Below are 112532 nucleotides of genomic sequence, written 5' to 3'. Positions count from 1 at the left end.
GGAAGGCCTGAGCAGCTTCGTCGATGCACCGCATGCGGCCATCGACGGTCCGCGCCAGGGGCGCATCGTCAATCTCGCCGATCACCGTGCCGCCGCGGCGCGCGCGGCGCAGGTGGATCTGCTGCAGACGCTGGCGCCGGAGCGCATCGCCCGCGAATACGCCGCGCTGGAGGCCGCGCAGGCGTCGGCACCGGTCGCCGCAGCGCCGGCCCGCGCTGCGCCGCGGCAATGCGAAACGCAGGCCACCGATGCGCTGTTCGCCGAGACCGGCGACCTGTTCGCGCCGGCAGCGGCTGCGCTGCCCGAGCGCCGCCCCGCGGACCTGCCGCATCTGTCGCTGCCAGACCATCACGACGTGCACGGCAGCGACGTCGTGGTGCGGCGCCTGCACGGGGCGCTGGCCGCCGCCGCCGAATGCGGCCCGCGCGATTTCCAGGATCTGTTGCAGGTGCCGGGCGTCGGTGCGCGCACGGTGCGCGCGCTGGCGCTGGTGGCCGAGGTACTGCATGGCACGCCGTGCCGCTTCAGCGACCCGGCGCGTTTCTCGCTGGCCCACGGCGGCAAGGACCGGCATCCGTTCCCGGTGCCGACGCGGGTCTACGACCACACCATCGGCGTGCTCAAGACCGCGGTGGCGCAGGCCAAGCTGGGCCGCGAGGAGAAGCTGGAGGCGATCCGCCGCCTGGACGCGCAGGCGCGCCTGCTCGAACCGACCGCGCGTGGCCCGTCGGTGGAGGACTACATCGCCGAGGAGCGCGCGCAATCGCACGCCTACGGCGGGCGCAGCGTGTTCGGCTGGGAGCCGGCGCCGCAGGCTGACGCAGAGAGGCGCGCCGCACGCGCGAGCTGAGGGGCGCGTGCGGCGGGTTGCTTGCGTCGCGCGCGAACGGATCCGGGGTGTCGTGCAGAAGTGGTGTCCGGGCGCCTGATGATTGCGGCACGTGCTGTAGGAGTCAACTGTCATGCACCTGCGATGACAGGAGGAGCATATGGTGCGTGATCGCGCACGATGGCGTTGAGCCAGCGCAGGAACTTGTGCATACAGGCGACGATGGCGACCTTGGCCGGCTTGCCCGCTGCGCGCAGGCGCGCGTAGGTGTTGGCCAAGGGGGATTTGGCACGGATGCTGGCCCAGGTGGCCATGTACAGCACGCGCCGCACGTCGGCACGTCCGCCTTTGATGCGGCGTTGGCCTTTCCAGCAGCCGCTGTCGTGATTGAACGGGGCCAGCCCGACCAGGGCAGCGAGCTTGCGTGGCGGCAGCGTGCCTAGTTCTGGCAGCCGCGCGGCCAGAACCGCGCGCAGGATCGTGCCGAGCCCAGGCACCTTGGGTAGGCTCGAGCAGGTCTTGCCCTGCTGCTCGATCTCCTGCGTCAACGTCTGGATCTGCTGGTTCAGTAGGGCGATCACCTCTCGGCAGCGGTGTTGCACTTTGGCGCTGGTGATGTGCTCCAGGCGCCGCCGATGGACATCGCGCTGGCCCACCAGGGTGGCACGCAGGTCCAGCAGTTCGCGAAGAGATTGCTGGTGCTCAGGCACCACGGGCGTGAGGGTGGTCGGGATGTGCTGGGCGGCGATGGCCAGCAGGCGCGCGTCCAGGACATCGGTCTTGGCATGCAGGCCCAAGGCCTGGGCTAGTTTGCGCGGACGATCGGCGGCCATCCGCACTGCCGGCAGGTTCGCCTCTCGGAGCACCTGCAGCACGGCATGTTCGTAGCCGCCACTGGCTTCCAGCACGATCCGCTCGCAGCCCAACTCGGCCAGGCGTTGGGCCAGCGCACGCTGCCCCTGTGGCGTATTGGGTTGGGTCCAGGTCTGCTCGTCCGGCAGTACATGAATGACCAGTTCGGCCTTGGATACATCGATCCCGATATAGCGTCGCATAGACGTTCTCCGCAGTAGACTCAGGCACGAGAGCACTCCTGCCGACGCCCATGCTTGTGGAGTTCGAGCTCGCGACTCGGGCAACTGTTCGGGCTGATGAGGCAGGAGACACGGGGTGCGGCGGCGCTGACTCCTACTCGTGCTTGCTGGCACCACGGCTAAACGGCCTGCCGCACTCCGCTCTCACCTGCAACGATAGACCCTCATTTGACACAAGCGGCTTCAGCCGCGATGGGCGTTCCCGGTAAAGCTCGTCGCGGCTGAAGCCGCTCCTACGAGGGGCTGGCTGCGGCTCGGGAAGCCGCCGGGACGCATATTGCGATGCGGCGGCTGGATCAGGGGCCGTGCTTGTCGTCGCCACGCTTGCGCCTCCGTCGCGCGCTGCGCACCGCGCTCCTCACGCTTCCTGGATCACCCGTATCATGGCGGCCACGGCGCAGTGCGTCGGTGCTCCCAAACGACGCGTACGCCGAAGGACGTTTTTCCCAGCATGTGGTCTGCCATCAGCAACTTCGGCGACGCGGCGATGACGCTGCCGCTCGCGCTCGCCTGCGCCATGTGGCTGGCGCTTGGTGGGAGCGGGTGGCGCGCCGCCGGCACCTGGCTGGGCCTGCTGGCGACCGCTGCGGCGCTGGTGGGTGCGACCAAGATCCTCTACGCCGGCTGCGGCGTGGAGTTGCGCGCACTGCAGTTCCGGGTGATCAGCGGGCACACCATGCTTGCCGCCTGCGTGTGGCCGATGGCGTGCATGCTGTGCCTGCGCGCGCGTCCACGGCCGCGATTGGCAGTGGCCTGCGGATTCGCCATCGCCAGCGTGATCGCCATCGCCCGCGTCTATGCACGTGCGCACAGCCTGTCCGAGGTCGCGGTCGGTGTGATCGTCGGGGCCGTGACCACGGCCTGCTATCTGCAGTGGCGCGGCGCGCCGCAGTTGCCCGCGCGCCTGCGCGTGTACGCCATCGCGTCGGTGCTGGTGGTCTGCACGCTGATGTACGGGCGCCATGCGCCGATCCAGCGCGCCATCCAGACCTATTCGCCGGCGCTGTGCGGCCGCAACGGCTGATCGCGGCGTCGCTGGCGTGCAGGCATGTGCACGCGCGCTTCGCCTGTCGTATGCCTGCTCTTGACCTGGGCGTTGCTACACCCGAAACCGATGGCCGTCATGGCCGCTTTCAGGAGATGTACCGATGCCGGAGCAATCCACCACCACCCGTGCGCGCCGCGCCAAGCGCGAAGGCAAGGCCGGCACCACCCAGGCCGGCGAATTCGTGCGCGAGGAGATCGATCGCGTGCGCGAGGGCAAGACCGAGGTGAAGTCGACCAAGCAGGCGATCGCCATCGGCCTGTCCAAGGCGCGGCGCGCCGGGGTCAAGACCGGTGCGTCGAAGACCGCGTCGAAAACCACCAAGAAGAAGGTTGCGCAGGAAGAGGCCAAGGGCGGCAAGCAGGACAAACCGTCGCCGACGCGCTCGCGCGGTGCCAAGAAGGCGCTCAAGACCGCCAGCAAGGGCACGACCGCGCGCAAGACCGTGGGCAGCGAGGCGCTGTCGACGCAGACCAAGCGCGCGGCGAAGAAGCGCAGCGCCAGCAGCCGCTCGGCCGCGGCGAAGAAGGCTGCGCAGACCAAGGGCGCGACGGTGCGCAAGGCCGCAGCCAAGAAGGCGGCGCAGACGCGGGCCAAGAAGTCCGGTGCGCCTACATCCGCTGCAAAGAAAAGCACGGCCAAGTCCGCCTCGGCGAGGAAGACGACGGCCAGGAAGGCTGCGAGCAAGACGGCTTCGGCAAAGAAGACCGCAACGAAAAAATCTGCGACGAAAAAGACCGCATCGAAGAAGTCGACGGCCAGGAAGACGCCGGCGAAGAAGAGCGCCACGCGCGCAAGCAGCAGGCGCGCCAGCAAGACGTCGTCCGCGCGCAAGGGCGGTGAGCGGTAACAACGTCTAGCTGCCGCATGCAGCGCCGTGGCGCACGGCGGGCATCTCTGATCGTCCAGGAACGTCCGCTGTAGGAGCGGCTTCAGCCGCGACGAGTTTCACCCGGAAACGCCCGTTGTGGCTGAAGCCGCTCTACGGGGCAAGCCGCATTCGGCTTGCCCCGGAAGCCGGTGATTGGGGAGCGCCGCGTCGTTGCGCGGCAGCCTCCTCGTGCTCCCCTATAGCTCGGTGTACTTGGTGATGCGCCCCTTGGCTAGCTCCACCGGATACTTGACGGCGTTGGCCAGCATCTTGCGTTGCGCGGCCTCGATCGGATCGATCTGCAGCTTGTCGCACAACTGCACCAGATACAGCAGCACGTCGGCGATCTCGCTACCGACCTGCTGCTTTTTTTCTTCAGGAAGCTGGCGGCTCTGCGCATCGTCCAGCCATTGGAAATGCTCCAGCAGCTCCGCCGCTTCCACCGAGAGCGCCGCGGCGAGATTGCGCGGACTGTGGAACTGACCCCAGTCGCGGGCGTCGGCGAAGGCGCGCTGGGCGGCTTGCAGGTCGTGGAGGCTGTCGGGCATGGGCGTCGGCTCGCAGTGGGGACGGCGCATGGTAATGCAGCGGCCGCGCATGTACGCAGGGCATTGCCTGCAAGGCGCGCGCCGCGGTCGCGACATCGGACTCACGGCATGGTCACCGACGTTGCACGGCATCGACGGCAACACTTCAGTCACGTGTTCGCAGACGAAAGGAATGACCCATGCAAGCTCTGACCTATCACGGCACCCGGGACGTGCGCGTGGAAACCGTTCCCGACCCGGTGCTGGTCGAGACAGACGACATCATCCTGCGCGTTACCGCCACCGCGATCTGCGGTTCGGACCTGCATCTGTACCGCGGCAAGATTCCCGACCTGCACACCGGCGACGTGCTCGGACACGAGTTCATGGGCGTGGTGGAGGAGGTCGGCCCAGATGTGCAGCGGGTGAAGAAGGGCGACCGCGTGGTGATCCCGTTCGTGATCGCCTGCGGCGAGTGCTTCCATTGCCGCCTGACCGAGTACGCCGCCTGCGAGACCACCAACACCGGCAAGGGTGCGGCACTGAACCAGAAGGGCATTCGCCCACCGGCGGCGCTGTTCGGCTACAGCCATCTGTACGGCGGCGTGGCCGGCGGCCAGGCCGAATACGTGCGCGTGCCCAAGGCCAACGTCGGCCCGCTGGTGGTGCCGGACGTGCTGCATGACGAACAGGTGCTGTTCCTCTCCGACATCCTGCCCACCGGCTATCAGGCCGCAGTGAATGCGGGCGTGCGTCAGGGCAGCACGGTGGCGATCTTCGGCGCCGGCCCGGTCGGGCTGATGACCGCGGCCTGCTGCCGCATGCTCGGCGCCGAGCGCATCTTCATGGTCGACCGCTACCCGTACCGGCTGGACTTCGCCCAGCGCACCTACGGGGTGATCCCGCTGAACTTCGAGGAGATCGACGATCCGGCCGACATCATCGTCGGCCAGACCGACGGCCGCGGCGTGGACGCCAGCATCGATGCGGTGGGCTTCGAGGCCAAGGGCAGTACCGTGGAAACGGTCATGGCCACGCTGAAGCTGGAAGGCAGCAGCGGTACCGCATTGCGCCAGTGCATTGCCGCCACGCGTCGCGGCGGCACCGTCAGCGTGCCGGGTGTGTACGCCGGTTTCATCCATGGCTTCCTGTTCGGCGACGCCTTCGATAAGGGGCTGAGTTTCAAGATGGGCCAGACCCACGTGCAGCGTTTCATGCCCGAACTGCTGGAGCACATTGGCGAGGGCCGGCTGCGCCCGAACGAGATCATCACCCATCGCCTGAGCCTGGCCGAGGCGGCGCAGGGCTATTCGATCTTCGACAAGAAGGAGCAGGACTGCCGCAAGGTGATCCTGACGCCGTAAGGCGGCGCCACGCCGCGCTCTCGCCCGCTGCATCGGTAGGCGAGGGCAACGCGTTGGCGATGAATGCTTCATGCGTGTGCACGTCGCGGTGCGATACGCACACGCTGCGTGCGCATGCAGGCTGTTGTGATTCACGCCACCTTTCACCTCGGACGCTCCGCATTGCAGCTTTCGACAGCTTGCCTGGCGCCTTCGCACAGAGGATCCGCTTGACCGAACTGCGTTCCCCCATCGCCCTTGGCGATGTCGATGACCTACGCGGTGCCGCGCTGCATGCGTTGGCACGCTACCCACGCTTGCCGCTGCCTGGCGGCGGCGACACCCTGGACCGCTGGCGGATCCTGGCCGAGATCGCCGCGGTCGACGTGTGCCTGGCCAAGGTGCTGGAAGCGCATTACGACGCGCAGGCGATCCTCGCCGAACTCGGCGCGCCGGCACCGCTGCCTGGGCAGTTGTTCGCCGTATGGGCTGCAGAGGCGCCGGACGCGCGCCTGGCCTACCGTGGCGATGCGCAGCGCGGCGAGGTACTTGGCCGCAAAGCCTGGTGTTCAGGCGCCGGCATCGTCGACCAGGCGCTCGTCACCGCGCATGACGCGGAGCGGCAGCAGTTGGTGCAGGTGCAACTGCGCCAGCCCGGCATCGCCATCGACGCGCAGGCCTGGGCCGCGGTCGGCATGGCGCGCGTGGTCAGCGGGCCGGTGACCTTCGATGCGGTGCCGGCGCTGGCGATCGGCGCGCCGGGCCAGTACCTGCAACGGCCCGGGTTCTGGCAAGGCGGCGCCGGGATCGCGGCCTGCTGGTACGGTGCCGCGAGCGCCGTCGCCGAGCGCCTGCGCGCACATCCCAAGCTGCAGCGCGACGCGCATGCAGCGATGCACCTGGGCGTGATCGACCAGCAACTGGGCGCCGCGCGCGCGCTGCTGCGCGAACTGGCCGCCGCCATCGATGCCGCGCCCGAGCAGGCGCATCGGCACGCGGTGACCCGGCTGCGCTCGTTCGTGGAACGCGCCGCCACCGATGTGCTCGATCGCGTCGGCCGTGCGCTCGGCCCGGCGCCGTTGTGCAGCGACCGCGAACACGCCATGCGCTGCGCGGATCTGGCGGTGTTCGTGCGGCAGAGCCATGCCGAGCACGACTGGGCTGCACTCGGCCAGGCGCTGGGCGAGCAGGTGCGGCCATGGCGGCTGTGAGCGTGCCGCAGCCGCAGATCCATGGCGACGGCACGCCGGAGTCGGCGTGGCAGCGTTCGGCATGGCTGGCCGCGTTGCCGCAGCGCCCGATCGAGGACCTGCTCGCGGGCGCCGCGCGGTTGCTGATGGTGTCGCCGCATCCGGACGACGAAGCGCTGGGCTGTGGCGGCGCGATCGCCTGTGCGCGCCGGTTGCGCATCCCCGTGCAGTTGATTGCGGTGACCGACGGCGAAGCCTGCTATCCGCACGATCCGTACTGGACGCCGCAGCGCCTGCGCACAGTGCGTCGCGCCGAACTCGCCGCGGCCATGGGCCGCCTGGGCGCCGATCCCGCCGCGATCTGTCACCTCGGTCTCGCCGACGGCCAGGTCGGCGCGCAGGAGACGGTGCTGGCCGAGCGCCTGCATGCGCAGTTGCGCGCGGGCGACCTGGTACTGACCACCTGGCACCGCGATGGCCATCCCGACCATGAGGCAAGTGCACGTGCGGTGCGGCAGGCCGTCGCCGCCGTCGATGCACGGCTGCTCGAGTTCCCGGTCTGGGCCTGGCATTGGCTGCAGGCCGACACCGCGCCGCAGGCTCTACGCGGCGCCTTCCGCTATGCCTTGAACGATGCCGACTGGCAGGCCAAGCAGGACGCGCTGCAGTGCTTCGCCTCGCAGCTGGGTACCGCGCAACCAACGGTGCCGGCGCCGATCCTGCCGCCGCAGGTCCTGCAACGGTTCGCACGCCGCTTCGAGGTATTTGTCGCATGAATTCGGTCCAGGCCTATTTCGGCGCCCTCTACCGCGACGACGATCCGTTCGGCTATCGCGAGCGCTGGTACGAGGCGCGCAAGCGCGCGCTGCTGCTGGCCAGCCTGCCGCGTGCGCGCTTCGCGCGTGCCTGGGAAGTCGGCTGCTCCAACGGCGAACTGACCGCGGCGCTGGCGCCACGCTGCGATGCGCTGCTGGCCACCGACCTCTCCGAGCGCGCGGTGGCCCTGGCCGCGCAGCGCAATGCCGCCACGGCGCACGTGCAGGTGCAACAGGCCGAGCATCCGCGCACCTGGCCGCCGGGCCGTTTCGACCTGATCGTGTTCAGCGAGGTCGGCTACTACCTGCCTTTGCCGCAGTTGCGGGAATGCGCCCAGCGCCTGCGCGCATCGCTGAGCGAGCAGGGCGTGCTGGTCGCCTGCCACTGGCTGCACCCGTTCGCCGAGGCCTGCATGGACGGGCGCGCGGTGCACGCCTGCCTGGCGCAGCGCCTGGAGCTGCCGCGGCTGTTGCGCTACGAGGATGAGGACGTGATGCTCGAAGCCTGGAGCGCCTCGCCGTATTCGGTGGCCGCGGCGGAGCGCCTGCGGTGATCGCGGTGCTGATCCCGGCGCACAACGAGGAGGCGCTGATCGGCGCCTGCCTGCGCTCGGTGGTGCGCGCGGCGCGATGCGCGGGCCTGCGCGGCGAGGCGGTGCAGGTGTTCGTCGCCCTGGACCGCTGCAGCGACGGCACGGCCGGCATCGTCGCGGCGCATGGCGCGCACGCCATTGCGCTGCAGAGCGGCAATGTCGGCAGCGCGCGGGCGGCGGCGGCGCAGGCGGCGCTGGCTGCCGGCGCGCGCTGGCTGGCCTGTACCGATGCGGACTCGGTGGTGCCGGCGAACTGGCTGTCGGCCCAGTTGGACTGCGCCAGCGACGCGTTCTGCGGCATCGTCACGGTGGACGACTGGGCCGACTACGACACCACGTTGCGCGAGGCGTACCTGGCCGGTGAGTGCCATGAGGACGACCACCCGCACGTGCATGGCGCCAACCTCGGCGTCAGCGCCGAGCTGTACCGGCGCTGCGGCGGCTTCCTGCCGCTGGCCGCGCACGAGGACGTGGCGCTGGTGGAGGCGCTGGTGCGCGCGCAGGCGCGGATCGCGCGGCGCGCGCAGCCGGCGGTGATCACCAGCGCGCGGCGGGTGGCGCGTGCCTGCGGTGGCTTCAGCGACTATCTCAAGCAGATGGAGCGCCGCCTGGCCGATGCGCTGCTGCCGGCGGCCGACGGCGACGTGCTGGCCTGAGCACGCGCGCCGGTTCAAACGGGCATCGGGGCAAGGTGGGCCAAGTGATGGGCGCGGGTCGCGTGGCGGGCCGACCAGCGCGGCGGTCGGGCGTCGCGGGGCCTGGATGCCCCGCGGCAGTACCGCAGTGCAGCATCGGCGCTGTGTTGGAGCTTCCCGGACCAAGGCCAGCGGCCGGCGCGGCGGGGCCTTTTGGACACCTGTCCGCCGTCCGTCGTCGACACGTGAAAATTTCACACCCGCTTCACCTCGGGTGGTTGTAGACACGCCACCCCGAGTTCGGGATAAGTTTTTGCCGCCGCGCCCGCCGACCGCCCGCGCAGGAGCGGCTCGCTCGCTTCTTGTCAAGCCCGTGACATTCCTTTTTCTTCTGAATCAATCACTTGCTTGTCTGGGGAAGGTGAGGGCGGCCGTGCCCCGTTGTCCACAGGGGGTGTGGATGACTTCTGCATAAAGGTGTGGATAACACCGACGCCGGCCCGTGACACAACAGTGTCAAGAGGGGTGGCGAAAAATTGGCCAGGCTTTTTTTGGGGCGCCGCGGGGGCGTCCTGAGGGCGCTTCCGTCCCTCCTCCTTGGTGCCATCGCCCTGGCGCCACACCCATGCGGCGCCAGGGCGGAACCGTCTGGCCTGGCCCGGGCTCAGGCCAGCAGGCGCAGCTTCGGCTCGCGGCTCCACTGGCGGGTCTTGGCGGCGTTGATGAAGCCCTTGCTGTCGCCGGCCTCGACCACCCCGGCATCCTTCTGCACATTGCCGGCCTTCAGCAGTGGCTGCGCACCGGCGTCGGCCGCGATGGCCTTGAGGTGGGCGAAGGCGTTGCTGACGAAGTCGATGGCCGCCGATTCCTTGCTCAGTTGCTTGCCGGCCTCGGCCGACAGCACCACCGCCACCGCGTCGAACACGAACGATGGGGTGCCGGCCAACTGGCCGTCGGCGGCCAGCTTCTTGCCATCGCTGAGCTTGGCGCCGCCGACCTTCGGCGCGACGATCTTGACCGTGGCGCCAGCGTCGCGCGCCGCCTTCTGCAGCGCCTTCACCGTTGCCGCGTCGGAGCCGTCGTGGACCAGGATGCCGATGCTGCGCCCGACCAGGATGGGCTTCATCTTGCCGATGATCTGCAGCGCCGGCGACAGCGGCATGTCCTGCGGCGCGACGGCGGCCGGCGGTGCCGGCGGCAATGCGTCCATGCCCAGACCGTCGGCGACGCGCTGCGCCAGCTTGGGATCGACGTGGCGCAGATGCCCGACCACCGCTGCACGCACGTGCGCGGTCTCGACCTTGGACAGCTCGAACACCAGCGCCGAGGCCAGGTGCGCCTGTTCCGGCTGGGTCTGGCTGCGGAAGAACAAGCGCGCCTGGCTGTAGTGGTCGGCGAAGCTCTCGGCGCGGATGCGGCCCTTGGCGGCGTCCTCGGCCGGCGTGCGATGGCTGACGAAGCCACGCGCGGTCTCGCGCGGGCTGTCGCTCTGCAGCGAGCTGGGCTCGTAGGCGACGCGGCCCTTGGGCACGCCCATCTGCATGTGGCCGTCGCGCTGCATGTTCGCGAACGGGCACTTCGGCGCGTTGATCGGCAACTGGTGGAAGTTCGGCCCGCCCAGGCGGCTGAGCTGCGTGTCCAGGTACGAGAACAGACGGCCCTGCAGCAGCGGGTCGTTGGAGAAGTCGATGCCGGGCACGATGTTGGCCGGGCAATACGCCACCTGTTCGGTCTCGGCGAAGAAATTGTCCGGCCAGCGGTCCAGCACCATGCGCCCGACGATCTGCAGCGGCACCAGTTCTTCCGGGATCAGCTTGGTCGAATCCAGATGGTCGAACGGGAAGGCGTCCGCCTGTTCCTCGGTGAACAACTGCACGCCCAGCTCCCATTCCGGGAAGTCGCCTTGCTGGATCGCCTCGAACAGGTCGCGGCGATGGAAGTCGGGATCGGCGCCGGCCAGCTTCACCGCCTCGTCCCAGATCGTGGACTGCAGGCCGAGCTTGGGCCGCCAGTGGAACTTGACGAAGGTGCTGTTGCCGTCGGCATCGAGCAGGCGGAAGCTGTGGATGCCGAAGCCTTCCATCATGCGCAGCGAGCGCGGAATGGTGCGGTCGCTCATCGCCCACATGATCATGTGCAGCGACTCGGGCGTCAGCGAGATGAAATCCCAGAACGTGTCGTGGGCGCTGGCGGCCTGCGGGAAGCCGCGGTCCGGTTCCATCTTCACCGAGTGGATCAGGTCCGGGAACTTGATCGCGTCCTGGATGAAGAACACCGGGATGTTGTTGCCGACCAGATCCCAGTTGCCTTCCTTGGTGTAGAACTTGACCGCGAAGCCGCGCACGTCGCGCGGCGTGTCAACCGAACCGGCGCCGCCGGCCACGGTGGAGAAGCGGGTGAACACCGGGGTCTTCACCCCGACTTCGGTGAGCAGCGTGGCGGTGGTGTACTTGGCCAGCGAGGCGGTCAGCTCGAAGTAGCCGTGCGCGGCGCTGCCGCGCGCGTGCACGATGCGCTCGGGAATGCGCTCGTGGTCGAAGTGGGTGATCTTCTCGCGCAGGATGAAGTCTTCCAGCAACGTCGGCCCGCGCGGCGTGGCGCGCAGCGAGTTCTGGTTGTCGGCGACCGGGATGCCCTGGTTGGTGGTCAGCGGCGGATGCGTGCCGCCGGCCTGCTGGTGCAGTTCGTCGCCATGGCCGCGCTGGTCGGTGGGCGCGGCGGTGGAGGTGGGGGCGGTGGACGATGGGGAATCGCTGGGCGTGCGCTTGCGGCTGGCCATGGAAGATCGCTCCGGGAGGCGACGGACGGGGAGGGTGCTGAGAGACCGACGCGCGAACACGCGGGCTGCAGTGCAATCCCGATCCTGGGCGGCGCGGCGTGAACGAGCCGTGCAACGCGCTGCATCGCACATACTTGTCTACTGCAGTGTGCGCGATGCGCAGGCATGAAAAAACCCAGCCTCGCGCACGAGGCTGGGTCTCGGGTGCAGCGTCGAACGTCGCCGCGGCTCAGACCACCGCGTCTTCCTTGTACGCATCCACCGGGATGCACGCGCACATCACGTTCTTGTCGCCGTACACGTTGTCCACGCGCGCCACCGGCGGCCAGTACTTCTGCTGCTTGAGCGTCGGCAGCGGGAACGCGGCCAACTCGCGCGGGTAGGCGTGGGTCCACTCGCTGGCGGTGACCTGCGCGGCGGTGTGCGGGGCGTGCTTGAGCGGGTTGTCCTCGCGGTCCAGGCGGCCGTCCTCGATCGCGGCGATCTCCTCGCGGATCTGGATCATCGCGTCGATGAAGCGGTCCAACTCGTGCTGCGATTCGCTCTCGGTCGGCTCCACCATCAGCGTGCCGGCGACCGGGAAGCTCAGCGTCGGCGCGTGGAAGCCGAAGTCGATCAGGCGCTTGGCGATGTCCTCGGCACCGATGCCGCTGGTCTTCTCCAGCGGGCGCACGTCGAGAATGCACTCGTGCGCGACCAGGCCGTTGCGGCCGGTGTACAGGGTCTTGTAGTACGGCGCCAGGCGCTTGGCGATGTAGTTGGCGTTGAGCAGCGCGACCTGGGTGGCCTTGCGCAGCCCGGTGTTGCCCATCATGGTGATGTACATCCAGCTGATCGGCAGGATCGAGGCCGAGCCGAAGCTGGCGGCCGAGACCATGCCGACGTCGCCGTCGCCTCCGAGCGTGCGCGGCAGGTACGGCGCCAGATGTGCCTTCACCGCGCACGGGCCGACGCCGGGGCCGCCACCGCCGTGCGGGATGCAGAAGGTCTTGTGCAGGTTCAGGTGCGACACGTCCGAGCCCCACTTGCCGGGCTTGGCCAGGCCGACCAGCGCGTTCATGTTGGCGCCGTCGGTGTAGACCTGGCCGCCGTGCGCGTGCACCGCTTCGCAGATCGCCACCACGTCTTCCTCGAACACGCCGTGGGTGGACGGGTAGGTGATCATCAGCGCGGCCAGACGGTCCGAATACTTCTCGGCCTTGGCGCGGATGTCGGCGACGTCGACGTTGCCGTTGCCGTCGCACTTGGTCACCACCACGGTCATGCCGCACATCTGCGCCGAGGCCGGGTTGGTGCCGTGCGCCGATTCGGGGATCAGGCAGATGTCGCGATGGCCTTCGCCGCGGGCGCGGTGGTAGGCGCGGATCGCCAGCAGGCCGGCGTACTCGCCCTGCGCGCCGGAGTTGGGCTGCAGGCTGACCGCGTCGTAGCCGGTGCACTCGACCAGCATCGCTTCCAGTTCGTCGATCAGCTGCTTGTAGCCGACGCTCTGCTCGGCCGGGGCCATCGGATGGATCGCGCCGAACTGCGGCCAGGTCACCGGGATCATCTCGGCGGTGGCGTTGAGCTTCATGGTGCAGCTGCCCAGCGGGATCATGGTGCGATCCATCGCCAGGTCCTTGTCGGCCAGCGCGCGCATGTAGCGCAGCAGTTCGTGCTCGCTGTGGTGGGTGTTGAACACCGGGTGCTGCAGGAACGCGCTGTGCCGCAGCAACTGCGGCGGCAGCGCATCGGCGGTGGCGGCGTCGAGCGCGTCCACGTCGGCCTGCGCGCCGAACAACTGCGCCAGTGCGACCACGTCGGCGCGGGTGGCGGTCTCGTCCAGGCTGATGCCCAGCGACGCGCTGTCGATCGCGCGCAGGTTGATGCCGGCCGCACGCGCCTTGGCATGGATGGCCTCGGCATCGACGCCGGTGACGTGCAGGGTGTCGAAGAAGCGCTCGCCGACGGCGACGCCTGCACCGCGCAGCGCTGCGGCGAGGATCGCGGCCAGGCGGTGGGTGCGGCGGGCGATGCGCACCAGGCCCTCGGGGCCGTGGTACACCGCGTACATCGAGGCCATCACCGCCAGCAGCACCTGCGCGGTGCAGATGTTGGAGGTGGCCTTCTCGCGGCGGATGTGCTGCTCGCGGGTCTGCAGGGTGAGACGGTAGGCGGGGTTGCCGGCGGCGTCGATCGACACGCCGATCAGGCGGCCCGGCATCGAACGCTTGTAGGCGTCGCGGCAGGCCATGAACGCGGCGTGCGGGCCACCGAAGCCGAACGGCACGCCGAAGCGCTGCGAATTGCCGACCACGATGTCCGCGCCCCATTCGCCGGGCGCGGCGATCAGGGTCAGCGCGAGCAGGTCGGTGGCGACGGCGACCAGGCCGCCTTGCGCGTGCACTGCGTCGGCCAGGGCCTTGTGGTCACCGATGTGGCCGAAGCTGTCCGGATACTGCAGCAGCACGCCGAAGCACTCGGCCTGCAGCGCTTCCTCCGGGGTGCCCACGCGCAGCACGATGCCCAGCGGCTCGGCGCGGGTGCGCAGCAGTTCCAGGGTCTGCGGGTGCACCGCGTCGTGCACGAAGAAGGTGTCGGACCTGGACTTGGCCGAGCGCTTGGCCAGGGTCATCGCTTCGGCCGCGGCGGTGGCTTCGTCCAGCAGCGAGGCGTTGGCGATCTCCATGCCGGTGAGGTCGGCGCACATGGTCTGGAAGTTGATCAGCGCTTCCATGCGGCCCTGCGAGATCTCCGCCTGGTACGGCGTGTAGGCGGTGTACCAAGCCGGGTTCTCGAGGATGTTGCGCAGGATCACCTTCGGCGTGTGGGTGCCGTAGTAGCCCTGGCCGATGAAGCTGCGGAATACGGTGTTCTTGTCGGCGATGGCGCGGATCTTGGCCAGCGCCTCCTCCTCGGTGACGGCATCGGGCAGCGCCAGTGCGGCCGGCGACTTGATGTTGCCCGGCACGATGGCGTCGGTCATCGCCTCCAGCGAGTCGTGGCCGACGGTGCGCAGCATGTGCGCGATCTCGGCGTCGTTCGGGCCGATGTGGCGCTCGATGAAGGCGCAGTGGTGTTCGAGGTCGCGCAGCGAAGAGGTGTGAGACATGGCAGTCGTCCGGCTGAGGAAGGCACGAGGAGGCGGGGACGCGCGCAAGGCCGTCGTCGGACCGCAGCGGCGGGCACGATCGACGGGAAGCGCGTGTCTTCCCAATGCCCCTCTGTCCTTTTGCCTGAGAGTTTGGAAGCGGCGGCTGGCGCTGCGCTTCGTGCCCCTTCGGCGCCGGGTTTGACCGGTCTCTCCAGAGTCTTGGTGCGGGTGGTATCGGGCCTGAGCGATTACGGGCGTTTGCGCCTTCGGCAGCGGGTTGCCCCGCTTCTCCCACCTTGCTGCGCTGCGATTATAGCGTGGCCGGCGCCGCCCACGGCGGGCCGTTCGCCCCCACGCCAGGCTGAATGGGCAAGCCGTGGCGGATGCGCGCCGGCGGCGGCTGCGCGTATCATGCCCGCACTCCCTTCTCTCGCGCCCGTCCATGCCGGACGGCGTCGTCGCGTGTGCGCCGGTCCTGCGGCCGCCGCGGCCGGCTTTTCAGGATGATCTCCCCATGACGCTCCCGTCCGTGTCCACGCGCCGCATGGCCCTGTTGCTGGCCGGGCTGGCGATGTTCGGCCCGTTCTCCATCGACACCATCTTCCCGGCGTTCCCGCAGCTGGCGCAGCGCCTGCACGCCGATCCGGTGGCGATCCAGCAGACGGTGAGCGTGTACCTGCTGGCCTACGCGCTGATGGGCCTGGCCCACGGGCCGCTGTCCGACGCGCTGGGGCGGCGGCGGGTGATCGTCGCCGGGCTGGTCGTGTTCATCCTGGCCTCGGCCGGCTGCGCGCTGTCGCGCGACCTGCCGACCCTGCTGATGTTCCGCGCGCTGCAGGGCGTCTCCGCCGGCGTCGGCATGATCGTCGGCCGCGCGGTGATCCGCGACCTGTACCACGGCGACGATGCGCAGCGGCTGATGAGCCAGGTGTCGATGATCTTCGGCATCGCCCCGGCGATCGCGCCGGTCATCGGCGGCTGGATCCTGGGCAGCGGCCGCGGCTGGCCGATGATCTTCTGGTTCCTGGTCGGCTTCTCCTCGCTGCTGCTGGTGGCGACCCTGCGCTGGATGCCGGAGACGCATCCGCCGCAGGCGCGCACGCCGCTGGCGCCGCGTACGCTGCTGCGCGACTACATCGGCATCGCGCTCAATCCGCGCTTCCAGCGCCTGGCCGCGGCCGGCGCGTTCAATTTCGGCGGGGTGTTCCTGTACATCGCCTCGGCGCCGGTGTTCATGATCGATCTGCTGGGCAAGACCGAGCGCGACTTCGCCTGGCTGTTCCTGCCGACCATCGGCGGCATGACCCTGGGCGCGTTCCTGTCCGGGCGCATGGCCGGGCGGCTGGGGCCGATGCGCCAGGTGCGCTTCGGTTTCGTCTGCTGCGGCCTGTCGATGGCCGGCAACATCGCCTACACCGCGCTGGCGCCGGCGATCGCGCTGCCGTGGGCGGTGCTGCCGATCTTCTTCGCCGGCCTGGGCACTGCGCTGATCTTCCCGATCCTGGCGCTGGCGGTGCTGGACATGTATCCGCGCCAGCGCGGGCTGGCCTCCTCGCTGCAGGCCTTCACCCAGTTGATGGTGACCGTGCTGGTGGCCGGGGTGCTGTCGCCGCTGCTCAGCGGCCATGCGCTGCACCTGGCGCTGGGTTCGGGCGCGTTCTTCCTGCTCGGCTGGGGCTTCTGGCGCTGGGAGCGGCGCAGCGGCAAGCGCCTGCCGCGGCCGGACGCGCAGGTGCCGCGGCTGGAACCGGCGGACCCGCTGTGAGCGGCGTCGCGGTTGGGCTATCGTCGTCGGGTCATCGTTGAGGAAACCGCATGTCCATCCAGTCCAAGCAGCGCCGCGATCTGCGCAAGAAGCTGGCCGAGCGCCTGCGCCACCGTGCCGAGGACGCCGCGCCGGCCGCGCCCATCGAGCCGCATGCGGAACTGCGCGACCAGCAGCGCACGCTGCTGGCCGGTATCGTGCGCCGCGACGGCGAGTGGGTGCTGGGCATGGACGGGCGCATCGCCGGCCAGAGCGAGAGCGCCGCGCAGGTGCTGTCGTTGATCATGCAGGCGGCGGAACTGCACGAACGCGCCGGCACGCCGGTGCGGCTGATGTACTCGGACGCGCTGAAGGACGCCGCGCACGCCGATGCGCAGGCGCAGGGCCTGAGCTTCGACGAGTTCAAGACGCGCCACGCCCAGGTCATGCGTCGCGACGACGGCGCGGCGGCCCCGGCCTGAGGCCATGGGCCAGAGCGCGGGCCAGGCTGCGCAGGAGGCCGTGTCGCTGGCGCGGGTGCGGCGCCGCGACGGCATCGCGCTGATCCAGGCGCACCGCGCCAGCGTCGCCCTGCATCACCCCTGGACCTATCCGTTCACCGATGTGCCGGGGTTCGAAGCCTGGTACGCGCAGACCCTGGACGGCAGCAACATCGCGCTGCTGGCGCGCGAACGCAGCAGCGGCGCACTCGCCGGCCTGTTCACCTTCAGCCAGGTGGTCGGCGGCTGCTTCCAGAGCGCCTATCTCGGCTACCACGCCATGGCCGGCTGCGAGGGCCGCGGGCTGATGACGCATGCGCTGCGCCTGTGCGTGGCCTACGCCTTCGCCGAACTGGGCCTGCACCGGGTGGAAGCCAACATCCAGCCGGACAACACCCGCTCGCTGGCCCTGGCGCAGCGCGCCGGCTTCCGCCGCGAAGGCTATTCGCCACGCTACCTGCACATCGGCGGGGTCTGGCGCGACCACGAGCGCTGGGCGCGGCTCGCCGACGACTGAACGGTCGCATCGCGGTCGGCTGAGGGGCTCGCGCGGATCTGGGGATCTGGCTGCGCAAAACCCGCGGTGACGCCGTTGCTGTCCGGCTCGGGACATGCCGCGACGCAATGTCGGAGTTTTCCTACCCCGGTCGGCGAAACCGTTGGCGTGCCTGGCTTTACTGAATACGCCTCCCTACGGGGCCGCATGGGGCGGTGGAAATGGAATGCACTTCATGCAAGAGTCCCGCGCCACCTGACTCATCCGCTCATCAAGGACGATGGCCGCAGCAGGTTCCCGAACCCGACCATCCAGTGGCCGCGCTGCGGCCGCTGACGGCGGTTCGTCGCCGCCTGCCGCCGTGCAGTTGCCGCGATGATCGCCACCCCCTGTATCGCACCAGACTTGCCGAGACCGCCATGACCCACCCCTCGACCCGTCGCCACCGCTTCTCGCGCCTGTTCGCAGGTGTCGCGCTCGCCGCCTGCCTCGTCGCTGCGCCCGCCAACGCGACATGGATCGTCAACGACCCGATGTCGATGGCCAAGGCGCTGCAGGAATACGCCGAGCAGGCCAAGCGCTGGAGCGAGACGATCAAGCAGTACCAGATGCAGTTGGAGCACTACCAGCAGCAGCTCATCAAACTGCAGCGGCTGCAGTTCGGCGATTCCACCATGGCCGACAACTTTCCGGAGCGGCCCCAGGACTATGGGCTGGAAGACGACTGCCCGGGCGCGAGCCAGAGCGGCATCGCCGGGCTTATAAACCAGTTCAAGGCGCTGGCGCCGGACTTGAATGGCAACGCCGTCGACGAGCAGATGAAGGTCTGCGCGCGCATCGTGCTGGCCAAGAACGCCCAATACAACGAGACGGTGCGCATGCTCAAGCGCCTGATCCAGCGCAACGAGCAGTTCAAGCAGGTGCAGGCGCAGCGCGACAGCGTAAAGACCAGTCAGGGCGCCCTGGCCGCCAACGACAACGAAGTGCAGCGTTTCGTCGCCCAGAACGCCATGGACCTGGACTACTGGCAGGCACAGATGAAGGCCTACGACACCTACATCGTGGCGCTCAAGGACGACCAGTCGCGGTTGGCGCGGCGGGCGCTGGACGGCAACAAGAACAACATCCTGGGGCAGGTGATCCAGGCGGGAGTGCTCGCTGGAGCGCTGTCGAAGTGACGGCGCAGGCAACTCCAACACAGCACAGGACATCGGGCAGGCACGCAGCATGAACGGACTTTTCGACACCGCCACGCATTGGATGCAACCGTTGGCGGACGCCAATCTGGGGGACTTCCTGTTCTTCCGCCTGGTGAACAACTACTTCACCGACGAGATCGCCGATTTCGGCCTGGAGCTGATGCGCCGGGCGATGCATTGGGTGAGCGTGATCGCGCTGACCGCGACCACGTTCTGGGTCCTGATCCAGGGCTACCGCATCGCGACCGGGCAGTCGCGCGAGTCGGCGATGGCGACGATGGTCAAGGCGGCCAAGGTCGCGGTGATCCTGATGATCGCCTCGACCCTGGGCGCGAACGGCGCGGCGCTGCACAAGACGATGACCGACAACCTGGACAAGGAGATCCATGGGTTGTTCACCGGCGACGACACCAGCAGTGCGGCCGACTCGATCGACGACAACCTCAAGTACACCCAGCTGGCCCTGTCGGCGCTGGATGCGGTGCGTGTGGACGCCAGCGATCCCGAATCGATCGAGAAGAAGGGGCGCTCGATGCTGCTGGCCAGCTTCGGCACGGCCAGCCCACCGATGGCGGCGGGGGCGATGTTGCTGCTGTTCAAGTTCACCATGGCATTTCTGGTGGGCATCGGCCCGATCTTCATCTTCTTCCTGATGTTCGACCAGACCAAGGACCTGTTCCGGAAGTGGCTGTTCTACGTGCTGGGCACGTTGTTCTCGATGTCCATGCTGTCGGTGGTGTCGGCGATGGTGCTGAAGTTCACCGCCAAGGTGGCGGCGGCGTACTGGGCGATGAAGTTCATTCCGTTGGCCAACGCCGAAGGCCTGTCGTCCCAGGCGCTGCAGCAGGGCGGGATCGGGTTGCTGATGACGGTGCTGATCGTCACGGTGCCCACGATCGCGGCGGCGGTCTGGCAAGGCAACATGGGTACGTTCATGACCTACACGGCCTTCGGCCCTGCGACTGCGTCTTCGCCGGGGCCACAGGGTCAGCCGCCGGGGTCTTACAGCCCACCGCAAACCAGACCGGATTCGCAGGTTTCGCCGCACGCGGTGGGATCATCCAACCACAGGCTGGGCGGCACGTCGTCTACCAACTCTTCCTCCGAAGGCAGTGGCGTCATGGGCGCGGCCAACCGGGATACCAGGATCAGGTGATATGAGGAAAAGAGCCATGTGCCTCAAATTTCTAGCGCTTTGCTTCTTGATGGCTGTTGCGCATGGTGCTCATGCAGAAGGTGGCTGCCCACCCGGCCAGTATCCAATAGGCGGTCAGGGGGCGGCTGGTTGCGCCCCGATTCCGCAGAGTCAGGTGGCCCCGCAGGAAGCTCCCCGACCGACGGGTTACTGGGTCAAGACCTGGGGTGCCATTGCCATGGGTGCGGGCGACGGCTGGAACAGCCTGGGGGTGACGACAGGCAAGGCATCGAAATCCGAAGCGGAGGCCGACGCGCTGAGGCGCTGCTCTTCCGATGGAGTGAAAGACTGCCGAATTGGCCTCACCTATCAGAACCAATGTGCCGCCGTCGCAGAGCCACAAATCGGCGGAAGGGCATATCTCGATGGTCTTACGAACTTTGTTGCGGCCGGTAGCGAAAAGGCCGCCGGCGATGTCGCGATGCAGCGTTGCGAGCAAGACAATCGCGCGGTCACCGGCATGCAATGCAAGGTCATCTACACCGCATGTTCCAAGGCGGTTTTCAAGCGCTATTGATGCCTGGCCTCAAGCGGGTCTGGAAGATTGGTAACCCATCAAGGAGAAAGGGTGGTGAAGAAGCGTGGATTGTTTCCCTTGGCGCTGCTGTCAGTGATGGCGTTGCCCTCGTCGGCGCAGACTGACGGCTACTATGAGTTCATTCCGTACTACAACAACGATCCCTTCCTCCTCTGCACGATCGGTGTGCCCAGCGACTGCTGGGCGCCGATCAATCCGGCCACGGGAGCGTTCACTGTCACCAACCCGTACTGCTACAACGCGTACTCGTCGGAGCTGTATGCGCGTGTCTGCCCCCATGCATTCACGAGCGGGAAGGTGGGGTCAGCGGCGGCGACACCGGGCTCTTCCGTGGTGCGGGACAGCGCTGCCGTTCCCTGACTTGGTCGATGCAGGAGCCGTGACATGTCCCACGTGCTGTGGTCGAAGGAGTGGCAGCTATGCGTGCGGCGCACGTGTGCGTTGCTGACCACGGCGCTGCTCGCACTGCTGCTCACCGCCGGGATGGCTGCGCTGGCCTACCGTCATGCGGGTGGCGCGGCGCTGCTGATGGCCCAGGCGTTGGCGGTGTTGGGTGCTCTGCTGCAACTGGGCATGGTGGGCATGCTAGCGCTGCTGGTCGTGCGCGCGTCGCGCGCCTGGTGGCGCCTGCGCTCCGGTGGCAAGCGCACGGTGCAGTCCAGGCAGTTGTGCCATGCCATCCTGCAGGTAGCCGGGATGACCCTGCCGATGTGGTTGTCCGCACTGGCGGCCGTCGCGCTGCCCGGTTCGCTGCCGCTCTTCATCCGGGTGCCGGAGCTGGGCTTGTCGTTGCTGATGTTGATCGCCTTGCTGCTGATGCAACGCCTGCACGTGCACCATGGCTGTCGCCGGCTGACCGACGCCCTCGCTGCCGCCGAGCATGCCGCGCGGCGCACCATCGTGGCCTGAGATTCTATCCGTGAAAGCCAAGATCCCCTGTGCTCTTTCCTTTCTGCTGTTGTTGACAGGATGCAACCCGATGAACACTGCCTCGGAGAATGCCGGCACGCCACGCGCGGAGGCCGGCGGCGACCCGGTGTACCGAAAGAACTCCCGTCCGACGCAAGCCTTCCGGATCACGATGACGATTGAAGACTCGCCTGGCGACTTTCGGTCCGTCAAGGGCGCAGCGTTCTATCGAATCACCAACTATGAACAATGCACGCCTGTGGATCCGGTTGCGGGTGCTTGGTCGAAGCAGCGAGAGGAGAGTGTGCCTGCGGCTTTCCAGAAGATCGACGACAAGACCTACGTGTCCACGATCTATGCCGATGGGATGGTGGACGCAGACTACTTCGGCAAGGGCATCTGCCACTGGGATCTGATGGGTGTGGGGATGTCGCTCAAAGCCTCGGGGACTGAGGACGAGACGAATTTCTCCCCCAGTCTGGAAAAGGTCCAGATCATGGATTCGAGTGCCAAGACCACCTATTTCTGGAAGGGCCACTATCCCAGGGAGGACGTGAAGAACTTCGCTGATGTCGGCAGTGCAAGCGTCGAAGATTTCAAGGAAAGTGCTCGCGACGATCTCTTCAAAGTCACCCTGTCGGCGCAGAAGGTGGAGCCGTGAAGCTCGCCGATCAGCAATATGCAGCGCTTGCCTATGACGTCTATTCGAAGCCCAGGCAAACGGGCGTCAACAGCCCTGAAGTGGACATCGGTGGCGTCTCCTACAGGCGGCTGGAATATGTGGATCGTCCTTCGGGTTATCAGGGAGTCCTCTACCAACGCGTCGATGATGGCCAACTAATCGTTGCCCACCGTGGCACGGAGTTCGATCGACAGCCCTTGCAGGATGGTGTGCTCGCCGACGGGGGCATGGTCGCTACACGGCACAACGCGCAGGTGGCTGATGCCCTCGACTTCACGCGCGAAGCCTTGGCGTATGCGAACACCCTTGGCAAGGGGCGCGAAGCTCCGGAGGTTTCCGTCACCGGTCACTCTCTCGGCGGAGCGCTGGCTCAGGCGAGCGCCCACCACTTCGGCCTGAAGGGCGAAACCTTCAACGCCTACGGCGCGGTCAGCCTGGATCGCCGCATTCCCGAAGGCGGCGCCGATGTCATCAACCACGTGATGGCCGGCGATCCCGTCAGCGCGGCCAGCCGGCATTACGGCCAAGTCCGCATCTACGCCACGCCTGAGGAAGTCGCGACGCTGCAGCGCGCCGGCTACGACAACAGCAAGGGAAGCTGGGAGGCACGCAACCCCTTCAGTGCGGTCGGCGGGTTGATCGTCGAGTCGCACCGCATGCACAACTTCCTGCCGGTGGACGGCAATGGGCGGCCCGACCGCTCCGTACTGGAAGATCCAGCGGCGCATCAGCGCGCCGCGCAGGACGCGCCGATGATCGGCAGGTACCGCGAGGATGTCGAATCCATGCGGATCGGCACCACGCTTCTGGCGCGCGGCGTGCGCGGGCTGGCTGGTGACGCCGTCAACGAACTGCGCGGACCACTGCCGCCGGGCGAAGACCGGCAGGGCATCAGTGCGCCGGAATGGTCGGAGCACATGCAGCGGCTGCATCTGCCGAAGAAGGACGCCCACGCGCCGCAGGGTTGGCATGTGCCGCTGAAGGTGCCGGAGCAAGGGGCGGCAGTGCGCGACGAAGACCCGCTGTTTTGTGCCATCAAGGCGCGATTCCCGGCCGCCACGCCGGATGCCACGCTGAGGCATGCCGCGGCGCAGGCCCAGCGCGACGGCATGACGCGGCCCGAGCAGATCAAGCACGTCATGGTCGACGGCTGCAGTGCCTGGATCGAAGGGGATACGCCGGGGTTCCGGGTGAAGGTCGATCTCTCTGTGGCGCCATCGCGACCGGAAGAGGTGATCGCCTCACCCGCCAAGGGCGGGGCGGCGCTCGCTTTGCCGCAGGCCGACAGCGACGCGCAGCAGGTATCCGCACGGACGCGATGAGCACTTCAGGCATGTCGCGGCTTCTTTGCCAGCCTGACTGATCTGCACGCCGCGCATCTCCCTTGCGCGCTTACCTGCACGGTCTGTCCTGACGGCTGCGCTTCGGCGTTGCGGCCGCCGCGCCGCATCAACCTTGCTTCTGCGCCGGCACTGCAGTGGGTTGCGCAGCCGCACTTGCCTCCCACCCGCACATCCGCCCCTGGTTCTGTTGCTTGAGCCACTCCTGCATCGGCGCGAAGTACTCCAGCAGCGGGCCGGCGTCGATGCGCTCGTTGCCGGTCAGTTCCTTGAGCGTGGCCTGCCAGGGCTGGCTGGCGCCGCGCTGCAACATCGACCAGAACTTCTGCCCGGCTTCCTTGTTGCCGTAGAAGGTGCACTCGTACAGCGGGCCCTTGTAGCCGGCGGCGTCGCACAGACTCTTGTAGAACTGGAACTGCAGGATGTGCGAGAGGAAGTAACGCGTGTACGGCGTGTTGGCCGGCACGTGGTACTTGGCGCCGGGGTCGAAGAAGTCCTCGCCGCGCGGTGTCGCCGGTGCCACGCCCTGGTACTTGGCCTTCAGCTCCCACCAGGCCTGGTTGTAGCGGTCCGGGGCGATCGAGCCGTCGAACACGCCCCAGCGCCAGCGATCGATCATCAGCCCGAACGGCAGGAACGCGACCTTGCTCAGGGCCATGCGCATCTGCGCGTTGATCAGCGCCTCGCGGCCGACCTGCGGCGCGTCGACCAGGCCGATCGAATGCAGGTACTGCGGGGTCATCGCCAGCACCACGGTGTCGCCGATGGCTTCGTGGAAGCCGTCGTTGGCGCCGCCCTGGAACAGCGGCGGCAGCGGGTTGTAGGCCAGGTCGTAATAGACGTGGCCGAGTTCGTGGTAGATGGTGGTGAAGTCCTCTTCGGTCGGCTTGACGCACATCTTGGTGCGCACGTCGCCGGCCATGTCCATGTCCCAGGCGCTGGCGTGGCAGACCACGTCGCGGTCCAGCGGCTTGATGAACTGGCTGCGCGTCCAGTACGTGTCGGGCAGCTTGGGCATGGCCAGCGAGGTGTAGAAATCCTGCGCGCGCTCGGTCATTTGCCGTGCGCTGAGCAACTGCGCCTCGCGCTGGGCCATGAACCGCGCTTCCGGCGAGGTGTCGCCGTTGCGCCGCGCCAGCGCCGCGCTCAGGTTGCCCTGGTACTGCCGCTCCAGCGCGTCGGTGATGTCCAGGCTGCCGGCGCCGGGGTAGGGCTGCAGCAGGTCCCACAGGTTGCTCCAGTCCTGCTGCCACATGTTGCCCATCAGGTGCGCCGGCAGCAGGCCGCCGGCCAGTTCGCCCTTGTCCTTGCCGTACTCGGCGTCGAGCTTGCCGCGCGCGTAGCAGTGCAACTGTTCGTACAGCGGCTTGACTTGGGTCCACAGCCGGTCGGTTTCGGCGGCGAGCTGCGCGGGCGGCATATCGTAGCCGCTGCGCCACAGCGCGCCGGTGTCGGCGTAGCCCATGTCGCGCGCGCCTTCGTTGACCAGTTCGACGAAGCGCTGGTAGTCCTTGCGCATCGGTTGCACGGCGCCATGCCAGCCCTGCCAGGCATCCAGTTGCTGGTCGTAGTCGCGGCTGCGGCGCAGCACGTCCTCCAGTTCGCCCAACTGCCGGCAACGGCGCGCGTCGCCCTCGCCGGTGCAGTAGGACGCGGCGCCGTAGGCGCCTTCCATCTTCGTCGCCAGGGCGGCCAGTTCGCCCAGCCGCGCCGGATCGCGCGGCGCCGGCATCGCGGTCATCTGCTGCAGCAGACGCAGCGCGCGGGCGCTGTCGGCCGACATCGGCTTGCCGTCGTAGCGCCGCGCCTGCGCGATCCAGCCGTTGAGCGTGGTCAGCCAGCGCGCATTGGCCTTGGCCGCCAGCCGCTCGCTGTCGCCGTTGATGTAGGTGGCCGACAGCCATTGCGCCGCGGTCAGTTCCGGCAACAGCGCGCGGTATTCCTCGTTGATGCGGGCGACGAACTGGTCGGCGCTTTCGCCCTCGGGCTGTGCTGCGGCCGGGGCGGCGGTGTCGGCCGCGGGTTCCTTGCGGCAGGCGGACAGCGTCAGCAGGCTCGCGCCGAGACACAGCGCGAGCAGCGGAGAGCGGTGGTTCACGGCGAATCCTTGCAGGGCGATTGCCCGGAAGGCTAGTGGGCCGCCCGCACCGCCGCAAGTTCGGGCGGCACGCCCTCGGCTGCGCCGCCGCGTCCGATCACGCCAGGGCGGTGCGTGGACGCTCGGTCATTGCGGCTTGGCGCACTGCGCGAACAGGTCGCGCGCGCGGTCGTAGACGCCGGTCCTGACTTGCATCAGGCCCAGCACCGACGGGAACAGGTTGTCCTGGTCGGCGTAGCGGCGCGATCGCGCCTGCAGGCAGGCCAGGTCCAGGCCGCGCGCGCTGGCGAAGCCCGGCGAGAACCACATCACCATCGGCACGTGGGTCTGCTCCTGCGGCGCGATCGCATAGGGCACGCCGTGCAGGTACAGGCCCTTTTCGCCCAGCGACTCGCCGTGGTCGGAGAGGTAGAGCATGGCCGTGTCGTAGTCGGGCATGGCCTGCAGCGCGTCGATGGTGCGCGCCAGCAGATGGTCGGTGTACAGCAGCGAGTTGTCGTAGGCGTTGGTGATCAGCTCGCGGCTGCAGTTGCCCAGGTCGGCGGTGTCGCAGGTCGGGGTGAAGCGGCGGAACGCGGCCGGGTAGCGCTCGAAGTAGCTGGGGCCGTGGCTGCCGAGCTGGTGCAGCACCACCACGCGGTCGCCGGGCTTGGCGCGCACCTGCGCGGCCAGGTCCTGCAGCAGGATCTCGTCCATGCAGCGCCCGTCCTTGCACAACTGCGGATCCTTGGCGTCGTCCAGGTGCTGGATCTGCAGACCGTCGCACACGCCCTTGCAGCCGGACTGGTTGTCGCGCCACAGCGTGCTGATGCCGGCGTGCTCGAGCACGTGCAGCAGCGACTGGTGCTTGCGGATGTTGCTCTCGTTGTAGTCGTGGCGGCCGAACGGCGAGAACATGCACGGCACCGACACCTCGGTGCTGGTGCCGCAGGAGTGCATGTCGGGGAAGTTGATCACGTCGCGCTTGGCCAGCTCCGGCGTGGTCTGCCGCGCATAGCCGTTGAGGCCCCAGTTCTGCGCGCGGGCGGTCTCGCCCAGCACCACCACCAGCAGCCGCGGCTTGCTGCCCGGCGCGCGCGCGGTGGCCTTGGCGTCGTGTTCCAGCGGCAGCTTCGGCGCCTTGCGCGTGGGGCTGTCGGACTTGAAGTTCTGCCGCAGCGCGACCAGGTAGTTGATCGGCGTGGCCAGGTAGCGGATCTCGCGATGGTTGCGCATCATCGCCGACAGGTCCTGGAACGAGAGCATCGCAGCGATGCCGCCCAGCGCCAGCATGCCGACCAGGAAGCCGGCGCGGATCGCCAGCGCCTTCAGCGGCGAACGCCGGATCAGCCGCACCCGCCACAGCACCAGGATCGGCAGCGCCGCGTAGAACAGCAGCGGCGCGATCAGCGCAGGCGTCATCAGCTCGCGCGATTCCTTGTGGTCGGTGGCCAGCACGTTGCGCAGCATGTCCGCGTCCAGGTAGACGCTGTAGCTGTTCATGTAGTGCGCGGCGAACGCGGTGGTGATCAGCAGCACCGTCAGCACCGGCTTGGCGATGCCGCGCCACAGCAGCAGGCCGAGCAGCAGGCCGTGCACCGCCAGCAGCAGCAGGAACAGCGACAGCGCCAGCTTGACATCGCCGCCGTGGCCGCTCATCGCGCTGCGCCAGAACATGCCGTTGCAGGCCAGGGCGAAGAACGCGCTGGCCGCCAGCGCCAACATCTCGTTGCTCAACTGCGGACGCCAGGCCCACCAGCGAGCACGGGATGCGGTGGACGGCGAGGGCGGTGCGACGGATCGGCTCATGCGGCGGTATCGTTGAAGGTGGAGGGGCGTCGATCGGCCTGCGGCGAGTTCGCGCGCGGCCACAGCATCGCCCGGTACAGGCCCAGTGCCACGCCCCAGCACAGGGCCAGCGTCCACAGGTCGTGCGACATGAAATGCGCGCCGCGCAGCTGTTGGCCGAGACCGAACAGCAAGCCTCCCCCGAGGCCGATCGCCAGCGCTGGCCAACGCCAGGCCGGCTTGAGCGCCAACGCGACGAAGTACAGCCCCACCCAGGCATAGCCGGCACTGGAATGACCGGCGGGGAAGCATACCCCGCGCGGCATGCCCGCCGGGCGGGCCTCGAACAGGCCCACGAAGATCCGCTCGCCGCCATAGCGGGTCAGGTCCCAGGGGCAGTCCATGTGGGTCACCGACTTCAGCAGCGACACCACCCCGGTGCTCAGCCCCACCGCCAGCAACAGGTACAGCAGCGGCAGCCGGTAGCGGCGGCCATCGGGACGGCGCCAGGCCCACACCGCCAGCGCGGCGGTCACCGCCCACGCTGCGGCGCTGAGCATCTTGCCGTCGTGGTGGATCAGGCTACGGGTCAGCGCCGCATCCTTCAGCGCCCACTGTCCGCCTTCCCAGCGATACAGCAGGTCGGCGATCCAGAAATCCCCGCCCAGACCCATCAGTGCCGTGCTCGCCAGCAGCACCAGCGCCAGCGGCACCCACAGGTGGGAAAGATAGAAGTACCGGCGCGCGCCGAGGTCGGGCGCCGCCGCAGCGGATAATCGCAGGGGCGTACTGATCATGGTCGACGAAAGCGGCCAGGGACGGCGGGAAAGTGGGGGCATGGTCGGGTTGGCGGTGTCGGATAGCTGTCGGAACTGCCGGTGAGAGGACCAGGGCTTCAGCGAAGGTTGCGCACGGCCGCGGTGATGCAAGCGCCGGGCCATAGGAGTCTGTGGCCGGCGCGAATTCCAGCCTGAGGGCGTCGTGTTGGGATTCCTTCCAGGTTTTGTCGAGATTCGATCAAGGGAGCGCGGCCGTTCTGACTTCGTTCCGACACGCTTCCGCTAGCATGGGCAGGTCCGTCCCCCGAATTCGAGCGCGCCCATGCGGCTGCTGGTCATAGAAGACAACCGGAACCTGGTCGCCAACCTGTTCGACTACTTCGAGGTGCGCGGCCACACCCTGGATGCGGCGCCGGACGGCGTCACCGGGCTGCACCTGGCCACCACCCAGCGCTACGACGCGCTGATCCTGGACTGGATGCTGCCGCGCTTGGACGGCCAGCAGGTGCTGCGCGCGCTGCGCGAGGAACACCATGCCGACGTGCCGGTGATCATGCTGACCGCGCGCGACGAGCTGCCGGACAAGATCGCCGGCTTCCGTGCCGGCGCCGACGACTACCTGACCAAGCCGTTCGCGCTGCCGGAACTGGAAGTGCGGCTGGAGGCGCTGCTGGTGCGCGCCAGCGGCCGCGGCCGCAGCAAGCTGCTGCGCGTGGGCGACCTGCAGCTGGACCTGTCCACGCTGGAAGTGACCCGTGGCGGCCGCACGCTGCACCTGTACCCGGCCTGCCGCAAGCTGCTGGAAGTGCTGATGCAGGCCAGCCCGGCCGCGGTCACCCGCGATCGCCTGGAGCAGGCGCTTTGGGGCGACGAGCCACCGGACGGGGACATGCTGCGTTCGCACATCTACGACCTGCGCCGCAGCGTCGATGGTCCGTTCGCCGCCAAGCTGATCCACACCCTGCCGCGCATCGGCTACCGCCTGGCGGTGGTCGGTCCCCATGAGGGCGAGCATGCCGACTAGGGCCGGGCTGCGGCAGCGGCTGACCCTGTGGCTGGTGGGCTACGCGGCGCTGCTGTCGCTGGCGGTGTTCGTGCATGGCTACATCGTCAACGACCAGGCCGAGCAGCTCACCTGGCGCTCGCTGCTGACCTCCGAGCTGGACCACTTCCTGGCGCGCAGCGCGGCCGACCCGGACTATCGCTGGATCGACACCCGCACGGTCAGCCTGTACGGCGACGAGGGCGGCGCACCGCTGCCGCCGGCGGTAGCGGCGCTGGGCCCCGGCCTGCATGACGAAGTGCAACTGGAAGGCAGCGAGAAGGTGGTGCTGGTGCAGGACGTGCGCGGCCGCCGCCTGGCGCTGGCGCTGGACATCACCGAACTGCACGACCACGAGGACAACCTGGCGCTGTGGATGCTGGTGTCCAACGCGGTGGCGGTGCTGCTGCTCGGCGCGCTGGTGGCCTGGGGCATGGGCCGGGTGGTGCAGCCGCTGATCGACATGGCCCAGCGCATCGGCAGCCTGCGCCCGGACCGGCCCGGGCAGCGCATCGAGGTGCATCCGCGCGCCAGCGCCGAGCAGGTGGTGATCGCCGAGGCGCTGAACGACTACCTGGCGCGCAACGACCTGTTCGTGGAGCGCGAGCGCGCCTTCATCGACAGCACCAGCCACGAACTGCGCACGCCGGTGGCGGTGATCGGCGGCGCCGCCGAGCTGGCGCTGGAGCAGCACGACGTGCCGCCCAGCGTGCGCAACCAGTTGCTGCGCATCCGCCGCACCGCCAGCGGCGTCGGCCAACTCATCTCGCTGCTGCTGGTGCTGGCCAAGGATCCGGCGCGGATGGCGCGCGGCAGCGACCTGGTGCGACTGGACCAGTTGCTGCCGGAGATCGTCGAGGACCATCGGCACCTGTGTGCGGACAAGCGCCTGGAACTGGCGCTGGCGCCGATGCCGGCGTGCGAGGTGGAGACGCCGCTGGCGATCCTGCAGGTCGCCATCGGCAACCTGCTGCGCAACGCCATCGAGAACAGCGACAAGGGCCGCATCGAGATCACCATGCCGGCGCCGGGCGTGGTCTGCATCGACGATCCCGGCCACGGCATGAGCCCGGAAGAGATCAGCGCGATCTACATGCGCATGGCGCGCGGCGGCGGCAGCCGCGAGGGCAGCGGCATCGGCCTGGACCTGATCGCGCGGCTGTGCGAGCACCTGGGCTGGGCGCTGCACCTGGATTCGCTGGCTGGCAGCGGCACCCGCGCCACCCTGGACCTGAGCAGCGCGCTGAAGCGCCCCGGCGCATCGCCGCCAGCGCCCGCGTCGGCGTGACCGGCTAGTCCGGCAGCAGCCCGCGTTGCGCCAGCCAGGCACGCGCGTCGTCGGCGTCCTGCTCGAACCAGGCGCGGGTGGAGCCGAGCCGGTAGGTGTAGCCCCAGGCGTCCATGTCCGCCATCAGCCGCGCGCGGCCCACCCCGGGCAGGGCGTCGGCCAGCACGATCTGCAGGTAGCAGGTGGCGTCTTCCTCTTCCACCGAGTCGGTGGCGTCGGTATGCACCTGCGCGCGCCGCTGCGGCGGCAGCACGATCAGGTGGCAGGCTTCGTGCAGCAGCGAATGCACCGGCGTGTCGTCGCGCACGTAGACGTCGCTGGCGATCACCCCGGCCTCCGGCTCGCCCCAGTAGCTGCCGGGAATGGCGGCGCCGTCGGCGACGCGGTGCAGGGTCAGCCCGAAGCCGGCCAGCAGCGCGCGCGGCGCGTCCAGGCCGATCGCGCCCACGGTCAGCACCTTGGCGGAGGCAGCGGGGAGGGCGGCGTCGGTCTGCATCGTGTGGAGGTCGTCGGGATGGAAAAGGCGCGGAGGGCGCGCCCGATCACGGCAGGCGCAGCGCGTCGCAGCGCCGGCCCGGATCGACGCGTCAGCCGCGGCGGCTGCCACGGCCGACGCGTGGCCTCAGGGCGTCGGTCCTTCCGGCAGGGCGACGGAGATGTCGAGCACGTCGTGCTCGCCGTCCTTGACCAGGTCCACCTTGACCGCGTCGGCGTCGATGTTGACGTACTTCTTGATCACTTCCAGCAGCTCGCGCTGCAGCAGCGGCAGGTAGTCCGGGCCGCCGCGGTGGCTGCGTTCCTGCGCGATGATGATCTGCAGGCGGTTCTTCGCGGTCTCGGCGGTGTTCTTCTTGGTCTTGAGGAAATCGAATAGTCCCATGCTCACCCTCCGAACAACTTGGTGAAGAAGCCCTTCTTCTCCACGGAGATGAAACGCATCGGACGTTCCTCGCCGAGAATGCGCGCCACGGCGTCCTCGTAGGCCTGGCCGGCCGGGGATTCGGCGTCCAGGATCACCGGCTCGCCCTTGTTGGAGGCATTGAGCACGTCGCCGGATTCGGGGATCACGCCGATCGCCTTCAGGCCGAGCACTTCTTCCACGTCGCCGATGCTGAGCATCTCGCCGGTTTCCACGCGCGCCGGGCTGTAGCGGGTCAGCAGCAGGAACGCGGGCAGGCTCTTGCCGCTCTCGGCCTTGTGGGTCTTGGAGTCGAGCAGGCCGAGGATGCGATCGGAGTCGCGCACCGAGGACACTTCCGGGTTGACCACCACCACCGCGCGGTCGGCGAAGTACATCGCCAGGAACGCGCCCTTCTCGATGCCGGCCGGCGAATCGCAGACGATGTAGTCGAAGCCGTCGGCGGCCAGGTCCTTGAGCACCTTCTCCACGCCTTCCTGGGTCAGCGCGTCCTTGTCGCGGGTCTGCGAGGCGGCCAGCACGAACAGGTTGTCGAAGCGCTTGTCCTTGATCAGCGCCTGCTTCAGCGTGGCTTCGTTGTGCACCACGTTGACGAAGTCGTACACCACGCGGCGCTCGCAGCCCATGATCAGGTCGAGGTTGCGCAGGCCCACGTCGAAGTCGATCACGGCGACCTTCTTGCCGCGTCGCGCCAGCCCGCAGGCCAGGCTCGCGCTGGTGGTGGTCTTGCCGACGCCGCCCTTGCCGGAGGTGACAACGATAATTTCAGCCAAAGGACTATCTCCTGATACGTTCGAGGTTGGGCCGCGTCAGTCTTGCGCGGCGATCATGATCTGGTCCTGCTCCAGCCAGACCTGGACGGCCTTGCCACGCAGTTCCTTGGGAATATCGTCCAGCACCTTGTAGTGGCCGGCAATGGCGACCAGTTCGGCGTGAAAATCGCGGCAGAAGATCCGCGCCTCGGTGTTGCCCTGGGCGCCGGCCAGCGCACGGCCGCGCAGCGTGCCGTAGATGTGGATGCTGCCGTCGGAGATCACCTCGGCGCCGGCGCCGACGGTGGCCATCACGGTCAGGTCGCAGTTCTCCGCGTACAGCTGCTGCCCGGAGCGCACCGCGTTCTTCTGCATGCGCCCGGGTTGCGGACGCGCCGCCGGAGCGGGCGGCGGCGGAGGCGGGGGCGGGGGCGGCGGCGAGACCGGTGCCGCTGCGGCGGCGGGCGCGCCGCCATCGAAGCGCTCGTACTGCGCGCGGAACTTGGCCAGCAGCGGCAGGCCCAGCGCCACCGACAGCTCCTCGATCTCGCGGGTGCCGTAGGCCAGCGCCACCGGCAGCACGCCGGCGTCGCGCAGCCCGTCCAGCAGCGCCTGCGCGGTGGCCACGTCCGGGGTCTGCGCCAGGCCGCCGAAATCGATGATCACCGCGGCACGGCCGAACAGCTTGGGCGCGCGCTGCACGCGCTCGCGCATCTCCTGGCTCAGCCGCGCCACGTCCAGCGTACGCACGCGCAGGTTGGCGATGCCGACCTGGCCGATCTTCAGTTCGCCGGCCTGCTCGAAGTCCAGATTCACCGACGACACGCTCAGGTCCCGGTCGGGCGCTGTGCCCGCTGCAGACGATGGGCATGGCCAGCCCAGGGCAGGTCGGGCAGGGTGTCGCCATAGGTTTCGCGCACCCAGGCGTAACTGCACAGGTCCTTCAACAGCATGCTCGCACGCACCTCCACTTCGTTCATCGTGTTCTGGCCCACTTCGCGGAAGCCGAAGCTGCCATGGAACAGCAGCGCCGCATCGGCGCCGTGATCCAGAAAAACCTCGCACGCCAGTTGCGGATAGCGCAACTCGGCGTAGCTCTGCACGTCGGCGTAGAACGCCCGGCCGACGCCGCCGCCGCGGCGGCGGCTGGCCACCACGATGCGGTCGATATAGAAAAACTGCGGGTAGCGCTCGCGGAACCAGGCGAAATTGCTGCTGTCGTGGTCGCTGTCGCTGCCGAAGCCGACCAGGAAGCCGGCCAGGTTGCCGTCGCGCTCGGCGACGCGGAAGTACTCTGCGGTTTCGTAGAAGCGGTGCAGCTTGGCCGAATCCAGCGGCAGGATCGCCAGTCCGGCGTTGTTGTTCAGGGCCAGGACCGAATCGAGCTCGTGCTCGCGCACGTCGCGGATGACGATCGACATTGAGACTCCATTGCTGATGCGCGCGCGGCCCCGTGCGGACCGCAGGGGCGGATTATCGCACGCGCGACCCGGGGCGGCGAGCCGCGCCGGCATGACTTCCGTGGGAGTGCAATGCGCGCCGTTCATCCTAAGATGGCTGCATGTTGGGATATCTCAGCCATACCCGCGTTCTGCGCTATGCCGGCCTGTTCACCTGGGCCGTCATCTGCATGCCGTTGCTGTACCTGTACTGGGAGCCGGTCGAGGAATCGGGACGGATGCCCAGCGGCGAGGTGTGGCTGCTGCTGACCAGCTACCTGGGCTTCGGCGTGGTCTATTTCCTGCTGACCCGGCGCCTGCACAGCGGCGACGGCGTGCGCTGGTACGACCGCGGCATGCTGGTGCTGCTGACCATCTGCGCGCTGGCGGTCGGCTATCTGCACCGCTCGGGGCTGGGCAGCATCCTGATGATGGTCGCGGCGGGGGTGATCCCTTGGCTGCTGCCTGTGCGCGCCGGCGTGGCCTGGCTGCTGCTGAGCCAGCTGGCGGTGCTGCCGGTGTACCTGACCATCGGCTTCCCGCCGTTCGAGGCGCTGATGCAATCGCTGCTGTACGGCGGCTTTTCCATGTTCATCTTCGTCACCAGCCTGGTCGCGCGCCAGCAGACCCAGGCGCGGGAGGAGCAGCGCCAGCTCAACGCCGAGCTGCGCGCCACCCGCGCGCTGCTGGCCGAGAGCGCCCGGGTCAACGAGCGCACCCGCATCTCGCGCGAACTGCACGACCTGCTCGGCCACCACCTGACCGCGCTGAGCCTGAACCTGGAAGTGGCCGGCCACATCACCGAGGGCCGTGCGCAGGAGCATGTGCAGCAGGCGCATACCCTCGCCAAGCTGCTGCTGACCGACGTGCGCGAGGCGGTGAGCCAGTTGCGCGACAGCGGCGCGATCGACCTGGCGGCGGCGCTGCGGCCGCTGGCCGAGCGGGTGCCGTCGCTGCAGATCCACCTGCAGGTGGAGGAGCCGCTGACCGTGGAGGATCCCGAGCGCGCACACGTGTTGCTGCGCTGCACCCAGGAAATCATCACCAACGCGGTGCGCCACGCCCAGGCCGACAATCTGTGGATCGAGGTGCGCCGCGACGGCCCGCAGGTGGTGATCCAGGCGCGCGACGACGGCCGCGGGTGCGAGACCCTGGCCCCCGGCAACGGCCTGCGCGGCATGCGCGAGCGCCTGAGCCAGTACGGCGGCAGCCTGGACGTGGCGGCCGCGCCCGGTGCGGGCTTCCGCCTGCGGGCCGCCGTTCCCGGCGCCGCCACCCTGCTGCCGCCCGCCGTTTCCCAAGGAGTGCTGTGATGATCCGTGTGTGTCTGGTCGACGATCAAACCCTGGTGCGGCAGGGCATCCGCTCGCTGCTGGCGCTGGACGGCGGCATCGAGGTGGTGGCCGAGGCCAGCGACGGCCGCCAGGCGGTGGAACTGATCCCGCAGGTGCTGCCCGACGTGGTGCTGATGGACATGCGCATGCCCTCGATGTCCGGGCTGGAGGCGCTGCAGGTGCTGTCGCGGGCCGCGGCGCTGCCGCCGACCATCATCCTGACCACCTTCGACGACGACCAGTTGGTCCTCGCCGGGCTCAAGGCCGGGGCCAAGGGTTATCTGCTCAAGGACGTGTCGCTGGAGCAACTGGTCGGCGCGATCCGCACCGTGGCCGCCGGCGGCTCGCTGGTGCAGCCGGCGGTGACCCAGCGCCTGCTGTCGGGCCTGGAGCACATGCGCAACGACTTCGTCAGCCTGGACCGGCCCGATCCGCTGACCGACCGCGAGACCGAGATCCTGCGGCTGATGGCCAGCGGCTTCTCCAACAAGGAGATCGCCAACTCGCTGGGCGTGGCCGAGGGCACGATCAAGAACCACGTCTCCAACATCCTGTCCAAGCTGGGCGTGCGCGACCGCACCCGGGCGGTGCTGAAGGCGTTCGAGCTGCAACTGGTCTGAGGAACAGGATGCCCGGCCCGGCGCAGTGGGTGGTCTGAACGAGACAGGATGACGGCCCGCGGAGGCCGATAGCGCGCACGTCGGGCCGGTCCGGTGCAGCCGGGTGCCATGCACTAGATGCGGCCACAGCAGGGGCGAGACTGTCCCGCGTAGGCAAGTGGTCTGGCCTGTGGCGCGCACGCTTCCGGTACGTCCACCCGACCGATGGTGCCGTCGTTGCTCGCTTCGATGCGGTCGCAGACCGGGCGCGCAGGCCTGTCCGGTGCCGCTGCCAGGACAATGGTCTGGTCGCCCTCGGTGCCGTTCCTGCGGCCGTCGCCGGCATCGCGCCAGGCCGTTGCGGCACGGGGCGAAGCGGCATTCCGTGATGTGCTGACCACGGACAGCGAAGCCTGCTAGGATGGGCGCTTCGCTTCATCAACCCGGCCGTGGGATCGGCCCCGGAGACCTCCTGAATGACCCGTATTATCGAGTTCCTGATCGCCCTGGGGATCGTGGCTGGCCTGTTCGTCATCGTCGGCGTGGTGCTGCCCTCGGAGCGTCACATGTCCGAAAGCGTCGAGACCAATCGGCGCATGACCATCGTCTATGACACGGTCAACAGCCTGCGTCGGTTCAAGGACTGGAACCCCCTGGTGCTGCGCGACCCGCGCATCGAGCTGAAGCTCTCCGGCCCGGAATCCGGTGTCGGCGCGCGCCTGGACTACAGCTCCAAGGAGGGCTACATCGGCAAGGGGAGCTGGACCATCACCTCGACCGAGAAGAACAAGGACGTGGTCATCGCCATCGAGGACGAGACCAAGGGCAAGGACAAGACCACCAGCTTCAAGCTGGAGCCGACCGGCAAGAACGGCCGCAACGTGAAGATCACCCAGGACTACACCGTCAAGTACGGTTGGGACCTGCTGGGTCGCTACGCCGGTCTGTATGTCAGCCGCCACGTCGGCGACGACATCAAGCTGGGCCTGTCGCGCCTGAGCAACGTGCTGGCCACCGTGCCGAACGTGGACTACCGCTCCGACGACACCCCGCTGAAGGACCTGAAGGTCGTCGACGTCCCGGCCGAGGACCTGCTGGTGGTCAACGCCGGCAACATCGACCGCGACAACGACTCCATCAAGAAGTCCATCAAGGACAACCAGGAGTGGATCAAGCGGGTGATGGACGCCAACGGCCTGGAAGCGGCCGGTCCGGTGCGCATCGTCACCACCGACTTCGGCGCCGACAAGTACGCGTTCGACGTCGCCCAGCCGGTGCGCAAGCGTGCCGGTGGCGCGCCGAAGGACGACGCCAAGAAGGATGAGAAGAAGGACGACAAGAAGGACGACGCGGCCGCCGCGCCGGTCGATGCCACCCCGGTTGCCGCCTCCGGCGAGCCGCTGAAGGTGACCATCCCGCAGGGCGCCCCGGTGACCTACGTGCGTACCGAAGCGCACCGCTCCGCCTTCGCCAGCTACACCGGCCACATGGCCGGCCTGGATGCGGCGCGCAATGCGCTGCGTGCCTGGGCCGCGACCAGCGGCTACGACGTGACCGACCGTCCGTACGAAGCCTGGAAGGGCGGGGTGGACAAGGCGTTCACGCCGGAAGGCACCTACGACATCTACTGGGCGATCAAGTAAGTCCTGCCCTGGTGGACGAGTGAACCGGAACGCGCCGCATCTTGCGGCGCGTTCTGTTTATGGGGCCGGCAAAACGCTGCCACGCTCCCGGAGGAAACCCTCATGCTGACATTCGATCGCCGTGCGCGCGGGCCGTTCTGGCTGTGCAGTGCCGGCGCGCTGCTGGCGGCCGTGTCGATCGGCCTGTCGGCCTATGCCTCGCACGGCGTAACCGAGCCCCTGGCGCAATCGCATCTGCAGACCGCGGCGCTGTACGCCTTCGGTCACGGCGTGGCGCTGGCGGCGCTGGGACGCCGCAGCGAGCGCCTGCTCGGGCGCCTGGCGCTGTGCCTGTTGCTGCTCGGCACCTTGCTGTTCTCCGGCAGCCTGGCCGGCAATGCGCTGGCGCAATGGCCGACCCGGCTGGCGCCGATCGGCGGCACCACGCTGATGCTGGGCTGGCTGCTGTGGGCGGTGGATGCGCTGAGGCGCTGAGCGGAACTCGCCTCGGCACGGGGCGAAGCTAGCCAAGCGCAGCGGGTAAATGCGCAAAGACGTGCTTGAAATTTGCAGTTGCGCAGCGGGAGCAGTGCGGCGCGATGCGGCCGCCGCGGGGACTCAGGGTGCAGGCGCGCTGGCGGTCGTGGCCGCGTCGCTCGGTTCGGCGCTTGTGGGCGGTGCCGATGGTGGGATCGCGGGCGTGCGGAACAGCGGATCGTCGCTCAGCCGTGGCCGTTGCGACGATGGGAAACGCCGCTCCTGCTGCAGCCAGCGGTGGTACTGGAAGGTGCCCCGCGCGGCGCTCAGATAGGCCAGCGCGATCAGCACGGCGATGCCCAGGCCATTGATGTTGCCCACAGTCAGAATCATCAGCCGCCCCAGAATGAAGTACCCCGCCAGCAGAATTGCGGCGACGCGGCTGTTGCGATAGAGGCCGTAGGCAAACGCGCCGATCAGCACGGCATCGATGCTGCTGCCGATACCGCCAGCGATATTGCCGGAAGCGAACCGGTTCACTGCAGAAAAGAGACCGATTGCTGCGCTGAGGCTGGCAACGATGCAGCCGACCACGATCTTGCGCCCGATGGTGTCGGGTGCTTTGGCGCGCGGCAGGGCGCTCTGCGTGCTCTGCGCTTGCGGCGTGGCGTAAGGGTTTTCGGACACGAGTGCGCTTCCGTGTGGGTCGGATAGAGCATCGTTAGCGGCTTGCAAGATCGAAACTTCACTGCGCGTGGCGGGGAGCTGGCGGCGCGCGCAGCCGTCGGCCGTCGGCGAGCGGAACTGGCCCCTCCAACGCGCCGCGCTCAGGGTGCGCCGACCAGCTCCACCCGCGTCTGCAATCGCACCCACGCGTCCTGGCTGGGGTCGTTGACCGTGACTTGCACGGTGTAGGTGCCGAGCGGGTCGCTGTCCTCGAAGCGCAGTTGCACCGACAGCGGCGCCAGTTCCAGCAGGCCGGCGGCGGCCGGCGGGCCGCCCATGCCCAGCGGCCGCATCGGATCCTGCAGGGTGGTGCTGCCGTCGGGGCCGAGCACGCGCAGGCTCATCTGTGCATCGCAGGCGCCGCCGTTGTTCGGGCTGGGCGCGCAGCCGGAGTACAGCAGCGCCACGCGCAGCAACTGGCCGCGATGCACGCGCGCGATCGTGCGCAGCTGCGGCGCATGCGCGGCCTCGGTCTGCCCCCACTCCTGCGCGAACGTGGCGAAGTCGGCGTCGTCGGCGATCTGCAGCGCGGCGGCGAAGGCCTTGTCGTGGCCGCGCTCGGCGCTGTCGGGCAGGGCCTGACCCTGCCGGTCGTGCCATTGCGCGGCGGCGCAGGTGGGCAGTGCCAGGGCCAGGAGGATCAGTGCCCGCCACGTGGCGGTGCCGGCGCGCGGCCGGCGCGTGTGGGAGCGGATCATGTGCGAGCGGCCTCGTGCCAGCACCAGTGCCAGGGTTCGTAGACGATGCCATGCGGGTTGTCGCGCGGATAGCTCATCCGGTAGCCGAAGGCATCAGCGTGCGCGCGCAGCCAGGCGAAGGCGGGCGTGCGCTCGAAGCTTTCTTCGGCCGGCGGCTCGCCGGGTGTGCCGATGTCCAGGGCGTGCCCGCTGTGGTGCTCGCTGAAGCCCGGCGCAGCATTGACCGCGAGGATCTGTTCCAGGGTCTGCCCGCGGGCGAACTTGCGGGCGAAGATGCCGAGTTGATACGCGTGGCTGCGATAGCCGGAGATCGCCTCCAGCACCACGCCATCGCGTGCGGCGGCATTGCGCAGCGCGTGCCAGGCGCGTGCGGCGCCCGCGCTCAGCCACAGCGGGCGGCGGTAGCGGTCGGCGCCGGCCGCGTGCAGGGTGGCCGGTTCCGGCTGCAGCGGCAGGCCGGTGCGCTGCGCGTAGGCGTCGGCGGCCAGGCCCAACTGGTCCAGTTGGGCCTGCAGCGCGTGCAGAGGCAACCAGGCCCCGGCATCGCGTAGCGCGGCGCGTGCGGGCAGAGCGTCGAGCCGATCCAGCGCCGCGTCGATGCCGGGTTCGTGCATCAGTCGCGGCACCAGTGCGTGCAGCCCGTGTGCGTTCGCGCTCGCCAGGTAGCGCCCGTCGTGCTTGCGCCGCAGCAGCCAGGTCGCCTGTGCGAGCTGGCGCGCGTCGGCGTTGCTGCGGGCGCGCAGCAATGCGGCCGGCAGCAGTTCGATGGTCTCGGTGTTGAGCAATAGGTGGGGAATGGGGCGCATCGGCACAGGGTAGAGCCAAGCACCGCGGGCGGCCAGTCGCCGGGCGATCCCGCCGCGCCGCGCACGACGGGGCAGGCGCGGCTCAGAAGAACTCGTCGAGCAACTGATGGAACTGCAGCCGCGTGAGGTCCGGCGTGGCGATGCCGTACGCGGCGAAGAAGTGGTCGGCGAGTTCCGGGCCGAATTCGTCCAGGCAGTTGGCCAGGATCGCCAGGTCCTGGTACGGATCGGCGACCCCGGCGCGGCCGAGGTCGATCACGCCGACGACGCGGTCCGGCGCGTCGAGCAGGATGTTGTCCAGCGAGTAGTCGCCGTGGCTCAGCACGCGTTCGCTGGCCAAGGGCAGCAGCGCGGTCATCGTCTGCCACACGGCCTCCGCCGACCAGCCGGCGCGTGCGGCGTCGAAGTCCTCGGTGTCGACCAGGCCCGCCTGCAGCCGGCGCTGCGCCGCGGCCAGGCGCAGCGGGTGGCTGGCGTCGAACGGGCAGGTGTCGATTGGCGTGGCGTGGAAGTGGCGCAGGAACTCGGCCAGCGCCTGCACGATGCGCTCGGCCTGCGCCGGCACCTCCAGCAGCCACTGGTAGGCGGTCTTGCCCGGCAGCGCTTCGCTCAACAGCCAGGCGCCGGCAGCGTCGGCCTCGAAATGCAGCACGCGCGGCACGCCGCGCGTTCCGCGCAGCCAGTGCAGCCGTGCGAACTCGTCCACCACGTCGTCGTGCGAGGTGCCGGTGCCGCGCTTGAGGTACAGATCCGGGGTGCCGGCGCCGCTGAGCCGGTAGACCTGGGCACCGGCTTCGCCGACCAGATTGCGGTGCCAGTGCAGCCCGTGCAGCCGCGCCGACAACGTCGGCGGCAGCGCCGGGGCGGTAGTGGGAATCTCGCGGGGCGCTGCTTCGTCCATCGGGCCGATCCTCGAGGCGTCATGTGACGGGCGACGTCGTCGCTGTCGTCGCTGTCGTCGCGACGCGCGTGGCTGGTGTTCCAGCATATCGCTTCGCAGGCGCCAGAACGCCCGACGCGGTGTGCTTCATGGACCGGGCGCGTCGCACCGCGAGACTGTGCCGCACCGCGCAGCATGTCGTGCCCTGCGCGGCCGGTCGCAGCAGCGGCCGACGCGGCGAGGCGCGCCGGACTCAGGCCATGCGGCGCGCCGTGCCGCGCGTGCCTTCGCCGCCGTGTGCTTGCGCCGCGAGCGTCTGCCATTCCTGCAGCACCTGCCTGGGGTGTTCGACGCTGAGCAGCAGCCAGCCGCCCTCGTGCAGCGGAACGGCCAGGACGCGGTCGCTGGTGATCAGGCAGAACGCCTTATGCCCGTCGCGGGTACGGTAGTGGCCGGCATGGAAACCGGGGTAGCCGAAGCCGAGCAGCTTCAAGGCCGGCTTGAAGCCGGTGTGCTCGGACAACGCGATCACGCGCGCGTCGACCAGGCGCAGCGCAGCCAGCGGCACGCGCTTGGTCAGGAAGGTCGCGCGCACGTCCAGCAAGCCGTCGTGCAGCAGCACGCGCCGCCGCGCGAAAGTGGCGGTGCCGGCCACGCCGATCAACGCCAGGAGTCCGAAATGCCACCAGAGCGCGCCAGGCCGTGCGGCGTGCAACGCGAAGGCGCCGACCACCGCCCCCACCAGCAGCAGCGGCAGCCACAGCCACAAGGCCAGGCCCAGTCGATGCGCCGGCGCCACCGGATACTGCCGTGCCGGGGAGGGCGACGCGGAGCGCAGCCGGCTCATGGTGCGGCTCCATGGCTGGCGGGCAGGGCACGCACCCAGGCCACGACATCGGCGATCAGTGCCGGGTCGACGTGGCGGGGCGTGGCGCGCGTGGCCGGTCCGGGCGCACCGCTGTCCGCTGTGAGGTCGCCGGCCTGCAGGCGATCCAGTAGCGCGCTTTCGATCTGTTGTGGCGCCGCGGCCAGTACCGTGAGCGGGGCTCGCAGCGCCGCCAGTGCAGGCGCAAGAACCCGATGCGGGCGCATGTCAGACCTCCCGCTTGAACATCAGCAGCGGTTTGGTGCCCGGCAGTGCGACGACGTTGACCAGTTCCCAGCCGAGCTTCCCATGCTTGTTCAGGTCGGCCTGCAGTTCGTCCAGTTTCAGCCCCAGCATCAGATTGGTCTTGGCCTCGACGGTGAGGTATTCCCAGCGCTTGCTCATGCTTCCGGTTCCTTGTCGTCACGCGGCTTGGGCAGCCGCCCTGCCTTGCGCAGCGCGTCGCGCAACACGTATTCGATCTGCGCGTTGAGGCTGCGCAGTTCGTCGTCGGCCCAGCGCTGCGCCGCCGCCAGCACGTCGGCGTTGATGCGCAGCGGATAGGCCTTCTTCTCGCTCATGACCGCTCCCGCCGCGCGGCGTCGCTGCGGCGCAGGTGCAGCAGCATCGACACGATCAGCGCGTTCACCGTCAGCAGCAGTGCGATGGCCACCGCGTAGACGCCGGCGCGCTGGCCGCCGGTCCAGTACAGCGCCGCCGCGCCGAGCAGGATCGCCAGGCCGATCAGCGCCCAGCGCAGGCCCAGCCCGCGCGCGCGGTCGTCGCCCTTGCCGCCGACCCAGGCGGCGATGACCAGGGCCGGCAGGCCGGAGAGGGCGAGCGCCAGCGGCGCAATGGCGGCATACATGGGCATCGACACCTCAGTAAAGCGAGCCGGCGTTGACGATCGGCTGGGTGCCGCGGTCCGAGCACAGCACGGTCAGCAGGTTGCTGACCATGTGCGCCTTGCGCTCCTCGTCCAGTTCGACCACGCCGTTCTTCTGCAGTTCGGCCAGGGCCATCTCGACCATGCCCACCGCGCCGGCGACGATGCGGGTGCGCGCGGCGATCACCGCGTTGGCCTGCTGCCGCTGCAGCATCGCCTGGGCGATTTCCGGGGCGTAGGCGAGGTGGCTGATGCGCGCCTCGATCACGTCCACGCCGGCCTGGGTCAGGCGTTCGTCGAGGTGGCGCTTGAGCTGCTCGCTGATTTCGTTGGGATGGCTGCGCAGCGAGATCTGCCCGTCCTCGTGCTGGTCGTAGGGATAGCTGGTGGCCATCGCGCGCAGCGCCGCCTCGGACTGGATGTGCACGAAGCTCTCGTAGTCGTCGACGTTGTAGACCGCTTCGGAGGCATCCATCACCTGCCACACGATCACCGCGGCGATCTCGATCGGGCTGCCGTCCAGTTCGTTGACCTTCAGCCGGCCGCTCTCGAAGTTGCGCACGCGCTGGCTGACCTTGCGCTTGCTGAAGAAGGGGTTGTTCCAGCGCAGGCCCGGGTCCTTGACCGTGCCCACATAGCGGCCGAACAGACTCAGCACCGCGGCCTGGTTCGGTTCCAGCGCATACAGGCCGACCACCAGGAACAACGCGACGGTCAGCACCGGGATCGCGACCAGCAGCGTCCACGGCATCGCCGACGGCTGCAGCACGCCGGTGGCGATGATCGCGCCGGCGCCGGCCACGAACACCAGGACCAGACCCACGATCATCGGAATGCCGGGCAGGGAGGAACGGGGCTGCTCTTTCATGGTGGACGTCCTTGGGTGGTTGGGCGAAAAGATATCAAATTGATATCAGGTTGCAAGGGGGTCGGGATTGGGGATTGGGGATTGGGGATTGGCAAAAGCGGGCATGACGGCGGCTCAGGGTTTCGCTATCGCGAATCTGAGGCTTGAATCTCCAATCCCGTGCTGTATGCCGACACGCCCTGCTGGATAGGCATGGCCCGCGCGCCGTCACCCCGCCGGCCGCCGGCCTGCGCTTTTGCCAATCCCGAATCCCTAATCCCCAATCCCGTCGCCGCAAGCGGCGGCCACTCACCCGCCGAGGATCAGCACCGGCGAGCGGAAACCGCTGAGGTGATGGGTGCCGGTGGCGATGTCGCTGCGGTAGCGGCCGGGGATCTCGATCTGGCAGCGTTTGCCGATGCGCACGCCGGGGCCGATGTCCACCTGCCGCCCGAGCGTGGCCTGGGCGCCGATCTGCGCCTCCGTGCCGAGCGTCACGCCGGCCTCGATCCAGGCCGAGGCGCCGACCTTGACCGCCGATTCCAGTACCGCCGCCGCGCCGATCCAGGCGTTGAAACCGATGTCGCAGTGCGCATCGACGATGGCGCCGGCGCCGATCGCGCAGTTCTCGCCGACGCGCGCGCTCGCCGCCACCTGCGCGCCGCGGCAGATCAGCGGCGGCATCTTGAAGCCGCGTGCCTTCAGTTCGCCCATCAGTTCCTGGCGGCGGAAGTTGAGGAACTGCGGGCCCCAGGCGACGAAGGCGGTGGCGCCGGTGTCGGCCAGTGCGTGCAGGGCATCGAGGTCGAAGCGGTAGTCCTTGCCCTGCGCCACGTCCAGCGGATGCAGTACGCAGTCCGGCGCCGCCTCGGCCCAGGCCGCCAGCGCCCAGCGCAGCAGCGCACCGCTGCCGACCACGTATTTGTCAGAGGACATGGCGGCCCTCCATGACATCCATGTACCAGCGTTCGATCTGCATGTTGGCGTGCTCGTAGTCGCCCAGCACCGCGCGCGGGGCGCCGGCGCGCAGTCCCGACTGCACCTGTTCCATGATCTCGATGTCCTCGCGCAGCACCTTCTCGGCGCCGTGCAGGTGCCCCAGCAGCACCGCGTCGGAGCCCGGGTAGCGCTGCTTCTTGCGTGCGGTGACGTAGTAGACCAGCAGGTCGGTGCGCTGCGCCGACACCGGCTGGTGGTGCTCGATGATGAAGGAATAGCCACCCGAGCCCGAGGCGATATGCAGGTTCGGATACAGCAGCCAGTTCAGATACCAGTCGTCGTTGCCGAAGCGTTCGACGTGCGCATGCCAGGGGTAGTGCGCCATCGCCAGCAGCGGTTCGTTGAGGCCGCCGCTGCTGAAATCGCGCAGGCGCGCCAGATGCGCCTCGCGCGAGGCGCTGCCCTCGGCGTGGTAGCGGCGCGCCTCGGCGACGCCGGCATCGTCCATCTGCACCTGGAACTTCACCTGTTGCGCCAGCGTGCGCGCATGCACGAAGCGCGGGTGCAGCGCATCGCGCAGGTTCTCGTAGGCCAGCTTCCAGTTGAAGTCGGCCTCGAAGGTCGCCACCAGCACTTCGTCGTCGAACTGCTCGGAGGCGGCGCGCAGCATCTCCAGCGCCTCCAGCGAGAACTGCGTTTCCAGCGGCATCGGCGCGGGCGACAGGTTCACGAACACCAGCTTGCCGATGCAGGCCACCGCGAAGCGGCGCAGCCGCAGGCAGGCGCGCGCCTCCGGTGCCAGGCGGTAGGCATCGTCCTGGAAGGGGATGTTGTCCACGCTGCCGTCGGCGCCGTAGCGCCAGCCGTGGTAGCTGCAGACCAGCGGGCGCACGCCCTGCGGTTGCTGTTGCAGCGGGTTCTGCCGGTGCAGGCACAGGTTGTCGAAGGCGCGCAGTTCGCCGTCGATGTTCTGCACCACCACGTCCACCCCGCACACCGAGCGGCGGACGAAGGCATTGGGCTTGTCCAGCAGCATGCGCGGGGCCACGAACTGCCACAGCGGCTTCATCAGGAGCTCGCGTTCGCGCGCGAACCAGGCCTCGTCGATGTAGGCCTCGGCCGGCATCAACGAGTGCATGGGCGCTCCCCGGTGGTACGGCAGGGCGTGCCGAGGCGGTTTCCGGCGCTGCGTGCGTGCATGGCGACATCCCCAGTGACGCCGCAGAAGATAGCACCTCGCTGCGCGCAGGCGATGGCGTAGCCGGCCCTGTGCCGGCGTGGGGCGCCGGCCCGTTAGAATACAGTCCCCCTCTTCGCGCAGGCGCCGCCGTCATGGTCACTCTGGGAACCCCGCTGTCCGCTTCCGCCACCCGCGTGCTGCTGCTCGGCTCCGGCGAACTCGGCAAGGAAGTGGCGATCGAACTGCAGCGCTTCGGCGTGGAGGTGATCGCGGTGGACCGTTATGCCGATGCCCCGGCGATGCAGGTCGCGCACCGCAGCCACGTGGTCGACATGCTCGATGCGATGGCGCTGCGCGAACTGATCGCGCGCGAGCAGCCGCACCTGATCGTGCCGGAGATCGAGGCGATCCACACCGAAACGCTGGTGGCGCTGGAGCGCGACCTCGGCCAGCGGGTGATTCCGACGGCGCGTGCGGCGCGGCTGACCATGGACCGCGAAGGCATCCGCCGCCTGGCCGCCGAGACCCTGGGCCTGCCGACCTCGCCGTACCGCTTCGTGGACACGCCCGAGCAGTACCGCGAGGCGATCGCCGCGGTCGGCCTGCCGTGCGTGGTCAAGCCGGTGATGTCGTCCTCCGGCAAGGGCCAGAGCACGCTGCGCAGCGCTGCCGACATCGATGCGGCCTGGGAGTACGCGCAGACCGGTGGCCGCGCCGGCGCCGGCCGCTGCATCGTCGAAGGCTTCATCGACTTCGAATACGAAATCACCCTGCTGACCGTGCGTCACGCCGGCGGCACCGCGTTCTGCGATCCGATCGGGCACTGGCAGAAGGACGGCGACTACCGCGAGAGCTGGCAGCCGCAGCCGATGTCGGCGCTGGCCCTGCAACGCGCGCAGGACATCGCCCGCGCGGTCACCGACGATCTCGGCGGCTGGGGCCTGTTCGGCGTGGAGCTGTTCGTCAAGGGCGACGAGGTCTGGTTCAGCGAAGTGTCGCCGCGGCCGCACGACACCGGCCTAGTCACCCTGGTGTCGCAGGAACTGAGCGAGTTCGCCCTGCATGCGCGCGCGATCCTCGGCCTGCCGATTCCGTCGATCCGCCAGAACGGCCCGTCGGCCTCGTGCGCGCTGCTGGCGCACGGCGAAGGCGTGCCGCGCTTCGGCAACGTCGACGCCGCCCTGCAGGCCCCGGACACCGCCCTGCGCCTGTTCGGCAAGCCCAGCGTGCACGGCCACCGCCGCGTCGGCGTGACCCTGGCCCGCGGCGCGAGCATCGACGAAGCGCGGCAAACCGCCCGCGACGCCGCCGCCGCCCTCACCATCGACCTAGACGCATAAAACGGCGAGCGCTCGGAAAGCGGGGCCAAAGGGGGCCGCTTTCCCATTCCCCACTCCCGATTCCCCAATCCCGGCCACTTAGGCCGGCGGCGCAAACCGTGCCGCCGCCAGCCGGATGCTCCACACCAGTTCCACCATCGCCAGGTTGTTGAGCAGGGCCTCGCCGCCCAGCACCAGCCAGTAACCGGCGCCGTCGACCCAGAACGGCACGAACGACCAGTCCGGCAGCAGCAACTGCGGCTCGCTGTAGAACGCCACGTAGCGGTGCGCGCCGTGCCAGCCGCGCGCGCTCTGGCGCTGGGCGAAGCCGGAAAAGTCGGCGGCGGCCACGCTCAGCGTCTCGGCCTGTTCCTGGTCCAGGCCGGCATGGCCCAGGCAGAAGCCGCTGTCGGAGGCCAGCACCGCGCGGCGTTCGGCCGACAGCGGGGCGATCACGTGCTGGGCGAAATCGTCCAGGCGGATTTCCGGCCCCGGTACCGCGCGCCGCAGCAGTTGCACCCATTGCTGTTCGCGCGCCTCCTGCAGCAGCCGCTGCGCGTCGCCGCCCACGCGCTGGCGCCATTCCTGCAGCGACAACGCACCGTGCGCACCGAGCAGCAGTTGCAGCGCGCGCTGCATGCGGTCGGGCGTGGCGCTGGCAAAGCCGTGCAGTACGCCGTGCGGGGTCGGCATCAGCCAGGTCGGTTCGGAGCCGGTCGGTTCGTGGGTGGTCATCGCGGCGCACTCGCGCTGGAAAAGGACAGGGCGTCGACGCTGCGGCCGCCCAGCGGTTCGCGTTGCTGCAGCCAGCGTGCGGTGCGGTCCCAGCGGTCGCCCAGGGCCAGCGCGTGGCGGCGCAGTTCGCGGGTGGCGAGCATGAAGGCGAGCTTGTCCTGGCAACTGATGCAGTAGTCCAGGAACTCGCGCTCGCAGCGCGCCGCGGCGATCGGCGCGCCATCGCACAGCGCGTCCACCACTTCGCGCACCATCCGCCGCGAATGATCCGGGCTGGCCCGGCGCACCCGCGCCGGCACGTCGGCCGACGGCCGCGCCAGCACGCTCCAGCGCGTGGCCAGGGCGTTGATCGGCAGCAGCGCGTGGCCCTGGCTGTGGCGCTGGAAGGCCTCGGCCACGTGCGGCGGCAGATGTGTCGCGGCCATCTGCAGCGCCAACTGGCGCAGGGCGATGTCGTGCCGCGGCAGGGCCACGAACAGGTCGGCAAGCACGCCCTGGGTCGGTTCGTTGTCGTGCAGTTGCAGCGCCGCGTGCAGCCGCGCCAAATGCGCGGCGGCGTCGCGCGGGTCGCGCAGCAACGCGCGGGCATGGGTGCGCATCACCAGGCGTGCGGGATCGTGAGCGGGAGTGGTGGCCATGGGCGCCTCAGTCCAGCAGGGTGTCGATCAGGTCGATCATGAATTCGGCGTCCTCCGTGGCCATCGCCTCGAAGCCCTGCTCCAGGCCCAGCGCGTCCAGCACCGCCTGGTCGTCGCGGTGCGCGGCATCGCCCAGCGCGAGCAGGGCATCGCGCAGCACCGGCAGTTGCGGGCCCAGGCGCGGATGCGCCAACAGCACATGGCCGATGTCGCACAGCGCGCTTTCCACCAGCGGGCGCAGTCGCGCACGGGTCAGCCGCGACAGGCCGTGGTAGGCGGTGGCCAGGAACAGGCCGGCGTCGGCTTCGCCCTCCAGCAGCAACCGCGCCACCGCGGCGTAGCTGCTGGCCGGGCGCCAGGCGATGCGTTCCGGCTCCAGGTCGGCCGGTTCCAGCAGGCGCAGGCCGATCAGGCGCACGTCGTGGTTGGCGGTCAGCGCGATGCGGCAGCCGTAGGGCAGGTCTTCCACGCAGCGCGCCGGCGCCTCGGCCGCGGTCGCAATCACCACCTCGTCGGCGCGGCCGCGCGGCCGCACCAGCGGCAGGTAGCCGCGGTCGCGGATCAACGCGCTGGCGTCGAACGGGCTGGCGTACACCAGGTCGACGACGCTGTCGTCCAGCAATTGCCGCTGTTCGGCGGCATCGGCCGGCATCAGCAGGCGCAGGCCGATGCCGGCGCGGCGCTGCAGCACCGTGCTGAGCAGGTACCAGCCGCCGAAGTACTCGGGGGCGAAGTCCGGCGCGACCAGGAACGTGCAGCTCATGCCGGCGTCTCCGCCTGTTCGTCCTGCAGCCATTGCGCATACAGCGGCTGCAGCGCCTCGATGCGCCGCCGCGAGGGCTTGCGCCGCACCGAGGTGAAGCCGACCACGCGGCCGTCGCGCACGTTCGGCAACGCGGTGGCATAGACCCAATAGCAGGCGCCGTCGCGGCGCAGGTTCTTGACGTAGCCGTGCCACTTCTCGCCGGCCAGCACGGTGTCCCACAGTTCGCGGAATGCGCGCCGCGGCATCTCAGGGTGGCGCAGGATGCAGTGCGGCGCGCCGATCAGCGTCTCGCGCGGCCAGCCGCTGAGTTCGACGAAGGCGTCGTTGGCGTGGGTGATGACGCCGTCCAGGTCGGTGCGCGAGACGATCAGGCGTCCATCGGGGTAGGCGACCTCGCGCTCGCTCCAGTACACCGTGCGGTGGCTGCCATCGTGATAGCGCAGCTCGGCGCTGCGGTGCGGCTCGTGCGGCGGATCCATCGGCGGCAGCGGCATGGCGGCGCCCTACAGGATCTGCTGCAGCGCCTGCGCGGCGCGCTTGATGTCCAGGAACACCAGGCCGAGCCTGGCGCTGGGCTTGGCCAGTACGGTGAGCACCGCCTCGCGGCCGGCCGCGCTCATGATCACGTAGCCGAGTTCGCCCTGGATCAGCACCCGCTCCAGCGTGCCGCGCGCCAGCTCGCGCGCGCTGCGTTCGCCCAACGCGAGCAGCGCCGCCGACATCGCGCCGACCCGGTCCTCGTCCATGCCCTGCGGCATCGCCGAGGCGATCATCAGCCCGTCCAGGGAGATCAGCGCCGAGGCCTCGATGTCGGCGGTGGCGCCGTTGAGGCCTTCCAGCGCCTGTTGCAACTGTTGCGTTCGCATGCTCGCCTTCCGCTTGCGCATCCCGACCGGGTGCGGGAGGCATTGGACCGCGTCGGCGCGGGTTTGCCCTTGATCTGGATCAAGGCCGATGGCGGTGCTTGGCGCGGCAGTCGGTCTACGGGCCACGCGGGCCATGGTCTGCCAGAAACAACGCGGCGGCCCATGGGGCCGCCGATGCTGGCTGCGCGGGCCGCGTCGCGACCTGCGCGGTGTTCTCTCGCCTGCGCTTACGGTCCTGCGGCGACGTCGACCCAGACCAGATGGTGGTCGCTGCCGTCGGCAATGGCGGCGGCGGGATCGTTGGACGCCGGCCAGAACACGCCGCTGTCCAGGTAGCGGAAGCTGCGCGACGGGAGCACGTAGTCCAGGCGCATGGTGCCGGCCTTGGGCCCGAAATCGCCGGTGACCTGCTGCGGCGGGCCGCGGTGCGCGACGCCGTTTGCCGCGTAGGCGCGCGTGGTTTCCTCGCCGCCGGCGCTGTGCGGAGTGGGGTAGTGCAGCACGCGCGGATGCGTCACCAGTGCACGGATCGCATCGTGGCGGCCTTCGCCGTCGATCACGTCGTTGTTGAGGTCGCCGAGCAGGACGAACTGCGCATCGGCGGCCAGCCCGCCGCAGCGGCCGGCGTCGTCGCACAGCCAGCGCGCCGTGCCGCGGCCGGCATCGTCCAGGTATTCGCGCCACAGCCGCAGCTCGTCGTGGTTGCGCGCCGCGTTGCGCTTCTCCGCGCCGTCGAACACCGGCGGGGTCGGATGCGACACCAGCGCATGCAGCACGCCCAGCGGGGTGCGCACCGGCACGTCCCAATGCGATTTCGACGACAGCCGCAGCTGCGCCCACACCGCGTCGCTGTAGAAGAAGCGGCCGGTGGCCGGATCGACCGGACGCAGCGCCCCGGGCATCGCGCTCCACTTGAACAGGCGGAAGCTGCGCACCGCGGCGGTGTCGATCGGGTACCTGGACAGCAGCAGCATGCCGTACTGGCCGGGATGCAGGCCGTAGCCCCAGGCATCGTTGCCGCGCGCGCGGCCTTCGCCACCGATGTGCCCGTCGTTGTCCAGGTCCAGGCCGCTGGGCACGCCGGTGTTGACCGGCGCCAGGTAGCGATACGGATAGCGCAGCGCCGCGCCGCCGTGCGGCTGCGGCACCGCCAGGTAGCGTTGTTCGAACAGGTCGGCGGCGCGGTGCGCGTCGTCGTAGTCGAACTCGTTGAGCAGCACGATGTCGGGACGCACCTGCTGCAGCACCGCGGCGATCTTGCGCGCCTGCGCGCTGTCGCCCTGCAGCGCGGCGATCAGGCCGCCGGGTGCGTCGGCATTGAGCGAGGTGTTGTAGGTGGCCAGCCGCAGCGTCGTGGCGGCTGGCGCGGCAGCGTCGGTCATCGCGGCGGAGGTGGGAGCGGTGTGCGCGCAGGCGCCGCACAGCAGGGTCAGGGCGAGCAGGAAGAGGCGTGATGTCATGCGCCCAGTTTCGCATGCGCCGCATGTCGGCACGATGGCGCAACCAACGGCGGCGGTACTGGCCGGGCCGTGCTGCGCCAGTGGCCGTCGGCTAGCCGCCGAGCTGGCGCAGGTAGTCGTCGAAGTCGCGCCAGTGGCGGCCGTCGTAGGCCTGCAACGGCCGGAAGCGGCGCTTGTAGTCCATCTTCTGGTGGTCGCGGATCCAGTAGCCCAGGTACAGGTGGCGCAGGCCCTCGCGTCGCGCCCAGGCGATCTGCTGCAGGATCGCCAGCGTGCCCAGGCCGCGTGCGCCGGCGTCCGGGTCGTAGAAGGTGTAGACCGCCGACAGCGCCTGTTCGGCGATGTCGGTGACCGCCACCGCCAGCAGCGGCCCACGCCGGCCGTCCGGTCGGTGTTGCCGCAGTTCCAGAAAGCGCCCGTGCGACCAGCGGCCGATCAGGAACTGGTCGAACTCGTGCGCGCCGTGATCGTCCATGCCGCCGCCAGGATGGCGATGGCGCAGGTAACGTTGATACAGCGCCAGTTGTTCCTCGCTGCGCTCGGCGGCGACGATGCGCACCTCGATATCGGCATTGCGCGCCAGGCAGCGGCGCTGGCTGCGATCGGGCACGAAGTCCTCGATCGGAATGCGCACCGCCACGCAGGCGCGGCAGTGGTCGCAGTGCGGGCGGTAGACCAGGTCGCCGGAACGGCGGAAGCCCCAGCTCAACGCCAGCGGATACAGCGCGCCCAGGCGCGGATCGTGCGGGTCCAGCACCAGGTCGCGCGCCTGCCGCTCGGGCCAGTAGCCGCACGCGTGCTGGCCGGTCTGGAACAGCCGCAGGTCGTCGCTGGCGTCGGAGTGGATGGCCATGCGCCGAGCATAGCGCTTCGCCATCGCAGGGGCCGCGACTGTCCGCACCATGAATACGTCCGGCAGCCGGTCAACCGTGGCGGCGACGGGGCGTTGTCTGCAGGGAAGGCGCCACGGCGCCGGCCCGATGCAGGGGCCGCCCGCGGCGCCGGACGCCTGCCGTCCCGGCAGGTTCCCATCATCCTCAGGGAGTGACCCATGAAGTCTCGCAAACCGCTGCTTGCCCTGGCCGTGCTGGCCGTGCTGTCCGGCGCCGCCTACGCCGTTACTCCGCCGCCGGCCGATCCCGCCGCGCCCGCCGATGCCGGCGGCATCGCCGCACTCGACAAGAACGGCGACGGCGTCATCGACCGCAGCGAGGCCGCGGCCGATCCGCGCCTGGCCGAGCATTTCGACGCGCTGGACAAGAACCACGACGGCAAGCTCAGCCGCGACGAGTGGCCGCGTCACGGCCGCCATGGTGGCCGTGACGGCCCGGGTGGCCCGGGCGACCACGGCGTGCCCGGCGCGATGATGGCCAAGCTGGACACCAACAAGGACGGCCGCATCAGTCGCGCCGAAGCGCAGGCCGATCCCAAGCTCGCCGCGCGCTTCGACAAGATGGATGTGAACAAGGACGGCTACATCGACCGTGCCGACTTCGAGCTGCGCGCCAAGCAGCACCGCGATGCCTGGTTCGCCGCCGCCGACACCAACAAGGACGGCATGCTCAGCCGCGCCGAGTTCGATGCGGCGCAGGCCAAGCGCTGGGCGCATCGCCCGGACGGCCCGCGCGGTGGCGATGCACCGCCGCCGCCGATGCCGGCCCCGGACAGCAACTGAGCCATCCGCCGCGGCGATGGCCGCGGCGTCTCTGCACCAAGGCGCCGATCGACAGCGCCCCTGCGCCCCGCGCGCAGGGGCGTTTTTTGTGTGGGAGGAAACCTGCTGCCTCGCGTCGCTCCGTCAGGCAGAGGCGATCATCGGCTGACTGTCACCCTCATGAGCGACATCGCGCAGGCGTCGCCTTGCGCTCGGCGCGGCTCAGTTGCCGCGCGGTGCCGGCTGCACGCGCACGCGCACTTCGTCGCTGCCGGTGTCCTGTGCCGGCGGCCTGGCCGGCTGCGTCGCGGCGGGGTGCGCCGGTGCGGCGGTGGGCGCGCGGTTGTCGCGATGGCGCAGCACGGTGATCAGGGCAACCGCACCGATCGCCAGCAACAGGGCGATGCGGATGCGCCAGGCCCAGCGCTTGCCGGCGTCCGGCGCCACCTGCGAGCGGAACTCGTTCAGATAGGGCGCACGGCCCTGTTCCGGGTCGCGGCGGGTACTGTCGAGCAGGCCGGCGTCGCGCAGCAGTTCGCGCGCGCGCGGCTGGTCGTTGGCATGCACCACCCACACCGTGGGTTGCGCCTGCGCCGCCACCGGATCGAGATAGCTGAACTGGCCGCTGCGGCGGGTCCGGTAGGAGCGGCCGTTGCTCAGCCGCACCTCGATGCCGGCATCGCGCAGCAGGGCGGCGACGCCTTCGGCGGTTTCCACGCGTTGGCTGCTGAAGATCTGGCGCATGTCCGTGTCCTCAGCGCTTTGCCGGAACCTGCGCCGCGGCGTCGGCGTCAGGGACCACGCGGATCAGGCCTTCCTGTGCGGTGCTGGCCACCAGGGTCCCGTCGCGGGTGAAGAACTGCCCGCGCGCCAGGCCGCGCGCGCCCTGCGCGCTGGGGCTGTCCAGCGAGTACAGCAGCCAGTCGTCGGCGCGGAACGGGCGGTGGAACCACAGCGCGTGGTCGAGCGAAGCCATCTGCACGTTCGGCGTGTAGTAGCTGATGCCGTGCGGGAAGGTGGCGGTGCCGAGCAGGTGGAAGTCCGAGGCGTAGGCGAGCAGCGCCTGGTGCAGTTCCGGCGCATCGCCGACCGGCTCGCTCAGGCGCAGCCACATCTGCTGGAACGGCGGGCGCTTGGGCGGATTCAGTTCGTCGCGCGGATACACGTGGCGGAACTCGAACGGGCCGCCGCGCGAGAGCCAGCGCTGCACCTTGGTCGGCAGCGTCGCCAGCACTTCCGGGCGCGCCGCCGGAGTCGGCTCGATGTCTTCCGGCTGCGGCACTTCCGGCATCTTCAGCTGGTGGGTGGCGCCGTCCTCCTGTTCCTGGAACGAAGCCGCGCAGAAGAAGATCACCTTGCCGTGCTGGATCGCGGTGACCCGGCGCACCGAGAAGCTGCCGCCGTCGCGGGTGCGGTCCACGTCGTAGACGATGGGATGCTCGATGTCGCCGGCGCGCAGGAAATAGGCATGCAGCGAATGCACGCGGCGCGCGTTTTCCACGGTGGCCTGCGCCGCCGACAGCGCCTGGCCCAGCACCTGGCCGCCGAACACGTACTTGGTGCCGATGTCGCGGCTCTGGCCGCGGAACAGGTTGTCCTCCAGCCGCTCCAGCGACAGCAGCTCGATCAGTTCGGACACGACGGGGGCGGGCTTGGCGGACAAGAGGCGGGGCCTGGCGACGGACGTGCGCCGATTATAGCGGGCCGTCCGCGTGTGCCCGCCTGCCGCCGCGCTCAGCCCTTGCCGAGCCGCGCCGCCAGCGCGCGCAGCGCGGCCTGGGTGTCCGGCGCCTGCCAGTCGTCGATCAGCCGCTCCAGCCCGATGTGCTCATCGGCCAGCGCCGCGCGCAGGTCAGCGCGGGCGATGGCCCGGGTCTGCAGCATCGGCTGTCGCGGCCGCTTCAGCAGGTCCAGCAGCCAGGCCAGCGCGCGCGCCACCACCAGGTCGGCATCGACCAGTTCGTCGACCAGGCTGATCTCCAGCGCGCGCTCGGCGCTGACCAGGTCGCCGCCGACCAGCAGACGCTCGGCGCGGTGCGCGCCGACCACCCGCCGCAGCAAGCGCTGGATGCCTTCCGGCGCGACCAGGCCGACCTGGGTCTCGTTGAGCCCGATGGTCACCGGGCGCGCCGGCTCGGGGCTGCGCGCCATCACCCGGTAGTCGCAGCACAGCGCCAGCACGCAGCCGCCGGCCGGGGCGTGGCCGGTCAGCGCCGCCACCACCGGGATCGGGCTGGCGGCCAGCGCGCGCGCCGCACCGAAGAACTGCTGCCAGCTGGCGAGCAGCTTGGCGCGGTCGTCGCCGTGACTCAGCAGGTGCGGTACGTCCATGCCGGCAGAGAACAGGCGCTCGTTGCCCGACAGCACCAGGCCGTGCGCGCCGTCGGCGCCGGCCTGCTCGATCGCCTGGATCAGTTGCCGGCACAGGTCGGTGTCCAGCGCATTGACCGGCGGCCGCGCCAGGCGCAGTTCGCGGATGGGGCCGTGGTTGATCACGTCGATGAGCGTCGTCATGCTGCGGTCTGCTTTCGAAGAAGGAACCGCGGCGATGATAACCAAACCATTCGCTGGCGTATTGATGGTGCTGTGCACGGTCGCCACCGCGGCGTCGGCCGCGCAGCCGGCCTGCCTCACCCTCGAGCAGGGCTGGGTGCGGCTGCCGCCGAATCCGGCGATGCCGATGACCGCCGGCTACGGCGTGCTGCACAACGGCTGCGCCAAGCCGGTCACGGTCACCGGGGCCAGCAGCCCCGGCTTCGGCGATGTGTCGCTGCACGAGACCACGGTCGTGGCCGGCGTCAGCCGCATGCGCGCGGTCGAGCGCGTGCCGCTGGCGCCTGGTGCGCGCGTGGAACTCAAGCCCGGCGGCATGCACTTGATGCTGATGCAGGGCAAGGGCGCGCTGACCGAAGGCCAGGCCGTACCGCTGCAGCTGCAGCTGGAAGGCGGCGGCAAGGCCGAGGCGACGCTGACCGTGCGCAAGCAGGCGATGTAAGAGGGAGTTCCTTGGTGCCTCGTAAGAGCGGCTTTAGCCGCGACAGGCGAAGCCCAGCGTCGGCTGACACCATCCGTCGTCGGGACTGAAGTCCCTCCCACAAGGAGCGCAGGCTGCTCCTGCGTGGGCAGGTCACTGCAAAGGGGACGATGCGCCGGGTCGGACCCGGCGCACGCGCAGGCGTCAGCTCGTCGCCTTGCGCACGGCCTCCGGCAGCGGCGCGCTCTTGCCGGTCTGGGTGTCCATCCACACCACCACCACGTGGCCGTCGGAGTACAGCCGGCTGTCGTCCTGCTGGTCGACGATGCGGTGGCCGATGGTCACGCTGCTGGTGCCCAGGCGCTCGACGAACAGTTCGACCAGGATGTCGTTGGGCCACACGATCGGCGCGCGGTAGTTGACGTTGGTCGCCGCCACCACCGGGGCGATGCGGTCGCTCATCGACACGCCTTCCACGCCCAGCATCCAGCGCACGCGCGCCTCTTCCAGGTAGGAGATGTACTTGGCGTTGTTGACGTGGCCCATGCTGTCCATGTCGCGCCAGCGCACGCTGATTGGGATGCGCGCCAGGATCTTGTGTTCGCTGCTCATCAAACGTCCTTCTTCTTCTTGCTGGTACTGGTAGCGCTCTTGCTGGCCTTGCCGCTCTTGGCCGCCACCGCCTGCTTCTTCGCCGGCTTTTCCGGCTTGACCTTGCGCGGCGGGCGCGCGTCGGGCTTGTTGGCCATCGCCGCCGGCTGCTCCGGGCGTGCGCTGGTGGACGGCAGCATCCGCGCCAGGAACTGGCCGGTGTACGACTGCGGGCAGGCCGCCACGTCTTCCGGCGTGCCGGTGACCAGGATGGTGCCGCCGCGGTGGCCGCCTTCCGGGCCGAGGTCGACGATCCAGTCCGCGGTCTTGATCACGTCCAGGTTGTGTTCGATCACCACCACGGTGTTGCCCTCGTCGCGCAGCTTGTGCAGCACGCCCAGCAGCGCCTCGATATCGTGGAAGTGCAGGCCGGTGGTCGGCTCGTCGAGGATGTACAGGGTGCGGCCGGTATCGCGCCGCGACAGTTCCTTGGACAGCTTCACCCGCTGCGCCTCGCCGCCGGACAGGGTGGTCGCGCTCTGCCCGAGCTTGATGTAGCTCAGGCCCACGTCGACCAGGGTCTCCAGCTTGCGCGCGATCGACGGCACCGGCTCGAACAACTTCAGCGCATCCTCGACGGTCATTTCCAGCACGTCGTTGATGTTGAAGCCCTTGTACAGGATCTCCAGCGTCTCGCGGTTGTAGCGCTTGCCGTGGCAGACGTCGCAGGGCACGTACACGTCCGGCAGGAAGTGCATCTCCACCTTGATCAGGCCGTCGCCTTGGCAGGCCTCGCAGCGGCCGCCGCGCACGTTGAAGCTGAAGCGGCCCGGCGAGTAGCCGCGCGAGCGCGCTTCCGGCACCTGCGCGAACAGTTCGCGCAGCGGCGTGAACAGGCCGGTGTAGGTGGCCGGGTTGGAGCGCGGGGTGCGGCCGATCGGCGACTGGTCGATGTCCACGACCTTGTCGAACAGGTCCAGGTGCTCGATCTCGCGGTACGGCGCCACGCTGTGCGAGGCGCCGTTGATCTCGTTCGCCGCCAGGGTGAACAAGGTGTCGTTGATCAGCGTCGACTTGCCCGAGCCGGACACGCCGGTGATGCAGGTCAGCAGGCCGGCCGGGATGTCCAGGTCGACGTTCTTGAGGTTGTTGCCGGTGGCCCCCCGCAGGTGCAGGGTCATCTTCGGATTGGCCTTGTGGCGCTTGGCCGGAATCTCGATGCGGCGCTTGCCCGACAGGTATTGCCCGGTCAGCGAGCGCGGCGCCTTCAGCAGGTCCTGCACGCTGCCCTGGCCGACCACTTCGCCGCCGTGCACGCCGGCGCCGGGGCCGATGTCCAGCACGTAGTCGGCCAGGCGGATCGCGTCCTCGTCGTGCTCGACCACGATCACCGTGTTGCCGAGGTCGCGCAGGCGGGTGAGGGTGCCGAGAAGGCGTTCGTTGTCGCGCTGGTGCAGGCCGATCGACGGCTCGTCGAGCACGTACATCACCCCGACCAGGCCGGCGCCGATCTGGCTGGCCAGGCGGATGCGCTGTGCCTCGCCGCCGGACAGGGTGTCGGCCTTGCGTTCGAGGGTCAGGTAATCCAGGCCGACGTCGACCAGGAAGCCCAGCCGCTCGGCGATCTCCTTGACGATCTTGCTGGCGATCTCGCCGCGCCAGCCGGGCAGGTCGAGCTGGCGGAAGAAGCTCAGCGCGTCGTCGATCGGCAGCACCACCAGGTCCGGCAGCGGGCGGTCGGCGACGAACACGTTGCGCGCGGCCTTGTTCAGGCGCGCGCCCTTGCAGTCCGGGCACGGCCGTTCGCTGATGTACTTGGCCAGTTCCTCGCGTACCGCCGGCGATTCGGTCTCGCGGTAGCGGCGCTCCAGGTTGGGGATGATGCCCTCGAAGCGATGCTTGCGCTGGGTGCGGCCGCCGGCATCGGTGAAGTAGGTGAAGGTGATGGTCTCGTCGCCGCTGCCGTACAGCACCGCCTGGCGCACGCTCGCCGGCAGCGACTGCCAGGGCGCGTCGACATCGAACTTGTAGTGCTTGGCCAGCGAGGCGATCAGCTGGAAGTAGTACGCGTTGCGCCGGTCCCAGCCGCGCACCGCGCCGGCCGACAGCGACAGCTCCGGATGCACCACCACCCGCTCCGGATCGAAGAACTCGGCCACGCCCAGGCCGTCGCAGCTCGGGCAGGCGCCCATCGGTGCGTTGAACGAGAACAGGCGCGGTTCCAGCTCCGGCAGCGAGTAGTCGCAGACCGGGCAGCTGTACTTGGAGGAGAACAGGTGCGGCGCGGCCGCGGTGTCGTCCAGCGACTGCACCGCCACCATGCCGTCGGCCAGCTTCAGCGCGGTCTCGAAGCTCTCGGCCAAGCGCTGCTTGATGTCCTCGCGCGGGCGGAAGCGGTCGATCACCGCCTCGATGGTGTGCTTCTGGCGCAGCGCCAGCGCCGGCACCGCGTCGATCTCGTACAGCTCGCCGTCCACGCGCACGCGCACGAAGCCCTGCGCGCGCAGTTGCTCGAACACCTGCGCATGCTCGCCCTTGCGCTCGCGGATCACCGGTGCCAGCAGCATGTAGCGCTGCTCCGGGTCCAGGGTCAGCACCTGGTCGACCATCTGGCTGACCGTCTGCGCCTCAAGCGGATAGCCGTGGTCGGGGCAGCGCGGCTGGCCGACGCGCGCATACAGCAGGCGCAGGTAGTCGTAGATCTCGGTGATGGTACCGACGGTGGAGCGCGGGTTGTGCGAGGTCGACTTCTGTTCGATCGCGATCGCCGGCGACAGGCCTTCGATGTGATCGATGTCGGGCTTCTCCATCACGCTGAGGAACTGCCGCGCGTACGCCGACAGCGACTCCACGTAGCGGCGCTGGCCCTCGGCGTAGATGGTGTCGAACGCCAGCGAGGACTTGCCGGACCCGGACAGGCCGGTGATCACGATCAGCTTGTCGCGGGGCAGGTCGAGGTCGAGATTCTTGAGGTTGTGCGTCCGCGCGCCGCGGATGCGGATGTAATCCATCGCCATGAAGAGATTCCGGAATGTGCCGGCCGTGGCGGTGCCGCTGGCCAGTGTGGGGGCGGAAAGGGGACGGCAATCGATCAGCGTACCCAGCTTGTCAGGTGGGGGCAATTGCCGCAGATGCCAGCGCCGCCGGGCGCCGGCGGCTGGCTGGTTCAGGCAGCCGCGCCGGCCCGCGGGGCTTGACAGTCCGGGCCTGGGTGGGCTTGACCCTGCCGTGCGCGGCGGCTTACAATCCCGCTCCTGTCTGCCCGAAACGGCACGGCAGGAACGACCACAATAACTACAGAGGAAGTCTGGTCATGTACGCAGTACTGGTCACCGGCGGTAAGCAATACCGCGTCGCGCAGGGCGAAACGCTCCGCGTGGAAAAGCTCGAAGTCGAAGCCGGCAACGAGATCACGTTCGACAACATCCTGATGCTGGGCGACAGCGACGGCATCAAGATCGGCGACGCGCTGAAGGGCGCCGCCGTCACCGCCAAGGTCGTGGCCCATGGCCGCGCCGACAAGGTGCGCATCATCAAGTTCCGCCGCCGCAAGCACCACATGAAGCGTCAGGGTCATCGGCAGCACTACACCGAAATCGAGATCACCGGCATCGCCGGTGGCGACAAGAAGTAAGGAGCAGCAGTCATGGCACACAAAAAAGGCGTAGGTTCCTCGCGCAACGGCCGCGACTCCAACCCGAAGTACCTGGGCGTGAAGATGTTCGGCGGCCAGGCCATCGAAGCCGGCAACATCATCGTGCGTCAGCGCGGCACCCAGTTCCACCCGGGCGCCGGCGTCGGCCTGGGCCGCGACCACACCCTGTTCGCGCTGGTCGACGGCAAGGTCGAGTTCTCGGTGAAGGGCGCCAAGAAGCGCCGCACCGTGAGCGTGGTCACCGAGGCGTAAGTCGCCGGTGTCCAGGGCCTGCGCCATGGCGCAGGCTTGCTGACGAAAGCCCCGCTTCGGCGGGGTTTTTCGTTTGGTGGCCGGGATTGGGGATTGGGGATTGGGGATTCGCAAAGGCGGATTCCGCCAGGGCCCTCGATTGCTGGCCTCCGTTCCGTTGCCTCCGTTCTTTTGCTGGCGCCGCTAAACTGTGGCGTCCGGTGTTTTCCCAATCCCGAATCCCGAATCCCGAATCCCATGAAGTTGGTAGACGAAGCGGAAATCCAGGTCACGGCCGGCAATGGCGGCAATGGCTGCATCGGCTTTCGCCGCGAGAAGTTCATCCCGCTGGGTGGGCCCGACGGTGGCGATGGCGGCAACGGCGGCAGCGTGTGGCTGGTCGCCGACGAGAATCTCAACACGCTGGTCGACTTCCGCCACCAGCGCGCGTTCCGTGCGCAGCGCGGCGAGAACGGCATGGGCCGGCAGATGTACGGCAAGGCCGGCGAGGATCTGACCATCACCGTGCCGGTCGGCACCGTGGTGATCAACGTCGAGACCGACGAAGTCATCGGCGACCTGGTCGCGCACGGCGACCGCCTGCTGGTCGCGCAGGGCGGCAAGGGCGGCCTGGGCAACATGCACTTCAAGAGTTCGGTGACGCGCGCGCCGCGCAAGGCGACGCCGGGCGAGGAGGGCGAGGAGCGCACGCTCAAGCTGGAGCTGAAGCTGCTGGCCGACGTCGGCCTGCTCGGCTTCCCCAATGCCGGCAAGAGCACCTTCATCCGGGCGGTGTCCGCGGCCACGCCGAAGGTCGCCGACTATCCGTTCACCACGCTGTATCCGAACCTGGGCGTGGTCAGCGTCGAGGCCTATCGCAGCTTCGTGATCGCCGACATTCCGGGGCTGATCGAGGGGGCTGCCGACGGCGCCGGCCTCGGTGCGCAGTTCCTGCGCCACCTGCAACGCACCCGCCTGCTGCTACACCTGGTGGATCTGGCGCCGATGGAAGGCGGCGTGGACGGCGTGTCGCCGACCGAGCAGGTGCGCGCGATCGAGCGCGAGCTGCAGAAGCACGACCCGGAGCTGTTGGCCAAGCCGCGCTGGCTGGTGCTGAACAAGGCCGACCTGATGTTCGAGGACGAGGCGCGGGCGCTGGCCGAACAGGTCGTCGCCGAGCTGGGCTGGACCCAGCCCTGGTACCTGGTCTCGGCGCTCGGCCGCGAAGGCACCTGGCCGATCATGAAGGACGTGATGGCGTTCTTCGATCGTCAGCGCGAGGACGCGCTGGATGCGGCCGCCGATGCCTCCTGAGTCCCGCGCCGTGGGATGGCGCGCAGCGTGGGGTGACGCGCACACGAAAAACCCGGCCGAGGCCGGGCTTTTTCGTGGTGCTGCCGGAAGCGTGGGCGCTTCCGGCGTCGACGGCAGCCGATCAGGCGGCGGTCTTGATCGCCTTGATGCGGGCGCTCAGACGGCTCTTGTGACGGGCAGCCTTGTTCTTGTGGATCAGGCCGCGCGAGCTGAAACGGTCGAGGATCGGTTGGGCGATGGCGAAAGCGGCTTCGGCGCCGGCTGCGTCGTTGGCGTCCAGGGCCTTGATGACCTTCTTGACGGCGGTGCGCAGCATCGAACGCTGAGCCGTGTTGCGCGCGTTGCGCACGACGGTCTGCTTGGCGCGCTTCTTGGCGGACTTGATATTGGCCACGGTGGTGGTTTCCTGGAAAGCTGTGTGGTGGATAAAAACAAGCGGGAGAGTATGAAGCGTCCGAATATTCGCGTCAAGTCAATTGTCAAGAGGGCCGTCGCATGAGCCAGCCGCGCATGCTTCGCGGGCTGCTGTCGTTCAGCAGCATGACCATGGTGTCGCGCCTGCTGGGCCTGGTGCGCGACCAGGCCATCAACTACTCCTTCGGCTCGAACGCCACCAGCGATGCGTTCTGGGTGGCGTTCCGCATTCCCAACTTCCTGCGCCGGCTGTTCGCCGAAGGCTCGTTCGCCACCGCCTTCGTGCCGGTGTTCACCGAGGTAAAGGAAACCCGGCCGCACGCCGACCTGCGCGCGCTGATGTCGCGCGTGTCAGGCACCCTGGGTGGAGTGCTGCTGCTGGTCACCGCGCTGGGGCTGCTCTTCACCCCGCAGATGGCGATGCTGTTCAATCCTGGCTCGATCGACAATCCGGCCAAGTTCGGGCTGATCGTCGACCTGCTGCGGCTGACCTTCCCGTTCCTGCTGTTCGTGTCGCTGACCGCGCTGGCCGGCGGTGCGCTCAACAGCTTCCATCGCTTCGGCCTGCCGGCGCTGACCCCGGTGATCCTTAACCTGTGCATGATCGCCGGCGCATTGTGGCTGGCGCCGCGGCTGCAGGTGCCGATCCTGGCGATGGGCTGGGCGGTGCTGGTGGCCGGCGTGCTGCAGTTGCTGTTCCAGTTGCCGGCCTTGCGCGGCATCGACCTGCTGACCCTGCCGCGCTGGGGCTGGCAGCATCCGGACGTGCGCCGGGTGCTGACCCTGATGGTGCCGACCCTGTTCGGCTCCTCGATCGCGCAGATCAATCTGCTGCTGGACACGGTGATCGCCTCGTTCCTGTATGCCGGCTCGCAGAGCTGGCTGTCGCAGGCCGACCGCTTCCTGGAGCTGCCGCTGGGTGTGTTCGGCGTGGCCCTTGGCACGGTGATCCTGCCGGCGCTGTCGCGGCACCACGTCAAGACCGATCGCGCCGGGTTCTCCAACGCGCTGGACTGGGGGCTGCGTACCACCTTGCTGATCGCGGTGCCGGCGACCCTGGGCTTGATGTTGTTGAGCCAGCCGCTGGTGGCGACCCTGTTCCAGTACGGCAAGTTCACCGCCTTCGATACGCGGATGGCGGCGATGTCGGTATTCGGGCTGAGCTTCGGCCTGCCGGCGTTCGCCCTGCTCAAGGTGCTGCTGCCGGCGTTCTACTCGCGCCAGGACACGCGCACGCCGGTGCGTGCCGGCGTCGCCGCGCTGGTCGCCAACATGGCGCTGAACCTGCTGTTCCTGGCGATCCTGTACCAGTTGTGGGTGCCGGCCGAGTTGCGCGCGCAGGGCGTGCGTGCGGCGCTGGAGGCGGTGCCGGGCCTGCACCTGGCGCTGGGCCTGGCCAGCGCGGTGGCCAGCTACCTCAACCTGTCGCTGCTGTGGCGCTGGCTGCGCCGCGACCAAGTCTACCAGCCCAAGCCGGGCTGGGGCGGTTACCTGCTGCGGCTGGGCCTTGCCTGTGCGCCCATGGTTGCGGTGCTACTGCTGGGTCAGCATTGGCTGCCGGCGTTCACCGGGATGGACAAGTGGCACCGCATCGGCGGCCTGCTGCTGCTGGTCGGCGGTGGCGGCGCGGTGTACCTGCTGGCGTTGCTGGCGCTGGGGTTCCGGCCGCGGGATCTGCGCGAGCATTGAGAGGCGCCGGGAGCGGCGAGTCGGGATGCGTAGGAGCGGCTTCAGCCGCGACCTGGGGTACCGGTGAAATCCCCCGGTCGCGGCGGAAGCCGCCCCTGCAACGGTTGGCTGCGCCCGGGTTGTGGCCCCACCCGCTATACTCGACGGTTACGCATCATCGACCGGCGCCTCCTGCGCCGGCGCTTCGGACCGAGGAATGAGCAGGCTGTTTAGAGACGTCGAGGGCGGGACCCTGTTCCCGCAGGGAAGCGTGGTCTGCATCGGCGCCTTCGATGGCCTGCACCTGGGCCACCGCGCGCTGGTGCGGCAGGCGATCGCGCGCGCGCGCGAAGCGGGCGTGCCGGCGGTGGCGTTGAGCTTCGAGCCGCTGCCGCGCGAGTTCTTCGCCCCGGCCGCGCCGCCGCCACGGCTGACCCTGGCCCGGGCCAAGGTGCAGGGCCTGCTCCAACTCGGCATCGACAGCGTCGGCCTGCTGCGCTTCGACCGGCGCATGGCCTCGATGAGCGCGGAGGACTTCGTGCAGCGCGTGCTGGTCGAGCGCCTGCGCGCGCGCGAGGTCTGGATCGGCCCGGCGTTCCGCTTCGGCCACAAGCGCGGCGGCGACATCGCGCTGCTGCGCGCGCTGGGCGCCCAGCATGGCTTCGCCGCCGACGAGATCGCGCCGGTGCACCTGCGCGAGGAGCGCATCTCCAGCACCCGCATCCGCGAGCTGCTGGTGGCCGGCGAGTTCGCCCATGCCGCCGAACTGCTCGGCCGCCCGTACGCGATCGGCGGCCGCGTGGTGCGCGGCAAGCAGCTCGGGCGCACGCTCGGCTATCCCACCGCCAACCTGCGGTTCGCGCGGACCCCGGCGCTGTCCGGCATCTACGCCACCTGGGTGCACGGGGTGGCGGCGCAGCCGTGGCCGTCGGTGTCCAGCTTCGGCACCCGCCCGACCGTGCAGGGCGTGGAGCCGCTGCTGGAAGCGCACCTGTTCGATTTCCAGGGCGACCTGTACGGTCGCCACATCGAGGTGGAGTTCGTCGCCAAGCTGCGCGACGAGGAAACCTTCGCCGATCTGCCGGCGCTGACCGCGCAGATGCACCGCGACGCCGCGCTGGCGCGGCAACTGCTCGCCGCCCCTGCGGTGGCGGGCCTGCCGCCCGTGTCCGCCGCCCCGCGTGCGGACCTCCCCCTGAAGACCACCGACCGGTAACTGCCCGTGACCCAGGACTACAAAGCCACCCTCCATCTGCCGGCGACCGAGTTCCCGATGCGCGGCGACCTGCCCAAGCGCGAGCCGGACATCCTGGCGCGCTGGGAGAGCGAGGGCCTGTACACGCGGCTGCGCGACAACGCCCAGGGCCGGCCGCTGTTCGTGCTGCACGATGGCCCGCCCTACGCCAATGGCGCGATCCACCTCGGGCATGCGGTCAACAAGATCCTCAAGGACATCATCGTCAAGTCCAAGTACCTGTCCGGCTACGACGCGCCGTACATCCCGGGCTGGGACTGCCATGGCCTGCCGATCGAGATCGCGATCGAGAAGAAGTTCGGCAAGGTCGGGGTCAAGCTCGATGCCGAGCAGTTCCGGCAGAAGTGCCGCGAATACGCCAACGAGCAGATCGACATCCAGCGTCGCGACTTCAAGCGCCTGGGCGTGATCGGCGACTGGGACAACCCCTACCGCACGCTGGACTTCCATTTCGAGGCCAACGAGATCCGCGCGCTGGCCAGGATCGTCGAGAACGGCCACCTGACCCGCGGCGTGAAGCCGGTGCACTGGTGCTTCGACTGCGGCTCGGCGCTGGCCGAGGCGGAGATCGAGTACGCCGACAAGCAATCGCCGACGGTGGATGTGGCCTACACGGCCCGCGACGGCGCGGCGCTGGCCGCCGCGTTCGGCGCGACCCTGCCGGACGGTGCCGACGTGGCCGTGCCGATCTGGACCACCACGCCGTGGACGCTGCCGGCCTCGCTGGCGGTGTCGCTGGGGCCGGAGCTGGTCTATGCGCTGGTCGAAGGCCCGGCCCGCGACGGCCGCCGCCGCTGGCTGGTGCTGGCCGATGCGCTGGCCGAGCGCGCGCTGCAACGCTACGGGGTGGATGAGGTGGTGGTGCACGGCCGCGTCGCCGGCGCGGCGCTGGAACACCAGGTGCTGGCGCACCCCTTCTACGACGAGCGCGACGTGCCGGTGATCCTCGGCGACCACGTCTCCGACACCGACGGTACCGGCGCGGTGCACACCGCGCCCGGCCACGGCCAGGAGGACTACGTGGCGGTCAAGCCGTACGGGCTGCTGGAGCGCTACGGCGCGGCGCAGATCAACCCGGTCGATGCGCGCGGCGTGTACCTGCCGTCGACCCCCGCGGTCGATGGCACGGAGCTGGCCGGGCTGCACATCTGGAAGGCCAACGACGTCATCGCCGACCTGCTGGCCGGGCGCGGGCTGTTGCTGGCGCGCGCCAGCATGGTCCACAGCTACCCGCACTGCTGGCGGCACAAGACCCCGATCGCGTTCCGCGCCACGCCGCAGTGGTTCATCTCGATGGAGCAGGCCAACCTGCGCGCCGAGGCGCTGCAGGCCATCGAGGGCGTGCACTGGTACCCGGCCTGGGGCCAGGCGCGCATCGCCGGCATGGTCGCCGGGCGTCCGGACTGGACGATCTCGCGCCAGCGCACCTGGGGCGTGCCGATCGCGCTGTTCGTGCACCGCGAGACCGGCGAGCCGCACCCGCGCAGCACCGAGCTGATGCGCCAGGTCGCCGACCGCGTCGAGGAGGGCGGGGTGGACGTGTGGTACGCGCTGGACGCCGCCGAGCTGCTCGGCGACGAGGCGGCCGACTACGACAAGATCACCGACATCCTCGACGTCTGGTTCGATTCCGGCGTCACCCACGAGGCGGTGCTGACCGAGCGTGGCCTGCCCAAGCCGGCCGACCTGTACCTGGAAGGCTCCGACCAGCACCGCGGCTGGTTCCAGTCCTCGCTGCTGACCGGCGTGGCGCTGGACCACGCCGCGCCTTACCGGCAGTGCCTGACCCACGGCTTCACCGTGGACGAGCACGGCCGCAAGATGTCCAAGTCGCTGGGCAACGGCATCGAGCCGCAGGACATCATGAAGACCCTGGGCGCGGACATCCTGCGCCTGTGGATCGCCTCGGCCGACTACAGCAACGAGATGTCGCTGTCGCAGGAGATCCTCAAGCGCAACGCCGATGCCTACCGGCGCCTGCGTAACACCGCACGCTTCCTGCTCGGCAACCTGCACGGCTTCAACCCGGCCGTGCACCTGCGGCCGCTGCCGGAACTGGTGGCGCTGGACCGCTGGATCGTGCACCGCGCCTACGAGGTGCAGGAGCAGATCAAGGCTGCCTACGCGCGCTACGACTTCGCCGCCATCGTGCAGGCGCTGCTGAACTTCTGCAGCGTGGACCTGGGGTCGCTGTACCTGGACGTGACCAAGGACCGGCTGTACACGATGGCCGAGGACTCGCACGGCCGGCGCTCGGCGCAGACCGCGATGTTCCATGTGGCCGAGGCCTTCGTGCGCTGGATCGCGCCGATCCTGAGCTTCACCGCCGACGAGCTGTGGGGCTATCTGCCGGGCGCGCACCTGGGCAACGTGCTGTTCGCGACCTGGTACGAGGGCCTGGCGCCGTTGCCGGACGACGCGGCGCTGAGTGCGGCCGACTTCGAGCAGTTGCTGGCGCTGCGCGAGCAGGTGGCCAAGGTGCTGGAGCCGATGCGCGGCAACGGCGTGATCGGCGCGGCGCTGGAGGCGGAGATCACCGTCGCCGCCGACGCCGCCACCGCGGCCAAGCTGCAGCCGCTGCAGGAAGAGCTGCGCTTCCTGTTCATCAGCGGCGACGTGGTGGTGCGCGAGGCCACGACCGACGAGATCTTCGTCAGCGCCCAGGCCACCGAGAAGCCAAAGTGCGTGCGTTGCTGGCATTACCGCGCCGACGTCGGCGCCGACCCGGCGCATCCGGAACTGTGCGGCCGCTGCGTCAGCAACATCGAAGGACCGGGCGAGGAGCGCCGCTGGTTCTGAGTCCCGTCCCCGGCCACGCGGCTTGCGCGTCGCCGGGGCCGACGGCGGCGCCGTGGCTGTCGCGCCGTCCATCCTTCCTTTCCTTCTTCGCCCAAGGCGGACTTCCCGCATGACCGCACGACCCAACCCTTCCGCCCTGATCTGGCTGCTGCTGTCGGCCGCGGTGATCGGCCTGGACCAGTGGAGCAAGGCCTGGGTGCTGTCCAGCCTGCCCGAGTTCACCGCGGTGCCGGTGATTCCCGGTTTCTGGAACTGGTACCGGACCTATAACACCGGCGCGGCGTTCAGTTTCCTGAGCCAGGCCGGCGGCTGGCAGCTCTGGTTCTTCACCGCGCTGGCGGTGGGCATCAGCGGCCTGCTGGCCTGGTGGCTGGCGCGTACCCCGCGCGGCGAGTGGCGCAGCGCGCTGCCGTACGCGCTGGTGATCGGCGGGGCGATCGGCAACGTGATCGACCGGCTGATGCACGGCCACGTGGTCGATTTCATCCAGTGGTACGTGGGCGAGCACTACTGGCCCTCGTTCAACATCGCCGACTCGGCGATCGTCGCCGGCGCCATCGGCATCGCCCTGTTCGGCGTGTTCGACGGCAAGGCGAAGCGAAAAGCGGGATAATCGGTGCCACTCTCCCTGTCGAAGCGCCTGGCCCCCTGCGGCCGGCGGATCTAGCTAATGGATGTCCTGCTCGCCAACCCCCGTGGCTTCTGCGCTGGCGTCGATCGCGCCATCGAGATCGTCAAGCGCGCCATCGAAACCCTGGGCGCACCGATCTACGTGCGCCACGAGGTGGTGCACAACCGCTTCGTAGTCGACGACCTCAAGCAGCGCGGCGCGATCTTCGTCGAGGAACTGGACGAAGTGCCCGACGGCAACACGGTGATCTTCAGCGCCCACGGCGTGGCCCAGGCGGTACGCCAGGAGGCCGAGCGGCGCGGACTGAAGGTGTTCGACGCGACCTGCCCGCTGGTCACCAAGGTGCATTTCGAGGTGGCCCGGCACTGCCGCGCCGGCCGCGACGTGGTGCTGATCGGCCACGCCGGCCACCCCGAGGTGGAAGGCACGATGGGGCAGTGGGACCGCGAATGCGGCACCGGCCGCATCTACCTGGTCGAGGACATCGAGCAGGTCGCCACGCTGCACGTGCAGCAGCCGGAGAACCTGGCCTACACCACCCAGACCACGCTGTCGGTGGACGACACCCGCGGCATCATCGAGGCGCTGCGCGCGCGCTACCCGGCGATGCAGGGGCCGAAGAACGACGACATCTGCTACGCCACCCAGAACCGTCAGGACGCGGTGCGCGACCTGGCCAGGGAGTGCGACCTGGTGCTGGTGGTCGGCTCGCCGAACAGTTCCAATTCCAACCGGCTCAGCGAGCTGGCGCGGCGCGACGGTGTGGAGTCCTACCTGATCGACGGCGCCGACGAGATCGACCCGGCCTGGATCGCCGGCAAGCGCCGCGTCGGCCTGACCGCCGGCGCCTCGGCGCCGCAGGTGCTGGTGGACGGCGTGATCGCGCGGCTACGCGAACTCGGCGCCGATGGCGTGTCGGAACTGGCGGGCGAGCCGGAGTCGATGGTGTTCGCGCTGCCCAAGGAACTGCGGCTGCGGCTGGTCGACTGACGGTCGCGTTCGGTCGCGCGTTTGTGCTGGAGAGGCGGCTGTCTTGGCGAGCCGTAGGAGCGGCTTCAGCCGCGACGGGCCTTATCGGGAACGCCCGTCGCCGCTGCAGCCGCTCCTACGAAATAGCTGAGACGGCGCGATGCGCGCCCTGAAGCCACTACGGCTTACTGGCGCTGCAAGCCGCGCGGCCGCCCCTGCGCATCGAAGTCGATGCCCACGGTGACGCGATCGCCTTCCACGCCATCGGGCATCCAGCGCAGGCGGCCGCGTCGGCCCACCAGCACGTACACGTGATCCACCTTCTTCGGCTCGGCCTGTAGCGCCTGGCCCTGTTCCTGCAAGGCCGTGGCCACCCGATAGGCGCCTTCGAAGTCGATGTCCTGCAGCGCGGCGGTGTCGGTGGCCGGCTTGAGGAACGGTCCGAACATGCGCGGATTTACCGGCGCATCCTTGTGCCAGGTCGCGTCGTGGAAGCTGTATTCGTCCACGTGGTCCGGCTGCGCGGGGTCCAGCAGTTCGAGCCCGATCCGGTCATCGTAGAAATGCACGGCATGGAACACGCGCAGGTCGTGGCCCTGCAGATCCGGCAGGTCCGCCAGCGCCTGCCGTGCCGCGCGCAGCCGCTGCGGGTCGAACAGCAGGTTGCCGCGCGGTGCCGGCGTCGGCGCCGGCTCGGTGTCGGCAGCACGGGCAGCCGGGGTCGGCGCCGCCAGCGATTGCGGCGTGGAGGGGGACTGCAGGGTAGCCCCTGGGCCCGCCGCCTGCAGGCGCGATCCCGCCTGCAGGGTGGCGCGGATGGTGTCCCAGGCGCCGCCGGCGAAGGCGACGCCGCCGAGCAGCAGCACCACGCCGGCGAAGACCAGTGGGGTGCGCGGCGTCTTCATGGCAGCTCCAGGTCGGCGCGGGCGGGGTGCTGCGGGTCGTACAGCACCGACACCGTCTCGCGCGGCAACTGCCCGACGTCGAGCAGCGACACGAACCGTCGCATCGTCGCCTCGTGCGGGTTGCCCGACGCGTCTTCGAACGCCACGCGGAATTCCACCTGCGGCTGCTCGTTGAGGGTGGTGCCGGTCTGGCGCACGTCCAGCACCCGCGCACGGGCGCGCAGGCCGCGGTACTTCAGGGTCTCGTCGGTGGCGTTGCGGCGGATCACGCGCAGGATCACGCGCAGCGCCAGCAGGTAGCCGTTGAGCACCAGCGCACTCATCAGCAGCGGGTGGTTGAAGGTCAGGAAGGTCCAGCCCAGGCCGCGGTTCTGCAGGCGCCAGGCCACCACGTAGGCCGCGCCGACCAGGACCACCAGCAGCACGGCGCCGGCTGTGCGGCGGCACAGGCTGGCGTGGTCCAGAGCCGGCTCGGCGTCCTCCAGCACCAGGTTCGGGGTGGTTCCCGGCGTGGTGCTCAGCCGCAGCGGCATGGTGCGTCCGCTCTCGAAGCGGCGTTGCGCCGGCTTGCGGTCCACGATCAACACGGTGTCGCGGATGGGGGTGCCGGACAGGTTGTCGAAGGCCAGGGTCAGCGACAGCTGCGGCCAGCCCTTGACCTCGACGCCGGTGGGTGCGGCGCGTTCGATCAGTGCCTCCCGGCGCACGCCGTGGGCGAGCAGGTGGCGCACGCGCTGCAGGGCGCGCCCGGGCATCAGCAGCAGCGTGTCCAGGTAGGCGTAGAGCAGGTGCAGCCACAGGCCCAGCGACAGCGCCAGCAGGATCAGCGCCCATGCGGGCGTGCTGGGCTGGGCCAGCATGCGTGGCCAGTCGCTGGCGAAGTAGAGGATGCAGGGGAAGGGGATGGCGAAAAACAGCAGGAACGCGAGCCAGAACCAGGCGAACAACTTCACGATGAGCAGGGGGAGGGCGGCGGCGGGGCGGGAGGGTAACCCATCGATTGCGGCGCGCGCGCGAAGGCCCGCGCGGCGATTGACCCCGGCCCGGGCCGACGCCTAGAATTGCCAGTTCCGCCGGAATAGCTCAGTCGGTAGAGCGGCGCATTCGTAATGCGTAGGTCGCAGGTTCGACTCCTGTTTCCGGCACCAGTCGTACCCAGAAGGCAGCCGCGAGGCTGCCTTCCTGGTTTCTGCGCTCCCGTTTTTCTGCGACGCAGGTCCGTGCGCGCAGCGGCCTGCGACGCCGTGTCGCAGCCGGGTGCGGCAATGTGTCGCACATAAAAACGCGGCCTGGCGCGCGCCCGGGCTTGTCAATGACTTCCGGAGTTGCCGCACGGCAGCATAAAATGCGTCGTTGATCGCGCATGCCGGCCCGGATGCCGCGGCGGACGCGGGACAGCCCTCTCTACGGCGCCCCGCCTCCCGCTCCCGCGCGGTTCGCATCCCCTACGCAATTGGATCGTTCGATGATTCCGTTGAAACAACTCCGGCGCTCGCTGCGCTCCGGTCTGTTGCTGCTGGCCGCACTGCTGTTGGCCGGCTGCAACTCGGCCATCCTCAACCCCAAGGGTCAGATCGGCCACGACGAGAAGACGCTGCTGATCACCTCGGTGGTGCTGATGCTGCTGGTGGTGATCCCGGTCATCGTGATGACCCTGGCCTTCGCCTGGCGCTACCGCGCGTCCAACACCAAGGCCCGCTACGAGCCGAACTGGTCGCACTCCACCGCGATCGAGGTGGTGGTGTGGTCGATCCCGTGCATGATCATCCTGGTCCTGGCGGTGCTGACCTGGCGCTCCTCGCATGCGCTGGATCCGTACAAGCCGCTGGACTCCAAGGTCAAGCCGATCACCATCGAGGCGGTGGCGCTGGACTGGAAGTGGATGTTCATCTATCCGGAGCAGGGCATTGCCACGGTCAACGAGATCGCGTTCCCGGTCGACACGCCGCTGAACTTCAAGATCACCTCCGACACGGTGATGAACTCGTTCTTCATCCCGCACCTGGGCACGCAGATCTACGCGATGGCCGGCATGGAGACCAAGCTGCACCTGATCGCCAACGAGCCGGGCGAGATGTTCGGCCTGTCGGCCAACTACAGCGGCCACGGCTTCTCGAAGATGGGCTTCGCCGCGCATGCCACCGACCGCGCCGGCTTCGACGCGTGGGTGGCCAAGGTCAAGGCGTCGCAGAAGACCCTGGACCAGGCCGAGTTCCAGGTGCTGGCGGCCAACCGCAACGACAAGGCCGCCTACCCGGTGACGTACTACGCCTCGGTGCAGGACGGCCTGTTCAAGTCGTTGATCGACAAATACATGATGGGCAAGGGCCACAAGATGGAAGGCCACGACGCTCATCCGGCATCGGCTGCTGAGCCGGTCGCCATGTGCACTTCTGGAGACAAGTGATGCTAGGCAAACTCACGCTCGAGGCGGTTCCGTACCACGAGCCGATCATCATGGCGGCCCTCGGCGGCGCCGGCCTGCTCGGCCTGCTGGTGGTGGCCGCGGTCACCAAGTACAAGCTGTGGGGCTACCTCTGGAAGGAGTGGTTCACCTCGGTCGACCACAAGCGCATCGGTGTCATGTACATCGTGGTGGCGCTGGTCATGCTGCTGCGCGGCTTTGCCGACGCGGCGATGATGCGCACCCAGCAGGCGATCGCGCACGGCGGCAACGAAGGCATCTTCCCGCCGCACCACTACGATCAGATCTTCACCGCGCACGGCGTGATCATGATCTTCTTCATGGCCATGCCGTTCATGACGGGCCTGCTGAACCTGATCGTGCCGCTGCAGATCGGCGCGCGCGACGTGGCGTTCCCGTTCCTGAACTCGCTGAGCTTCTGGCTGTTCGTGGCCGGCGCGGCGCTGGTCAACATCTCCCTGGGCGTGGGCGAGTTCGCGCAGACCGGCTGGCTGGCGTACCCGCCGCTGTCCGGGCTGGAATACAGTCCAGGCGTCGGTGTCGACTACTACATCTGGGCGTTGCAGATATCGGGCCTGGGCACATTGCTCACAGGCATCAACTTCTTCGTGACGATCATGCGCATGCGCGCGCCGGGCATGACCCTGATGCGCATGCCGATCTTCACCTGGACCGCGCTGATCACCAACATCCTGATCATCGCCGCGTTCCCGATCCTGACCGTGGCGCTGGCGCTGCTGGGTGCGGACCGCTACCTGGGCACGCACTTCTTCACCAACGACGGTGGCGGCAACGCCATGATGTACGTCAACCTGATCTGGATCTGGGGCCACCCGGAGGTCTACATCCTGATCCTGCCGGCGTTCGGCATCTTCTCCGAGCTGATCGCCACCTTCAGCCGCAAGCGCCTGTTCGGCTACACCTCGATGGTGTACGCGACCTCGTGCATCGGCGTGCTGTCGTTCATCGTGTGGCTGCACCACTTCTTCACCATGGGCTCGGGCGCCAACGTCAATGCCTTCTTCGGCATCACGACGATGATCATCTCGATCCCCACCGGCGTGAAGATCTTCAACTGGCTGTTCACCATGTTCCGCGGCCGCGTGCACATGACCGCACCGGTGCTGTGGACCATCGGCTTCATCATCACCTTCGTCATCGGCGGCATGACCGGCGTGATGCTGGCGATCCCGGCGGTGGACTTCGTGCTGCACAACAGCCTGTTCCTGATCGCGCACTTCCATAACGTGATCATCGGCGGCGTGGTGTTCGGCTACCTGGCGGGCCTGACCTACTGGTTCCCGAAGGCGTTCGGCTTCAAGCTCAACGAGAAGCTGGGCAAGGCCTCGTTCTGGTGCTGGATCATCGGCTTCTTCATCGCCTTCATGCCGCTGTACGTGCTCGGCTTCATGGGCATGACCCGGCGCATGAACAGCTACAACCATCCGGAGTGGGCGCCGTGGCTGATGGTGGCCGCGGCGGGTGCGGCGATCATCGGCACCGGCATCTTCCTGAACCTGGTGCAGATCGGCTACAGCATCTGGAAGCGCAAGGACAACCTGGACCTGACCGGCGACCCGTGGGACGGCCGGACCCTGGAGTGGGCGACTTCCTCGCCGCCGCCGTTCTATAACTTCGCGGTGCTGCCGCACATCGACGACCGCGACCAGTTCTGGGAAGACAAGCTCAAGGGCAAGGGCTGGCCGCGTCCGGCCAAGTACGAGCCGATCCACATGCCGCGCAACACGGCGGCGGGTCTGTGGATCGGTGCCTTCAGCGTCGTCATGGGCTTCGGTCTGACCTGGCACATCTGGTGGATGGCGGCGATCGGCCTGGTCGGCATGATCGGCAGCTTCATCGCGCGCACCTTCGATGACGACATCGATTACTGGGTCCCGGCGGAGGAAGTGGAGCGCATCGAGAACGCGCGCTTCGCCCTGCTGGAACAGCAACACGCGGCCAACGCCGCAAAGGCGGTCTGAACCATGGCTTCCACGACGCTCGATCCCCACGCCGCCCACGCGGGCGGCCACGACCACGACCACGAACATCACGACGCGGGCGGCAACACCGTCTTCGGGTTCTGGGTCTACCTGATGAGCGACTGCCTCATCTTCGCCGGCCTGTTCGCCACCTATGCGGTGCTGGCCGGTGCGACGGTGGACGGCCCGACCGCCAAGGAACTGTTCGACCTGAAGTTCGTGCTGGTGGAAACCTTCCTGCTGCTGTTCAGCAGCCTGGGCTTCGGCCTGGCGATGATCTCGGCGAACAAGCGCAGCATGGGCGGCCTGTACGGCTGGCTGGCGGTCACCGCGGCGCTGGGCCTGGGCTTCCTGGGCATGGAACTGTACGAGTTCCACCACCTGATCGAAGAAGGCGCCGGCCCCGGCCGCAGCGCGTTCCTGTCGGCCTTCTTCACCCTGGTCGGCACCCACGGTCTGCACGTGGCCTCGGGCCTGCTGTGGATGACCGTGCTGGTGATCCAGATCGCCAAGAACGGCCTGACCCCGCGCAACATGACCCGCCTGGCGTGCCTGAGCCTGTTCTGGCACTTCCTGGACGTGATCTGGATCGGCGTGTTCACTATCGTCTACCTGCTGGGAGCGCTGTAATGGCCAACCATCATTCCTCCGACACGCACGCCGAGCACGGCCACGGCGGCGGCCTGAAGTCCTACTTGGTCGGCTTCGTGCTGGCGGTGATCCTGACCGTGATCCCGTTCGGCATGGTGATGAGCGGGGCGTTCCCGCGCGGCGTCACCGTCATCGTCATCGCGGTGCTGGCCGCGGTGCAGATGCTGGTGCACCTGATCTACTTCCTGCACATGGACCGTTCGGCCGAACAGCGCTCCAACGTGCACGTGGGCCTGTTCTCGCTGCTGATCATCGGCATCGTGGTAGTCGGCTCGCTGTGGGTGATGCACAACCTCAACGTCAACATGATGCATTGAGGGCGGCACCGCCGCAGGTTCGCGAAGGCCGCCTCCGGGCGGCCTTTTGCGTTCTACGGTCCGGTGCGGCCGCCCTGCAAGGTGCAGATGGCCGATAGGCGCGACGTCGGCGTCGCGGGTTTTTAGCGATCGGCGTGCCGAGGCGACCCGCGCGCATCGGCGCCGGGGGCCGGCCACGACGACGTGCGGCGCGCCGCTGTCAGCTGCGGTCCGAGCCGAGCGTCGCGGAGAGTTTCAGCAGGACCTGCGCGTCTTCCGCGCTGAGGCGATCGAGCAGCCAGGTTCTGACCGCGGCGGCGTGGATCGGCTGCGCCGCCGCGATCTTCTCCCGGCCCAGGGGGGTGATGACCACCGTCACCACGCGCGGCTCGGCGTCGCTGCGGCGGACCAGGCCGCGCGTCTGCATGCGCGTGAGCTGATGCGACAGCCGGCTCTTGTGCCATCCCATGGAATCGGCGAGCGCCTGCTGGCGCAGCTCGCCCTTGCCCAGGTCCACCAGCCTCGACAGCACGCCGAAGTCGCTGCCGCTCAGGCCGGCATGGTCGGCCAGGTCCTTTTCGACGGCCGCCATCACCGCCTGGCCCATCTGCTTGAAGGCGTGCCAGATCGCCAGTTCGCCTGCGGAGAGTCGTGCGTGCTTCATGCGATCACCATAGGCGGCGCCGGTTGACATGGCAACCCGGACGGCGTATCTCTGGGTTGACGTGACAACCAATGCGTGGCCGCTGGCAGGCGTGCGATGCCAGCCGAGCGGACGCGCAGTTCCCGGAGGCGATGGCGATGTCCGCAACGACGTTCGCAGGTGTGGATGTGGTGGTGACCGGCGGCAGCGACGGCATCGGGTTCGGCCTCGCGCGGCGCTTCCTGGCCGCGGGCGCAAACGTGCTGGTCACCGGCCGCGATGCAGGCAAGCTCGACCGCGCGGCTGCGGCCGCGCCCGGCCTGCAGACCCTGGTCAACGACATCGGGGTCGCCGAAGAGCGCGAGCGACTGGCGCAGTACCTGCAAGCGCGGCATCCCGGGCTGCGCGTGGTCGTCAACAACGCCGGCATCCAGCGGCGTGTCGCGCTCGCCGACGACCAGGCGCCCTGGGCCGAGCGCCAGCGCGAGATCGACATCCTGTTCGCTGCCGTCGTGCATCTGAACCATTTGCTGGTCCCGCTGTTGCTGCAACATGGAGAGCCTGCGCTCATCGCCAATGTCTCCTCCGGCGGCGCCTTCGTTCCGCAGCCGTTCGCCCCGGTCTACAGCGCCTGCAAGGCGGCGCTCCACAGCTATACGTGCAATCTTCGCTTCGCGCTTGCCGCGACGCAGGTCAGGGTCGTCGAGATCATTCCGCCCGCGGTCCGCACGGCGCTGGCGGGCCCGGGCATGGCCCATGGCGTGGACCCGGACGACTTCTGCGACGCCATCTTCGCCGGCTTCGCGGCGGGACAGGCCGACGAACTTGGCTTCGGAATGACCGATACGGCGGAGTTTCGGCAGCGTCTCGACGTGGAGCGTGCCGTGTTCGATGGATTCTCCGGGCGTTTTCCCGTGCGAAGGTACTGAAGCGCGATCTGCCGCGTCTTCGGATTCGCCTCTCGTCGAGCGCGGCGCCGGGTTGGCCGCGCGATCGCCGGGGCATGACCTATGGCATGGCACGCGGCGGCGGCGCAGGCATAGCATGGAGGTTTGCCTGTCCGCTGTCGTTCGCCCCTTGGAGACCCCATGAAGAAGTCCACCGCCTGGATGGCGCCGTTGCTGCTGGCCGCCACTGTCGCGTTCCAGGCCTCGGCGCAGACCGCCCCGCCGCGCGACGTGCCGTTCGCCGGCACGCTGAAGATCGATGTCGATGCCACCGATCTGGCCCATCGCATCTTCCGCGTGCGCAGCACCATCCCGGCCACGCCGGGGCCGATGACCCTGCTGTACCCGCAGTGGATCCCCGGCAACCATTCGCCGACCGGCCCGATCGACAAGCTCGCCGGGCTGGTGATCAAGGCCAACGGCAAGGTGCTGCCGTGGACGCGCGACCAGTACGACGTCTATGCGTTCAAGGTCGACGTGCCCGCCGGCGTCAGCGAGATCGTCGCCGAGTACCAGTTCCTGTCTTCGCAGGGCGACGGCCAGGGCCGGGTGATGATGACCCCGGAGATGCTCAACCTGCAGTGGAACACCACCGCGCTGTATCCGGCCGGGGTGTACGCGCGCAACATCAAGGCGCAGGCCAGCGTGACCCTGCCGGCGGGCTGGAGCTATGCCACCGCGCTGGAGACCGCCACGCGCAGCGGCGACACGGTGACCTTCAAGCCGATCGATTTCGACGACCTGGTCGACTCGCCGATGTTCGCCGGCAAGTACTACAAGCGCATCGTGCTGGACGACAAGGCCAAGGCGCCGGTGGCGCTGAACGTGTTCGCCGACAAGCCCAAGTCGCTGGAGGCCAAGCCCGAGCAGGTCAAGGCGCACGTGGCCCTGGTGCAGCAGATGGACAAGCTGTACGGCGCGCGGCACTTCGACCACTACGAGTTCCTGCTGGCGTTGACCGACAAGCTCGGCGGCATCGGTCTGGAGCACCATCGCTCCAGCGAGAACAGCGGCCCGCTCGACTACTTCACCGAGTGGGACAAGAGCTGGGAGATGCGCGACCTGCTCGCGCACGAGTTCAACCACTCCTGGAACGGCAAGTACCGCCGCGGCGCCGACCTGGCCACGCCCAACTTCAACGTGCCGATGGGCGACAGCCTACTGTGGCTGTACGAGGGCCAGACCCAGTTCTGGGGCGAGGTGGTCGCCGCGCGCGCAGGGCTGTGGACCCAGGACCAGGCGCGCGACATGCTGGCCAACGTCGCCGCGACCTACCAGCGCGGCCGGCCCGGCCTGGCCTGGCGCGCGCTGCAGGACACCACCAATGATCCGACCATGTCGATGCGCCGGCCACGCGCCTACCGCAGCTACCAGTTGAGCGAGGACTACTATTCCGGGGGGCAGATGGTCTGGCTGGAGGTCAACGCCAAGCTGCGTGAGCTCAGCGGCGGCAAGCGCTCGCTGGACGATTTCGCCAAGGCGTTCTTCGGCATGCACGACGGCGCCTGGGACGTGAATCCCTATACCTTCGACGACATCGTCGCCACGCTCGACGGCATCGCCAAGTACGACTGGGCGACCCTGCTGCGCAGCCGTCTCGATGCGCACGATTCGCTGGTCGGCGGCATCGAGGCCAGCGGCTGGAAGCTGGTCTATACCGATCAGCCGAACGCGGCCAACAAGACCAGCGAGGCGCGCAACAAGAGCCTGGACCTGAGCTATTCGCTGGGTCTGAGCCTGGACCAGCAGGGCCAGGTGCAGGCCGTGCTGTGGGACAGCCCGGCGTTCAACGCCGGCCTCATCGCCGGCAACCGCGTGGTCGCGGTCGGTGGCCAGGAGTACAGCGCCGAGGCGCTCAAGGACGCGATCACCGCGGCCAAGGGCGGCAGCACGCCGATCGAACTGCTGGTCAAGCGCGGCGACCGCTACGACACCTTGCGCATCGCCTACCACGGCGGTCTGCAGTATCCGCACCTAGAGCGCATCGCCGGCACGCCGGATCGCCTGAGCGAGCTGTACAAGGCGCGTTGATGTTGGCGGATGCGGCCGACGACCCGGCGCCATGGCGCGCCGGGTGGTAGGCAGGGTGCGTCATGGCGTCTTGAGTGGATCTTCCGGCCGCTGCGGATCGCCCAAGGCCGCAGCGGCGCCATTCCTGCAGCCAGCGGAGCGTCGTGTGGGAGCAACTTCAGGCGCGACGAGCGGGAAAGGCAACGCCTCCCGGGCAGCGTGCAGTCGGGACTGAAGTCCCTCCCACAAGGCATCGACTGGGCGCATCGTGTAGGAGCGGCTTCAGCCGCGATCGGGCATGACCGGTAACGCCAGGTCGCGGCTGAAGCCGCTCCTACGGAAATGCCTGGTTTGCCTGCCCGCCGATGCCGCTGCACGAGCGCGGCGCACCTCCGTCGCGGACGCTGAGACCGCCAGCCACTATGCTGATGCATTGTCTGAGCGGACCAGAAGCAGATGGCGAAAGCGAAAACGGCCTATGTCTGCGGCGAGTGCGGCGCCGAATACAACAAGTGGCAGGGCCAGTGCACCGAATGCGGTGCCTGGAACACGTTGAGCGAGATCGTGCTGGAGAGCGCGGCCACGGCCAAGGCGCCGGCCGCGGCGCGGCGCAGCGGCTGGGCCGGCAAGGCCGAGACGCCCAAGATCACCGCGCTCAAGGACGTGGAGCATCGCGACCAGGCGCGCGTGTCCACCGGCATCGGCGAGTTCGACCGGGTGCTGGGCGGCGGCCTGGTGGAAGGCGCAGTGGTGCTGATCGGCGGCGACCCCGGCATCGGCAAGTCGACCCTGCTGCTGCAGGCGCTGGCGAAGATGGCCGGCACGCTGCCGGTGCTGTACGTGACCGGCGAGGAATCGCTGGGCCAGGTCGCCGGGCGCGCGGTGCGCCTGGACCTGCCGCTGGACGGCCTCAACGCGCTGGCCGAAACCGGCATCGAGCACATCCTGCAGCATGCCAGCGCGGCGCGACCCAAGCTGATCGTCGCCGACTCGGTACAGACCCTGTGGACCGAGGCGTTGACCGCCGCGCCCGGCTCGGTCAGCCAGGTGCGCGAGAGCGCGGCGCGGCTGGTGCGCTACGCCAAGGAGACCGGTACCGCGGTGTTCCTGGTCGGCCACGTCACCAAGGAGGGCGGCATCGCCGGCCCGCGCGTGCTCGAGCACATGGTCGATGCGGTGCTGTACTTCGAGGGCGAGAGCGGCAGCCGCTTCCGCCTGCTGCGCGCCTTCAAGAACCGCTTCGGCGCGGTCAACGAGCTGGGCGTGTTCGCGATGGGCGAGAAGGGGCTGAAGGAAGTCTCCAACCCGTCTGCGATCTTCCTGTCCGGCGGCAGCGCGCACCAGCCCGGCAGTTGCGTGATGGTCACCCGCGAAGGCACGCGGCCGCTGATGGTGGAAGTGCAGGCGCTGGTCGATGCCTCGCCGCTGTCCAATCCGCGGCGCGTGGCGGTGGGCCTGGAGCAGAACCGGCTGGCGATGCTGCTGGCGGTGCTGCACCGCCATGGCGGCATCGTGGTCGGCGACCAGGACGTGTTCGTCAACGTGGTCGGCGGCATCCGCGTGCAGGAGACCGCGGCCGACCTGCCGGTGCTGTTGGCGGTGCTGTCCTCGCTGCGCGACCGGCCGCTGGCGGAGAAGACCATCGCCTTCGGCGAGGTCGGCCTGTCCGGCGAGATCCGTCCCGTGCCCAACGGCGAGGACCGGCTGCGCGAGGCGGCCACGCACGGCTTCAAGCGCGCCATCGTGCCCAAGGCCAATGCGCCCAAGACCGGCACGGTCAAGGGTATGGAAGTGATCGCGGTGGAGCGTTTGTCGCAGGCATTGGAGGCGGCGAGCGAGTGAGTGCGGCGTGCAAGTGACCGCGCGGGCCGTCCTCCTGCAGGGCGGCGCGTATTTCGTGGTCCCTGCAGGAGCGGATCATCCGCGACCGGCACAGTCGTGTCACGGCTGACGCCGCTCCTGCAGCGCTCCACCGCCTTGTCAGGCACGCTTCATCGGCAGTGCACGTCGGACAATGCAACTCTGATATCGCCCTTGTAGTCGACATAGCCCATCGATCGCACGCATTTGTTCTCTCCGTCGATGCGCACGGGGCCTGCCTCATAGGCATAGGTGCCGTCGTCGCGATCCCACCACGGATCCCATTGCCACACGCCGCAGGTGTCCTTGTTCGGCTTGCAGACATACACCTCCACACTGGTGGTCAGCGGTTTGCCCCAGGTCGGGCCTGCGTGGGAAAACACCGCGCAGTTCTTGCCGTTGGCGCTGTTGTAGTACATCTGCAGTTCGCCGACCTTTTCGCCGCCGACGCGCACCGGCTTGTAGTCGATCAGGGTGCCGCCGCACGCATCGGCGCGTGCCTTGCCGGCATGGCCAAGGGCGAACAAGGCAAGCAGTGCAAGAGCGAGATAACGCATAGAGATCTCCGTCCATTGGGTGGCTGTAGTCCAGCGTCGCGTGTCCCTGGCGGATCGGTGGATCGGCATTGCCTTGCGCAATGCGGGACATGCAGGACCACGTTGCATACGCCCGATCCTGCCGCCGAGGCTAGCGCGATCCGCAACGGAGTGCGTGAAAGCGACGGAAGCTCGGTTGTGCTGCGAGCGCTGCGGTGCAGCATCGCGCGTTGCGCGCTCGAGAAAATCGCAGCATGGCCGGGCATCGCACAGGTCGCGTAGCGTGGTGGCCCGATGCAGCCGCTGGATTGGGCCGCTACCGTGGTAGCGGTACGGAGGGCTGCGTCATGCCAGTGAGCGCCTGGCACTTACCGGCCTGCGACGCCGGGACGGCGGCGGCGTTGCAGACGCCGCCGCCGTGTCGATCCCGATTTTGGTGCGACGGCTGTGCGCGCCGCTCAATCCTTGCGGTAGACCACGCCGAGCTTGTCGATCTCGTCGCCGTCGCGGCCGGTGAAGCCGGCGATGTGCCAGCCGCTGGGTGCGGTGAGCGTGTAGGTCTCGGCGGTCGGCGTGCCGGCGCTGAGGCTGCGGCCCTGGTTGGTGCGCAGGCTCAGCGAGAACAGCCGGGTGTGGCCGTTGTACTGGCCCACGCTCAGCGTGGCCGAGGTCAGTCGCTCGTTGGCCGCCAGGCGCAGCGTGACCGGATCGCCGCCACTGCCGCCGTGGGCCAGGGTGCTGCCGTTGTCCAGGCCCAGCGCGATGCCGTCCAGGCGCTCGGCGCCACGCAGGGTCACGCTGGCGATCGTGCGCTGCTCGGCGCCCTTGGAGATGTCGTTGAACGGGGTGCCGTGCGGGCCGCCGAACTGGTCGCTGGTGCGCACGGTGGTCCCGACCGCCCAACCGAACTGCGCGGCCAGCGGGTAGTGGTCGGACAGCGGCTTGCCGGCGCTGTCGTAGAAGTTGCCGTCGTCGAGCTTGTAGCGGTTGGCGACCAGGGTCAGTTGCGGCGCGTCGCGGTACAGGATCTTGTCCACCACCTCGCAGTCGTTGGTCGGCGGGGTGCCGCACAGCAGCGGCGCGGCGCCGGCGGCCGGGGCGCTGCCCTTGACCAGTTCCACCCAGGCATCGGTCAGGCCGTTGCCGGCGATCAGCGTGCGGATGTTGTCGTCGGCGCGGGTGTAGCGGGTGTTGGAGTCCATCATCACAAGCACCGCGTTGCCGGCCGACCAGGTCTGGATGAACTGCGAGAGCTGGCTGATGTTGGCGCGCCGCGCGGCCAGGTCCGCGCTCTCGGTGCCGGCGTTGGGATGGGCGTTGTACACGTCGAGCAGCACGCCGTCGTCCAGGCGCACGCGCATGTAGCTGAAGCCCTTGGGGGTGAGGCAGTCGGTGCCGTTGCACTTGTCCCACTTGATGCGGGTGAAGTCGTCGAAGCGATAGTTGCTCAGCGTGTTGAGGCCGTCGCCGATCGCCGCGCCGCCGCTGGTGGGCGTGCGGTAGGGGTGCTGGTCGCCCGCGTACAGCGTGGCGTGGTAGTTGAAATCTTCCTGCACGTTGATCAGGCCGTACGGCGCCAGCTTCGGTGCGATCTGGGCGGTGTTGGCGGCCGGGTTGCTGCTGGAAATGCCCTGCGGCAGGCCGGCGACGTTGTAGGTGAGTACGTCGAGCACGCCGACGTCCGATTGCGCGTGGACCACGCCGGCGCAGGCCAGGCTCAATCCGATACCGTAGCTCACGAGGGTGCGTAGATGCTGGATCATGAATCGCCTCTTGCGGGTTGGGAGGAACAGCGGGTGGCGCGAGCGCCAGGGGGCGGTGCCGGAAGGCACCGATGCCGCCGCGCGACCGGCCGGGGCCGGCGCACGTGGCGTCATGGGGTCAGGAACTGCGGATCGAGCGCGGCCTCGACCGCGGCGGCGAAGGCCGGCAGCGGGCAGTCGTAGGCGGCATCGGCGCGGCTGCACTGCGGAATGAACACGGGCGACTCCAGCGGCGGCGCCTGCACCGTCAGCGCGCGGCGTTCGCGTAGCTGCGCCAGGCTCTGCGCGGTGTAGCGCAGGCGGATCACGCGTTCGCCGTCGGCGCGGCGCCAGCGCTCGAACACCAGTGCGCCGCCGGGCACGGTCTGGTCGGGCTGGTAGCCTTGCAGTTGCCAGTGCAGATCGAGCATGCCGGCCAGCAGGGTCAGGGTGCCGTCGTGGCCGGACAGCACCACCAGCCGCGCCGCGCCGCCGATGGGTTCGGCGCGCGTGGCCTGGCCGCTGCCGTCCAGCAGCGTCGCCAGCAGCCGCGCCGCCAGCGGCGAGGCGGCCATGCGCGCCACCGCCGGCGCGCGCAGGCGCAGCGCGAATTCGGCCTGGTGCGGGGCGAAGGCGCGCAGCAGGCTGGCCTCGTCGACGCCGCGCCAGCCGAGCGCGGCGAAGTCCTGGCCGTCGGCCCAGGCCATCAGCAGGCTTTCGCTGAGGCCGGAGGCGGCCGCGGCCGGGCCTTCGATGCCGGGGATCGCATCCTCGGCGTCGCCCAGCCGCGCCGGCACCGCATCCAGGCGCAGCTTGCCGCTGCCGCTGCCGCTGCCGGCGTCGGCCGGGCAGGGCCGTTGCGCGCACTGCAGCAGCAGTTGCTGCAGGCTGTCGATGGCGTCGGCCTGGGCCGCATTCCAGGCCCGCGCGTCGCCGCCGATGCGGCCGGCGATGGCCGCACGCATCCGCGCCACGGCGGCGGGATCGCGCAACGCGGGCGCGCCGTCGAACAGCGGGTCGGAGGCACCGTCGGCGACGCTGTGCACCGGGTTGGCGCAGCCCGGGGTCAGCGTGCTGGCCAGCGCCTGTGCCGAGGCGAGGGTGCGCTGGGTGCGGTTGGCCCAGTAGTACGCGGCCGCGCAACCGTCGCCGGCGAACAGCCCCAGCGGCGCATAGCGGGCGCGATAGTAGGCGCCGAACAGCCGTTCCAGCGCCGCGCCGTTCGCGGTGAGATAGCCGGCCGGCACCGCGAAGCGCGGCCACGGGCGTGCCGAATAGCGCTCCAGTTGCTCCGCGCTGGACATCGCTGCACGCACGCCGTGGCGTTTGAGGATGACGACTTTTTCCAGCGTCTCCGTCGCGGTCGCTTGTGCGCGTGCCGCGGCACAGCCCAGCGGCATCAGGGCGAACAGGACGAGGGTGGCGAGGCGCGGCAGCGATGGCATCGGCAAGCTCCAGGCAGAGGCGGTGCGCCGCGCGGCGGTGTGCGGCGCACGGTGCGGTGGCGGGCTGCGGCACGTGGGCCGCGGCGCGGCGGATCAGAATCGTGCGCGCAGGCCCACCGACCAGGTGCGGCCGTAGTCGGTGTAGCCGCCGAACAGGCGGTCGCCGACGTACTGGCGCTGCACGGCACCGGTGAGGTTGATCGCGTTGACGAACACCGACAGGGTGTCGTTGACCTTCCAGGCCACGTTCGCGTCGAGGCTGCCGAACTGGTCGCTGTTGAGCGTGGCGACGTTGGCGGTGCCCACCGCGTTGACGATGTCGTCGCTCCAGCTGTAGCTCACCCGCGCCATCAGCGGCCCCTTCTCGTAGAACAGCACCGCGTTGTAGGTGTTCTTGGCCACGCCTTCGAGGCTGTCGGTGAAGATGCGGCTGCCGTCGCGGTAGGTGGCCTCGCTGTCGGTCCAGGTGTAGTTGAGCTGCATGCCGAGCCCGTCCAGCGGCGCCGGCAGGCCGGCGAACACCTGCTGGTAGGCCACTTCCACGCCCTTGACACTGGCCTGGCTGCCGTTGGTCTTGGACGAGAGCAGGTAGGTCTGGCCCTGGTACTGCAGGTTCGACATCTGGGTCTGGATGAAGCTGGAGATGTCCTTGTAGAACACGCCGCCGGTCAGTGCCGAGGTGCCGTCGATGTACCACTCGAAGGTCAGGTCGTACTGCCAGGCCTCGAACGGACGCAGCGACGGATTGCCGCCGCTGGCGGTGAGGATCTCGCCGCTGGAATTGAAGGTGAGCTTGGACGACAGGTCGGTGAGGTCGGGGCGGGTGATGACCTTGGCCGCGGAGCTGCGCAGCACGATGTCGTCGCGCACGTCCCAGGCGGCGTTGAACGAGGGCAGCGCGTTGCTGTAGCTGCGGGCGAAGTGCACCGGTTGCGCGCTGCCGTTGACGTCGGCATGGCCGTCGGTGGTCTGCTCGGTGCGCACCAGGCGCACGCCGAGGTTGCCGCGCAGCTCGCGGCCGGCCAGTTCGCTGCCGAAGTCGGCCATCGCATAGGCCGAGCCGATCTTCTCCTTGACCTCGTAGGAGTTCTGCAGGTCGGCGCTGTTGGGCGTGTTGACCAGGTCCGCGGCGGTCGGCCAGGTGCCGAAGAAGGTCGATTCGATCGGCGCCAGCCACCGCCGCGGCAGGTTGCCGTTAGCGTCGGCGAGCATGTCGTCCACCGGCAGCGCGGTGAAGTTGCCGGCCGGGAAGCGCACGCCGGCGATGCTGGTCAGCAGCAGGTCGGCGCGATCGTAGGTGCGCGAGCGCTGCCGGTACTTGGCGCCGACCTTGAGGTCGCGGAAGAAGCCGTCGCCGAGCGCGCGCTTGGCGTCGAACTGCAGCGCGTCCTCCTTGTCGCGCGCGTCGATCTCGCGCCACTCCAGGCGCCGGCCGGCCACGCTGGCGGGGTTGGTCGGATCGAAGCCGTTGGTGAAGCGCCAGTCGGGCACGTCGTCGCCATCGGCCTGCGGCATGTCCACGCGCATCGACAGATTGGTGCCGCTGCGCAGGCGCGTGCGCCGGATCGGATCGGAATCGTAGCTGTGCGCCTGCGAGTGGAACGCCACCGCGCCGAGCGTCCACGCATCGCCGCTCCAGGTGCTGGACAGGCGCGCGCTGCGGTTGTCGTCGGTGATGCCGGAGGTCTCGCGCGAGATCTGCACCTGGCCGTTGCGGTAGTCGAAGCCGGCGACGCCGTCGTGCGCCACGCGCAGGTTGCTGAGCTTGGCCAGGCTGTCGAAGCCCACGCCCAGGCTGTACTCGTCGTAGTGCACGGTCTGCTTGGCGTACAGCAGGTCCAGGTTGGTTTCCCAGGCCGCGCTCGGCTTCCATTGCAGGGAGGCGGCGATGCCGGTGCGCTCGCGCTGTTCCAGTTCCAGCGTCGGGCGCAGGCCGGTGGGCACGTAGTGGGCGCCGGGCACGCCCGGTACGCCGTCGCGGTAGTAGTCCCAGCTCACTTCGTTGACCCGGTCCTGGCGCAGGCTGCGCTGCGCATAGGCGCCGGACAGCAACACGCCGAAGGTGCCCTCGGCGTTGACCCAGTTGAACAGGCCGGACACGCGCGGATCGTTGGCGTGGGTGCGCTGCGCCTGGCTCGACTCCAGCGACACGTTGGTCAGGGGTTTGCCCAGTTCCAGCGGGCGAAAGGTGCGCACGTTGACGATGCCGCCGATCGCGCCTTCGTCCAGGTCGGCGGTGGGGCTCTTGATCACGTCCAGGCCGGCGACCAGTTCCGCCGGCAGGGTGTCGTAGCGGAACTGGCGGCCGGTCTGGCCGGAGGTGCGCACGTTCTCGTTGACCGCCATGGTCTGGCCGTTGAGCGTGGTCACCTGGAAGTTGGGCCCGAGGCCGCGCACGCGCACGTACACGCCTTCGCCGCGGTCGCGCACGATCGACACGCCGGGCACGCGCTGCAGCGCTTCGGCCACGTTCTGCGCCGGCAGCTTGCCGATGTCCTCGGCGGCGATCACGTCGACCACGCTGTCGGCGTAGCGCTTCTCGCGCAGCGCGGCGCTGAGGCTGCCGGCGTAGCTGCCGAGCACCTGGATGCCGTCCAGTTGCTTGACCGGCGCATCTGCGGTCGGTGTCGGTGCCTGCGTCGGTGCGGCGGTCATCGCGGCCGGCGCGGTGCTGGCGGTCTCGGCCGGCGCGCTCGCGGCCTCGATGGTCACCGTGGTCGGGGTCAGGAAGCGATAGCGCAGCCCGGTGCCGTCGAGCAGTTGCTGCAGCGCCTGTTCCGGCGCCGCGCCGGCGCGGCTGCCATGCGTCTGCGGATTGCCGGTGCTGCCGGCGGCGTAGACGAACTGCAGGCCGGTCTGCCGCGATAGCGCGTTGAGCGCGCGCGCCAGCGGCTGCGCGGGAATCGCATCGACCGCGACGGGCGCGGTCTGCGCGCCGGCGGTGCCGGCGTGCAGGGCGAGGGCGATGGAAAGGAACAGGGTGCGGCGCATCGTCGGGTCCTGTGGAAGCGGGGGTGGTGGTGCGCGCGGCATCTCCCTCGGGCGTTTGCCTGCGCTGTCCCCGGACTACGAGGCGCGACGGCGAAGATCGGGCACCGTTTTTCGATGAATTTTCTGTGACACGTGCAGGGCGTGCTGGCGTCGCGTGCGCGCACGGATACGCGTGCACGATGCGTGTGACGCGTTGATGGCACGCGACGGCGTACCGACCCAGGTCTGGACGATGCGTGCGATGTGCATCGCGCGCGACGCGCTTGTCGCGCTACTGCAGGTGCGTCTGGGTGGGCGCGCGGCTGCGCACGTGGATGCCGTCGGCGCTTGCGTATACCTGCAATGTCGGCTGCGCGTCGAGGAACGCACGCAGTGCGGCGACGTCGTCGCCACGCAGGTTGCCGGTCAGCCGCATCGCCCCGGCATCGCCATCGTCGATCAGCAGGCGGGTGCGATTGAGCCGGTTGAAATCCTCGGCGACGTTGGCCAGCGGTTCGTCGCGGAACACGATGCGGTGTTGCCACCACGCGTGCATGGCGGCGACATCCTCGTTGCCCAGTTCGACCCGGCCGTCGGCGATGTCGATGCGTGCGCTCTGGCCGGCACCGAGATCGGCCAGCATCGGCTGCTGCGGCCGATCCTCGCGCCACACCTGCACGCGCCCGGACGATACCTCGATACGTGCCTGGTCGGGGTGCAGGGCGATGTCGAAGGTGGTGCCGATGTCCTGCACGCGCAGGCCGCCGGCCTGCACCTGCAGCGGGCGGCGGTCGGCGGCGACCACGAAGCTGGCCTGGCCCTGCAGCAACTGCAGCGTGCGCCTCCACGGGGTCAGTGTGGCCTGCACCTGGGTCTGCGCGTTGAGCCGTACCACGCTGCCGTCGGCCAGTTGCACGCTGCGCTGTTCGCCGAGCGCGGTGCGGTAGGTCTGGGTGCGCGGCCAGGCCCAGCCGACCAGCACCGCCATCGCGCACACCGCGGCGGCCGCGGCCAGGCGCCAGCGCGAGGCGGCGTGGGCGCGCGGCGCGCGCGCCGGTGCCGCCGCTGGCGCGCGCCGCGGCACGGGCAGGGCGATCACGTTGTCGCTCGCGGCACCATCGGCGGCGGCGTCGCTGGCCAGCAAGGCATCCACGTCCAGGTCCATGCCGCGCAGCGCTTCGCCGAGGTCGCCGGCCACGCGCTGCATCGCCAGATACTCGCGCAGATGCTGCGGCGAGGCGGTCAGCCAGTCCAGCAACTGCTGTTCCTGTTTCGCATCCAGCGGCTGCATGCGCTGCACCGCATGCCAGTGCGCGGCATCGGCGATGGCGCTGCGCGAGGAGAAGGCGCTGTCGTTCACCCGCGGTCTCCGCTGTCGGCCAGCGCGCGTCGGCACGCCGACAGGCCGCGCACCACGTGTTTCTTGACCATGTGCGGCGACACGCCCATGCGTTCGGCGATCTGTTTGTAGCTCATCCCGTCGCGGTACTGCATCACCAGCACCGCGCGGGTGCGCGCGGGCAGGTCGGCGAGCAGGGCCTGCAACTGTTGCTGGCGCTGCCGCCGGTGTGCGCTGTCTTCCACGTCGTCTCCCGCCGCCAGCAATTGCGAGAACTGCTCCATCTCGTCGATGCGCAGCGGCGCCTGGCGGCGACGCGCGGCCTGTTCGCGCGCCAGGTTCTGCGCGACGGTGTACAGATAGGCTTCGGGATTGGCGATGGCCTCGCCCTGCTGCCGATGCGCGCGCAGCAGCCGCAGATAGGTCTCCTGCACCATGTCCTCGGCGTCCTCGCGTGCGCCGCGGCGCACGAAGAAGCCGCGCAGCACCGGGCCGTGTTCGGCGAACATGCGCGCCCATGTGCGTTTGGGGTGAGCCGCCACCGCGCCTGCCTTGTCCCTGGGGTGCCGGGCAGGCTAGAAGCTGCAGATGACGGTTCGGTGACGTGGGGGCGATGCGCGTGGAAGAAGGCGGCATTCGCCACTTCCTAGTGGAATCGACTGCCATACAGCCGCGACGCACGAAGTGGTGCGCTTTCCGATGGCGCAATGCGTCGGGACTGAAGTCCCTCCCACAGTGCGCACGGCGGGCTCGCTGTAGGAGCGGCTTCAGCCGCGATGGGCTCTACCGGTAGCGTCTGTCGCGGCTGAAGCCGCTCCTACGACAGCATGGTGGATGCATCTGGCCGCGTCCGCTAATGCGAATCGCGCGCCACGGCGTCGCCGCTGCCGCCGACCAGGAAGTCCAGGTCCGCGCCCAGGTGCGCCTGCTGCACGTGCTCCACGTAGAGCTTGCTCCAGCCGCGCGTCGGGGCCGGTGGCGGCGTCCATTCGCTGCGCCGGCGCAGCAGTTCCTCGTCGCTGACTTCCAGGTGCAACGCGCGGCCGGGGACGTCGAGTTCGATGATGTCGCCGTCGCGCACCAGCGCCAGGGTGCCGCCGGCGGCGGCCTCCGGCGAGGCGTGCAGCACCACCGTGCCGTAGGCGGTGCCGCTCATGCGCGCGTCGGAGATGCGCACCATGTCGGTGACGCCGGCGCGCAGCAGCTTCGGCGGCAGCGGCATGTTGCCGACCTCGGCCATGCCCGGGTAGCCGCGCGGGCCGCAATGCTTGAGCACCATGATGCAGTCGGCGTCGATGTCCAGCGCCTCGTCGTCGATGCGCGCCTTGAAGTCCTCGATGCTCTCGAACACCACCGCGCGCCCGCGGTGCCGCAGCAGGTGCGGCGAGGCGGCCGACGGCTTGATCACCGCGCCGTCCGGCGCCAGGTTGCCGCGCAGCACGGCGATGCCGGCCTCCGCGCGCACCGGCGCGTCCAGCGGGTGGATCACCTCGCGGTTCCAGCACGGCGCCTGCGCCACGTTCTCGCCCAGGGTGCGGCCGTTGACGGTGCGCGCGTCCAGCGCCAGTTCGCTGCCGAGTTCGCGCATCACCGCCGGCAGCCCGCCGGCATAGTAGAAGTCTTCCATCAGGTAATGGCCGGACGGTTTGAGATTGACCAGGCACGGCAGCCGCGAGCCCAGCCGGTCCCAGTCGTCCAGTTGCAGCGGCACGCCCACGCGGCCGGCCAGGGCGAGCAGGTGCAGCACCGCGTTGGTGGAGCCGCCGATCGCCGCATTGACCTTGATCGCGTTGGCGAAGGCGTCGGCGGTGAGGATCTGCGACATGCGCAGATCCTCTTCCACCATCTGCACGATGCGCCGGCCGCTGAGCCGCGCCAGCCGCGCGCGGCGCGCGTCCACCGCCGGGATCGCCGCGTTCTCCGGCAGCGACATGCCCAGCGCCTCGACCATGCTGGCCATGGTCGAGGCGGTGCCCATGGTCATGCAGCTGCCCTTGGAGCGCTGCATGCAGGCCTCGGCCTCGACGAAATCGTCCTGACTCAGGGTGCCCGCGCGCACCATCTCCGACATCTCGATCACGCCGGTGCCCGAGCCCAGCGGCTGGCCGCGCCAGTTGCCCGACAGCGACGGCCCGCCGGACACGCCGATGGTCGGCAGGTCCACGCTGGCCGCGCCCATCAGCAAGGACGGGGTGGTCTTGTCGCAGCCCATCAGCAGCACCACGCCATCCAGCGGATTGGCGCGGATCGATTCCTCCACGTCCATGCTGGCGAGGTTGCGGAACAGCATCGCGGTGGGGCGCATCTGCGTCTCGCCCAGCGACATCACCGGGAACTCCAGCGGGAACCCGCCGGCCTCGTAGACGCCGCGTTTGACGTGTTCGGCCAGTTCGCGCAGGTGGCCGTTGCACGGGGTCAGTTCCGACCAGGTGTTGCAGATGCCGATCACCGGACGGCCATCGAACATGTCGTGCGGATGGCCGGCGCTCTTGAGCCAGCTGCGGTAGTAGAAGCCCTGCTTGCCTTCGCGCCCGAACCACGCCTGGCTGCGGCGCGGCGGTTTGCTGGGTGAGCCCATGTCGGCGGATTCCTCGAGTCCAGGACGCCGGGATCCGCCTTGTGCGCAAGCCGCCCCCGGATGCTTTACGCCGGGGATGCTAGCGGGCATATTGATACGTGAAAAATAGCAAATATCTCCGAATGGATATTTGTTTTCATATATCGAAATCCTATCCACCTAGAGCGAAACGGCATGGACAACTCGGCAAGCGCAGCGCCTTCCTCCCTCGGCAACGCAACCTACGGCAGCCTGCACGGGCGCCGCGTCTTCATCACCGGCGGCGGCTCCGGCATCGGTGCGGCGCTGGTCGAAGCCTTCGCCGCGCAGGGCGCGCAGGTGGCCTTCGTCGACGTCGCGGCCGAGGCCAGCGCCACCCTAGCCGAGCGCCTGGCCGTGGCCGGCCTGACCGCGCCGTGGTGGCGTCGCTGCGACGTCACCGACGTGGCCGCGCTGCAGGCGGCGATCGGCGACGCGGCGGCCGAGCTGGGCGACTTCCACGTGCTGCTCAACAACGTCGGCAGCGACGACCGCCACGCGCTGGAGGCGGTGACCCCGGAGTACTGGGAGCGCTGCGTGTCGATCAACCAGCGTGCGGCGTTCTTCGCCATCCAGGCGGTGGTGCCGGGCATGCAGCGGCTGGGCGGCGGTTCCATCGTCAACCTCGGCTCCACCGGCTGGCAGAGCAAGACCGGCGGCTACCCGGTTTACGCCACCGCCAAGTCTTCGGTGAACGGCCTGACCCGCGGCCTGGCCCGCGACCTGGGCGCGGCGCGCATCCGCATCAACGTGCTGACCCCGGGCTGGGTGATGACCGAACGCCAGGTCACCCTGTGGCTGGACGAGGCCGGCGAGCGCGAACTGGCGCGCAACCAGTGCCTGCCGGACAAGGTGATGCCGGAAGACATCGCGCGCATGGCGCTGTTCCTGGCCTCGGACGAGGCGCGCGCGATCACCGCGCAGGAGTTCGTGGTGGACGGCGGCTGGACCTGAGTGGTGCGGGATTCGGGCTTCGCGCGTCGCGGCTGAAGCCGCTCCCACAAAGGCCGCGCGCCGGGAACGGCGGCGGTGTTGTGGGAGGGACTTCAGTCCCGACGCGATCGGCTGCCCTGGCAGCGGCAGGTGCGTCACGCATTGCGCGTCGCGGCTGAAGCCGCTCCTACCGCAGACGCAATCAGTCGTCCGTCGACAGCGACGGTGCGGCGATACCGTAGACCGAGGTCGCCGCCTCCTGCAGCGCCTGCAGCACGATCCGCGCGCCCGGCGACAGCAGCCAGTCGCGACGGGTGATCAGGCCGAAGGCGTCCATGCGGCAGGACAGCGCCACCGGCACGATCGCCACGCTGCCGTGGTCGGCGAAATGCCGGGCCACGTCCTCCGGTACCACCGCCAGCGCGTCGCCATGCCGCAGCAACTGCGGCAGCACCACCAGCGCCGAAGTCTCGATCACCCGCTTGGGCGCTTCCAGCCCGGCGTTCTGGAACATCAGTTCGAAGCGGTGGCGCAACACGCTGCCGTCCGGCGGCACGATCCACGGCGTCTCGGCCAACACCGCCAGCGTCGGCACCGGCCCCGCCAGCAGCGGATGGCCGGGGCGGGCGATGGCGCAGACCTTTTCCTCAGCCAGCGCCTGGTAGTGCAGGTGGCGCTTGTCGTGCCGTGCGAACAGCCGCGCCACCACGATGTCCAGTTTGTTCTGCGCCAGTTGCTCCAGCAGCACGTCGCTGCCGTCCACGCGCAGGCTCACCCGCAGCAGCGGATGCTGCGCGCCGACCTGTGCCAGCGCCGACGGCAGCAGGCTCATCGCTGGGCCTGCGATCGCGCCGACGCCGACGCTGCCGGCATAGCCTGCCTTCAGCGCCTCGATCTCGGCGCCGGCCTCGCCGAGGCTGGCCAGGGCGATGCGGGCGTGGCGGATCATCGCCTCGCCGTACCAGGTGGCGCGCATGCCGCGCGGCAGGCGCTCGAACAGCGGCACCGCCAGCATGTCCTCCAGGTCCTTGAGCAGCTTGGAGGCGGCCGGCTGCGACATGTTCAAGGTCTCGGCGGCGCGGTGGATGTTGCCTTCCTCCTCGATCGCCAGCAGCAGCATCAATTGCCGGGTCTTCAGGCGGGCGCGGACGAACCAGGGCGGGGCAGCGGGCATGGCGCTCAGAGCGATATGAATGTTCGTATACGTTAAGCCAAAACCGATATTTGTTGCATATAGGTCGTCCGGCCAGAATAGGTCGGGCGCATCGCGCCACGCGTGTCCCGCGTCGCCCGCTGCGCGTCCGCATTCCGACAGGCGACAGATTCATGCGATTGATCCAGTTGCTCGATGACGCCGGCACGCCCGGCGTCGGCGTGGTGGAAGACGACGGCCGCCAGGTGCGGCTGCTGCGCGAGGTGGCGTCGACCTATGCGTTGGCCAACGCGGCGCTGGCCGCCGGCGCCAGCCTGGAGGCGCAGGCGCAGCAGTTGCGCGGCGAGCGCGTGCTCGACTACGCCGCGCTGCTGGCCGCCGGCCGGGTGCTGTCGCCGTTGACCCATCCGGACCCGGCGCATTGCCGGGTCACCGGCACCGGCCTGACCCATCTGGGCAGCGCCGCTACCCGCGATGCCATGCACCAGAATCTGCAGCAGCAGGCGGCGCAGGGCACGCTCACCGATTCGATGAAGATCTTCCAGCTCGGCGTGGAAGGCGGCATCCCGCGCGACGGTCAGCCCGGCGCGCAGCCGGAATGGTTCTACAAGGGCGACGGCAGCAGCCTGGTCGCGCCGGGTGCGCCGCTGCCGTCGCCGGACTTCGCCCTGGACGGCGGCGAGGAGCCGGAACTGGTCGGGCTGTACGTGATCGGCGCCGACGGCGTGCCGTACCGGCTCGGCTTCGCGTTGGGCAACGAGTTCTCCGACCACGTCACCGAGCGCCAGAACTACCTGTACCTGGCCCATTCCAAGCTGCGCGCCTGCGCGGTCGGTCCGGAGCTGCGCTGCGGCGCGTTGCCGCGCGATCTGCGCGGGCACAGCCGCATCCGCCGCGGCGATGCGGTGATCTGGGAGAAGCCCTTCGTCACCGGCGAGGCCAACATGTGCCATTCGCTGGCCAATCTCGAGTACCACCATTTCAAGTACGTCGCGCACCGCGTGCCCGGCGACGTGCACCTGCATTTCTTCGGCACCGCCACGCTGAGCTTCGCCGACGGCGTGCAGGCGCAGCCCGGCGACCGCTTCGAGATCGAACTGGCCGAGTTCGGCGCGGCGCTGGTCAATCCCTTGCAGCGCGTCGACAGCGGATTCGCCCTGGGCGGCGTGCGCGCGCTGTAGAACCGCACGGAGGTAGGCATGACCCGACGTTTCCAGAGCTACATCGACGGTCGCTGGGTGGCCGGCGACGACCTCGCCCCCGACGAGAATCCGTCCGACCTGTCGGCACCGGTCGGCGAAGCCGGCAGCCTCGACGCGGCCGCGGTGCGCGAGGCGATCGCCGCGGCCAACGCGGCGCAGTCGGCGTGGGCCGCGAGCACCCCGCAGCAGCGCGCCGACGCGCTGGACGCGGTCGGCAGCGAGATCCTGGCGCGCAAGCAGGAACTGGGCGCGCTGCTGGCCTCGGAAGAGGGTAAGACCTTGCCGGAGAGCATCGGCGAGGCGGCGCGCGCCGGGCAGATCTTCAAGTTCTTCGCCGGCGAGGCGCTGCGCATTCCCGGCGAGACGCTGGCCTCCACCCGGCCCGGGGTCAACGTCGAGATCACCCGCGAGCCGGTCGGCACCGTCGGCATCATCGCGCCGTGGAATTTCCCGCTGGCGATCCCGGCCTGGAAGATCGCGCCGGCACTGGCCTACGGCAACACCGTGGTGTTCAAGCCGGCGGAGATCGTGCCCGGCTGTGCCTGGGCGCTGGCCGAGATCCTCAGCCGCGCCGGCTTGCCAAACGGCGCGTTCAACCTGGTGCTCGGCAGCGGCAGCACGGTCGGCCAGGCGCTGGTCGGCGAGCGCGGCATCGATGCGCTCAGCTTCACCGGCTCGGTGCCCACCGGCAACCGGCTGCTGCGCCAGGCCGCCGAGCGCGGGCTGAAGATCCAGCTGGAGATGGGCGGCAAGAATCCGCTGGTGGTGCTGGCCGATGCCGACCTGGACCTGGCGGCGGAGATCGCGGTCAACGGCGCCTACTTCTCCACCGGCCAGCGCTGCACCGCGTCGAGCCGGCTGATCGTCGAACGCGCGGTGCACGACGACTTCGTCGCGCGCGTGCGCACGCGCCTGGCCGCACTGAAGATCGGCCATGCGCTGGAGCCGGGCGTGGACATCGGCCCGGTCGCCAGCGCCAGCCAGTTCGAACAGGACCGCGACTACCTGCGCATCGCCCGCGAGGAAGGCGCCGAACTGCTCTACGGCGGCGAGGCGCTGGAGTGCGCGCACCGCGGCTACTACCTGCGCCCGGCGCTGGTGGCCGCGCAGCCGCAGCACCGCATCGCCCGCGAGGAGGTGTTCGGCCCGGTCGCCGCGGTGCTGGTGGCCGACGACTACGAACACGCGCTGGCCCTGGCCAACGACACCGAGTTCGGTCTGTGCGCGGGCATCGCCACGCGCTCGCTGAAGCACGCCACGCATTTCAAGCGGCACGCGCAGGTGGGCATGGTGATGGTCAACCTGCCCACCGCCGGCGTCGACCCGCATGTGCCGTTCGGCGGACGCAAGGCCTCCAGCTACGGCCCGCGCGAGCAGGGCCGGTATGCGGTGGAGTTCTACACCACGGTCAAGACGGCTTACACATCCGCACCATGAACTGATCGAATCAGCGCACGCCGGCCTGGGAGGGTGGGCGGCGCGTCGCGGCCTCCGGGCCCGTCCGCCGCCAGCGTGCCATCAACGAGGAGGGGCTATGCACAAGCACACGTCGGGAATGCGGGCGCTGGGAATCGCGGCACTGCTGGGGATGGCGCTGGCCGCGTGTTCCGGCGGCGGCAAGGACGCCGGCAAGGAGCCGGGGCAACTCACCGTCGGTTTCAGCCAGGTCGGCGCCGAGAGCGAATGGCGCACCGCCAACACCGCCTCGATCAAGCAGGCCGTCGCCGATGCCGGCATGACGCTGAAGTTCTCCGACGCGCAGCAGAAGCAGGAGAACCAGATCAAGGCGCTGCGCTCGTTCATCGCCCAGCGCGTGGGCGTGATCGCGTTTTCGCCGGTGGTGGAGTCGGGCTGGGAGACGGTGCTGCGCGAGGCCAAGGCCGCGAAGATCCCGGTGGTGCTGACCGACCGCGCGGTGAAGGTGTCCGACGACAGTCTGTACGTGACCCTGATCGGTTCGGATTTCGTCGAGGAAGGACGCAAGGCGGCGCGCTGGCTGGTCGAGCGTTCGCCGCTGAAGGACGGCGACAAGCCGGTGCGCATCGTCGAACTGCAGGGCACGGTCGGCTCGGCGCCGGCGATCGATCGCATGAAGGGCTTCAAGGAGATCCTGGCGGCGCATCCGCGCTTCCAGATCGTGCGCTCGCAGAGCGGCGACTTCACCCGCGCCAAGGGCAAGGAAGTGATGGAGGCGTTCCTGAAGTCGGAGGGGCGCAACATCGACGTGCTCTATGCGCACAACGACGACATGGCGATCGGGGCGATCCAGGCGATCGAGGAAGCCGGCCTGAAGCCGGGCAAGGACATCCTGGTGATCTCGGTGGACGGGGTGAAGGGCGCGTTCGAGGCGATGCAGGCCGGCAAGCTCAACGTCACCGTCGAATGCAACCCGCTGCTGGGCCCGCAACTGGTGCAGGCCATCCGCGACCTCAAGGCCGGCAAGCCGCTGCCCAAGCGCATCGTGGTGAAGGAATCGGTGTACACCCAGGACCAGGCCGCGGCCGAACTGCCCAAGCGCAAGTACTGAGGCCGCGCGCATGCATCCGCTGGTGCTGGAGGCGCAGGGACTGAGCAAGGCCTACGCCGGCGTGGCTGCGCTGGAGGACGTGGCGCTGCGCCTGCGCGGCGGCGAGATCCACGCGTTGATGGGCCAGAACGGCGCCGGCAAGTCGACCCTGATCAAGCTGCTCACCGGCGTGACCGCCGCCGACGCCGGGCGTATCGCGCTGGACGGCGCGGTGGTGGCGCCGGCGTCGCCGCAGCAGGCGCAACGGCTCGGCATCAGCACCGTGTACCAGGAAGTGAACCTGTGCCCGAACCTGTCGGTGGCCGAGAACCTGTTCGCCGGCCGCTACCCGCTGCGCGGCTGGCTGCGGCGCATCGACTGGCGCCGGGTCGAGCGCGAGGCCGGGGCCGGTCTGCAGCGTCTGGGCATCGCCATCGACGTGCGGCGCGCGCTGGGTAGCTATCCGGTGGCGGTACAGCAGATGGTGGCGATCGCGCGCGCGGTCGGCGTGTCGGCGCGGGTGCTGATCCTCGACGAACCCACGTCCAGCCTCGACGAAGGCGAGGTGGCCGAACTGTTCCGGGTGATGCGCGCGCTGCGCGATGGCGGCATGGCGATCCTGTTCGTCACCCACTTCCTGGACCAGGTGTACGCGGTGGCCGACCGCATCAGCGTGCTGCGCAACGGCCGCCTGGTCGGCGAATACACGCCGGCGGAATTGCCGGCGCCGCAACTGGTCGCGGCGATGGTCGGGCGCGCGCTCGACCCGGCCAGCGCCGCGGCCGCCGCGGTGCGCGCGGCCGCGCCCGAGGACACGGCGCCGCTGCTGCAGGCGCAGGGCCTTGGACGGCGCGGCCAGTTGCAGCCGATCGACCTGCAACTGCGTCAAGGCCAGGTGCTTGGCCTGGCCGGCCTGCTCGGCGCCGGCCGCACCGAACTGGCGCGGTTGCTGTTCGGGCTGGACCGTGCCGATCGTGGCCGCGTGGCGATCGACGGCCGCGAGGTGGCGTTGCGCGGCCCGCCCGACGCAATCGCCCACGGCCTGGCGCTGTGCCCGGAAGAACGCAAGACCGAGGGCATCGTCGCCGAACTGTCGGTGCGCGAGAACATCGTGCTGGCCTTGCAGGCGCGCATGGGCCTGCGCCGGTTCCTGGCGCCGGCCGAGCAGCTGCGCATCGCGCAGGGCTACGTGGACGTGCTGGGCATCAAGACCGCCAGCCTGGAGACGCCGGTGGGGCTGCTGTCCGGCGGCAACCAGCAGAAGGTGGTGCTGGCGCGCTGGCTGGCGACGCGGCCGCGGCTGCTGATCCTGGACGAACCCACCCGCGGCATCGACATCGCCGCCAAGCAGGAGATCATGACCCGGATCCTGGCCCTGGCCCGCGAGGGCATGGCGGTGCTGTTCATCTCCGCCGAGGTCGCCGAGATCGCGCGCATCGCCGACCGCATCGCGGTGCTGCGCGAACGCCGGCTGGTCGGCGAGCTGCCGGGCGGCTGCGGCGAGCGCGCGATCTTCGAGCTGATCGCCGGGAGCGCGGCATGAACGCCACCGCCGCCCCCGAGTCCACCGTGGCGCGCTGGCCGGCACGGCTGCGCACGCACCCGCTGTTTTGGCCGCTGGCGACGCTGGCCGTGTTGCTGCTCGGCAACGGCCTGTTCGATCCGGGCTTCCTGAGCCTGCAATGGCGCGACGGCCACCTGTACGGCAACCTGGTCGACATCGGCAACCGCGCCGCGCCGCTGGCGCTGGTGGCGATGGGCATGACCCTGGTGATCGCGGTGCGCGGCCTGGACATCTCGGTCGGTGCGGTGGTGGCGATCGCCGCGACGGTGGCGGCGTGGATGATCGGCGGCGGCGAACACAGCCGCTTCCCGCTGTGGGCGGTGCTGCTGGCACCGCTGCTGGTGGCGGCGCTGTGCGGGCTGTGGAACGGGCTGCTGGTGGTCAAGGTCGGCATGCAGCCGATCATCGCCACGCTGATCCTGATGGTGGCCGGGCGCGGCATCGCGCAGTTGATCGGCGACGGGCAGATCCTGACCATCTACTACCCGCCGTATTTCTATCTGGGCAACGGCTTCCTGCTCGGCCTGCCGTTCGCGCTGTTCGTGGTCGCGGCGGTGTTCGCGGCGTTGCAACTGCTGCTGGGGCGCACCGCGCTGGGGCTGTTCGTGCGCGCGATCGGCCACAACCCGCGCGCGGCGCGGGTGGCCGGCGTGCGTGCGCGGCTGATCGCGGTGTTGCTGTACGTGTTCTGCGCGTTCAGCGCCGGCCTGGCCGGGTTGCTGATCAGTTCCAACGTCAAGAGCGCCGACGCCAACAACGCCGGGCAATTGATGGAACTGGACGCGATCCTCGCGGTCACCCTCGGCGGCACACTCCTCGATGGCGGCCGCTTCAGCCTGGCCGGCAGCGTGATCGGCGCGCTGATCATCCAGACCCTGACCGCGACCATCTATGCCTTCGGCGTGCCGGCGCAGGTGACCATGCTGATCAAGGCGCTGCTGGTGTTCGCGGTGATGCTGCTGCAATCGCCGCGCTTCCGCGCCAACCTGCGCGGCTGGATCCGGCGGCCGCCGCCGCAGGTGCGGCCATGAGCGCGGCGGCTCCATCCCTGGTTGGGTCCGGCCTGCGCAAGGCGGCGGGCATGCTGCAGGGCGCGCGCTTGCCGCTGGCGATCACCGTGGCGCTGTTCGTGGCCATGCTCGCGGCCGGCGGAGTGCTCTACGACGGCTTCCTGGCGCCGCAGGTGCTGGCCAATCTGCTGATCGACAATGCCTTCCTGTGCATCGCCGCGGTGGGCATGAGCCTGGTGATCCTCAGCGGCGGCATCGACCTGTCGGTGGGCGCGGTGCTGGCGTTCACCACCGTGCTGTCGGCCTCGCTGGTCGAGCGCCATGGCTGGTCGCCGCTGGCGGCGATCCCGCTGGTGCTGCTGCTCGGCAGCGTCTTCGGTGCGTTCATGGGCCTGCTGATCCAGCGCTACCGCTTGCAGCCGTTCGTGGTGACCCTGGCCGGCATGTTCCTGGCGCGCGGCGCCAGTTACCTGATCAGCGTCGATTCGATCCCGATCACCGACCCGCTGTACACCGCGATCGCGCAGGCGCGGCTGCCGCTGGTCGGCGACGCGTCGCTGTCGGTCGGTGCGTTGATCGCGCTGGCGATGGTAGCGCTGGGCATGTGGCTGACCCAGTGCACCCGCTTCGGCCGCTGCGTGTACGCGCTTGGCGGCAGCGAGGCCTCGGCGCGGCTGATGGGCCTGCCGGTGGAGGCGACCCAGGTGCGCGTCTATGCCTTCAGTGGCTTCTGCTCGGCGCTGGCCGGGGTGGTGTGCACGTTCTACATGCTGTCCGGCTACAGCCTGCATGCGCAGGGCCTGGAACTGGACGCCATCGCCGCGGTGGTGATCGGCGGCACCCTGCTCGCCGGCGGCAGCGGCTACGTGATCGGCACCCTGTTCGGGGTGCTGATCCTGGGGACGATCCAGACCCTGATCGTGTTCGACGGCACCCTCAGTTCGTGGTGGACGCGCATCGTGATCGGTGGCCTGTTGCTGCTGTTCTGCCTGCTGCAGCGGTTGCTGGCCCGGCGCCTGCCGGCGGCGGATGCGGTTGCCTGACCCAGGTCGCCGCGTGGCATCAGCGCGCCCGCTCGCGCGCGCCTGCGTTGCCGGCGGCAGCACCCGCTAGCGGGGCGCCAACGCCGCGGTGTCGTCCTGCAGCGGGGTGACCGCGATCCAGTCGATGTCCGGTGCGTACCGCGAGCGCAGCAGGATGTCGGGCGCGCGCTGCGAGATGTAGTGGACGCCGTCGGCGTCCGGGACCTCTTCGCCGGAGATCTGGATGCGATTGCGCCCGGCGTGCAGTTCGATCGGCACGCTCAGTTCCCACCAGTTGTTGCGGTGGAAGCTGTGCGGGAAGCTCGCCAGCATCGGCGGCGCCCCGTTGACGCGGATGCGCCCGATGCGGGCCAGCGGATCGGCGTTGTAATGGCTCGCCTTCGACTGCTCGTCGTTGGCGTAGCGCAAGGTGAGCATGTACGAACCGGTGCGGGCGACCGCGACCGAGTCGAAGGTGAGCGTATTGCCGTTGCCGGGTGCGCCGCCGATCCCGGTGACCGCCTCGCCGCCGCTGGCGAGCGTGGCCTTGGTGCGCTGCGTGCTGCCGGCGAGCGTCGCCTGTTCGGCTTCGTAGCGCGGGCCGAGCACGGCGCCGGGGCCTACACGCAGGCGATCCAGCAGCGGGCGCTCGGTGCTGCCACCGACCACGATCTTGTTGATCCCGCCCATCAGGAACACGCGCTGCGCAGGTGCCTGCAGCGGATGGCCGTTGACGGCGAGCGACAGCGCGCCGGGCGTGGCCAGATCCAGCGACAACGGCGTCAATCCTGCCTGCGGCGCATACACCCAGAAGGTGGCGGTGGCGCCGGCCGGCAGCGCCACCGCGCCGGCGCCGGAGACGTCGTCGCGGTCGTAGCGCGCCTGCGCGCCGCCCTCCAGTCTGGCGAGTTCGGCTTCGTAGACCTGCGTGTCGCTGGCGGGGTCGGGCAAGGACAGGCTGATGCGATCGATCAGCGCATTGCCGTGCGTATGCCGGCGCCCGTCCGCGCTCGTGCTGGCGATGCTAAGCACATGGCGGCCCGCGCGCAGTGCGATGCGCAGGTCGGCGTGGTCCCACACCACCGGCTTGTAGCCGAGCGGCAGCATCACCTCGCGTTCGCTGGCCGCGTCCCCGTCGATGCGCACGAAGACGTTGGTCGGCCCGAGTGCGGCGACCAGCGGATCCTGATTGAAGCTGTTGGCGAGAATGCGCAGATCGTACACGCCGTCCTGCGGCACCTCGATGGGGACGTCCAGGCGCACGTCGCGCGCGCTGGCGAATCCGCCGACGGCATAGCGGCCGGAGGTGAAGAAGCGATCGAGCGCCTGCGGCGAGCCTTCCGGGCCGCGCCGTTCGTAGCCGCTGCCGTGGTGCGCGGCGTCCTCGGCTTCGTACTGCCGCTGCCAGCGCAGTGGCGGCGTGCCTGCGGGGCCGCCGTGCGTGCCGGGCATGACCACCAGGCTGTAGGCCGATTCGGCCGCCAGCGCCGGCAACGCGCCGTGGCCGAACTGCAGATCGATGCCGTCCGCGACGACCGGCACCTGCACGTCCGCGAGCAGGCGCGGCGCAGCGGCGTCGCCGAGCTGTCCGGTCCAGGGGATTTCGTGCACCACCACGCGGGCCTGCTTGCCGAAGCTGGCATGGGGAACGTGGGTCAAGGACAGCGTGGCGGGCCCGCTGCCGCCGCCGAACAGGACCCGCGCCTGCATCTGCTGCGGGTCGAACGCGGCCACGGCCTGCAGGCTGTCGTCCTGCCCGGGATGCGGTGGCGTGACCGCCACGGTGCGCATGCCGCGCATCGCGGCATAGGCGTTCAGCAGCCACCACTGGCCGTTGCCGCGATTGGCCTGCACGGCCGAGTCGCTCAGGTTGCCGTCGATGTTCCAGTACGCCAGATCGGCATCGACCTTCGCCGCTTCGATCGCCGCCGCCCACTGCACGATCTGCCCCGGCACCGACGTGTGGTAGTTGAACGCGTATTCGTCGATGTTGATCGGCAGGTGCCGGCCGGCCAGCGCGGTGCCGGCGAACAGGTCCTGCTCCCAGCCGCGGAAGCGGGCCACACTGCGCGTCAGCGACGCGGGATTGGTCAGCTCGTGCCAGGTGACCACGTCCGGCAGGGTGCCCGCGCGCAGCGCATGGTGCAGGAACCCCTTGTCTTGGTCGTACAGGATGCTGGTGTTGGGGCCGGCGATGCGCGCGTCCGGCAGGATGGCGCGGATGCGTCGCCATGCACGGTCCCACGCGTCGAAATAGGCGCTCGGGTCGCTGCGCCAATCCACGCCGTTGCAACTGTCCGGACCCGCCTGCCCGGGTGCGGCGGCCTTGGCGAACATGTTGCCTTCGGGCTCGTTGAACGGCACGAACACCACGTGTCGGCGGTACTGCGCGGGCAGCGCCTTGACCTGTTCGACCTGGCGCGCGATCTCGTCCAGATAATGCGCCACCGACTGCGCGCAGTCGCCCTGCGTCCAGCGGTAGGGGAAACCGCGGTGGATGTCGGTCATGTAGATGTAGGTATCGCCACCGGAGCCGCTAGCGATGGAACGGATCACCTCCAGCGCATCGGCGCCGGGATGCTGCAGCCCGTCCTGCGCCTTGGTCGCCACGCTGCGCAGGCCGATGCCCTCGACCAGGTTCGGGGACGGCAGGCGCGCGTCGTAGAGGCCGTAGAGACTGCCGGACGCGCCGCCGTGGAACGGGCCGGTGTCCTGCCCCAGGTCGACGGTGAGGCGATCGGCGGCGATCGCGGTGCCGGCGCAGGTGGCCAGGCAGCAGGCCAGCAGCCGCAAAGCGGGAGAACGGTCGAATGCGCGCATGGGCGGGAAGTCGGTAGGGGAGCGATGCGTCCGGCAGGGCACAGCAACACGTCTGCCAGGCCTTGGCGGCAGGATAGGGCAGCCGTCCAGCGCCGACCAATCACGTAAATCGGCCGCGCGATACGCAAACTGGAATGGTGCGCCGCGCACGCCGCCGACCGCGATGGCGCGGCGGCGCATGCCGCGTTGGGCGCTGGCGCAGCGCGCCGGCGTAGAATCCGGCAACCGCAAGCGGAGTGCCGACATGCTGACCATCTGGGGCCGCCACAACTCGAGCAACGTGCGCAAGGTGCTGTGGTGCGCCGAAGAGATCGGCCTGGCCTACACCTCCATCGAGGTCGGTGGCGCCTTCGGCGGCAACGACGCACCGGCCTATCGCGCGCTCAATCCCAACGGCCTGGTGCCGGCGATCGAGGACGATGGCCTGGCGCTGTGGGAATCCAACGCCATCGTGCGCTACCTGGCCGCGCGCTACGCGCCTGGCACGCTGTACCCGCAGGATCCGGTGCTGCGCGCCCACGGCGACAAGTGGATGGACTGGACCACCTCGCGCTTCGCCGGCGCCTTCCGCGATCTGTTCTGGGGCGTGCTGCGCACCGGGCCCGAACAGCGCGATGCGGCCAGGATCGCTGCCGCGCTGGAACAATCGGCCGCGTTGCTGCGCACCGCCGACGCCGCGCTAGCGCAGCAGCCGTGGCTGTCGGGCGAACACTTCGCGATGGGCGACATCCCGCTGGGCAGCTTCGCCTATGCCTGGTTCGAGATGCCGATCGACCGCCCGGCGCTGCCGCACCTGCACGCCTGGTACCAGCGCCTGCAGCAGCGCCCGGCCTACCGCAAGGGCGTGATGACGGCGCTGACCTGAGTGCGGCGCGCACTGCCGGCGCGTCATCGGCGGCCATGCGCGTGCACTGTTCTTGCGTGTGCGATTCCACTGACGGCAAGGAGCCGCCTCCCTTGATCGAGCCTCCCAAAATCGTGCTGTGCATTCCCGGTCCATGGCTGGATCGCTCCGAGCTGCTCGCGCGCATCGTCCAGGACAGCGGTGGCTACCTGTTCGCCGGGCTGGTGCTGATGCACATGGACAGCGGCCAGGCCTGCGAACTGCAATACGAGCCGCACGACGCACGCATGATCGACGCGTTCGCCGCTGCCGGACCACACTGGCGCGGCTCCGCGGACATGGCGCGCATCGGGACGCACGCCTCGGTCGTCTACCTGATCGGTGCCGGCGGCTCGCGGGTGCGCGCGGAGGCAATGATGCGCGCGGCCGCGGCAGTGCTGGATGCCGGCGGCCTGGGAGTGAAGGTCGAAAGCAGCGGCGTCGCCCACAGCCCGGCCGCTTGGCGGCAGCTGTGCATGACTCTGTCGCAAGGCAGTACCCATCGCGCCTATGTGCTGAACATCACCGGCGAACAGGTGCATTCCTGCGGCATGCACCAGTTCGGCATGAAGGACGCGATCGTCGCGGCGCAGGCGGCGCCCGACCCGGTCGGCCTGCTGCACACCTTCACCTGCTACCTGTTCAACGAAGCGCCCGACGTGCGTGCCGGCCATACCTTCTCGGTCGCGGCGGACGCGCCGCGCTACCGGCTCCAGGCCGAGCCGAGTACCCAGTTCCAGCCTGGCGACCTATTCTCCAATCCCTACGGGCTGTGGCGGCTGACGCCGCTGTGACGGCGCGTTTCTTCCCGCATCCGTGTACGCCGATCGACGCTGCCGCCGTCTAACGCCTGCGTGGCGTCAGGGGCGTCCGCCCGCCACCGCCGGCAGTGCGTCGCCGCCCGCGCGGCGCATCACCCAGTTGAACAGCGGGGTGGCCATCAGCGTGGAGGTGATGGCCATCAGCACCAGGATCGAGAACAGCCCCTGTTCGATCACCCCGGCCTGCAGGCCGATGTTGATGATGATCAGCTCCATCAGCCCACGCGCGTTCATCAGCGCGCCGATCGCCATCGCATTGCGGTTGTTTTCGCCACTGATCCGCGCCGCGGCCCAGCAGGCGATGCCCTTGCCCAGGAACGAGGCCAGCAGGACCGCGCCGGCGGCCAGCAGGATCTGCGGGTCCAGCAGCACGCTCAACTCGGTCTTGAGGCCGGAGAAGGTGAAGAACATCGGCAGCAGGAACACCACCACGAACGGTTGCAACTGCTCGCGCAGCTTCTCGGTCAGCGCGCCCTTGGGCAGGCAGGCGCCGAGCAGGAAGCCGCCGAACACCGCGTGGATGCCGATCGCGTCCATCGCCCAGGCGCTGAGGCAGAACAGCATCAGCACCACCGCCAACACGCCGGCGCTCAGCGGCTGGTCGGGGCGCACGTGGTCGGCCAGGCGGCGTAGCCAGTGGCGGCCGACCAGCAGCATGAACAGCGCGTAGCCCACGCCGCCGCCGATCGCTAGATAGGCGCTGCCCCAGCTGCCGCCGAAGCTGGCCAGCACCACCGCCAGGATGCACCAGGCCGCGGCGTCGTCGACCGCGCCGGCGGTCAGCGCCAGGGTGCCCAGCGGACTGTTGGTGAGCCCGCGCTCGTGGATGATCCGCGCCAGCATCGGGAACGCGGTGATGGCGATGGCCGCGCCCAGGAACAGCGAGGCCTCCAGCAGCTTGGCCTTGGCCGAGAACAACCCCGGCACGTGCAGCAGCCACGGCGCCAGCACGAACGCCAGCACGAACGGCACGGCGATGCCGGCCAGCGACACGCCCATCGCGCTGCGGTAGCGCGTGCGGAAGTGGTCGCCACGGAAATCGGTGCCGACCAGGAACATGTACAGGCCCACGCCGAACTGCGCGGCCACGTACAGCATGTCCAGGGTCGGCTTGGGAAACAGCGCCTGCTGCAGGTCCGGCAGCAGCGCGCCGAACAGCGATGGGCCCAGTGCCACGCCGGCGATCATCTCGCCGACCACTTGCGGCTGGCCCAGGCGCCTGGCCAGCAGGCCGACCAGCCGGCACACCAGCAGGATCACCGCCGCCTGCAGGAAGAAGTACACCGACATCTGCGGGGTGGTCATGGGCGGCCGTCCTGGAAGTGTCGGCGGATGATAGGAGGCCGGCGCTGCGAAATCCATGCGCGCGCCGCGTCACGTGGTGGGGTGGGGCGCGTTTGCGGTATGGTGCCTCGCGTGCCGCGTGCCGCGTGCCGCGTGCCGCGTGCCGCGTGCTTGTTACGCGCGCAGGTCAACAGCGCAGGACGCACCGGAGGACGAAGCGATGAGCACGGTATGGACGCGGCGGCAATGCCTGGGCGCGGTTGCCGCAGGCGCAGTAGCCGGTTTGATGCCTGGGGCCGCCATCGCAGGCGCTGCCAATGCAAGCGGTGCCGAGGCGCTGTATCGGGGTGCGCTGGTGCTCGACGCCAACGCCCTGGCCTCGATCGGGCAGGTGTTCGACGGCCCGGATGTGCCGCAACTGCTGCAGCAGCTGCACGACTCCGGCGTGTCGGCGCTCAAGACCACGCTGGGCGGTGCCGCCGGCGACTTCGAGACCGCCGTGCAGGACATCGCCGCCGCGCAGGCGCTGGTCGAGCGCTATCCGCAGCACTTCCTGAAGGTGCTGCAGCCGGCCGACCTGCGCCTCGCCAAGCGCGAGGGCCGCGTGGCGTTGATTTTTTCCTTCGAGTCGGCGGCGATGCTGGAGGACAAGCCGGCGCGCATCGACCTGTTCCGCCAGCTCGGCGTGCGGGTCATGCAACTGACCTACAACCGCACCACGCCTTTCGGGGTGGGCTGTCTGGATGGGGATACCGGCGGCGTCACCGCGCTCGGCCGCGACGCCATCGCGCGCATGAACCGGCTCGGCGTGGCACTGGATCTCAGCCATTGCAACCTGCAGACCACCCGCGACGGCATTGCGCTGTCGCAGCGTCCGCCGGTCATCACCCATGCCGGTTGCGCCGCGGTGTTCGCGCATCTGCGCAACAAGCCGGACGCCGAACTGCGCGCGCTGGCCGACAAGGGCGGGGTGATGGGCGTGTACATGCTGCCGTTCCTGACCGAGGACAGCCGCCAACCGCAGCTGGCCGACTACATGCGCCACCTGCTGCACGCACTGGACGTGTGCGGCGAGGACCATGTCGGCATCGGTACCGATTCGCTGTTCTTCCCGGCGACGGACCAGGACAGGCGCGCATTCGCCGCGGACCTGGTCCAGCGGCGCCGCGACGGCATCGGCGCGCCAGGCGAGAACCGGCTGCCGTACCTGCCCGACGTCAACACCCCACGCAAGCTCGAACGCGTCGCCGACGCGCTGCTGCGCCAGGGCTACAGTGCCCGGGTCGCCGAAAAGGTGCTGGGAGCGAACTTCGAACGGGTGTTCGGCGAAATCTGGAGTGTTTGACGCCGGCTGTCGCTGACAGCACACCGCCGGCTCACGGTGCGATCGCGGTCGTTGGCGGGTGCCGGCTGAAATGTTTTTGGGATCACATGTGATGCCGCCGATGCGGCTTTCTCCACAACGCCCTTTTTCACCAAAACGAGAGATGGACATGCAACAGAATTCGAATGGACAGCGTCCCCTGGCCGGAATGTCGCGCCGCGATTTTTCCCGCTTTGTGGGGCTGGGCGGCATGGCTGGGGTGGCGGCGCTGGCTGGCGTGGACGTGGCCGGCGCCAACACGACGCAGGCGGCGGCAACAGCTTCCCCGATCGTCAATGTCAAGGATTTCGGCGCAGTCGGCGATGGTGCGACGAACGACCAGCCGGCGATTCAGGCAGCCCTGGACAGCGTGGGGACCGATGGCGGCTACGTGTTCTTTCCCGCGGGCTCTTATCGGGTCGACTTTCCACTATTCGTCAAAAGCAAGGTCAACAGCGCGGCGGGCTTCGTGGTGGCCGGCTCTGGACAGAACTGCGCCATTCGTGCAGGCGAGAACTTTCCCACCAACGTAGCTCTGGTCTACGTGCTCGGCGGCAACGCCGCGCTGTTCGACCTGGGGCTGGATGGCATGAATCGCGCGCAGAATGGCGTCGAATACGCGTACTCCGCACCGGACCGTCCCGACGACCGCACCATCCTGATCCGCGGCGTGGCGTTCTCGCGGTTCCTGTCCAACGGCTTTCACTGCGTCGGCGGCGAGGGCTACCAGATTCGCGAGTGCTTCTTCAATTCCATCGGCGACTATGCGGTCTACAACCGCGACGGCGGCATCAACTCGTTCGTCGAGGGCAATTACATGCTTGGTTGCGGGGGCGTCTATCTGGGGTCCACGTCGGCGCAGCCGGAGGGCGTCAGAATCGTCAACAACTCGATTCTCGCCTCGGCCGGTGCAGGCATTGGCGTCTACGTCGACCACGGCCTGGAGATCAACATTTCGCACAACGTGATCGATCAGGTCAAGGTGGCCTCGGTGCAGATCACCAATAACAGTTCCTACGTCAAATGCATCGGCAACTGGTTGTCCGGACCGCCCGGCACGGTGGTGTGCTCGTTGAGCCAGGATGCGAATTCGATCACCTTCGCCGACAACACCTTCGAGGGCGGCGACTTCCAGTTGTCGGTGGTCTCCGACACCGTCGGCCGCATCCACGACATCACCGTCCACAACAACATCTTCAACAATACGCGCGACACCGCGATGTTCTTCAACAACATTTCAAGGGTCAGCATCATCGGCAACCATTGCCGCTCCAGTGGCAAGGAATCGTTGTTTTGGGGCGGCGGCCAGTACGGCGTGGCGATGGGCAACGTGCTCTGGAAGGGCCCCAACGCCGCGGCCGGGTTGGTCCAGAACACCAATATCGGTTGGTGAGGCGCACGTCGTGTCGGTGCCGGCAGGTGCATCTGCCGCACCGGCGCGGCGATCGGGGCGGTCCGATTGAAATGTCCCGCCCGTGGCGCCGGACGGGCATGCATGGCCGCGCGCTTCTGTACCGACGGCAGTGCCTCCAGCCATGTCAGCGTTGCATGCAGCGCTTCGGACCGTTCCAGCGGCGCCGCGCCGCCTGCATTGACCGAGCCCTCGCACAGGTTCAGACTTGCGGCCACATTTCCACCCGATCGTCCTGCCGCCATGGCCCACGCACCGCTGCTGATATTGCCCAACGCCCTGCGCGTCAGCGCAGGCCGGGTGCGCCTGCCTGAAGGAGTGGTCGACGCCGTGCGCTAACGCCGGCCATCGCCGATCCACCGCAGACAAGCACCCGATGGGTGCTTTTTTATTGCCTGTTTTTCGCTGTTCCACCGTTCCGACACGCCAAGGAGAACGTGCCATGCACTACGCCGCCGAACCCGAAACCTAGCCGCATGCCCGCTTCGCCAACCGGGGCATGCGGCGTCCCCCGTGTTGGCAATTGCGGAACCTATCTCATGAATACGCACACCCTTTCCCGCTGGCGCAATCTCGGCATCATCGCCCACATCGACGCCGGCAAGACCACCCTCACCGAACGCCTGCTGTGGGCCACCGGCGCGATCCATCGCATCGGCGAAGTCCACGATGGCGCCGCCACCACCGACTTCTCCGAGATCGAGCGCGCCCGTGGCATCACCATCGGCGCGGCCGCGGTACAGGCGCAGTGGGCGCCAACCGGGCAGCCGGCGCATCGCCTGACCCTGATCGACACCCCTGGGCACATCGATTTCGCGATCGAGGTGGAACGTTCGCTGCGCGTGCTCGACGGCGCGGTCGCGGTGTTCTCCGCGGTCGACGGCGTGCAGCCGCAGTCGGAGACCGTGTGGCGGCAGGCGCGTCGCCACGGCGTGCCGATGCTCGCCTTCGTCAACAAGATGGACCGTGCCGGCGCCTCGTTCGACGGCGTGCTGGCGCAGTTGCGCAGCAAGCTCGACGCGACGGTGTGGCCGGTCGGCGTGCCGTTGCCGGGCGACTCCGGTTTCGACGGCTGGAGCGATCTGGTCGGCGGCCGCCTGCTGACCTGGGACGACGCGGGGCAACTGCACACGCGCGCCTGGAACACCGAGGAGGACGCCACGTTCGCGGATGCGCGCGAGCAGTTGATCGCTGCGGTGGCCGAGCACGACGAGGCGCTGGCGCAGGCCTATCTCGAGGAACGCGCGATCGACGCCGGATTGCTGCGCGCGGCCTTGCGCCGGGCCACCCTGGCCGGCGCCGGCGTGCCGGTGCTGGCCGGCTCGGCGTTCAAGGGCAAGGGCATCGAGCCGCTGCTGGACGCGATCGTCGACTGGCTGCCGTCGCCGCTGGACCGCCCGCCGGTCGTCGCCCGCGCCGATGCGGACACCGATGCCGGCGCCGAGGACGGGCACGAGACCTTGCTGGCTCCGGATCCGTCCGGTCCGCTGGCGGCGCTGGTGTTCAAGTTCGCGCATACCGCGCAGGGGCCGCTGGCGTTCGTGCGCGTGTATTCGGGCACCTTGCGCGTCGGCGACACGGTGTGGACCTCGCATGCGCGACGTCCGCGCCGGGTCGGGCGGCTGGCGGTGGTGCAGGCGCAGCGCACCCACGACGTGGAGCAGGCCCAGGCCGGCGAGATCGTCGCCGTGCTCGGCTGGAAGGATGCGGTCAGCGGCGAGACGCTCAGCGGCGTGCAGGCGCGGTGGGTGCTGGAACGCATCCGCGCACAGCCGCCGGTGCTGGCGTGGCGGCTCGGCGCGGCCAACGCGACCGACTTGGTGCGGCTGGGCCAGGGCCTGGCGCGGTTGGCGCAGGAGGATCCGTCCTTCCGCGTCGACAGCGATCCGGAGACCGGTGAAGCGGTGATCTGGGGCATGGGCGAACTGCACCTGGAGGTGATGGTCGAGCGATTGCGCAGCGAGTGGCACGTGGACGTGCGCACCGGTGCGCCGCGCGTGGCCTACCAGGAAACGCCGCGCGCGGCTGCGCTGGGCGTGGCGGCGCGGCTGTCCAAGCAGAACGGCGGCCAGGGCCAGTTCGCGCAGGTGGTGCTGGATGTGCTGCCGCGCGCGGACGGTGCAGTCACCTTCGTCGACCGTAGCCGCGGCGGGGTGGTGCCGAAGGCCTTCATTGCCGCCACCGAGAAGGGTGCGCGTGCGGCGCTGGCGCAAGGCCCGCTCGGCCACCCCGTGGTCGGCGTGGAGGTGGTGCTGGTCGATGGCCAGGCGCACGCGGTGGATTCGTCGGACCTGGCGTTCCAGCGCGCGGCGTCCGACGCGGTGAAGGCGGCGCTGGCGCAGGTCGGCACGCAGTTGCTGGAGCCGGTGATGGCGGTGGCGATCGACACGCCGGCCAGCAGCGTCGGCGACGTGCTCGGCGATCTGCAGCGGCGCGAGGGACGCGTCGTGGCGATCGAAGAGCGCGGCGCCCGTGCCGAGGTGGTCGCGCAGGCGCCGCTGGCGCAGCTGCAGGCCTATACCACCGCATTGCGTTCGCTGACCCAGGGACGCGCATCGGCGAGCATGACCTTCGATGGCTATGCGCCGGTCAAGGCCGCGTGAGCCGGATCGCCTGCTGGCGATGCGGCAGGAGGACGAGGAGCCGGTTCGCCGGCTCCTCTTTTTTTGTCCGCGCTTGCGTTGGCGCCGCGATCCGGGCTTCATAGCCGGCCCCGATCGCCGGAGCCACTCATGCATCGCCGTCTTGCCTTCCTCACTTTGCTCGCGCTGTCGCCGACGCTCGCCGCCGCGCAGCCGCCGGCATGCGCGACGCCGCTGCAGATGGCCGAGCGCCTGTACAAGGCGCGCGATTTCTACTGGCAGCCGCAGAACCTGGACGGCTTGCTGACGCCATCCTTTGCGCATGCGCTGCAGGCCGACCAGCGCTGCGCGG

Annotated in this window: 104 protein-coding genes, 1 tRNA gene, 1 pseudogene and 1 riboswitch (2 of these 107 only partly in view); of the genes and pseudogenes, 56 read left to right on the top strand and 50 right to left on the bottom strand. The window is 69.3% G+C overall.

Going from position 1 to position 112532, the window contains the following annotated elements; all coding sequences use genetic code 11:
* Positions 1-850, top strand: the 3' portion of a protein-coding gene (locus tag RAB71_RS16605) for a DUF763 domain-containing protein (protein ID WP_010342153.1). The gene continues 533 nt to the left of window position 1, outside the view; the window shows 850 of its 1383 coding nt (coding positions 534-1383); its start codon lies off the left edge, out of view; it ends in the stop codon at positions 848-850.
* A 110-nt stretch (positions 851-960) separates the two neighbouring features.
* Here the strand turns inward: RAB71_RS16605 and RAB71_RS16600 are convergent, their stop codons facing one another.
* The gene (locus RAB71_RS16600; RefSeq protein WP_104609622.1) at positions 961-1884 is read right to left on the bottom strand and encodes a transposase; all 924 of its coding nucleotides are present in this window, start codon (positions 1882-1884) and stop codon (positions 961-963) included.
* 490 nt (positions 1885-2374) lie between these two features.
* Between RAB71_RS16600 and RAB71_RS16595 the strand changes: the two genes are divergently transcribed.
* Together RAB71_RS16595 and RAB71_RS16590 are read left to right on the top strand one after the other, a co-directional pair.
* Positions 2375-2947 (top strand): phosphatase PAP2 family protein, encoded by a 573-nt coding sequence (locus RAB71_RS16595; protein ID WP_010340271.1) that lies wholly within the window; start codon positions 2375-2377, stop codon positions 2945-2947.
* A gap of 124 nt (positions 2948-3071) precedes the next feature.
* Positions 3072-3560 (top strand): annotated as a pseudogene (locus RAB71_RS16590) (DUF6496 domain-containing protein); the annotation flags it as partial.
* Between the two features lie 476 nt (positions 3561-4036).
* On the opposite strand, the gene RAB71_RS16585 reads toward RAB71_RS16590, so the two are convergent.
* A complete protein-coding gene (locus RAB71_RS16585; protein WP_010340269.1) occupies positions 4037-4387 on the bottom strand; it encodes a nucleotide pyrophosphohydrolase in 351 nt (116 codons plus the stop codon).
* A gap of 179 nt (positions 4388-4566) precedes the next feature.
* On the opposite strand from RAB71_RS16585, the gene RAB71_RS16580 reads away from it, so the two are divergent.
* From RAB71_RS16580 to RAB71_RS16560, 5 genes are all read left to right on the top strand, one after another.
* Positions 4567-5730, top strand: coding sequence for a zinc-dependent alcohol dehydrogenase (locus RAB71_RS16580; protein WP_010340268.1), 1164 nt, complete (start codon positions 4567-4569; stop codon positions 5728-5730).
* A 209-nt stretch (positions 5731-5939) separates the two neighbouring features.
* Positions 5940-6920: a hypothetical protein gene (locus tag RAB71_RS16575; RefSeq protein ID WP_010340267.1), complete on the top strand. Its 981-nt coding sequence runs from the start codon at positions 5940-5942 to the stop codon at positions 6918-6920.
* Positions 6908-7675 carry a PIG-L deacetylase family protein gene (locus RAB71_RS16570; protein WP_010340266.1) on the top strand — a complete coding sequence of 256 codons (768 nt, stop codon included), beginning with the start codon at positions 6908-6910 and terminating at the stop codon, positions 7673-7675. The genes RAB71_RS16575 and RAB71_RS16570 overlap by 13 nt, the downstream gene beginning before the upstream one ends.
* Positions 7672-8268 (top strand): class I SAM-dependent methyltransferase, encoded by a 597-nt coding sequence (locus RAB71_RS16565; RefSeq protein ID WP_010340265.1) that lies wholly within the window; start codon positions 7672-7674, stop codon positions 8266-8268. The genes RAB71_RS16570 and RAB71_RS16565 overlap by 4 nt, the downstream gene beginning before the upstream one ends.
* Positions 8265-8963 (top strand): glycosyltransferase family 2 protein, encoded by a 699-nt coding sequence (locus RAB71_RS16560; RefSeq protein ID WP_010340264.1) that lies wholly within the window; start codon positions 8265-8267, stop codon positions 8961-8963. Before RAB71_RS16565 ends, RAB71_RS16560 begins: the two co-directional genes overlap by 4 nt.
* 643 nt (positions 8964-9606) lie before the next feature.
* Here RAB71_RS16560 and RAB71_RS16555 read toward each other — a convergent pair.
* The gene (locus tag RAB71_RS16555; protein ID WP_010340263.1) at positions 9607-11721 is read right to left on the bottom strand and encodes a catalase; all 2115 of its coding nucleotides are present in this window, start codon (positions 11719-11721) and stop codon (positions 9607-9609) included.
* Positions 11722-11950: 229 nt separating this feature from the next.
* Positions 11951-14812 carry an aminomethyl-transferring glycine dehydrogenase gene (gene gcvP, locus RAB71_RS16550; RefSeq protein WP_010340262.1) on the bottom strand — a complete coding sequence of 954 codons (2862 nt, stop codon included), beginning with the start codon at positions 14810-14812 and terminating at the stop codon, positions 11951-11953.
* Between the two features lie 102 nt (positions 14813-14914).
* Positions 14915-15019: riboswitch (glycine riboswitch) on the bottom strand.
* A 289-nt stretch (positions 15020-15308) separates the two neighbouring features.
* Here gcvP and RAB71_RS16545 point away from each other — a divergent pair.
* The 10 genes from RAB71_RS16545 (at position 15309) to RAB71_RS16500 (ending at position 23379) form a co-directional block, all read left to right on the top strand.
* Positions 15309-16559, top strand: a complete 1251-nt coding sequence (locus RAB71_RS16545) for a multidrug effflux MFS transporter (RefSeq protein WP_010340261.1) — start codon at positions 15309-15311, stop codon at positions 16557-16559.
* 50 nt (positions 16560-16609) lie between these two features.
* Positions 16610-17020 carry a hypothetical protein gene (locus RAB71_RS16540; protein ID WP_010340260.1) on the top strand — a complete coding sequence of 137 codons (411 nt, stop codon included), beginning with the start codon at positions 16610-16612 and terminating at the stop codon, positions 17018-17020.
* Positions 17021-17024: 4 nt separating this feature from the next.
* Positions 17025-17555, top strand: coding sequence for a GNAT family N-acetyltransferase (locus tag RAB71_RS16535; protein ID WP_010340259.1), 531 nt, complete (start codon positions 17025-17027; stop codon positions 17553-17555).
* A 518-nt stretch (positions 17556-18073) separates the two neighbouring features.
* Positions 18074-18712: a hypothetical protein gene (locus tag RAB71_RS16530; protein WP_040900440.1), complete on the top strand. Its 639-nt coding sequence runs from the start codon at positions 18074-18076 to the stop codon at positions 18710-18712.
* A 49-nt stretch (positions 18713-18761) separates the two neighbouring features.
* Complete coding sequence (locus RAB71_RS16525) at positions 18762-19889, top strand: type IV secretion system protein (RefSeq protein ID WP_010340257.1); 1128 nt, start codon at positions 18762-18764, stop codon at positions 19887-19889.
* Between the two features lie 154 nt (positions 19890-20043).
* On the top strand, positions 20044-20445 hold the full coding sequence (locus tag RAB71_RS16520; RefSeq protein WP_234006544.1) for a DUF4189 domain-containing protein: 402 nt from the start codon (positions 20044-20046) through the stop codon (positions 20443-20445).
* A 54-nt stretch (positions 20446-20499) separates the two neighbouring features.
* The gene (locus RAB71_RS16515) at positions 20500-20826 is read left to right on the top strand and encodes a hypothetical protein (RefSeq protein WP_010340256.1); all 327 of its coding nucleotides are present in this window, start codon (positions 20500-20502) and stop codon (positions 20824-20826) included.
* A 24-nt stretch (positions 20827-20850) separates the two neighbouring features.
* Positions 20851-21375, top strand: a complete 525-nt coding sequence (locus tag RAB71_RS16510) for a hypothetical protein (RefSeq protein WP_010340255.1) — start codon at positions 20851-20853, stop codon at positions 21373-21375.
* Positions 21376-21445: 70 nt separating this feature from the next.
* On the top strand, positions 21446-22036 hold the full coding sequence (locus RAB71_RS16505; RefSeq protein WP_050946507.1) for a hypothetical protein: 591 nt from the start codon (positions 21446-21448) through the stop codon (positions 22034-22036).
* Positions 22033-23379, top strand: coding sequence for a hypothetical protein (locus tag RAB71_RS16500; RefSeq protein ID WP_081481866.1), 1347 nt, complete (start codon positions 22033-22035; stop codon positions 23377-23379). The genes RAB71_RS16505 and RAB71_RS16500 overlap by 4 nt, the downstream gene beginning before the upstream one ends.
* 127 nt (positions 23380-23506) lie before the next feature.
* Here the strand turns inward: RAB71_RS16500 and RAB71_RS16495 are convergent, their stop codons facing one another.
* The 3 genes from RAB71_RS16495 to RAB71_RS16485 form a co-directional block, all read right to left on the bottom strand.
* Positions 23507-25495 (bottom strand): M2 family metallopeptidase, encoded by a 1989-nt coding sequence (locus tag RAB71_RS16495; protein ID WP_010340251.1) that lies wholly within the window; start codon positions 25493-25495, stop codon positions 23507-23509.
* 126 nt (positions 25496-25621) lie between these two features.
* Positions 25622-27283: a phosphoethanolamine transferase gene (locus RAB71_RS16490; protein ID WP_010340250.1), complete on the bottom strand. Its 1662-nt coding sequence runs from the start codon at positions 27281-27283 to the stop codon at positions 25622-25624.
* Positions 27280-28059, bottom strand: coding sequence for a phosphatase PAP2 family protein (locus RAB71_RS16485; RefSeq protein WP_029561714.1), 780 nt, complete (start codon positions 28057-28059; stop codon positions 27280-27282). Before RAB71_RS16485 ends, RAB71_RS16490 begins: the two co-directional genes overlap by 4 nt.
* A 304-nt stretch (positions 28060-28363) precedes the next feature.
* On the opposite strand from RAB71_RS16485, the gene RAB71_RS16480 reads away from it, so the two are divergent.
* Together RAB71_RS16480 and RAB71_RS16475 are read left to right on the top strand one after the other, a co-directional pair.
* A complete protein-coding gene (locus RAB71_RS16480; protein ID WP_010340248.1) occupies positions 28364-29065 on the top strand; it encodes a response regulator transcription factor in 702 nt (233 codons plus the stop codon).
* Positions 29055-30371, top strand: a complete 1317-nt coding sequence (locus tag RAB71_RS16475) for a HAMP domain-containing sensor histidine kinase (RefSeq protein ID WP_010340247.1) — start codon at positions 29055-29057, stop codon at positions 30369-30371. Before RAB71_RS16480 ends, RAB71_RS16475 begins: the two co-directional genes overlap by 11 nt.
* A gap of 4 nt (positions 30372-30375) precedes the next feature.
* Here RAB71_RS16475 and RAB71_RS16470 read toward each other — a convergent pair whose 3' ends face one another.
* The 5 genes from RAB71_RS16470 to RAB71_RS16450 all read right to left on the bottom strand — a co-directional run bounded on the left by RAB71_RS16470 (position 30376) and on the right by RAB71_RS16450 (position 33463).
* Positions 30376-30867 (bottom strand): hypothetical protein, encoded by a 492-nt coding sequence (locus RAB71_RS16470; RefSeq protein ID WP_010340246.1) that lies wholly within the window; start codon positions 30865-30867, stop codon positions 30376-30378.
* 126 nt (positions 30868-30993) lie between these two features.
* The gene (gene minE / locus RAB71_RS16465; RefSeq protein WP_010340245.1) at positions 30994-31251 is read right to left on the bottom strand and encodes a cell division topological specificity factor MinE; all 258 of its coding nucleotides are present in this window, start codon (positions 31249-31251) and stop codon (positions 30994-30996) included.
* A 2-nt stretch (positions 31252-31253) separates the two neighbouring features.
* A complete protein-coding gene (minD, locus tag RAB71_RS16460) occupies positions 31254-32063 on the bottom strand; it encodes a septum site-determining protein MinD (protein ID WP_010340244.1) in 810 nt (269 codons plus the stop codon).
* Positions 32064-32099: 36 nt separating this feature from the next.
* Entirely contained in the window at positions 32100-32867 is a 768-nt protein-coding gene (gene minC / locus RAB71_RS16455; protein ID WP_104609584.1) for a septum site-determining protein MinC, read from the bottom strand.
* 2 nt (positions 32868-32869) lie between these two features.
* The gene (locus RAB71_RS16450; protein ID WP_010341204.1) at positions 32870-33463 is read right to left on the bottom strand and encodes a GNAT family N-acetyltransferase; all 594 of its coding nucleotides are present in this window, start codon (positions 33461-33463) and stop codon (positions 32870-32872) included.
* Between the two features lie 140 nt (positions 33464-33603).
* Here RAB71_RS16450 and RAB71_RS16445 point away from each other — a divergent pair, with 140 nt between their 5' ends.
* From RAB71_RS16445 to RAB71_RS16430, 4 genes are all read left to right on the top strand, one after another.
* A complete protein-coding gene (locus tag RAB71_RS16445; protein ID WP_041500026.1) occupies positions 33604-34794 on the top strand; it encodes a sensor histidine kinase in 1191 nt (396 codons plus the stop codon).
* Positions 34794-35435: a response regulator transcription factor gene (locus tag RAB71_RS16440; protein WP_010341202.1), complete on the top strand. Its 642-nt coding sequence runs from the start codon at positions 34794-34796 to the stop codon at positions 35433-35435. Before RAB71_RS16445 ends, RAB71_RS16440 begins: the two co-directional genes overlap by 1 nt.
* A 455-nt stretch (positions 35436-35890) precedes the next feature.
* Entirely contained in the window at positions 35891-37057 is a 1167-nt protein-coding gene (locus tag RAB71_RS16435) for a polyketide cyclase (RefSeq protein ID WP_010341201.1), read from the top strand.
* A 102-nt stretch (positions 37058-37159) separates the two neighbouring features.
* Complete coding sequence (locus RAB71_RS16430) at positions 37160-37531, top strand: DUF423 domain-containing protein (protein WP_010341200.1); 372 nt, start codon at positions 37160-37162, stop codon at positions 37529-37531.
* A gap of 123 nt (positions 37532-37654) precedes the next feature.
* On the opposite strand, the gene RAB71_RS16425 is transcribed toward RAB71_RS16430, so the two are convergent.
* From RAB71_RS16425 to RAB71_RS16370, 12 genes are all read right to left on the bottom strand, one after another.
* Entirely contained in the window at positions 37655-38200 is a 546-nt protein-coding gene (locus RAB71_RS16425) for a hypothetical protein (protein WP_010341199.1), read from the bottom strand.
* A gap of 140 nt (positions 38201-38340) precedes the next feature.
* On the bottom strand, positions 38341-38937 hold the full coding sequence (locus RAB71_RS16420; protein WP_010341198.1) for a hypothetical protein: 597 nt from the start codon (positions 38935-38937) through the stop codon (positions 38341-38343).
* Positions 38934-39743: a M15 family metallopeptidase gene (locus RAB71_RS16415; RefSeq protein ID WP_029561856.1), complete on the bottom strand. Its 810-nt coding sequence runs from the start codon at positions 39741-39743 to the stop codon at positions 38934-38936. Before RAB71_RS16415 ends, RAB71_RS16420 begins: the two co-directional genes overlap by 4 nt.
* An 82-nt stretch (positions 39744-39825) precedes the next feature.
* Positions 39826-40644, bottom strand: coding sequence for an APH(3') family aminoglycoside O-phosphotransferase (locus tag RAB71_RS16410; RefSeq protein WP_010341196.1), 819 nt, complete (start codon positions 40642-40644; stop codon positions 39826-39828).
* Between the two features lie 232 nt (positions 40645-40876).
* Complete coding sequence (locus RAB71_RS16405; protein ID WP_010341195.1) at positions 40877-41470, bottom strand: hypothetical protein; 594 nt, start codon at positions 41468-41470, stop codon at positions 40877-40879.
* Positions 41467-41715: a hypothetical protein gene (locus RAB71_RS16400; protein ID WP_081481906.1), complete on the bottom strand. Its 249-nt coding sequence runs from the start codon at positions 41713-41715 to the stop codon at positions 41467-41469. The genes RAB71_RS16405 and RAB71_RS16400 overlap by 4 nt, the downstream gene beginning before the upstream one ends.
* A 1-nt stretch (position 41716) precedes the next feature.
* Positions 41717-41893, bottom strand: coding sequence for a DUF4177 domain-containing protein (locus RAB71_RS16395; RefSeq protein ID WP_010341194.1), 177 nt, complete (start codon positions 41891-41893; stop codon positions 41717-41719).
* Complete coding sequence (locus tag RAB71_RS16390) at positions 41890-42069, bottom strand: hypothetical protein (protein WP_010341193.1); 180 nt, start codon at positions 42067-42069, stop codon at positions 41890-41892. Before RAB71_RS16390 ends, RAB71_RS16395 begins: the two co-directional genes overlap by 4 nt.
* On the bottom strand, positions 42066-42356 hold the full coding sequence (locus RAB71_RS16385; RefSeq protein ID WP_010341192.1) for a hypothetical protein: 291 nt from the start codon (positions 42354-42356) through the stop codon (positions 42066-42068). The genes RAB71_RS16390 and RAB71_RS16385 overlap by 4 nt, the downstream gene beginning before the upstream one ends.
* 13 nt (positions 42357-42369) lie before the next feature.
* Entirely contained in the window at positions 42370-43242 is an 873-nt protein-coding gene (locus RAB71_RS16380) for an SPFH domain-containing protein (protein ID WP_026143690.1), read from the bottom strand.
* Between the two features lie 288 nt (positions 43243-43530).
* A complete protein-coding gene (locus RAB71_RS16375) occupies positions 43531-44157 on the bottom strand; it encodes a DapH/DapD/GlmU-related protein (protein ID WP_010341190.1) in 627 nt (208 codons plus the stop codon).
* Positions 44147-45298, bottom strand: coding sequence for an aromatic ring-hydroxylating dioxygenase subunit alpha (locus tag RAB71_RS16370; RefSeq protein ID WP_010341189.1), 1152 nt, complete (start codon positions 45296-45298; stop codon positions 44147-44149). Before RAB71_RS16370 ends, RAB71_RS16375 begins: the two co-directional genes overlap by 11 nt.
* 194 nt (positions 45299-45492) lie before the next feature.
* On the opposite strand from RAB71_RS16370, the gene purT reads away from it, so the two are divergent.
* Positions 45493-46680 carry a formate-dependent phosphoribosylglycinamide formyltransferase gene (gene purT, locus RAB71_RS16365; RefSeq protein ID WP_010341188.1) on the top strand — a complete coding sequence of 396 codons (1188 nt, stop codon included), beginning with the start codon at positions 45493-45495 and terminating at the stop codon, positions 46678-46680.
* A 78-nt stretch (positions 46681-46758) separates the two neighbouring features.
* On the opposite strand, the gene RAB71_RS16360 is transcribed toward purT, so the two are convergent.
* From RAB71_RS16360 to RAB71_RS16330, 7 genes are all read right to left on the bottom strand, one after another.
* A complete protein-coding gene (locus tag RAB71_RS16360) occupies positions 46759-47394 on the bottom strand; it encodes a hypothetical protein (protein ID WP_010341187.1) in 636 nt (211 codons plus the stop codon).
* Positions 47391-48032 (bottom strand): hypothetical protein, encoded by a 642-nt coding sequence (locus RAB71_RS16355; RefSeq protein WP_010341186.1) that lies wholly within the window; start codon positions 48030-48032, stop codon positions 47391-47393. The genes RAB71_RS16360 and RAB71_RS16355 overlap by 4 nt, the downstream gene beginning before the upstream one ends.
* A gap of 7 nt (positions 48033-48039) precedes the next feature.
* Entirely contained in the window at positions 48040-48795 is a 756-nt protein-coding gene (locus RAB71_RS16350) for a PhnD/SsuA/transferrin family substrate-binding protein (protein WP_010341185.1), read from the bottom strand.
* Positions 48792-49292 carry a PAS domain-containing protein gene (locus RAB71_RS16345; RefSeq protein WP_010341184.1) on the bottom strand — a complete coding sequence of 167 codons (501 nt, stop codon included), beginning with the start codon at positions 49290-49292 and terminating at the stop codon, positions 48792-48794. The genes RAB71_RS16350 and RAB71_RS16345 overlap by 4 nt, the downstream gene beginning before the upstream one ends.
* A 9-nt stretch (positions 49293-49301) precedes the next feature.
* A complete protein-coding gene (locus RAB71_RS16340) occupies positions 49302-49664 on the bottom strand; it encodes a roadblock/LC7 domain-containing protein (protein ID WP_010341183.1) in 363 nt (120 codons plus the stop codon).
* A gap of 227 nt (positions 49665-49891) precedes the next feature.
* On the bottom strand, positions 49892-51124 hold the full coding sequence (locus RAB71_RS16335; RefSeq protein WP_041500027.1) for an endonuclease/exonuclease/phosphatase family protein: 1233 nt from the start codon (positions 51122-51124) through the stop codon (positions 49892-49894).
* Positions 51125-51215: 91 nt separating this feature from the next.
* Positions 51216-51977, bottom strand: a complete 762-nt coding sequence (locus RAB71_RS16330) for an arginyltransferase (protein WP_029561853.1) — start codon at positions 51975-51977, stop codon at positions 51216-51218.
* 198 nt (positions 51978-52175) lie between these two features.
* On the opposite strand from RAB71_RS16330, the gene RAB71_RS16325 reads away from it, so the two are divergent.
* Complete coding sequence (locus RAB71_RS16325) at positions 52176-52799, top strand: EF-hand domain-containing protein (RefSeq protein ID WP_010341178.1); 624 nt, start codon at positions 52176-52178, stop codon at positions 52797-52799.
* Between the two features lie 201 nt (positions 52800-53000).
* On the opposite strand, the gene RAB71_RS16320 is transcribed toward RAB71_RS16325, so the two are convergent.
* From RAB71_RS16320 to RAB71_RS16310, 3 genes are all read right to left on the bottom strand, one after another.
* Positions 53001-53522, bottom strand: a complete 522-nt coding sequence (locus tag RAB71_RS16320; RefSeq protein WP_010341177.1) for a putative signal transducing protein — start codon at positions 53520-53522, stop codon at positions 53001-53003.
* Between the two features lie 10 nt (positions 53523-53532).
* Complete coding sequence (gene tesB / locus RAB71_RS16315; protein ID WP_010341175.1) at positions 53533-54441, bottom strand: acyl-CoA thioesterase II; 909 nt, start codon at positions 54439-54441, stop codon at positions 53533-53535.
* A 71-nt stretch (positions 54442-54512) separates the two neighbouring features.
* On the bottom strand, positions 54513-55292 hold the full coding sequence (locus tag RAB71_RS16310) for an enoyl-CoA hydratase/isomerase family protein (protein WP_010341174.1): 780 nt from the start codon (positions 55290-55292) through the stop codon (positions 54513-54515).
* Positions 55293-55326: 34 nt separating this feature from the next.
* Here RAB71_RS16310 and RAB71_RS16305 point away from each other — a divergent pair, with 34 nt between their 5' ends.
* Positions 55327-55773: a copper chaperone PCu(A)C gene (locus RAB71_RS16305; RefSeq protein ID WP_040901017.1), complete on the top strand. Its 447-nt coding sequence runs from the start codon at positions 55327-55329 to the stop codon at positions 55771-55773.
* 183 nt (positions 55774-55956) lie between these two features.
* Here RAB71_RS16305 and RAB71_RS16300 read toward each other — a convergent pair whose 3' ends face one another.
* Complete coding sequence (locus RAB71_RS16300; RefSeq protein ID WP_010341172.1) at positions 55957-56364, bottom strand: thioesterase family protein; 408 nt, start codon at positions 56362-56364, stop codon at positions 55957-55959.
* Positions 56364-59360, bottom strand: a complete 2997-nt coding sequence (gene uvrA, locus RAB71_RS16295; protein ID WP_010341171.1) for an excinuclease ABC subunit UvrA — start codon at positions 59358-59360, stop codon at positions 56364-56366. Before uvrA ends, RAB71_RS16300 begins: the two co-directional genes overlap by 1 nt.
* Positions 59361-59656: 296 nt before the next feature.
* On the opposite strand from uvrA, the gene rplU reads away from it, so the two are divergent.
* The 3 genes from rplU to cgtA all read left to right on the top strand — a co-directional run bounded on the left by rplU (position 59657) and on the right by cgtA (position 61543).
* On the top strand, positions 59657-59977 hold the full coding sequence (rplU, locus tag RAB71_RS16290) for a 50S ribosomal protein L21 (RefSeq protein ID WP_010341170.1): 321 nt from the start codon (positions 59657-59659) through the stop codon (positions 59975-59977).
* A 12-nt stretch (positions 59978-59989) separates the two neighbouring features.
* Positions 59990-60250 (top strand): 50S ribosomal protein L27, encoded by a 261-nt coding sequence (gene rpmA / locus RAB71_RS16285; RefSeq protein WP_010341169.1) that lies wholly within the window; start codon positions 59990-59992, stop codon positions 60248-60250.
* Between the two features lie 237 nt (positions 60251-60487).
* Positions 60488-61543, top strand: coding sequence for an Obg family GTPase CgtA (gene cgtA / locus RAB71_RS16280; RefSeq protein ID WP_010341168.1), 1056 nt, complete (start codon positions 60488-60490; stop codon positions 61541-61543).
* Positions 61544-61664: 121 nt separating this feature from the next.
* On the opposite strand, the gene rpsT is transcribed toward cgtA, so the two are convergent.
* Positions 61665-61937, bottom strand: a complete 273-nt coding sequence (gene rpsT, locus RAB71_RS16275; RefSeq protein ID WP_010341167.1) for a 30S ribosomal protein S20 — start codon at positions 61935-61937, stop codon at positions 61665-61667.
* Positions 61938-62053: 116 nt separating this feature from the next.
* Between rpsT and murJ the strand changes: the two genes are divergently transcribed.
* The 5 genes from murJ to ispH all read left to right on the top strand — a co-directional run bounded on the left by murJ (position 62054) and on the right by ispH (position 69300).
* Positions 62054-63646: a murein biosynthesis integral membrane protein MurJ gene (murJ, locus tag RAB71_RS16270; RefSeq protein ID WP_029561852.1), complete on the top strand. Its 1593-nt coding sequence runs from the start codon at positions 62054-62056 to the stop codon at positions 63644-63646.
* Between the two features lie 196 nt (positions 63647-63842).
* Positions 63843-64841 carry a bifunctional riboflavin kinase/FAD synthetase gene (locus RAB71_RS16265; RefSeq protein WP_026144087.1) on the top strand — a complete coding sequence of 333 codons (999 nt, stop codon included), beginning with the start codon at positions 63843-63845 and terminating at the stop codon, positions 64839-64841.
* Positions 64842-64847: 6 nt separating this feature from the next.
* Entirely contained in the window at positions 64848-67679 is a 2832-nt protein-coding gene (ileS, locus tag RAB71_RS16260) for an isoleucine--tRNA ligase (protein WP_010341164.1), read from the top strand.
* A gap of 109 nt (positions 67680-67788) precedes the next feature.
* On the top strand, positions 67789-68292 hold the full coding sequence (gene lspA, locus RAB71_RS16255; protein ID WP_010341163.1) for a signal peptidase II: 504 nt from the start codon (positions 67789-67791) through the stop codon (positions 68290-68292).
* A gap of 57 nt (positions 68293-68349) precedes the next feature.
* Positions 68350-69300, top strand: a complete 951-nt coding sequence (gene ispH / locus RAB71_RS16250; protein ID WP_010341162.1) for a 4-hydroxy-3-methylbut-2-enyl diphosphate reductase — start codon at positions 68350-68352, stop codon at positions 69298-69300.
* A 164-nt stretch (positions 69301-69464) separates the two neighbouring features.
* Here ispH and RAB71_RS16245 read toward each other — a convergent pair whose 3' ends face one another.
* On the bottom strand, positions 69465-70184 hold the full coding sequence (locus RAB71_RS16245) for a hypothetical protein (protein WP_010341161.1): 720 nt from the start codon (positions 70182-70184) through the stop codon (positions 69465-69467).
* Complete coding sequence (locus RAB71_RS16240; protein ID WP_010341160.1) at positions 70181-71137, bottom strand: membrane protein; 957 nt, start codon at positions 71135-71137, stop codon at positions 70181-70183. The genes RAB71_RS16245 and RAB71_RS16240 overlap by 4 nt, the downstream gene beginning before the upstream one ends.
* A 119-nt stretch (positions 71138-71256) precedes the next feature.
* Between RAB71_RS16240 and RAB71_RS16235 the strand changes: the two genes are divergently transcribed.
* The 5 genes from RAB71_RS16235 (at position 71257) to cyoD (ending at position 75559) form a co-directional block, all read left to right on the top strand.
* A tRNA-Thr gene (locus tag RAB71_RS16235) sits at positions 71257-71332 on the top strand.
* A gap of 317 nt (positions 71333-71649) precedes the next feature.
* Positions 71650-72591 carry a ubiquinol oxidase subunit II gene (gene cyoA / locus RAB71_RS16230; protein ID WP_010341159.1) on the top strand — a complete coding sequence of 314 codons (942 nt, stop codon included), beginning with the start codon at positions 71650-71652 and terminating at the stop codon, positions 72589-72591.
* Positions 72591-74591: a cytochrome o ubiquinol oxidase subunit I gene (cyoB, locus tag RAB71_RS16225; protein ID WP_010341157.1), complete on the top strand. Its 2001-nt coding sequence runs from the start codon at positions 72591-72593 to the stop codon at positions 74589-74591. The genes cyoA and cyoB overlap by 1 nt, the downstream gene beginning before the upstream one ends.
* 3 nt (positions 74592-74594) lie before the next feature.
* Positions 74595-75221 carry a cytochrome o ubiquinol oxidase subunit III gene (gene cyoC, locus RAB71_RS16220; protein WP_010341156.1) on the top strand — a complete coding sequence of 209 codons (627 nt, stop codon included), beginning with the start codon at positions 74595-74597 and terminating at the stop codon, positions 75219-75221.
* On the top strand, positions 75221-75559 hold the full coding sequence (cyoD, locus tag RAB71_RS16215; protein WP_010341155.1) for a cytochrome o ubiquinol oxidase subunit IV: 339 nt from the start codon (positions 75221-75223) through the stop codon (positions 75557-75559). The genes cyoC and cyoD overlap by 1 nt, the downstream gene beginning before the upstream one ends.
* 199 nt (positions 75560-75758) lie before the next feature.
* On the opposite strand, the gene RAB71_RS16210 is transcribed toward cyoD, so the two are convergent.
* Positions 75759-76232: a MarR family winged helix-turn-helix transcriptional regulator gene (locus RAB71_RS16210; protein WP_234006545.1), complete on the bottom strand. Its 474-nt coding sequence runs from the start codon at positions 76230-76232 to the stop codon at positions 75759-75761.
* Between the two features lie 107 nt (positions 76233-76339).
* Between RAB71_RS16210 and RAB71_RS16205 the strand changes: the two genes are divergently transcribed.
* From RAB71_RS16205 to radA, 3 genes are all read left to right on the top strand, one after another.
* Complete coding sequence (locus tag RAB71_RS16205) at positions 76340-77110, top strand: SDR family NAD(P)-dependent oxidoreductase (RefSeq protein ID WP_029561851.1); 771 nt, start codon at positions 76340-76342, stop codon at positions 77108-77110.
* A gap of 159 nt (positions 77111-77269) precedes the next feature.
* Positions 77270-79159, top strand: a complete 1890-nt coding sequence (locus RAB71_RS16200; RefSeq protein WP_029561850.1) for a M61 family metallopeptidase — start codon at positions 77270-77272, stop codon at positions 79157-79159.
* Between the two features lie 435 nt (positions 79160-79594).
* On the top strand, positions 79595-80980 hold the full coding sequence (radA, locus tag RAB71_RS16195) for a DNA repair protein RadA (protein ID WP_010341150.1): 1386 nt from the start codon (positions 79595-79597) through the stop codon (positions 80978-80980).
* A 149-nt stretch (positions 80981-81129) separates the two neighbouring features.
* On the opposite strand, the gene RAB71_RS16190 is transcribed toward radA, so the two are convergent.
* The 7 genes from RAB71_RS16190 to RAB71_RS16160 form a co-directional block, all read right to left on the bottom strand.
* Positions 81130-81555 (bottom strand): hypothetical protein, encoded by a 426-nt coding sequence (locus RAB71_RS16190; RefSeq protein ID WP_138985723.1) that lies wholly within the window; start codon positions 81553-81555, stop codon positions 81130-81132.
* A gap of 437 nt (positions 81556-81992) precedes the next feature.
* On the bottom strand, positions 81993-83297 hold the full coding sequence (locus tag RAB71_RS16185; RefSeq protein WP_010341148.1) for a jacalin-like lectin: 1305 nt from the start codon (positions 83295-83297) through the stop codon (positions 81993-81995).
* Between the two features lie 110 nt (positions 83298-83407).
* On the bottom strand, positions 83408-84676 hold the full coding sequence (locus RAB71_RS16180; protein WP_104609587.1) for a histidine-type phosphatase: 1269 nt from the start codon (positions 84674-84676) through the stop codon (positions 83408-83410).
* 138 nt (positions 84677-84814) lie between these two features.
* A complete protein-coding gene (locus RAB71_RS16175) occupies positions 84815-87712 on the bottom strand; it encodes a TonB-dependent receptor (RefSeq protein ID WP_010341328.1) in 2898 nt (965 codons plus the stop codon).
* A gap of 271 nt (positions 87713-87983) precedes the next feature.
* Entirely contained in the window at positions 87984-88982 is a 999-nt protein-coding gene (locus tag RAB71_RS16170; protein ID WP_104609586.1) for a FecR family protein, read from the bottom strand.
* A 65-nt stretch (positions 88983-89047) separates the two neighbouring features.
* Positions 89048-89572 (bottom strand): RNA polymerase sigma factor, encoded by a 525-nt coding sequence (locus RAB71_RS16165; protein ID WP_029561867.1) that lies wholly within the window; start codon positions 89570-89572, stop codon positions 89048-89050.
* A 311-nt stretch (positions 89573-89883) separates the two neighbouring features.
* Positions 89884-91608 (bottom strand): IlvD/Edd family dehydratase, encoded by a 1725-nt coding sequence (locus RAB71_RS16160; RefSeq protein WP_010341277.1) that lies wholly within the window; start codon positions 91606-91608, stop codon positions 89884-89886.
* 174 nt (positions 91609-91782) lie between these two features.
* Between RAB71_RS16160 and RAB71_RS16155 the strand changes: the two genes are divergently transcribed.
* The gene (locus RAB71_RS16155) at positions 91783-92580 is read left to right on the top strand and encodes an SDR family NAD(P)-dependent oxidoreductase (protein WP_010341276.1); all 798 of its coding nucleotides are present in this window, start codon (positions 91783-91785) and stop codon (positions 92578-92580) included.
* Between the two features lie 181 nt (positions 92581-92761).
* Here RAB71_RS16155 and RAB71_RS16150 read toward each other — a convergent pair whose 3' ends face one another.
* Positions 92762-93733, bottom strand: coding sequence for a LysR family transcriptional regulator (locus RAB71_RS16150; RefSeq protein WP_029561866.1), 972 nt, complete (start codon positions 93731-93733; stop codon positions 92762-92764).
* A 152-nt stretch (positions 93734-93885) separates the two neighbouring features.
* On the opposite strand from RAB71_RS16150, the gene araD1 reads away from it, so the two are divergent.
* The 6 genes from araD1 to yjfF all read left to right on the top strand — a co-directional run bounded on the left by araD1 (position 93886) and on the right by yjfF (position 101037).
* Positions 93886-94893: an AraD1 family protein gene (gene araD1, locus RAB71_RS16145; RefSeq protein WP_010341273.1), complete on the top strand. Its 1008-nt coding sequence runs from the start codon at positions 93886-93888 to the stop codon at positions 94891-94893.
* An 18-nt stretch (positions 94894-94911) separates the two neighbouring features.
* The gene (locus RAB71_RS16140) at positions 94912-96351 is read left to right on the top strand and encodes an aldehyde dehydrogenase family protein (RefSeq protein WP_010341271.1); all 1440 of its coding nucleotides are present in this window, start codon (positions 94912-94914) and stop codon (positions 96349-96351) included.
* 97 nt (positions 96352-96448) lie between these two features.
* Positions 96449-97441 (top strand): ABC transporter substrate-binding protein, encoded by a 993-nt coding sequence (locus RAB71_RS16135; protein WP_040901044.1) that lies wholly within the window; start codon positions 96449-96451, stop codon positions 97439-97441.
* 10 nt (positions 97442-97451) lie between these two features.
* Complete coding sequence (locus RAB71_RS16130; RefSeq protein WP_104609583.1) at positions 97452-98963, top strand: sugar ABC transporter ATP-binding protein; 1512 nt, start codon at positions 97452-97454, stop codon at positions 98961-98963.
* Positions 98960-100015 carry an ABC transporter permease gene (locus RAB71_RS16125; RefSeq protein WP_010342258.1) on the top strand — a complete coding sequence of 352 codons (1056 nt, stop codon included), beginning with the start codon at positions 98960-98962 and terminating at the stop codon, positions 100013-100015. The genes RAB71_RS16130 and RAB71_RS16125 overlap by 4 nt, the downstream gene beginning before the upstream one ends.
* Positions 100012-101037, top strand: coding sequence for a galactofuranose ABC transporter, permease protein YjfF (gene yjfF / locus RAB71_RS16120; protein ID WP_029561994.1), 1026 nt, complete (start codon positions 100012-100014; stop codon positions 101035-101037). Before RAB71_RS16125 ends, yjfF begins: the two co-directional genes overlap by 4 nt.
* A gap of 66 nt (positions 101038-101103) precedes the next feature.
* On the opposite strand, the gene RAB71_RS16115 is transcribed toward yjfF, so the two are convergent.
* Positions 101104-103836 (bottom strand): cellulosome protein, encoded by a 2733-nt coding sequence (locus RAB71_RS16115; protein WP_199774617.1) that lies wholly within the window; start codon positions 103834-103836, stop codon positions 101104-101106.
* 244 nt (positions 103837-104080) lie between these two features.
* On the opposite strand from RAB71_RS16115, the gene RAB71_RS16110 reads away from it, so the two are divergent.
* Together RAB71_RS16110 and RAB71_RS16105 are read left to right on the top strand one after the other, a co-directional pair.
* On the top strand, positions 104081-104701 hold the full coding sequence (locus tag RAB71_RS16110; protein WP_010342255.1) for a glutathione S-transferase family protein: 621 nt from the start codon (positions 104081-104083) through the stop codon (positions 104699-104701).
* Between the two features lie 92 nt (positions 104702-104793).
* Complete coding sequence (locus RAB71_RS16105) at positions 104794-105513, top strand: hypothetical protein (protein ID WP_010342254.1); 720 nt, start codon at positions 104794-104796, stop codon at positions 105511-105513.
* Positions 105514-105579: 66 nt separating this feature from the next.
* On the opposite strand, the gene RAB71_RS16100 is transcribed toward RAB71_RS16105, so the two are convergent.
* Positions 105580-106845: a cation:proton antiporter gene (locus RAB71_RS16100; protein ID WP_010342253.1), complete on the bottom strand. Its 1266-nt coding sequence runs from the start codon at positions 106843-106845 to the stop codon at positions 105580-105582.
* Positions 106846-107110: 265 nt separating this feature from the next.
* Here RAB71_RS16100 and RAB71_RS16095 point away from each other — a divergent pair, with 265 nt between their 5' ends.
* The 4 genes from RAB71_RS16095 to RAB71_RS16080 form a co-directional block, all read left to right on the top strand.
* Positions 107111-108169 (top strand): dipeptidase, encoded by a 1059-nt coding sequence (locus RAB71_RS16095; protein ID WP_010342252.1) that lies wholly within the window; start codon positions 107111-107113, stop codon positions 108167-108169.
* A gap of 148 nt (positions 108170-108317) precedes the next feature.
* Positions 108318-109580: a glycosyl hydrolase family 28-related protein gene (locus RAB71_RS16090; protein WP_138985736.1), complete on the top strand. Its 1263-nt coding sequence runs from the start codon at positions 108318-108320 to the stop codon at positions 109578-109580.
* 557 nt (positions 109581-110137) lie between these two features.
* A complete protein-coding gene (fusA, locus tag RAB71_RS16085) occupies positions 110138-112201 on the top strand; it encodes an elongation factor G (RefSeq protein WP_010342250.1) in 2064 nt (687 codons plus the stop codon).
* Positions 112202-112330: 129 nt separating this feature from the next.
* Positions 112331-112532, top strand: partial view of a hypothetical protein gene (locus RAB71_RS16080; RefSeq protein ID WP_010342249.1) — the start only. It continues 281 nt past the right edge of the window; the window shows 202 of its 483 coding nt (coding positions 1-202); its start codon is at positions 112331-112333; its stop codon lies off the right edge, out of view.

This window comes from Xanthomonas sacchari, from assembly GCF_040529065.1.
In the GTDB taxonomy this organism is placed as follows: Bacteria; Pseudomonadota; Gammaproteobacteria; order Xanthomonadales; family Xanthomonadaceae; genus Xanthomonas_A; species Xanthomonas_A sacchari.
Note: the sequence above shows the minus strand (reverse complement) of the source record. Positions and strands in the feature narration are given on the sequence as shown.

Coding starts and splice junctions, on each gene's coding strand:
- RAB71_RS16100 (WP_010342253.1), bottom strand. CDS start 106,845: ATGACCACCCCGCAGATGTCGGTGTACTTCTTCCTGCAGGCGGCGGTG.
- RAB71_RS16350 (WP_010341185.1), bottom strand. CDS start 48,795: ATGAGCTGCACGTTCCTGGTCGCGCCGGACTTCGCCCCCGAGTACTTC.
- ispH (WP_010341162.1), top strand. CDS start 68,350: ATGGATGTCCTGCTCGCCAACCCCCGTGGCTTCTGCGCTGGCGTCGAT.
- RAB71_RS16265 (WP_026144087.1), top strand. CDS start 63,843: ATGAGCAGGCTGTTTAGAGACGTCGAGGGCGGGACCCTGTTCCCGCAG.
- RAB71_RS16335 (WP_041500027.1), bottom strand. CDS start 51,124: ATGACATCACGCCTCTTCCTGCTCGCCCTGACCCTGCTGTGCGGCGCC.
- cyoD (WP_010341155.1), top strand. CDS start 75,221: ATGGCCAACCATCATTCCTCCGACACGCACGCCGAGCACGGCCACGGC.
- RAB71_RS16505 (WP_050946507.1), top strand. CDS start 21,446: ATGAACACTGCCTCGGAGAATGCCGGCACGCCACGCGCGGAGGCCGGC.
- RAB71_RS16600 (WP_104609622.1), bottom strand. CDS start 1,884: ATGCGACGCTATATCGGGATCGATGTATCCAAGGCCGAACTGGTCATT.
- RAB71_RS16565 (WP_010340265.1), top strand. CDS start 7,672: ATGAATTCGGTCCAGGCCTATTTCGGCGCCCTCTACCGCGACGACGAT.
- RAB71_RS16125 (WP_010342258.1), top strand. CDS start 98,960: ATGAACGCCACCGCCGCCCCCGAGTCCACCGTGGCGCGCTGGCCGGCA.
- RAB71_RS16420 (WP_010341198.1), bottom strand. CDS start 38,937: ATGATCCGCTCCCACACGCGCCGGCCGCGCGCCGGCACCGCCACGTGG.
- RAB71_RS16115 (WP_199774617.1), bottom strand. CDS start 103,836: ATGCGCGCATTCGACCGTTCTCCCGCTTTGCGGCTGCTGGCCTGCTGC.
- RAB71_RS16450 (WP_010341204.1), bottom strand. CDS start 33,463: ATGTCGATCGTCATCCGCGACGTGCGCGAGCACGAGCTCGATTCGGTC.
- RAB71_RS16475 (WP_010340247.1), top strand. CDS start 29,055: ATGCCGACTAGGGCCGGGCTGCGGCAGCGGCTGACCCTGTGGCTGGTG.
- RAB71_RS16400 (WP_081481906.1), bottom strand. CDS start 41,715: ATGCGCCCGCATCGGGTTCTTGCGCCTGCACTGGCGGCGCTGCGAGCC.
- gcvP (WP_010340262.1), bottom strand. CDS start 14,812: ATGTCTCACACCTCTTCGCTGCGCGACCTCGAACACCACTGCGCCTTC.
- RAB71_RS16525 (WP_010340257.1), top strand. CDS start 18,762: ATGAACGGACTTTTCGACACCGCCACGCATTGGATGCAACCGTTGGCG.
- lspA (WP_010341163.1), top strand. CDS start 67,789: ATGACCGCACGACCCAACCCTTCCGCCCTGATCTGGCTGCTGCTGTCG.
- RAB71_RS16130 (WP_104609583.1), top strand. CDS start 97,452: ATGCATCCGCTGGTGCTGGAGGCGCAGGGACTGAGCAAGGCCTACGCC.
- RAB71_RS16555 (WP_010340263.1), bottom strand. CDS start 11,721: ATGGCCAGCCGCAAGCGCACGCCCAGCGATTCCCCATCGTCCACCGCC.
- RAB71_RS16155 (WP_010341276.1), top strand. CDS start 91,783: ATGGACAACTCGGCAAGCGCAGCGCCTTCCTCCCTCGGCAACGCAACC.
- RAB71_RS16580 (WP_010340268.1), top strand. CDS start 4,567: ATGCAAGCTCTGACCTATCACGGCACCCGGGACGTGCGCGTGGAAACC.
- RAB71_RS16510 (WP_010340255.1), top strand. CDS start 20,851: ATGTCCCACGTGCTGTGGTCGAAGGAGTGGCAGCTATGCGTGCGGCGC.
- RAB71_RS16110 (WP_010342255.1), top strand. CDS start 104,081: ATGCTGACCATCTGGGGCCGCCACAACTCGAGCAACGTGCGCAAGGTG.
- RAB71_RS16390 (WP_010341193.1), bottom strand. CDS start 42,069: ATGAGCGAGAAGAAGGCCTATCCGCTGCGCATCAACGCCGACGTGCTG.
- RAB71_RS16410 (WP_010341196.1), bottom strand. CDS start 40,644: ATGGACGAAGCAGCGCCCCGCGAGATTCCCACTACCGCCCCGGCGCTG.
- RAB71_RS16210 (WP_234006545.1), bottom strand. CDS start 76,232: ATGTCAACCGGCGCCGCCTATGGTGATCGCATGAAGCACGCACGACTC.
- RAB71_RS16355 (WP_010341186.1), bottom strand. CDS start 48,032: ATGGCCACCACTCCCGCTCACGATCCCGCACGCCTGGTGATGCGCACC.
- rpmA (WP_010341169.1), top strand. CDS start 59,990: ATGGCACACAAAAAAGGCGTAGGTTCCTCGCGCAACGGCCGCGACTCC.
- RAB71_RS16320 (WP_010341177.1), bottom strand. CDS start 53,522: ATGCGCCAGATCTTCAGCAGCCAACGCGTGGAAACCGCCGAAGGCGTC.
- RAB71_RS16360 (WP_010341187.1), bottom strand. CDS start 47,394: ATGACCACCCACGAACCGACCGGCTCCGAACCGACCTGGCTGATGCCG.
- fusA (WP_010342250.1), top strand. CDS start 110,138: ATGAATACGCACACCCTTTCCCGCTGGCGCAATCTCGGCATCATCGCC.
- cyoB (WP_010341157.1), top strand. CDS start 72,591: ATGCTAGGCAAACTCACGCTCGAGGCGGTTCCGTACCACGAGCCGATC.
- RAB71_RS16160 (WP_010341277.1), bottom strand. CDS start 91,608: ATGGGCTCACCCAGCAAACCGCCGCGCCGCAGCCAGGCGTGGTTCGGG.
- RAB71_RS16540 (WP_010340260.1), top strand. CDS start 16,610: ATGTCCATCCAGTCCAAGCAGCGCCGCGATCTGCGCAAGAAGCTGGCC.
- araD1 (WP_010341273.1), top strand. CDS start 93,886: ATGCGATTGATCCAGTTGCTCGATGACGCCGGCACGCCCGGCGTCGGC.
- RAB71_RS16150 (WP_029561866.1), bottom strand. CDS start 93,733: ATGCCCGCTGCCCCGCCCTGGTTCGTCCGCGCCCGCCTGAAGACCCGG.
- RAB71_RS16310 (WP_010341174.1), bottom strand. CDS start 55,292: ATGACGACGCTCATCGACGTGATCAACCACGGCCCCATCCGCGAACTG.
- RAB71_RS16095 (WP_010342252.1), top strand. CDS start 107,111: ATGCCTGGGGCCGCCATCGCAGGCGCTGCCAATGCAAGCGGTGCCGAG.
- RAB71_RS16530 (WP_040900440.1), top strand. CDS start 18,074: ATGGCCAAGGCGCTGCAGGAATACGCCGAGCAGGCCAAGCGCTGGAGC.
- RAB71_RS16545 (WP_010340261.1), top strand. CDS start 15,309: ATGACGCTCCCGTCCGTGTCCACGCGCCGCATGGCCCTGTTGCTGGCC.
- RAB71_RS16180 (WP_104609587.1), bottom strand. CDS start 84,676: ATGCCGCTGGGCTGTGCCGCGGCACGCGCACAAGCGACCGCGACGGAG.
- RAB71_RS16370 (WP_010341189.1), bottom strand. CDS start 45,298: ATGCACTCGTTGATGCCGGCCGAGGCCTACATCGACGAGGCCTGGTTC.
- RAB71_RS16595 (WP_010340271.1), top strand. CDS start 2,375: ATGTGGTCTGCCATCAGCAACTTCGGCGACGCGGCGATGACGCTGCCG.
- murJ (WP_029561852.1), top strand. CDS start 62,054: ATGCTTCGCGGGCTGCTGTCGTTCAGCAGCATGACCATGGTGTCGCGC.
- radA (WP_010341150.1), top strand. CDS start 79,595: ATGGCGAAAGCGAAAACGGCCTATGTCTGCGGCGAGTGCGGCGCCGAA.
- RAB71_RS16485 (WP_029561714.1), bottom strand. CDS start 28,059: ATGATCAGTACGCCCCTGCGATTATCCGCTGCGGCGGCGCCCGACCTC.
- RAB71_RS16385 (WP_010341192.1), bottom strand. CDS start 42,356: ATGTATGCCGCCATTGCGCCGCTGGCGCTCGCCCTCTCCGGCCTGCCG.
- RAB71_RS16430 (WP_010341200.1), top strand. CDS start 37,160: ATGCTGACATTCGATCGCCGTGCGCGCGGGCCGTTCTGGCTGTGCAGT.
- RAB71_RS16380 (WP_026143690.1), bottom strand. CDS start 43,242: ATGAAAGAGCAGCCCCGTTCCTCCCTGCCCGGCATTCCGATGATCGTG.
- RAB71_RS16305 (WP_040901017.1), top strand. CDS start 55,327: ATGATAACCAAACCATTCGCTGGCGTATTGATGGTGCTGTGCACGGTC.
- uvrA (WP_010341171.1), bottom strand. CDS start 59,360: ATGGCGATGGATTACATCCGCATCCGCGGCGCGCGGACGCACAACCTC.
- RAB71_RS16205 (WP_029561851.1), top strand. CDS start 76,340: ATGTCCGCAACGACGTTCGCAGGTGTGGATGTGGTGGTGACCGGCGGC.
- RAB71_RS16175 (WP_010341328.1), bottom strand. CDS start 87,712: ATGCGCCGCACCCTGTTCCTTTCCATCGCCCTCGCCCTGCACGCCGGC.
- RAB71_RS16140 (WP_010341271.1), top strand. CDS start 94,912: ATGACCCGACGTTTCCAGAGCTACATCGACGGTCGCTGGGTGGCCGGC.
- RAB71_RS16480 (WP_010340248.1), top strand. CDS start 28,364: ATGCGGCTGCTGGTCATAGAAGACAACCGGAACCTGGTCGCCAACCTG.
- yjfF (WP_029561994.1), top strand. CDS start 100,012: ATGAGCGCGGCGGCTCCATCCCTGGTTGGGTCCGGCCTGCGCAAGGCG.
- RAB71_RS16340 (WP_010341183.1), bottom strand. CDS start 49,664: ATGCGAACGCAACAGTTGCAACAGGCGCTGGAAGGCCTCAACGGCGCC.
- cgtA (WP_010341168.1), top strand. CDS start 60,488: ATGAAGTTGGTAGACGAAGCGGAAATCCAGGTCACGGCCGGCAATGGC.
- RAB71_RS16535 (WP_010340259.1), top strand. CDS start 17,025: ATGGGCCAGAGCGCGGGCCAGGCTGCGCAGGAGGCCGTGTCGCTGGCG.
- rplU (WP_010341170.1), top strand. CDS start 59,657: ATGTACGCAGTACTGGTCACCGGCGGTAAGCAATACCGCGTCGCGCAG.
- RAB71_RS16375 (WP_010341190.1), bottom strand. CDS start 44,157: ATGTCCTCTGACAAATACGTGGTCGGCAGCGGTGCGCTGCTGCGCTGG.
- RAB71_RS16330 (WP_029561853.1), bottom strand. CDS start 51,977: ATGGCCATCCACTCCGACGCCAGCGACGACCTGCGGCTGTTCCAGACC.
- RAB71_RS16490 (WP_010340250.1), bottom strand. CDS start 27,283: ATGAGCCGATCCGTCGCACCGCCCTCGCCGTCCACCGCATCCCGTGCT.
- RAB71_RS16570 (WP_010340266.1), top strand. CDS start 6,908: ATGGCGGCTGTGAGCGTGCCGCAGCCGCAGATCCATGGCGACGGCACG.
- RAB71_RS16325 (WP_010341178.1), top strand. CDS start 52,176: ATGAAGTCTCGCAAACCGCTGCTTGCCCTGGCCGTGCTGGCCGTGCTG.
- RAB71_RS16090 (WP_138985736.1), top strand. CDS start 108,318: ATGCAACAGAATTCGAATGGACAGCGTCCCCTGGCCGGAATGTCGCGC.
- RAB71_RS16190 (WP_138985723.1), bottom strand. CDS start 81,555: ATGCGTTATCTCGCTCTTGCACTGCTTGCCTTGTTCGCCCTTGGCCAT.
- RAB71_RS16470 (WP_010340246.1), bottom strand. CDS start 30,867: ATGCAGACCGACGCCGCCCTCCCCGCTGCCTCCGCCAAGGTGCTGACC.
- RAB71_RS16395 (WP_010341194.1), bottom strand. CDS start 41,893: ATGAGCAAGCGCTGGGAATACCTCACCGTCGAGGCCAAGACCAATCTG.
- RAB71_RS16135 (WP_040901044.1), top strand. CDS start 96,449: ATGCACAAGCACACGTCGGGAATGCGGGCGCTGGGAATCGCGGCACTG.
- minE (WP_010340245.1), bottom strand. CDS start 31,251: ATGGGACTATTCGATTTCCTCAAGACCAAGAAGAACACCGCCGAGACC.
- RAB71_RS16245 (WP_010341161.1), bottom strand. CDS start 70,184: ATGAAGACGCCGCGCACCCCACTGGTCTTCGCCGGCGTGGTGCTGCTG.
- cyoA (WP_010341159.1), top strand. CDS start 71,650: ATGATTCCGTTGAAACAACTCCGGCGCTCGCTGCGCTCCGGTCTGTTG.
- RAB71_RS16585 (WP_010340269.1), bottom strand. CDS start 4,387: ATGCCCGACAGCCTCCACGACCTGCAAGCCGCCCAGCGCGCCTTCGCC.
- RAB71_RS16300 (WP_010341172.1), bottom strand. CDS start 56,364: ATGAGCAGCGAACACAAGATCCTGGCGCGCATCCCAATCAGCGTGCGC.
- RAB71_RS16345 (WP_010341184.1), bottom strand. CDS start 49,292: ATGCCGCTGCCGCCGATGGATCCGCCGCACGAGCCGCACCGCAGCGCC.
- purT (WP_010341188.1), top strand. CDS start 45,493: ATGGTCACTCTGGGAACCCCGCTGTCCGCTTCCGCCACCCGCGTGCTG.
- RAB71_RS16170 (WP_104609586.1), bottom strand. CDS start 88,982: ATGCAGCCGCTGGATGCGAAACAGGAACAGCAGTTGCTGGACTGGCTG.
- cyoC (WP_010341156.1), top strand. CDS start 74,595: ATGGCTTCCACGACGCTCGATCCCCACGCCGCCCACGCGGGCGGCCAC.
- RAB71_RS16405 (WP_010341195.1), bottom strand. CDS start 41,470: ATGAGCCGGCTGCGCTCCGCGTCGCCCTCCCCGGCACGGCAGTATCCG.
- RAB71_RS16445 (WP_041500026.1), top strand. CDS start 33,604: ATGTTGGGATATCTCAGCCATACCCGCGTTCTGCGCTATGCCGGCCTG.
- RAB71_RS16185 (WP_010341148.1), bottom strand. CDS start 83,297: ATGATCCAGCATCTACGCACCCTCGTGAGCTACGGTATCGGATTGAGC.
- RAB71_RS16435 (WP_010341201.1), top strand. CDS start 35,891: ATGACCCGTATTATCGAGTTCCTGATCGCCCTGGGGATCGTGGCTGGC.
- RAB71_RS16200 (WP_029561850.1), top strand. CDS start 77,270: ATGAAGAAGTCCACCGCCTGGATGGCGCCGTTGCTGCTGGCCGCCACT.
- RAB71_RS16440 (WP_010341202.1), top strand. CDS start 34,794: ATGATCCGTGTGTGTCTGGTCGACGATCAAACCCTGGTGCGGCAGGGC.
- RAB71_RS16415 (WP_029561856.1), bottom strand. CDS start 39,743: ATGCGCCCCATTCCCCACCTATTGCTCAACACCGAGACCATCGAACTG.